Genomic DNA, 115,343 nt, shown 5'->3' on the forward strand with positions numbered 1-115,343 from the left:
CACCCGCGCCGATCGCGCTGACGAGACGGTCGAACAGATCGAGAATCAAGCCCGCCGAATCGCCGAGGAAGGACCGACCCAGCAGGAACTCGACGATGCAAAGTCTTACCTGAGAGGCTCACAGATGCTGGCCCTCAACACTTCCTCGAAGTTTGCGCGAACGCTGCTGCAGCATCAGCTTGATAAGCTGCCGATCGACTATGTCAAACAGCATAACGTCGTCGTCGATGCAGTGACGTTGGAGGACGCCAAGAGGGCCGCACAGCGGCTGTGGGGCCAGGGTCTGCTCACCATTATCGTCGGCCGCTCCCCAATGGGCGCAGCCCGGTCGACCACCGTGCCATCGGCAGCGACCTCCTCACCAGGCGCCGAGCAGCTAGGCGCCACGGCATCGCCCAAAATACCGGCCAAAGCCAATTAACTTTAGGCGACGCCCCTCGTAGCTTCGAGCCTCGCTCTCCGCTCCGCCCTGGGGTGAGAACCGGAGAGCGGTTGCCGTGGGCATAGAATCGACGAATGACCTTGTAGCCTTTCGAGAGCGACGGACCGCCCTTAAAGACGACATGCTCGCCGAGCGGTGATGCAAACAGACCATCCAGCGCCTACACAACCCAGATGTCCTTCTCAAGCAGATGAACAGGCCGTCCCGAGGCGGTCGCGGCAACGCCCAAGGCTTCAGGCCGACCTCGCGCGACAGGGTGAGATTACGTTTAGCCATGAGGCACGAGGGTTTGACTTTGTGGACTTCGACAACCATCCGGGCAGCGCAGGGCGAAGCGCAATTAGCTCGTCGACGGTGGTCTTGGACATGCGCATCGCCCTGGTTTTGCTCGGCGATGGCGAGCGCCGACAATCGGCTTGGTTCCGGCTCCCCAGCTCGCAAGGGGCAATTGTGCGGTGAGGCCGATCATTGACGCGCTCGACGGACCTTGCCCGCCAGTGATCGCGAGATCGAGGCCGGCAGGCAGGCTTTCTCTTTGGAACGCGGTATCGAGATTCTCGAGCGCAGTCTGTGCTTCGGTGGTCAGTTCGTTCTTGACGTCGTTTTTCGCCAGCTCGCTCGCCATGCGGGGCGTAGGCCTTTGTCGGAGAGTAGGCGATCGAGCGCAGAACCCTGAACTAACCTGAGATCGCGATCATTGCGATCATCGCCGCTCAATCGGACGAGGCCGATAGCGCGTCGCAGCGCGACCGGAAGGCTATCCGCAGAGCCGTCAAGCTGGCCGGTCTCATAGGCGAGTTCGGAGGTCTTCGGTGCCACGAACACAAACACGCTAGACCGGTTCGCCAGCGACCTTGCCGTCGTGTTCGAGGGCAGGAACGGCTGCATCTTCGCCGGTCCATTCCCATCGTGAGAGGTGATGCCGCGAAAGCGCTCCATGGTGAGAGCGTAGATCGCAGCCGCCGGCGGTTTGGCTGACGGTGCGGCATCGGTCATCTGGCCTCTCAGACTTGTCGCCAGGCTGGAATTCCGAGGACGGATTCGATAGCGAGCGAAATTGCCTTCATGCGGGACTATCAGTTCGGCTGCGGCGATTTCGGCGAAATGCTCGCGGCCGTCTGGGACGATCTCTTTCTCCGACCAAGCTGCTATTCGTGCTGCGACGTCCCTCCGAGCGATTGCGACTACGGCCAAGACGGCCCAGCGCTTGCGCCGATAACCCGTCGTTTGAACGCAACACCTGCTGAAGCTAGCCCCCTAACTTCGGCGGAGGAAAATTTCGTGCTCCAGACTTGGCGGCCCAATGCTGGCCGTGTAGTTTACGCCCCGAAGGGTTAGACTTGTCTCTGGCTCAGACACTTGGCAACCCGTTGTGCAAGCGCATTCCCTCCTTGAGCTCTTCCGGTGCCCACTGTTTCACAGTGCTGCCAGTCCGGAGGAACATACAGAGACAAAACTTCCAAAAGCTCGAAATCCCCGCTCCGCCATACTTGGCATCTCGTCGTGCGCCTCACAAGAAGCGTCTCCCTCCGAGGTGCCCCCGCAGTTGTCCTCATTCATGCGAGGTACCCAATGGCGCGGCACGTCGGTCGAAATAGCCTCCAGGGAACGCAGTCATCGGAGGGATTGGCGTATAGGGATGCCAGAGCGCGAGCCCAACCAGCCGCGCATCCAGCCGCACAATCAATTTGCGAGCGATCATGTCAGCTATCGCAGCCTCAATCTCGGCCTGCATTACATTCGTCCCGCTCAGCTGTTCGCGCAGGCGGGTTTCAGGCGAGCCTTCGTCCGCAGCCAGAAGAATTTCCCGCGCGAGGCCCCTGACCCGGTGTTCGCGCTCGACTGCAATGGCTCGCGTGTCCTCGACTATGATCTCGTCGCCGCTGTCCCGCATCGACAGCATAGACAACTTCTTCGGCTCGTACCAGGCCTTCAGCCAGGCATCGATACCCTTGGCGACAGCGCTTAGCCCCGGGCGGCGGTTAGCGCTGCGCGCCGCGAAATGACCGCCGACATCGTTGTCTTCACTGTTTTCGAAGTAGTAAACCTGATTCGCCAGATCGCGCTCCGACAACGGATAGACGTAGCGATAGGAGACGGCCGGGCGCAGCTTCAATCCATGTTTCTCGGCTGCGTAGTGATAGGGGCTGTAGCGCTGGTACCGCAAACGCACCGCAGGTCCCGGCTGTAGATGATGCAGCAGCGGTAGCAAAGGAGCCATTTCCGCATACCATGCGTCGCTCTCGCCGGGGAAGCCCCACAGCAAACTCCAACTGACCCGCACACCGTGCTGACGGCACCACTTCAAGAGTTGGACATTATGCGCTGAGCTCGTTCCTTTGCGCATCAGCTTCAAAACACGGGTATCCAGGCTCTCAATACCCGGTTGGATCCAGCGGACGCCGGCGGCAGCCAGCTTCTCCACTTCGTGGCGTTTCAGGTTGGCTTTGACCTCAAAGAAGATCGCGAGCTTCTCGGGTAGCGCGGTGAGGCGAGGCAGCGCCATTTTAAGGTAGTCAGTGGCCAGAATATTGTCCACCGCTTCGATGCGCGACGAACCGTAGCGCGCCGACATCTCAATCATCTCCTCTGCGGCCTGCCTCGCGGGTTTCTGGCGATAGGTCATCGATCCACCGTTCAGCCCACAAAAGGTGCAGTGGCTCCGCTCGCCCCACCAGCAGCCTCGAGAGAACTCCATCGGCAGCCCGGCATGGATGCGGTCGGCGTAGAGCGACGCGTTGAGCTCGGCAAAATAGTCCGAGAAATCGGGCAGCGGCAGGTCACCCATGTTCTCGATCACTGCGCGGGGCACTAAGTCGCGCGTCGACGCAGCGGGATAACCGGCCTCGCGATGCGCCGGACCGAAAACGCCAAATGGCAGGTCAGCAGGCGGAATGTCTCTGCCGCGATTGAGGATGTCCCAACACAGCGGGCCGATCAGTAAGTCGGCCTCGCCCGACACGACATAGTCGACCCATGGGAAACGCATGTGAGTGCTCCGCCCCATTACCGACTCGCAGTTTGCGCCCCCCATGAGAGTGACAAGATCCGGTGAGCGCTCGCTTAGACGGCGCAGCAACGCGAGCGAGGGAACATGCTGGGTGAAGGTCGAGCTGCACCCAACCATGGCCGGCCGCTGCTCCAATATCTTGTCAGCCGTCCAATCAATAAACCCGCCGATGAGCGAGCGCAGCCTGAGGAAATTCGCGCGACGCTCGGCCAACGATTTGCCTGCGTGTATCGGGTTGCGTTCGAAATAAAGGTCCAGGAAGGCGCTTTCTTCAGGCTCGAAGTCGGGAAAAGCAACGCCCGCGAACAGCCAATCAACCAGCGCCTCCTCTGGCGGGCAACTCTCAAGAGGCCCATAGTCGGCAATGCCTATGTATTCCAAAAACCAGATGTTGGGATATGCTATCGTGGCTTGCAGGCCAGCCTGGGTCAGCGCTGACTTCAGCAGACCAAGCGCCAACGACGGTCTTTCGACTGCCGACATAGGCATGTTGACTAAGACGATTGGCACATCGATACTCATGTGATGCCACATTATTTGTGGTAGGCTAAGCGCGTTCGCCCGGGCACAGTCTCATGCGCTGGACGGCAATGTGAACTTCTGCGCGACTCCGTGATTGGAGCCGTGAACATGAAGTCAACTAATTCAGCGAATGCGCTAGGCGGCGCGCTTCGAGCCATGTTTCCGTGTCACGTTCGTTGCCTGGAGACTGGAAAGCATGAACGCGCTAGTCCAGCGGAGGGTGCTAGAGCCGAGCGGTGAATGAGCCGACACACCGCTTCGCTCCCGACATTAAGCGGCGCCACGCCAAGGATCAGTTCGGGTCGAGCCGTTCTTGACGAAGAGCGTGCAGCGTTCCAGTCGTACTCGCCGATGTGCAAAAAACGAGGACTTGGCTCGAAGCCGCGAGCGCGGAAGTCCTTCGGTCGCGTCCAGCGCGGAGCTACCAAAGCCCATCCGGCGGAGCTCAGGCAGGTGGTAGACCCAATGAGTTCGAGCTGCCTAGGAGAGCCCGGCACGCCAAGAACAGGTTCTGCGGTCACGTCGGTTCTGCGCGCCATGAAGCCGCGGACGGTGGATGCGAAACGGCTTGCCACCCCAGTCCACACTGCGAGATGGTAAGATGCCGCAGCTCCTCGATACTGACGTAGTACCTCAGTGCGAATCGGCATGATCTACGTCCGTGCGAGAGCCTGCGTTTTTGGCAGCTTCGATGCGGCTCGTCGTCCAATTGCTGGTCTGCCAGGCGAAGCGGTCGTCGAGGTCGTCTTCGATTACCCCGGCCGCGTACAGCCGATCGAGCAAGTCAGCGACTGCAAGTATGCTCGTTCCGTCAGTCGTGACCCGCATAACCAGCTCCGACGCTGTGCAGTTGCCGAACGCGATGAGATCGCCAACGGAAATCGGAGCGACGTCGTCGGGCACCCGGTGTTCCATATTGCGGGCGCGGAGCTGAAAGTACCGGTTCCCTGCTTTGTATTGCAGGTCTCTGCGGAAGCGGATCGGCAGGTCGGGGGCTGGGCTCTCGAGCATATACTGGTTGATCATGCTCTGCAGCCCCTCCCGGAACTCGTCAGGCGTCCTGAAGAAACGTTCACCCAAGATGCGGTAACCGAGAGGCCAGCGTTCGCTCCCCGGTACCGGCGTCACCAGTTGCAAACGTCCCTGCTGCATATTTACGAGGAAGCCGGAAACACACGCGATCGTGGTATGATCGCGTTCCAGCAACGCGATTGCATCATCTTTGATGGCGGACCTGAGCTTCCCCTTCCGCTCGCGCGCGCGTCCGGCGAAAGCCTTTGCGGTCGGCGCCTCCTTGCCCTGCAGGATGAGTTCGACCCCTAGCAGCTCCTCTGGCGAAAACGTCATATGAATCTGGTTGAGATGTGCTTTGCTCAGCACGGAGAAACGATTCGGCGTGGTGCCATACAGGTTGAACAGTCTGAGCACGCGTCTGGTGAGTGCCTGATCCTTAAGCGGCGCAGCGGTCGTTGTCTGCGGCAATGCGCCCGTGATCCGATAGTAGTCGAACAGAAAGCGATCGTAGTGTGGGTTGTCCATAGGATCTGTAGCCCAGTAGCAGAAGCCAGTACGGGCTGCCGAATCAAACACCTCGCTCGCGACGCCAACTACGCCACGCCAACGCTCTGCCTGCTCTTTGCTGTAGTCGTAATAGCCTTTGAACCGGTCGGCAGAGAGGCCACAGAACCAGCAACCAACGGTGCAGCCTTCGCTCAACTCGAAGGCGATGATCGGGTACGTGACCGATAGCGACGATGCGCCCAATTCGTCGTTGCAGCGCCGGATTTGGCGCTCGCGCCAGGCATGGAAACGAGGGTTAATCGTCGACATTTCGCCTTCGTCGCGCAGGAGGTCGCGATGGCGCAACATCTCGCGCAGATGCTCGTCCCACATCGTAGCCAGCGGCCACTGGGCAGACTCCGGCTTGAAGCGGTATTTTTGGTAGTCTGCGTGCCAGAGCGGCAACATTTCCATTGGGTCAACTTCGATGCCGTAGCGCTCTGTTACCGTACGAGGGGCATCGACGTTCTCCGAAAGTGCCTTGCGGAACTCCACGTCACCAGCTAACCGCTCCGTGAAGCGCTTGACGTGCGACAGGGTGCGCAGTTGCTCGGGGGTGCGACGGTCAACACTCCGTCGGTAGTGTTCGGTGGCAGCGCGCGTCATCACGTCGGATAAACCTTGAAGCAGCATCTCATAAGCCTAATGGCAATGATCTCCCCCCGGACGAGGCTGCTTTCATGTTCTCGTCGCACTTCTCGTCTCCTTGAGCACGAGCCAATGCGGTCAGAGCGAAAGGCATGTCAGGCCGCGACCGCAACAACAACAACCAGAACAACAGCGACGGGCTCGACTGCCGAGGCGAAGTTAAAGTGCGCTTCCGCGACCTGTACGCCGCTCGTGGGCACCTCCGCAGCGGACCTGGCCAACCCGGTGGCCTGCACAACGCCGCTCGAGATCGCAACACTCGAATCAGGATTGACGCCTGCAGTCGCATCGAGCTGCTTACTAATCAACTCCTGTCGGCTTCGACACCGGATGTAACTCTTAGCTTCATCAAGAGTAAAATCGTAGCCGTGACTTTTTCCGACCGCTACAATTGATGCAAGACCTGTAGCACTCGGTTTTGCGTTTTCGAGCAGATTGCCCTTTTTCCCTAGATCGTTGACAAACCGCTCTACCTCAGTTCGCGACACAGCCAGTCTCCACGTCTTCGCTCAATGTTGCCAAACTATGCACGATGCCTTCGCAGGCGATCGACGCCGACAGCGCGAACAAAGCAAGCAACGCGCCAGACTGAAAATTGCTGATTTTTCGCTTTGTCTCGCGTCGTCAACACGACAACATTGGTATGGAACCGACAACCGGCCCACGATTCGGGACAAGATTTCGTTGTCGGTATCTAAAGTCGTCCGGTCTTTAATCGCGGGCGACAGCAAACCGAGCGGCCCAGTGCAGGGCGACGGCGTCGGGCACGCATGCAGGACGCGGCATCAACCCGGGCTATGGCTTTACGCGCCAGCGCAGAGGACATTCGGGTGGCACCTCCCGTTACTGATCGCTTGACCAAAGCGACTCAAAACAGAATCCAGCAATCTCTTGAGATTGCTGGGCTCTTTCGATCGATTTGGTGGCGGGTCCGAAACGAACGCCAGATCGAAGACCCTCGTTTGTGGTTTCCGCGCTTCCGGGAGCCAAGTGATAATCGGCTCCGATGGGGCGGACGAGGGTTCTCACCACCGTTTGTTCACGATCATTCACTTGAAGCCGAACCAATTCAGCGCAACGGCCTTGGTCTGAGCCAGGCGTGGATGGACTGATCATTGGCGCGCTCTGACCGCGGGACTTGTCGATGCTAATGGTGGCTAGCACCCTGCCCAACAGGTGGCGCGTTACCGCGTCGGCCGCCGCCGGCTTGGCATGATAGAACCCTACGGTCGGGCTGCGCGCCACCTGCCCTCTTAAACAACCTCAGACGGCGAGCTGATCGTCTCCGAGCTCTCGTCGCGGTTCAGGCGTTCGTGCACTGCCCTGCTGGCCTTGAAGACCGGAAAGCGCTTTTGCTCGATTTGCACGTACTGCAGGTCTTCCATCTTTTGCGGATTGCAGTTGCGGTCAAGCGCCGGAATTCGCTTATTATTGATGGGATTCCATATCGAGAGGTTCATGTTCTTGATTTCCTCGGTAGAAATATCCGAATCAAGCAATTGTTCGGATCGCTGAATAACCCGCCCGAGCGTAGTGTCATGCATCATCCAGGCATAGCCGCTCCTATCTGCGCGAAGATCGAGTTCGACACCGTGGAAACCGTGCTTAAGCGCGTTGTCGGCGGCTGAATGGTGTTTTCGAGAATGCCCTTGGAATTATCGAACAGACCGCGGTGCGGCAGTATTTGCTTCCGATGCGGATCGATGCCGCGGGTCTTGGCTTCGGGGCCGGTCAGGAAGAGATCCTTCCCGTAACCGGAGGTGTCGATTTCAGACTTTGCGTCGCCAAGAGCGGGCCTATCCAGACCAAGGCTGGACTTCCAAGCGGCCTTGCCGCTAGCCAGTCGGTGATCGTCTTGTTGACGGTGCCATCGACGGGATCGTTCGGATCATTGGAGCCAACTTTTGGGTTGTCTCGCCACATGTGGGAAACGGTAGAGAGATGGCTTTAGCCCCGCTGCACCCGGCCGATTTGGGTTTGCAAGCCAGCCTTCCCCTCGCCTCCCGCGATCGCATCGGTAACACTGCCAGCCACAGTTGAAGCGACAACCATGGTCCCAATCAGCCTTAGCCGGGTCAGTTGCTTGCGCCAGCGGCGCGTACTGAAAGCGAACACGTTGCGAACTGCGCCGCCAGGCAGATCTGTCACATTGGCGGCGGTGCCCGAAGAGTCGAGCAGAACCGTCCGCTGCCTTAACATGAGCGCTCTCCGTCGGTCTCAAAATGTCGCTTGTGGTTGCTGTTGCGGTGTGGAGTCTACCAGCTTTCTTGAAGAGGACGACGGATCACCGTCCGCGTTGGCCCTCTTCAAGAGAGAAATGAGCCCCGTAGATCTGCAGCATGTTCGGATCAGCCGCGCAAAAGCTGTCTATGGCGCATCCAATTTTGGGAGGGAACGCCTGTGCTTCGCTGAACAATGCGGTGGAGCGTAACAGTAAGGCGGCCGATTGAATGCCGGTGGTCCTTCGAGAACGAGTTTGTTGCGTGTAAATGGGAGATCATTGCCCTCAGTCAAGAGGGTGAAGATAGCGCGCGTCCGCGCGGGCAAGTTCGTCATACCTCAAAAGCTCGAAGACCTCGTCGAGCGTCGCAATATTGGGCTCGATACCGGCAACGCCTTCTTCGGCAATGATACGACGGCAGATCTGCTGCATTGCCGCTAGTGCAGCTCGCACTGAGTGGTTGGCCCAGATCACTGTTGAGATGCGGGCATTACGATACGCAGAGACTGGTGTTCGATAGTATGTCGTTGGCACGATCACGACGGGCAATCGGCTTTGCCAGGTGCGCGTGAAGGAAAGAACCTCGTCCGCGGTGCTCTTTCGCGAGTGAATGAGGATCGCATCCGCACCAGCGTCCGCGTAAGCGTGAGCGCGTAAAATTGCTTCGTCCATTCCATGCCCCGCGATTAACGCCTCGATCCGGGCCACGAGGACCAAGTCTTCCGCGACTGTATCCTTAACTGCCCGCAGGCGGCCGGAGAATTCGTGGATATCGGCGAGGGGATGACGATCCCCAATGAGCGAGTTCATCTTCGGAAAGCAGCTGTCCTCCAGCGCAACGCCCGCAGCGCCTCGTTGACGGAGCTTGCGGGCAAGGAGGCGTGCATTGTTGAAATTCCCGAAGCCGCCATCGCCGTCAACGAGAACAGGCAGTTTGCTCGAGTCCACGATCCGCTCGACTGCATCGACAAGTTGGCACCATGACGCTTCGTTGACATCACGGTACCCAAGAGAGGAGGCAATTGAAAGACCCGACGCCCAGAGACCTTTGAACCCTGCGCGCTCGGCGATCGCAGCGGAGAGGCCGTCATGCGCTTCCATGAGGAAGGAAAGTTCAAGATTGGAGCACACCTGTGCACGCAGCATTTCTGCGAGCGAGGATGCGGTGCATCGATCAGGACCGTTGGCGAGTACAGATTGTGGTTGACGTTTCATGCCGAACACCCCAAGAGCGACGGTTGAGCAACCCGACTGAGCAGCCCAACCTTCATTCGGCAATCACTCGGCTTTTCTGACATCTAGATCAATTAGTCGGCTTGATAGTTGACGGAGCGTTCTTGCCCGTCCGGCCGAGGGCGATGGCTCTCTCTGTGGATCGACGCCACCTACGTGAAGGTGCGCCAGCAGGGGCGCATTGTCTCGGTCGCGGGCATCGTCGCGATCGGCGTACAGTGATGGCCGGCGCGAAGTCCTGGGCGTGGATGTCGGCCCATGCCCGGATGGCGTCCTGCGCAGGCTCGCGAGGCGGGGTCTGCGCGGCCCTCAGCTAGTGAATCTCGGACGCCCACGAGGGCATCAAGGCCGCCGCCAAGGTGCTGAACGCCACGTGACAGCGCTGCCGAGTGGAGGTTGTTGAAAAGAGTTCGGGCGGACTGATTCCGTTTTCCTTGTGAGTCGCGGTCGGAGGGGCGCCACATGCTGGGAAGGAACAGAATCAGCTAGAGCTGTTCGTCACCTCCTCGCTTCGCCAGCAAATCCCCGACGACCAGTGGCGGTTCGGGTCGATCGCGTACGCTATTCTTCTCGGCTACACCACGAAGTCTCACTGTTATTTCTTCGGCGATGGCCGGGCGATTATCCGGAAGTCGCTGTAGGGTTGATGCTCGCTGCGCTGTCACTGGGCATCGTCGACGATCGGAGGCTCAAGTCAATGTCGCCATCCGATGGTTCGTCGGCTAAGGACCGCATGACGCTCTTCCCGACCACTCCGGCTTGATACGCATCCGCGAGCGGTGGGGCGCCCACCGCATGATCTTCAAGCGGCGCGGGCGGGGCCCGTCTCAAGGCGAAGATCGCGACCGCCGATGTCGTTCACATCGATGCATCGCTTATCCGCACCACTCTGAGCTAAATAAGCATCGTCGGTAGAGCGGGCGGCACTCTCACGATCGGACTGCGGCATGTTTCAAGCGCCTCGTGCATCGACATGCTTGCAAATGATAGAAGCCATCGCCAAGGGCAAGTCTAGACCTGCTCGACTCCGAGCACCGTAGAGCCGCAACTCTCGTCTCAATTCTAACGACTTACGTTTGCGCTCGGGTCAACTACCAACGTTAGTATCTGATCTACTGATGGGAGCAAACTATTTGTCGGATGAGCATCGGGCTGCGCAAACATCAGCTGCAAGGAGTTCAGCATGCAGACTCACTCACAATCTGTTCTGGCCGACGGCCGCCATCGATGCGTTGGCTCCTCGGTTCCAAAATACTGTGTGCTCAGGTCTGCTCCAACCGCGCCCCTCATTGTAAGTGCATGAAGGGCATCTTGGCGCGATGAAGAGGTCGCCGGTCTCAATGAACTCTAAAGCCCCATTTGGCTACGACGCGGTTGTCGATCGGAAGAGTGATATCGGCCGAGGCAGATCGCGTACCGGCGGCGAAGCGGTTGCGATCACCGTAACAAATTCGACCATCGATGCAGGAGGAGCGCACATGTTGGCGCAACGGATGTCTTTGCTGTCAGGTTCGGGCACTGCCGCCGCCCGTGAGGCGGCTAAGATAGCTGCCGCGACCGGCCGTCAGATCATCGATCTCGCCGACGGCGAAGTCATCATCGAGCCACCATCATCCGTGCGCGAAGGAGCGATTGCCGCCATCAATGCCGGCGCGAACCGGTATACCGATTCCATCGGCCTGACGCCGCTTCGCGGCGCCGTTGCCGCAAAGCTGTCTGCGGAAACAGGCATCGACTGGAATACGGATAACATCGCTATCACTGCGGGTGCAAAGCAGGGCCTGCTCGACGCTGCCTTGGCGGTGTTCAATCCTGGAGATGAGGTCATCATCATTCGCCCCTGCTGGCCGACATTCCCGTCCCAGGTTCTTCTCGCTGGCGCAAAGCCCGTGTTCGTCGACGTTCGCCCCCCGACATATACTCCTGATATTGTCGCAATTCGCGCCGCTGTCAGCCCGCGCACGAAAGCCGTTATCATTAACTCGCCGAACAATCCGACCGGCGCAATCTATGATCGAATGACTCTACAAGCTATCGGCGATCTCGCGATCAACTATCAGCTCTGGATCGTTTCCGACGAAAGCTACTCCAGCTTCGTATTCACCGGTTCGCGCCATGAGTCGATCGTCATGGCGCATCCCGGCGTCCGTTCAAGGACAATCCTGGTCAACGCCTTCTCAAAAGAGCTGGCGATCACCGGTTGGCGCCTGGGTTACTTCGCAGCTCCGCCGGAGATCGTTTCCGCGGCCAAGAAGCTGCAGAGCCATACGACCTCGAATGCCAACGTAATCGCACAGCACGCCGTCCTGCATCACCTTCAAGTCGGCGACGGCAGTTTTGAACGAAAGATGCATGAGCGTCTGTCCGACGCTCGCAACAATGGTCTTCGCATCCTCTCTGGTCTGCAGGACGTAAGCTTGCCGGGCGCCGACGGCTCGTTCTTCTTCTATCTCGATCTCAGTAGGCTTGTCTCAGCTTTGCCGGCCAGCGGCCACCTTCGATCCACCGACGACATTGCGCGATTGCTCCTGGAGGAAGCCGATGTGGGATCCGTTGCCGGCGGTACCTTTGGCGACGTGAATGGCCTGCGTCTCTGTTTCGGTGCTCCACCAGACCTGCTGGAGACGGGACTGAAACGCGTCGTCGAGACCCTGAACAGCCTCAAGACCAGGCAACCAGCCTGAAGCTTGCCAGAAGGACGTTTGAAAATGCTCAATGGTACGCGGGCGGTGATCCTTGCCGCAGGAATGGGCTCCAGGCTGCGCCCCTACACGGAATTTGTTCCGAAACCTTTGGTGAAGGTGAACGGAACTTCGATGCTGCACAACGCGCTGCATCAGTTGTCTGAGCTCGGGGCTCGCGAAGTAACCATCGTCGTGGGTTATCGCGAGGAAGCCATCGAACAGTCCTGTGGCCATCGATTCGAGGATGTCGACATCGAATATATCCACAATCCCATCTTCGATCGGACCGGCAGCGCCTATTCCCTATGGCTAGCGCGAAACACAATGCTTGCCAGCGACACCGTCTTTCTCGAAGGCGATGTGTTCTTTGAGCGCGAAGTCCTCGAAAGAACACTTCGAACGGTCTCATCTACCAAGCAGAGCGTGGCGGCTGTGGCGGCGTTCAACGCAGCAATGAGTGGCTCCGCCGTCGAGCTGGCTGACGATGGTTCTGTCGTCACGTTCGTCATGAACCAGACGCCCGTCGAGGCCCGGGCCAGGGGTCTCTTCAAGACCATCAACCTGACGCGCTTTTCCGCAGAAGCCTCGCGCGAACAGCTGGTGCCAGCATTGCACCAGGCTGTGGAAAGCGGGCATCGTACGGTCTATGTTGAGCAGGTCCTCGCACGGCTTGTCGAGCAGCGAGAGCTGCAGCTTTCAGCGGCGGATTGCAGCGATACCCGCTGGTTCGAAATCGATAGCAAAGATGATCTGCGCCTAGCGGAGACGATTTTCGCGCCGTCGACGGGAGCAAGGCGATGATCGGGTATCTCCGTGACTACGCAAATGCCATCACCGCCCTCGCCTATCTGTTTGCCGTTATTGGGCTGTTCCTGGCCTTAAACGGCAAGATAGAGCTCGGCGTTGCGGCAATGCTCTGGACCTGGTTTTTGGATCATTGGGACGGGCATGTTGCCCGCAAGACGAGCCATCTTCGCCGTCGAGGTGTGCCGGAGTTCGGAAAGAGCTTTGATGGATTTGCCGACTTCTTTCATGGAGTCGTGTTCCCGGCTGCAGTGATCATCCTTATCAGTCAAGGAACTGCCCTGTCGCTCGTCGCGAGCGTGCTTCTCGTTTTAGCGGGTGCCATCAGGCTCAGCTATTTCGAGAACGTGGGTCTTACTGCCGACGCTCGGTTCACGGGCATCCCCGTTTCGTACGATACGCCACTTCTTGCGATGCTCTTCCTTTCACGGTCGCACTTTCCTGGCGACCTCTTTCCGACCGCCGTGGCGATCGCTTTCATCATTCTTGCAGTGCTTCATGTCACAACTGAGATTCGGGTTCCGGCTATTCGGGGGATCGCAGTCCCAATCGCCACCGCCTTCGCGATCGCGGGCTCTATCAGTTTGGTGATGATCTCCCGATCTGGCCTTCAGCACTAGGATCAGCGGCCAATTCATAAGGTTATGACTAGCGAGAGCGAAATGAACGATCTGACTAAGCTTGGACAAGCGCAGCCCTTATCACCCAAAGTGATACCGATCGATTTTGGTCGGAATTTTCCACCTCCCAGCTCCGTGGTTCAACGCGCTTTGACGGACACGTTTGCCGCCCTTGGACGTGCAAATATCGCGGATGCCATTCGCTTTCCGCGCTTCATAGGAACTGTGGGCGACCGAGACGCGGGAGCAACGTGGCTTAGTCGGCGGCTTGGTCAGAAGCCGAGCGTAGAGCGTGTCGTACTCGCAAACGGCTCGCAGAGCATACTGGCGATGTTAATGGCCCGGTTCGTCAAAGCCGGCGGTGTCCTTCTAACGGAAGAGCTGACCTATCCAGCAATCAAGCCACTTACGGCGATATTCGGTATCGAGCTTCACGCTGTGTCAATGGATGTTGAAGGGATCGATCCGGAGAGTCTTGAGAAGGCCTGCGTTGAGCTGGGCGAGAATGCTCGGGCCCTCTATTGCATGCCCACACTGCATAACCCAACATCTGCAACAATGTCTGAGGCAAGACGCTCAGACATTGCGACGGTGGCTCGTCGACACGATGTTTGGCTCTTTGAAGATGATATATATGGCGTGCTGCCGGAAGAGGCGCCTCCTCCACTTTCTCTCTATGCGCCCGAGCGCAGCTGGTACATTTTGGGACTAAGCAAATCCCTCGCCGCGCAGCTTCGGGTGGCGTATGTCGTAGGTCCCAACTCGGACATCTCGCAAAATGTCTTTTGGCCTGGAGTGCGGACCACGAACTGGATGGTCGCACCGCTGGTGGCAGAGGTCGCATCGTATTGGCTCGCAAATGGGATCGGCTCAGAAATACTGCGATCGGTGCGAACGGAGACCCTGAGGCGCCGGGCCTTGGCTGCGTCGATCCTTCCGCGGATGCAGCTATCTCCAAGCGCATTCAACTATCATCTTTGGATCAACTTGCCTGAGGCATGGCAGCTTGACGCTTTTGTTAAGGCGGCCCTCGATGCTGGAGTGGTTGTTGGACCGGGCGATTCCTTCGCCGTTAACAATCAACAGGGCGACCGCAAATTTCGGCTCGGTCTAGGCGCGCCGTCGGATCAGGATGAACTTGTTCGAGGGTTGAAGGCAATTGCATCTCTCATGGATGCGCCTGCGGATCGGGAGTTGAACCAATGAAGGGCCAGGTAACGCAAGCTCACGTAACAAGTCAGTTCCCCACCAGCGATACTGATCTGCACGTTTGTCTCATTTCCGAAGAAGGAGGCTTTGACCTCCGGACTTCGGAATTGGCACCTGCACCTCCGAAACCAGTGCCGGCCTATCCTGACGCCAAGGCCCTATTTCACGTCGGCGCCTACTGTGGATCGGTCCTGGCGTCCGTCGGTACGTTTACTCTCGAAGACATGGATTCGGATCAAGGAAGTCAGTCATCCGGGCGCAGTTGGAGAATTCGTGGAATGGCAACGGCAAGAGATTTTCGTCGCCTTGGGTTTGCCAGTGCCGTACTCGACCATGGTCTACGTGAAATCCGTAAGCGTGGTGGGCTCCTGGTATGGTGCAACGGGCGAACAACGGCCCGCTGGTTTTACCGACATCATGGGTTCGAACAGATTGGTGGCGAGAGGCAGGTGCCGGGCCTTCAACCCCATTACCGCTTCAAAAGAGCTATAGGACAGCCGCATCATTCTTAAGCGATGAAGCTAACGACGGGCGCGCCGGGCTGCCTTGGACTCGACCCAGCCGCCCGTCCAACACCCTCATTGGCTCGGTGTGGAACCGAACGAAAACGTCTTTGGAGAACTCTCATGCCGGCACAGATTTCAGCGAACTCCGTTGGATGGGAACATTATCAGACACTTGGTGAGCACTACGACAAGGAGCGACCGGGATATCCTATTTGCGCAGTTCGTGAGATTGCGTCCGGGGCTTCGTCTTTGCGTCCCTCTTCCAGCCGAATAGTCGACGTGGGCTGCGGGACGGGTATCTTCACCCGAATGTTAGCCGATGCTCTCGACGGATCCTTTGAAGTGCTTGGTCTGGAGCCCAGTTCGATAATGATTGAGCGCGCTATTAAAGCAAGAAAGACCGGTCAGCCAGTTCGGTTCGTCCAATCTCTGGCCGAGCAACTTCCGTTCGGCGATCGAACCGTTGGCGTTATAACGGCTGCTGGTGCCGCACAACTTTTCGACCGGATGCTCTTCTACGCAGAAGCGCACCGCGTCCTGGTAGATAATGGTCTCCTCGCGATATTGCAGAACAAGCGCTGCCACGAGACCGGCTTCTTCCAGTCCTTCGAGTTATTCCTCGAGAAGTTTGTTCCCGGCTATCGAACAGGCACATACGCGGATGCTGGGGGCGGACATTCGGTCTCCGACTTCGAGGCTGAACTTGCCTCAGATGATCGATTTTCAAACGTCATGGTCCAGAGATGGGATTGGCCAAGAACGTTTACTACCGAGAGCTTTGAGGCATTCGCTTTGTCAACAATCCAACTCAAAATGGCGCGGACGACGCACGGTAACGACATCATCAAGGAGCTACGGTCAATCTTGTCGGACCATTGTGACGCAGTTGGCACCATTGATGTGACCTACAGTACCGAACTCACAACTGCAGTACGGACCGTGCAGTAATTATATTCCGTATGCGGAGACACCATGCAGCCGTCAAGAATCTGGTCCGAAATCGACTTTCAGAAAGAAGGCAAGGCTACCGGCTATCTTCGCGTACCGATCTCGACCAATGCCTCAGCATACGGATGGATCCCAGTTCCGGTTGCGAGCATCAAGAATCGCTCTGGCCCTCGGGTCTTATTGATTGCAGGTAGCCACGGCGATGAGTGGGAAGGCCAGATCATGCTCATAAAGCTGATCCAGTCGCTGCAGGCACAGGATATTCAGGGGCATTTGATAATCCTCCCCGGTGCGAATGCGCCCGCGGTTGCGGTAGGCCAAAGAGTCTCTCCCTTGGATGATGGAAACCTAAATCGTAGCTTTCCGGGGGATCCAAATGGGACCCCGACGATGATGATCGCCCATTTCATCGAAACGGTCCTATTGCCAGGCTGCGATTTGGTTTGTGACTTTCATTCGGGAGGAAGCTCGCTGGAATACCTGCCTTCTACAGTGATTGTTGCTCCGAAGTCCGCTTCTCAACTCTTGGATCTCCTCCGTGTATTCGGCTTACCTGTTGGGTTCGCAACCGAGGCATCGACAGGCGGAGACCGCAGCTTGACCGGCGCTTGCGATCGCGTGGGGAGCGTCGCTTGTCTTTCGACCGAATTGGGTGGTGGGGGAACCGTTTCACGTAATTTGCTACGCGCTACAGAGGATGGTCTTGCGCGCGTTTTGCATCATATCGGTGTCCTGACCGCTGCCCCGAAGGCGCCCCGTCTTGGTTCCACCCAACTTCTCTATCGCGTTCGACCGAACGACTTTGTCTACTCTCCTGCAAACGGTCTATTCGAGCCGCTTGCAAGTCTTGGAGATACGGTCAGCGATGGTCAGCAGGCGGGGCGCATTCACTTTACTGAAGAACCTTGGCGGAAGTCAGTCACAGTTAACTTCGGGAAGGGTGGCGTCGTTTTGTGCCGGCGTTTTCTGGCGCGGGCAACCCTTGGTGATTGTCTGTTTAATGTCGGGATGACATGGACGCCCGAATAGCGTGATTGAGCTGCGAGATAGGAATTGTCATGACGTTAAGCCCTCAAACTCGGTCCTTAAGCGATCAGCTTCGGTCTAACGAGAAGCAACGCCGTGGTTGGATCTACGACGCGTTGGGCGTCCAGCCGATCGTCAATTGCGCTGGGACGAGGTCGAGTTTTGGTGGCAGCAATCCGATTCCGATAGTTGAGCGGGCTATGAAAGCTGCGGGCGAAGCATTCGTCGACATGGATGAACTCGCCGAAGGCGTCGGCAGATACATCGCCCAGCTCACTGGAGCAGAATGGGGCGTGGTGACGGCCGGAAGTGTGGCGGCACTTGCACTGGCGACCGCCGCATGCATCGCTGGCAACGAACCGGTTGCAATGACCCGGTTACCCAAGTCGGGCGGTTTGAAAAAGCGGGTCCTGATTCCGCGTGCGCACCGTTTTCCCTATGAGTCTGCCATAAGCATTGTCGGAGCCGAACTTGTTCCATTCGATAGCCTCGAAGATCTCGCCACGTTAGCCGAATCAGCTTGCATGATCTGCTTGCTCGGGAGGGTGGAGGCGGCTGATGGCAACATGTTCTTGGAAGCGATGCGTGAACGCGTTGGGCATATGCCGATTGTGGTCGATGCAGCTGGACTGTCTCCTGGCAAGCCTGACCCGTGGCTATCCCGAGGCGCAACATTGGCTATCTACTCAGGCGGTAAATATCTGCGCGGCCCACAGTCAACCGGCCTGTTGATCGGATCAGAACAACTGGCACGGGCCGCGTGGGCGAATGGGCCACCGCACCTTTCGTTTGGCCGCGCGATGAAGGTCGGCAAAGAGGAGATCGTTGGCGCCGTCGTTGCCCTCGAGGCCTGGCTTACTCCGTCTTTACGTGCGAACGATGAGCAAAAGTGGCTTCGGCTATTGGGGACGATCGCGTCAAACCTCTCGCCCGATCTATTCCATGTTTCAATACAGCCGCCAAATTGGTCGGCGCTCACGCCTCGCCTGAAGGTGTTTTGGGTCGACGAACGGATAGCCGCGGTCGAAATCGTTGCTCGGATGCTTCATGATTTTCGTATTCAACTTCCGGACTTTTGCTCGAGCGAGAATGTCGTTCTGATCGACCCCTTTAACATCGTCGATGATGAGCAGGCTCACCTGGTTGCTAAATCCCTCGATACCGTACTCCGAAATCTGCAATCCGAGGTCGAGAACGACGCTGTGTCGGCTGGTCCGAAAGCACACGAATCTTTCGCTGGACTCTGGAGTAGTACTTTGACTTTCGCCGGTCGGGTGGAAGAGCATGCCATGGAGCTAACGCAAGAGGGAGCTGCCATTTCTGGTGTCTACCGAGGCGACGTCTTTGACGGTTCGATTACTGGCCGCGCCAATGGCAATGAGCTTAACCTCGTTGCAAAGCACGATACCGACCTAATGGAAATATACTATTGCTTTGAAGGCCACCTCCGGGTGGGCCGCATTGAAGGGATTGCTCAGTTAGGAGCCGCGACGCCGGAGCTAAGAAGTCCGTCGCTTTGCAAGCAGTTCGGCAATGCCCGATGGACTGCAAGACCGTCGAGCGCGGCAAGAGGGTGGCGGCCGCCGCCCATACAACGCGACATCCATCAGGAAATCAAGTGTGGAGGTCCAGATGCGAACGTTCCCGGGGACTGCAAGTGAATACATCCAGCTTGCCGAGCGAGCTGTGGACCGATTTTCATTGAGCCAAAATATCGACGATCTCTTCACTGCGATTCTGGTCACGGCGCATTCGTTTGATTTCTTTCATCGCGAAAACAAGGGGAGGCCTGCGGAAGAGGCCGACAAGCAAGCTTTCGGCATTGAAAATCCGGATTGGAAGATCATCAGGCAGCTTTGCAATGGGGGCACAAGAGCAAGACTAACCGCTGTCGGAGACCCTAATCTCTGTCCTTCCGCCGAGCGCGCCATTCCAGACCGAACGGTCTGAGTTATTGCTTTTGAAGAGCGCGAACGGGCCCTTGATTTCCTGTGCTCTCGCTTTCTAGAGCGACTTAAGGGACGGCTCTCCACTCGCGTCTCACCGACGACGAAGCGTCTGCTTCACATCTTGATATGATCAGTCACTGACATGAAGGAACCGTACTATGTGGTGGGGTGGCACCTTTCGGTTCTGATGGAGCGGTAATGCGTCGAGTGCACTCGTAGCGCATCAAACGAAACAAAGGAGCCATCGATGCTTTCTGATTTTTATGATGATCTCGCCTTAGTGTACCACTTGCTCTTCGAGGATTGGGACCAAACGATAAAGGAACAGGCCGAATGCCTTAGCCGGCTACTGCCTTCGCCGAAACAGGCGGGCCCGATACTTGACTGCGCTTGTGGTATCGGAACGCAAGCGTTGGGTTTGGCTGCACTCAATTATGACATCTCGGGAAGCGATCTTTCAGCGCTCGCAATCCGCCGCGCTCGCTCCGAAGCGCTGGCGCGCGGATACGACATTGAATTTCGCATTGATGACATGCGGCAGCTGTCCGCGGCGCCGTGCAAGCACTACGGCGCAGTTCTTTGCATGGGAAATTCCATTCCCCATCTGGAGAGTGAGGTCGAGGTCCGCCAAGCGATTGAGAACATGAACAAGAGGCTGACCGACGGCGGTTTGGTCATGCTCAGCATCCGTGACTATGACATAGCTCTTCACGAGAGACAGACATCTACTAAGCCGTCGTTCTTTTCCGACGGCGTAAACCGACGGATACTTCACCATGTCTGGGACTGGGTCGATGATCGATCCTACAAGTTTCACGTCTATCTGACTTTGCAAGACGACGATCAGTGGCGAATTCATCATTTCGTCGGCCACTACCGAGCTCTCCGAACCCATGAACTCGTCCGCCTACTCGATCAATCGGGTTTCAAAAAGATCGATGTTCTTCCGCCGAACCAGACAGGCTACTACCAAACTATTGTGAAGGGAGTTAAGGCAGAAGCAGTTTAATAGCCGATTGAACTTCACCGGTGGATCACTTCGGCCTTGTAGAGACCGTTCACGGTTTCGGCGACGGCGTTGTCATAGGAATCTCCGACGCTGCCGACAAAACGCTCGACGCCAGCTTCAGTCAGGCGTTCGGTGTATTTGATAGAGACGTATTGGGCGGCCCCGGTCGCTTTGATGCACGAGCCTGCCGCGGTGGACCGGTCGCCGATCGTGCACGGCCTGCTCCAGAGCATCGAGCACGAAGCCTGCATGCGCCGAGCGCGAGGCCTCGCCAGCCCACAATCCTGCGGGCATAGGCGACGATCACAAAGGCGGCGTAGACGAAGCCGGTCCAGGTCGCGACATAGGTGAAGTCGGAGAGCCAGAGGACGTTCGGGCTTGGCGCCTTGAACTGGCGGTTGAGGTGATCCAGCGGGCATGGCGAGGCCTTATCGTGGTCTTGACCGGCTTGCCGCGGATAACCCCTTGCAAACCCATGTCCCGCATCAGTCGCGACACCGTGCAACGGGCAACATCGAAGCCTTCGCGCTTGAGCTGCCGCCAGACCTTGCGCACGCCGTAGACGGAGAAGTTCTCATCGAACACGCGCCGAACCTCGATCTTCAGCCTGACATCTTGCCTGGCGCGCGCCGACTGCGTGCCGGATCGCGCCGCTTGGCCATATGGGCGTGGTAGGTCAAGGGGGCGATCGGCAAGACCTTGCAGATCGGCTCGACCCATGCGCCTCACGATGATCGTCAATGAAGGCGATTGTGTTTCGGCATGGAACAAGGGCTCTGACTCATATGTGGAAAGGCCCGGGCTGCAAGATATTTCTCCGATTCAACCAGGGATGACGGTGCCGTCATATGTTCGGCCTGTAAACGCGGCGCCAGGCCTACCGGGAATGTCATCATTCGGAGTTCATCCAGATTTGCACCTTGCCTCCTCGGCAGCTTTCTTCTTCAGCCGAAGAGCTCTTAAGATCAGTCTCGTGCATGCCGACGTCCAAACCACGGAAGAAGTCTATCGCGCGCCTCCCGCGTTGCTGAGACGGCGCAGTGTGCGGGATATTCACCGCGCAAACCACCTACTCTGCTGCCGCAGGCTCTGCAGCAGTCCGATTACAGGCGGCCTCAAAAAGGCGCGCCTCAATGTAGGAAAGTCTTTGCCAAAGGCTATATGGCTCATCACGCAGTCAGCACTGAGATCCACGAGCGCGTCCTGACCTTGGAGCAGCCCCCGATTTGGAATTGACTCTGTGAGCGATCGGCCCTCACCAAATGCCCAAGTTGGATCCTTGCGTTCTGCCGCGCCCTTGGCTTACTTGCCCGTCGTTGCCCTTGTCCTGTGGGCGCCAGATCGGTCCGAGCGGGCGCGCAGCGCCAGTTCGAGCCTCCACATCCGTCCTGACCGGCTATGGCGCTGCATGACGACGCGGGCATGACAATAATCGAATAATGCGATTTGATCGCCGCTGTGATGCGATGTGGGGACGTCGCCGCTTGTGAATACAAGTAAGGCGAGTCAACCTGCCGTTTGACCCGTACGCTCCCGCAAGGAAGCCGTCCTGTGTGAGCTTGCTTCTGGTGCCGATATGACAGACCTCGGAATAGGGATCAGCTTCAAGTTGGGACGGTGGGCGCTGAGTTTCGATCTTGAGAAGATCGACGAGTTCAAGGCGCAGCACGGCTCCGACCTGTTCGTTGAAGAAGGGTGCCGTTACGTCACCCGCCGATGCTATGCGCTCGGCATCACTGACGATCTCCGGCTATGGCTTGAGGCAGTGCGGGCAAACAGATGACTTGATCGCGCCAGCCACGGAATACGTGAACACGAACTCACCTGGGAGCGTGTGGGTTTGAAGTCACCCAATCGGCCTCATAATAAAGCTCCTGCGTCCTGGGAGGCTGCCAATGCTGCCACCGAGCCGGCGTGAGCCGGCCCGGCGGGCTTCCGGAGCGCTTTAGAAGAATATCGATGTCGACGCTGAGAAGTTCAGGGCGTGGCCGATTTGGGGGGTGTACGTAATGGTCGTGGGATTGTTGATATAGGTGAGACCAAGGTTGAGATAGACGCCCGGCGCAAGATGCGCCGTGTATGTGCCAGAAATTGCCTTACTGTCGTTGTGAACGAGGTTCTTGGCCGCCAGTGCGTTCTGCACGGCACTGTTGCTCCAGACGGTGTCTGTCGCAACAACTGAGATCTGATCGCTGGGACGGCTGTCAAAGAGGCCCTTTGCGTAGAGACGCGCTTCGTAATACTGGGCGACCTTGTTTTGGTCGGGCGGTGCTCCCATGACGGAGAAGCCGCCGTAAATGCCGCGCGAGGCCGCGCCCTGCGGTGCGACCTGCCAAAGCTGGCGATCGGCCGCGACATAATAGAAGTTATTCTCGTCCCCTCTCGGTTGTTTGGGGAAAGCGAGATTGGTGTAGTGAGCGGTGTTGTAGCCGATACCGGCGCGTAGCCAAGTATCGAGCACACCGGGAGCCGCCTTGGTCTGGTACCCCGTTTCATCAAGCGTTAGGATGCCGGTATTGGGCGTGGTCCAATTCAGGCCCGCCGGGTTCTGATTGACCTCTGTCGCTACGCCGTCCGGGCTGATCGACCGCTGCACCGAAAGTTTGGTGTAGAGTTGACTATCGAAATTGTATCGAAGATTGATGGCCGGTGTGGGTGTCGCGTTGCTGCTCATCCCGCCTTGGTACAAGACGTTCGACGAGGGTCCGAAAACGCTCGCGCCAGCGTTTCCGCCGACCAATGTGCCCGCGAACTCATGCGAGTTTCTGAGGTAACCGACCTTGAGTTCGAGCGCCCTGTCGAAGAAGGTCTGATAATAGGCAAGCGTGTTGATGCCGAGCCTGTCTGGGCCGCCCGGCTGCCAGGTCCACGATTGCTGCTCCATGCCGGCGATGATCTGGCCGTCGGGGATCCCATATCGAGTGAGGTCATAGGTGACCATCACGTAGTTTACGCTGTTGAACGTCGGATTCTGACCATTGTAGAGCTGATTGGCGATAGTGCTTCTGGCCGCATTTGGGAGCACGTTTTGCACGTAGCTGTTCTGTGTCCAGGCAACATAACCGATGCCGAGATCAGCCAGGGCTGATCTGAAGCCGCCTTTATCCTGGTCAACCGTATCGGCAGGACCAGGGATGTTGATTTCCAGGCCCCGCTCACGAAGCTTGTTGAATCTTGCGAACTTGCTGGCTTCGTCCTGCGGTTTCCCTGCCGCGATGTCAGCACGGCTGGCGTGGGGCAAAGCGGGAGCTTGCGCCAAAGCAGACCTTCCGGGAACGCTGCCCGAGCCGATTTCTGCAGCTTTCCCCGAATTGGGGGGCCGGCCCTTCTTCTTCGGGAGCTTTGGTTTAACGGTCGCATCGGGAGTATCGCTCTTGATGCTTGAGCTGCGGGCACTCTGTGCCAGCGCCATACTGCTGATCAGACTAACTGCCAATGAAAGCGCGACCACGCGCCTTCCCTGCTTTGGAAAAAGCTCAGGCGCATCGCCAAATGCCTTGACCTGCCCGCAGCGCGTAACCTGCGCGCCCACCCGTCCAATACGATTTCGCTTTACTCGCATAACGCCCCCGAGGAGATTGTGAATCTTGTGACGGGGCTCCAATCGCATTGAGACCGCAACAGCGGGATGACGTTCATCGAATAATTCGATGGGAAGCCGTGCGATACGCGATCCCGCACGCTCATGGGCTTCCCAGGCCAGCACCAGCTGGACGGACCGGCGCTCGGTGCAACTGCCCCATCCGCGCGTGATAATTCGACAAAGCCGAGCGAAGCCGCAGAGCACTTCGAACGGGACATCTTGTCAAATACGCTGTTGCTGCGAGCGTAAGTGGTGTTCTCGAGAGAGTGTTTCGCGATGGCGATCTTGGTCAAATGCGGATCACGCTGGGCTAGCGTGAGCTTTGAAAGGGCGAGGCCGCTGAATTGCGCCTCGGCCACGACCGCTACCGTATTGGGGGCGCCGCCGAACATTCACGCGTCGTGCATCTGCCGCGAGCGCCTCCCAGATTGGATCGCATATTGGAGTAATGGCATCGAATAATTCGCTGTATGTCATTTGATCGTAGCAAATACCGCCTCTAAGTGCCCCCTGACAGATGTGCAGGCAGACAGCGAGAGGACGAAACGCGATTTCCGCGGTTGCGGCCGATCGGTTCACTGTCCGGAATGGCTTTACGAAGCCGCGGTACACCGAATGGGCTCCGCCACCACGAGCCTTTGGAGTGGACCGAGGCCAGCGCGAGGCTACGTGAGCAGCAGACTTAAGCTGGCAAGGAGACTAGCGGTACGGTCCTAAGTACAAAGCGGTTTTCGACATTCAGCGATCCGGGCATCAAATGGCGAGCCCGCTGCTCCTGGCTGAACGAGAGATGGACCGCCACACCACTCGGGCTTGAAATTGGCGCGCCAGACGAGATCAGGCGAAACCTCTGGGGATGACGCGATGCGGACCACACGTCGAAAAGTGCTGCTAGCTACTGCTAGCGCTATCGGCTCACTCGCCGTTCCAGCGATCGTCCGTGCCGCGACCACCAAGCTGACGATCAGCCACGGCGCACCGGCCTATCTCAAGATGCTCGCCGAGCTTGGGCAGCAATTTTCCGCCAAGTATTCTGGCGTACGGATCGACTTCATCGCCGGCGGCGAAAACTGGGATCCGCTTTTGCAAAGCACGCTCCGCTCGGCTTTGGTCGGTGATTTACCGGATGCGACGTGGCAGTCCCTTACCTATGCAGGGATTCTTGCAAAGCGCGGCATATCGCAACCGATGGACGCATTCACGGGAGACGTCAAAGCCCTGTCCGCCATGGGACTTTCGCAGCCCTTGATCGATGCAACTCAGGTCGGAGGAAAGACCTATTCTCTGCCCTTCGGGACGACCATTCCCGTCATTTATTACAATATGACGCTGTTGAGGCGGGCCGGCTACTCGAAAAACGAGCTGCCATCGTCTTGGGACGAAATCGCCGCGATCGGAAAGCAGGTTGCCTCGTTCGGCGAAGGCGTCAATGGCGGATATATCGAGTATATGTCCACCAACGCGTGGATGTTCCAGAACATTCTCGGCACGCTCGGCAGCCGCATGATGAATCCCGAGCAGACGCAAATCACGTTTGCCGGGCCTGAGGGCCTGCAGGCACTAGAGATACTTGCAAAATTCGGCCGGACCAACAATGTCGACATGACGCAGGACCAGGCGCGCCAGGCGTTCAATTCCGGAATTAGCGGGATCCATATCCGAACTGCAAGCGGCATCAACTCGGTAGCCAAGGCAGCTTCGGGAAAGTTCGAGTTGCAGGTCGGCCAACTGCCTGTCCCCAGTCCGCAGGGAAGGCTTATTGGAGCCGGGCACGGCTTCTTCATGTTCACCAAGGATCCAGAGCGCCAGCGGCGGGTCTGGGACTTCATCCGCTTTGCGGCGGATCGCGATGGCCAGGCCATCCTTGCGAAACACACCGGCTACCTGCCGATCAACATGATCGCTCTGAACGATTCAAAGTTTCTCGAATCCTATTTTGGCGATCATCCATATCACCGCTCTGTCGTCGAGCGGATGTCGATAACGGGCGATCAGTTTTCATTTCCGAGCGACAACACCGTCAAGATCGTCGACATGATGGCCGAGGAAATGCGCAAGGTTGTCACGCAACGTTCAGAGCCGAAGCAAGCCTTGGCTGATATGACCAAGCAAACCAGGAAGCTGCTCTAGTGCGCCGCCTCGTATGCACCTGCGGCACCTGAGGTGAAGCCCGCAATGGCTGATCAACAGCAATTAAGGCACTCCCAGGCAGCGCTATTCAAAGGCGAGCATCAGTCGGCCATTGGCCTTGTGCCGGTGCTTGCCTACTGCAGGCCAGGAAATGTGGGCAAACCGCTCGTGCTGTTTCTCACTGGCGGGGGTGTTATGGCGCGCATTGCCTACGGCCACCCAGGCGCAAACGCGAGCGATTTCCTCGATCATTGGCTCGAGAGGGGAGGATGGGGTCTGTTGACTGCCACCTATCCCGGCGATCATCCGGCGCTCACGACATCCAATCCAGATCTGACGTTGGACGACTGGGCGGCGGCGCTCGCAGCACTCGTCGCGGAGACATTGGGCAGCGGTCCAAAACGGCCGATCATTGCCTGTGGCTGGAGCATGGGTGGCAAGCTCGTTTTTGCGCTGACCCGTGCGCTGCGGCTGAAGGGGCTTGCCCTCGCGTGCTTCGTCTCCTTCTGCGCAACGCCCCCCTTCCCTCGCCTAGACGGCGGACCGATCCCACCGGAGCGAATGTTGCCCAACGGACTCTGGGACCTTTCGGCCGGAACGAGGGATGGCCTGACCAGGGACGAACGCTGGCAGCAAGAGCTACTCGCAATCGCGAATCTGGAAGGGCACAGTGTCGTCGATCCGGACTTGTTCAGGTCTCTCTACCGGACCAATGTCCCTACCGCGTTGTGGGGACCAGAGCTGGACCGGCTTTTTGAAGGACAGACATATCAAGAGTTGTCTTGCGCGCTTCGTAAGGCCCGCTCGTTCTCGGGCGACGATTATCCTATATGCGCTGCGGTTGTTCCCATGGACTCACGGGACTACCGGCACGCTCTTGCCGATGAAGCGGTCTGGGGATCCATCACCGTCCAGGGCCTTCTGCACAATGTCGTGGCGAAGGTAGCCCCCGGGCAGCTCTCCACGCATGATTGGCTTCGTCTCCGTGAGCGTATCATCGACCTGCCGCGGCGCCTGGTCAGGCACCTGCCGGGTGGACATTTTTTCTTCGTCGGAGCACGTGGCGCAAGCGCCACCATGTCTCATCTCGTAGACCTTCACGAGGAAGTACAGCGCGCTTGCGAGTTATTTGGTGGTTTCAAAGGTTTGCGGACAAGCACATGAAGGCGAATGTCGACTTCGATCCAATCGAGCTTGAGATCTTCTGGAATCGGTTGCTGTCAGTGGTGGATGAGGCTGCGGTTGCGTTGCTTCGGACTGCATTCTCCACCGTCGTTCGCGAATCCAACGATTTCACAGTGGTCCTGATGGATGCAGAAGGGGCCAGTATCGCCGATACAAATGTCGGGACTCCGTCGTTTGTCGGAATTCTTCCCAGAACCCTGCGCCAATGCTTGGCTCGCATACCAATCGAGGACTGGCAGGACGGGGATTGCATCGTCACCAACGATCCCTGGATGACCGCGGGTCACCTACTCGATCTGGCAATGCTCGCGCCCATCTTCCATCACGGCCGGCTGGTCGGATTTTCTGGATCCATCGCTCATCTGCCCGATATCGGCGGCGCGCTGTTTTCAGCAGATTGCCGGGAAGTGTTCGAGGAAGGAATACGCATTCCGCCAACCAAATTCCTGCGGCAAGGACAGGAAAATCGGGACCTCGCCTACCTCATTCGCGCCAACGTCAGAGTACCGGAGCAGGTTCTGGGTGATGTCTACGCGCAGGTTGCTGCGCACGCAGTCTGCGCACGCAAGCTTGGCGAATTTCTCGAGGCCTCGGGCCTTCGAGATCTGACCGCGATCTCGGCTGCGTTGCAGGATCGCGCCGACAGGGCGATGCGATCCGCGATAGAGGCGGTACCCGATGGAACTTATCGCGCTGTCCTCACAGCCGACGGTTATGACAATGAGGAGACGCGGATCGCATGCGCAGTGACCGTTGCGGGCTCGCAGCTTCACGTCGACTATGCAGGTAGCTCGAAGCAGATCGGCCGTGGTCTGAACTCCGTCATGAACTTCACCTATGCGCTTTCAGTGTATCCATTGAAATGCGCGCTCGATCCTACGACTCCTCGTAACGAGGGATCCTACCGCTCGATTAGGGTTACAGCCCCGGAAGGGAGCATTCTCAACCCGGTTTACCCTGCAGCGTGTAATGCGCGGCAGCTCACAGCCCATCTGCTTGCGGGCGCGATCTATAAATGCCTCGCTCAGGTCATCCCCGACAAGGTCGTCGCCGAGTCAGGGACTGCACCAACCCTGCGTTCGGTCTACAGCGGCATCGATCGCTTTGGAAACCGCTTCTCCCAAGTCTTATTTGGCAGCGGCGGAATGGGAGCAAGCGCTCACTCCGATGGGCATTCCTGTACGCCATTTCCGACCAACACGGGCTCTGGAAGCATCGAGGCATTCGAAGCGGCGGCGCCATTGATCGTTTGGCGCAAGGAGCTCATCGCGGACTCCGGTGGAGCTGGCCAGTACCGCGGGGGACTGGGCCAGGAAATTGAGGTCGAGGTGGTTTCCGCTGGAGATATCCAGCTCTCCCTCATGGCTGACCGACAGAAACACGCACCCGAGGGTCTGATGGGTGGACGGAACGGCGCACCAGTTGCCATTCGGCTGAGGGATGGATCGCAGCCGCATCCGAAATCTCGCAGTCTGCTCGCGCCAGGGCAGCGCTTGATCTTGCGTTACGCCGGTGCCGGCGGCTTCGGAGATCCCAAGAAGCGCACGCGCGCCGACATGCTTTTGGATCTGGAAGAGGGGTATGTGACGGTGGAGGGTTTGCAGCATCACTACGGCGTACGGCTCGAGGAGATCGCAGGTGAATAACGTCGGGAGTGAAACTTGCAAGGTTCGGACGGGCGTCGACGTCGGTGGCACGTTCACTGACCTCGTTCTCGTCGACCAGAATACGGGGAAGATCTTTCTAGGCAAGCGTCTGACCACACATGCCGACCCAAGCCGCGCGATCTTGGGGGGGCTCGAGCGAATTGCGAAGGAATCTGGCCGCTCGATAGAGAGCGTCGACGATCTCGTGCACGGTACGACGCTGGTCACCAACACCATCATCGAGAGACGGGGCGCCAAGGTCGGCCTTCTGACCACACGAGGTTTCCGCGACAGTCTTGAACTCGGCAAGGAAATCCGCCACGACCGGCACGATTTGTTTTTGCGCCGGCCGGAGCCACTGGTCTGTCGACGCCTGCGCCAGGAAGCCGGCGAACGGATCAATGCGGCGGGCGAGATTCTCCTGGAACTCGAGGAAGCCAGCGTCCGGGCTGCCGCCCAGGAGTTCAAGGCGAGTGATGTCGAAGCCATCGCTGTCTGTTTCCTGCACAGCTATGCCAATGCAGTTCATGAGCAGCGTGCAAAGCAGATTCTGCAATCCGAACTGCCAGGAGTGCCGATCACCCTCTCTCACGAGATTTCACCAGAGATTCGCGAATACGAGCGAGCCAACACGGCATGCGCCAACGCATATGTTCAGCCCATGATGAACCGCTATCTGACGCGGCTCGATAGCAGACTACGCGAGGCCGGCTTTGCTGGCTCGCTGTCTCTGATGTTGTCGGGTGGGGGTCTCACACGTATCGAGGCTGCCGAGGCACAACCCATTCATCTCATCGAGTCGGGCCCCGCCGCCGGAGCGACCGCTGCCGCCTTCTACAGCCGGATCACTCAGATCCCTGATCTGATCTCCTTCGACATGGGAGGCACGACTGCAAAAATGTGCCTCATTGAGGCTGGTCAGCCCGAACGATCGAACCAGTTCGAGGCGGCCAGGGTCAGCCGGTTCCAGAAGGGATCGGGGCTTCCTCTCAAAATCCCTGTCATCGACCTGATCGAAATCGGTGCCGGAGGCGGGTCGATCGCTCGCATCGACCAGATGGGCCTGCTCAAGGTCGGGCCTCAGAGCGCGGGATCCGAGCCGGGGCCGGTGTGCTACGGACGCGGAGGCAGGCGTCCAACGGTCACGGATGCCGACCTTGTCCTTGGGTACCTCTCGCCGACCTACTTCCTTGGCGGGGAGATGGAGCTCGATATGGATGCCGTGCAGCGTGCGCTGCACGAGCATGTCGCCGAACCCCTAAATATTGACGTCCTGCAGGCCGCGATTGGCATCCGCAGGATTGTCGATGAAAACATGGCGGCCGCAACGCGGATGTACATCGCAGAGAAGGGCCGCGATCCGCGTCAATATGCGCTTCTCGCCTTTGGTGGCGCAGGTCCCGTCCACGCGCATTCGCTCGCCAAGCTGCTCGGGGTGAAGCGAGTAGTCGTTCCGCTTGGCGCAGGAGTGATGTCCGCGCTTGGCTTTCTGGTGGCCGCGCCGGCGATCAACTTGGCGCGGAGTTATGCCGGCCGTGTTGCAGAGCTGGATTGGCAGCGCGTCAACGCCTTGCTCGAAGCCATGGAGCAGGAGGCAAGTCGTTTTCTGACCCGGAGCGGCATTGCATCTGAAGCCATCGGCTTTCGACGCTGCGTCGACATGCGCCATCTGGGACAGGGTTTCGAGATCCCAGTCGACGTTCCGGATGGTATCCTGGACGCACGGACCGCAGATACGCTCGCCGGCAGTTTCCGGAACGCCTATGAGATGCGGTTTGGGCGAAGCATCGCCGGGATTGCGATTGAAGCGCTGACGTGGCGGCTTGCCGCCGTCGGTCCAGCGCCCGAGGTGTCATTGCAGTTCTCGGTTTCCGACCGCGCCGAGGCCGGACCCCACAAAGGCTCAAGGATGGTCTATTTCCCAGAGACCGGATTTGTAACGGCCGATGTCCTCGATCGCTATCGGCTCGGTCCAGGAATGCGGTTCGAGGGGCCTGCGGTCGTCGAAGAACGCGAGTCGACAACCATCATTGGACCTCACTGCAAGGCCGAAGTTGACGCCTCGCTCAATCTCATTATCGAGCTTGCGGAAGTGCCGCGGCAGCGCAGCGACGCACCCGGAGAACCCGCGCCATTAACTGTCAAAATAAAGGAGGTGTCCCGTGTCTGAGCGTGCCCATGTCATCGATCGGCTGCGCGGCAAAGCTATCGGCCGAAACGCCGGAACTGCCTATCGTGAGTTGGTCTGGGTCGCCACGATCCCTGACCGAAAGACTGCAAGCATTTCGGAGCAATCTACCGACATTTTCATGAAGCTCGATCGCCTTTTGGCGGAGCTCGGCACCGACAAGCAGCGGATTCTTTCCGCCACGGTCTACCTGTCGGATTTGAGCCACAAGGCCTCGTTCGACGAGGCGTGGTGCAGGTGGATAGGTGATGATCCCTGCCATTGGCCGCAGCGGACCTGCGTCGGCGCTCAGCTGGTCGGTGCCACCCTTGTGGAGATCATGCTGCTGGCTGCGAGGGCAGATGGCGGTGCGATTGATGCACCAATCTGAGCGACATGTCGTGGTGATTGGCGCCGGCATTGTCGGCGCTGCGACCGCAATCGAGTTGCTGCGCGAAGGCCATCAGGTCACGATTCTTGAGCCCGGGGAGATCGGCGGTGATCATGCGGCGAGCTATGGCAATGGAGGCTGGATCAGCCGCAGTCTCGTCGTTCCAACGTCTGTCCCCGGCCTTTGGCGACATGTTCCTGGCTACCTCATGGATCCGCTCGGGCCGCTGACGATCCACTGGCGCTATCTTCCGGGCCTGCTTCCATGGTTGTGGCGCTTCCTTCATTCTGGCTCGACCATCGAGCGGGTCGGAAGAACAGCGGCAGCCATTTCTGGTCTGATATCTGATTGTGCCGAACGGCACCGCAAATTGGCGCAAGAGGCTGACGTGCCAGATTTGCTGCAGGACACAAGCCTTCTTCATGTGTTCCGGAAAAGAAGCGATTTTGACGCCAATGCGCTTGCGTGGCGCCTCAGACAGCAAAACGGCACGACATGGCGCGAGTTGGATCAGGGACAGCTATCCTCGCTAGAGCCTGACCTCGACCCCCGCTACACCTTTGCCATAGCCGTGGACGGAAGCGTATGTGTTGATCCCGGACGATACGTCGCGGCCCTTGTTGACCACGCGTGCCGACGAGGTGCAACGATCCGCAAAGGACGAGCAAGGGGTTTTCGGATCAAGAGCGGTCGGCTCCAGGCGGTTCAGACAGCCGACGGTGAGCTCGCATGCGATCGAGGTGTTATCGCGACCGGGGCCTGGTCGAAGGAGCTCGTTCGGGGGCTGGGCGACCGCGTCTTTCTGGAGAGCGAGCGCGGCTATCACGCCGTCATTCAAGACCCGGAAATCAAGCTTAAGAGCCGGATCTTGTTCACCGACGGAAAGCTCGCCATCACCACCACACCTTCCGGCTTGCGCGTGACCGGACAGGTCGAATTGGCGAGTCTACGGGCTAAGCCGAATTGGACGCGAGCGCACGTCCTTCGCGATTTCGCGCTCAACGCATTTCCGGGCATGCCGAAGACTTTGCCTCACACTCGGCAAACGTTTTGGATGGGGCACCGCCCCTCTACGCCCGACGGCATCCCGGTCATAGGCTCAGCAAGCAAATGCGCGGATGTGATTTATGCCTTCGGACACGGCCATATCGGCATGACTGCCGCCCCCGTGACGGGCCGCATCGTCGCGGAGATCATCAGTGAGAAAACGCCTTGCATCGATCCTGGGCCGTTCTCGGCGCGTCGGTTTGGAGGCGGTGCACACCCGCAGTGAGTGGACGTGGATTCGACCGGCCTGCGAGCTACGCCGCCGTCTTCCTCTCCTGGAATTCTGACGATCCCAGCCTCCTTGTTTGTGAGACGGAAGCGAACGGCCCTCCACTGCTCGTCAGCGGCTGTCCAGGTTCCCTTATCAAGCAGAGGGTCATCCTCACGACAGAAGCCAGAGAAATCCGCTGGATTGCGGCGCTTCGCGTCTCAGCGCCTCAACATTCGATCCAGCCGCCGGCGATATAGCTCGCACCGCCAACATGCTCGCGCCGGAGAATCTGGCGATAGTCCCCAAGCCGGGCCTCAAAGACTTCCTCGCGCGGGTAGATGAGATTTGGCGCCAATGCGAGCGCCTCGTGGAGCACCCGCCCGCTCATCGTCGGCGTGGCCGAAACTCCAAGCAGATGGAGAATGGTGGGCGCGATGTCACAGATTCCGGACGGCAAAGAAGACGTGGCCCCGCTGCACGGAACCGCGGTCCCTGCGAGGATCCCGACCGCTGCAAGCTCTTTCGGATGAAGACCACCATGCAGGCCGAGGCCAGCGCGGCGATCATTGTCGTAGAATGTGCCTCCCTCAAGGCCGAAGGCATCATCGCTGTCGTCCGTGCGGAAGGAAAACGCAACGTCCGGCGCTCGAATATGGTCGGCAAAGACGAGCCGCTTCGAGAAGCTGCCCGGCGCAATCCCATTGACCTCGTCCCTGGCCCGCGTGAAGATCGGGCCGCACCACGGCTCGGCCGTAAGGCTTGCGACCAGCCGCGCGAGTGTCGCCTCATCCATCTCATCAAGATAGAGTGCGCCAACTTGCCCGGGAACGACCACGACGTCGACTCCGGGACCAGGCGCCGTACCTGGAGAAAAGCCCGCCGCCCGCAGGCTACACACAACGGAGATCCGCGTATGGCCCGTGATATGGCCATGATCGGACAGGGCGAATAGCTGGACGCCGGCGGCCCTCCCCTCCGCGTCCCACCAGTCGAGCACGCGGCCGAACTGGCGGTCGCAATATGCGATGATGGACCTGGTCTGATCCGCTCCCGTGCCGTGGAAATGCGAGGTGACGTCGGGCTCGCCGAATGAGAGGATCGTGACATCCGGACGGCATCTGGGCCAGACATAGTCCAGGAAGGCCGATGTTATCCAATCCTGGCCGGCGCGGTCGGGCTCGATCTTGGGAGGCGCGGGAGGTAATGGCCCAAGCTGGGCCTCGATGTCAGCGAGGACTTCGGAGGGCGTGCATGCCTCGCGGAAGTGACCGGAGAGACGGACGTGACCAAGGTCCTCGGCTTTGTGGTGAAACAGCCGCGTCGTGCCGGGCGTATTCGTCGACAAGACGCCAAGGCTCCGGCCACTCTTCGCCAGGAGCTCGCCAAGCGAAGGGGCCGAAAACAAAAGCCCGCCGCTCGCGACATCGAGTTCACGCAAGAGAACCGCATCGGACGTGTCGATATAGCGAAGCGGCAGGGTGGTGCGATCGACATATTTGTTGCCGACCATCCCGTGGCGGTCTGGCGTTGCGCCTGTTACGAAGCTTGGGAAGGCAGAACGGGTTTCACTCGGATACACCGTGCGGTGATTGGCAAGCGTCAGGCCAGCCGCTTTCAGTCGCCACAAATTGGGGGTGAGTTCCCGGCTGATCAGATCGGGACGCAGGCCGTCAAAGCTGACCACGAGAATCCGAGGTGATTCAAGCATCTTTCAAATCCGTTCTTTCTCGCACGCGATACCAAGGTTAGGATCCCGATCCGGCAGCCGGCTCGAACATGCTGGCGCTGTTCGCCTCAAGCCTTCTCACGCCGCCTGATGCACCCGCTCGCATCAAGGCTAATCCAATCTCCGGGGGCCAAGACCACCGATTCAGGGACGCTCTCACCCGCAGCTTTCGCATCAGCCAGGCAGCGCTGGAATTGATGGACCAGCGGATCGTCGGGATCGGTGTAGTGACATGGCAGAACCGTCTTCAGGCCAAGCCACTGCGCTGCCAGGACGCCTTCTCGCGGCGAAAGATCCGTGGTGAGTTTGCGGCCCGGCCTTGTATCTGCAATGCCGCTCGGATTGGCAATACCGAGCGATCCGATGGTCGGCTGGTAGAGCTCGCCCTGCAGGTGCATGTCCGAGAACAAGGAGGTGTCACCGGGATGATACCAGCGCACGCCCGCTCCGAGCTCAATGATGAAGGCCAGGGGAATGCCGGAAACGAAAGATCCGTCCGGCATTGTCGCGCCCGAGCAGTGCCGGCATTCCAGCGTCTGGATCTCAAATCCTGCAATCTCGAGGCGCATGCCCCAGGCTGTCGGCCTAATCTGGGATGCCGGAACGTCCATTGCCCGGAGATAGGCCTGGACCTCATTGCCGCACAGGACCGTTGCGCCCGTAAGTTTCGCAATCGCCGGCGTGTCCCCGAGGTGATCGCGGGCCGCATGCGTGACAAGGATGAGGTCGACACGCTGAAAATCTTCGGCCTTGACCAGAGAGGCTGGATTGCCGGCAAAGAACGGGTCAAGCAGAATCCGCCTGCCGTCGGCTGCTACGATTTCATAGGCGGCAACACCATGATATCGAACATTGCAAACTGAATCACGCATGGCAATTGCCTCCGGGAACGAGAGCGAAGTCTTGTCGCTGCAGCTTCTGGGATCAGCAAGATCCGCACCTGGGACAGCTTGTATCTGATGCAGGATTGGAGGCTGGCGATGATTGCATGCGAGATGACCCGGGTCGGCGCGCTTGCTTGCACCCTCGCCTCGGCTGATGTGAGCGGTAAGATTGGGCAAAGGCCCCGCTTTCAGCGTCGAATTCATTTTGGAAGCAGCTGCTCGACCGCCTCGGTCATCGCCTTCATGGCGTCCTCGGGTGAGCGGCGCAGCGTCACCACATCCTGCAGCAGCAGGCGAATCCGGTCCGTTATTCGAAGCGAGTTGTCGCCGGGGAAGGAATACCATCCGCCCGCTTTGCCGGCCGCCCGGATCGCGGCCATCCGCGGGTCGGTGGGCGGCGTCGAAGCCTCGAGCGCTGCGATGGCTATTTGGTTGCCGGGCAAATAGCTCGTTACGTCCGAGACGATGTTTTGTGCCGGCGGGCTCGCCACGAACTTCATGAACGTCCAGGCCGCTTTCTGGTGCTCGGGCTTGCGGGTGACCATCATCACGCAGTTGCCGCCGACCGGGAGCCTACCCTTGTCCACGATCGGAATAGGCGTTGTCCGCAAATCAAACTTCACCTGTTTAAGCTGAGTCTTGAGGAATCCACTCGAGGTCACGATCATTCCGATCGTTCCGGCCGAGAACGCCTGGTAGGCCTGTTCGCGAGGCATATCCACCTGGCCAGCCTTGCCGAAATCGCGGACGATTTCGAGGGCGCGCAGTCCGTCCGGTCCGTTGAACGTGATCGAGCGGTCGTCGGCAGACATCATCCGCCCCCCTTGCGATTCTATCAGCGCCATGAAGGTCCAGTTGCCGGCCGCGGCGTAGTCGAAAAAGCCGCCGATCTCGTTGGCGCCAAGCGCGGTGATCTTAGCCGCGAGAGCTGTTATCTCAGGCCAGGTCTGGGGAAGGTGGTCAGGATCGCCTCCCGCCTGCCGCACGAGTTCGGCGTTGTAATAAATGATTGGCACGGAGATGATAAACGGCAGCCCATAAAGCTTCCCGTCAGTCCGGCACAGATCATCCGAGATCGCGTGGTAACTGCTCTCAGCCCAGGGTTTATCCTCGGTCAGGAACGGCGACAGTGGGAGGACCAGGCCCCGGCGTATGGTCAGTTCAGCGCGGTTGTAGCCCTGAAAAATGACGTCAGGAGCTGTCCCGGTAACGTTGTCGCGGAGCAAGCGCTGGGTAAGGTCGTCATAGTCAGTCGCTGGCGGCCGCACCGTTACCTTGATCTCCGGGTGCTCGGACTTGAACGTCTCGATTAGCTGAGGCGGCACCAGCGAACCGAGTGAGATGACGTCGATACCGGCTGCTTCAGCCTGCTGGATACACGCACTCATCAGGAAGAGCAGCAAAAGAAGCGGTAGCTTGAACATGTTTTGATGCATCCTGATCAAGGCTGAAGTTAGCAGAAGGCGAGAGCGAGCTTGAATTTTGGAGCGGCCAGCTGCTGCTCGCCGCTCAGATGTCTCTTGTCTTCAGGTTTGCCAAAAATCGTGCGGCCGTTCTGATGGCATCGTCAGCGCGGGGGACAAGACGAACGCGATTGGCAAAGCCGTGGATCAGCCCCTCATATCGCTGAACATCGACCAAAACGCCTGCCGCCTCGAGCCGGTGCGCCATCTCGAGCTGGTCATCGCGGAGCACGTCGAGCTCGGCGATCCCCATCCAGATCGGCGGCAAGCTCTTCAGATCCGCGTGAAGCGGTGCGAGATAGGGATCAGATGGCGATGTTCCCTCAGGCATGAGGGCATGGATATAGTGCTCGACGCGAGCCTTCGACATTCCGAACTGTCCGTTCCCGAAGAGACGATAGCTCTCGCGCCTGGTATTCGTGATGTCATAGCCGCCGTAGAATAGCGCCATGCCGACGGGCAACTTCTTGCCTGCGTCCCGCCGCCAGAGCGTTGACGTCAAAGCAAGAGTTGCACCTGCCGACCCGCCTGTCACGGAAACCCGGCTGGCGTCCAGATCATGGTCGCCGGCTGAGGCAAACAGCCAGTCCAGCACCTTGACGATGTCCTCAAGCGCTGCGGGATAGGGATGTTCGGGCGCCAGGCTGTACTCGGTCGCGATCACCGCGAGCTTTCCCTCTGCGGCCATTCTCCGGCAGATGCAATCGCAATGATCGAGGGAACCCCGAACGAAGCCGCCGCCATGCATGAACAGCGTCACGGGCAGGTGTCTCGCAGCGTTCTTGTAGAGGCGGGCTTTGAGCGGGCCATGCGCCCCTTCGATCGAAAGAGGTATGACCTTTTCGATCTCTGGTGAGCCTTCATTCCAGAAGGGCGCAAACCTTGTTTGCTGGTCTCGGTCCCCCTCGAACGTGGAGGGCGGACCGCCATCAGCTTTTACCATTTCTGACAACTTCGCCATCGCGATCGCCATGGCGGGATCGATCAAGTCGGTGGAGCCTGCCTGCCCGCTTCGGGTGCTCTGCGTAGACATAGAATGTCCAGAACTCGGTCGCGAGGAAGGTGACGTTATGAACCCCGATGCTTGCCCGCCTGCGGGCCGCACCGCTTGGGCCTGCTCAAGATGCTTCAGTTTGTGCCGGCGGGTGACCAGTCACGGCCAAGAGCAAAGACGCAATCGCCTCGCCCGGTTCGCGCCGGGATTCGCCTTGTGAGCACGAGTCCATCAGTCCTGGTGATTACGGGCTCGGGGTCTCGCCAGGGCGTCGTCGTGAAGTGGATTCTACCGACCACTTGGCCGGCCTCGACCGTGTCATTGAGGCCTACCAGAGGTTCGAACAGTCCTCGTTCGCTGCTGCCGGCATAGACATAGTCGCGGCTGGGAACGCGTGCGACGAACCGACAATCAGGCGCACGCCGATCGGTCAGAGCGCGGCTGGTTGCTCCGATGTGATGGAGGAGCCGCGCCAATCCATATTCTGCCATCTCCACGGCAGCACGGTTGACGTCGCCGCCGCCGCCAAGCTCAGTCGACAGATGTTTGACGCCCTGGCGGCGGCAGGCGCCGATCAACGCGCCATCGCCGCCGGTTGAATGTTCGATGATCATGCCGACTGGCATGCCGAACACGCGCAGACGTGTCAGCGCCTCCTCCAGGTGATCCGGGTTTGGAGGACGGGCGACGACGGCACAAGGCAGATACTCGGCGGTGAGACTGCCCGAATGCAGGTCGATGACATACTCGACGCGCGGCAGGATGACGCTCTCGATGAAATGGGCGATCATCGCGGTCGGGCCCCCAGAGGGGTCACCGGGAAACTGACGGTTCAAGTTTCCGTCATCGAGCGGGGAATTGCGCCGATCTCCCCGCACGGCTGGCGCGTTCGCAGCCGGTAGAATAATCAGCCGGCCGCGCACGTCTTCCACTTTCAGCGTGCGGATCAGCTTCATCAGGATGATCTGTCCTTCGTATTCGTTGCCGTGATTGCCGGCCATCAGCAGCACGCTCGGACCTTCTCCGTTACGGATCGTCACAATCGGAATCGGCTCGCAATTGTAGCCGGCGTCGTCGCCGGAGCGATCGTGCACAGCCAGTGGCAACCAGAGAAAGCCGGTCTGCTTGCCTGGCGCGTCGATATCGAGATCGGTCCAGATCTTGGACGCTTGCTTTGCTTTATCGTTCATGACGTGTCCCTTATCCACGATAGACTTTTGTGATTGCGAAGAGCCCGCGTTCGAAGGCAACTCGATCGCGCGGCGTGCCCGTGCCAAAGCGAATTGCATTTGGTGCAGGGCTATCGTCCATGGCGTATGTGCCGGCGGGGCTGACGTCGACGCCAAGCGCCCTCACTTTGGCGACGAACTCCTGCGCCGGGCGATCTGTGGGTAGCGGGAGATAGACGTGGAGGCAATCAGGCCGGCTGCGAAGGTCGGAGCTGGAAATGCTGTCGATTACCATGGATTGGCGAATACGCGTCTCGGCTCGCACCGCCTCGATGATGTCGTCGACAGACCCGGTTTCGATGAGAGACGATACGATCGCGCCGTTCATGGGGGCGCACATCCAGTAGGTGGCGCGCACGCCCGGCCAGAACCGCTCCGCCGCGGCCTCGGCACTTGGTGCAACGAGGTAGGCGATCTTCAGCGCAGCGGCCAGCGACTTGGCGGTGCCGAGCACGTACCAGGAGATCTCCGGCGCAAAACTCGATAATGGCGGGGGGATATCCTTGGGAAGCAGGCTGTAAATGTCGTCCTCGATGATCGCGACCTCGTAGCGCCGGCAGATCTCAGCGATAGCCTTGCGCCGCTCGAGGCTCATCATTCCCGTCGTCGGATTCTGGAGCGTCGGCATCGCATAATAGGCGGCTGGGCGATCGGCACGGCAGATCGCCTCGAAGGCATCCGGCCGGGCGCCCTCGCCGTCCATCGGGATCGGTGAGAGCTGGAAACCGAGATGCTGGGCGAAGGTGCGCATCGTCGGATAGCTCAGGGTCTCGATAGCGAGGCGTCGATTGGGGCCGACGAGGCTGGCGAGCAGCATCATCAGGATGCTTTGCGTGCCATTGGCAACGACCACTCTGTCCACCGCTGGAACGTCCTGCATTCGGCGGCCAATAAAGCGGGCGCCAAGCGCGCGATCGCGATCGCTGCCGCGAAATTGATGTGCACCGATCAGATCATTCGGCTCGCACTCGCCAAGAACCCGTTGAACGGCGCCACGATAGGCTTCATCGAAGACATGCGGCACCTTGGGCGGCAGATTGCCGCTCATGTTCAGAATGTCGCTTGGGCGGAACGATAGTGTCATGGGGATTTCCGGTTGGATGAAGAGCGTCTCAGGAGCTCAGGAGCTTGCGGGTCTGATCGGCCATCGCCTTCAGCGCGACATCAGGCCTCGTCCGATGCGCCACGACGTCCCGCATGACATCGGCCATCATGTCGGTGATCTTGACCGTGTTGTCTTTGGGGAACGAGAACTGATCCGTGGTGATCGCGAGGGCTTCAACGGCGGCACGGTGATAGGGATTGATCTGAAGATACTCCTTGAGGAAATCGGCTTGCCCGAGCGCCGACATGTTGACCGGCATGTAGCCGCTCTGCCGTGCAAGGATCATCTGGCCCTCGGCACTTGCGGCGAAGCGGAAGAAGGTCCACAGCGCCTTCTGTCGTTCCGTATCCTTGGTGAAGACCATGAATCCATGGCCAGCTCCCACCAAGCGACCCTTTGGGCTCGGGATGGGCAACCGGCCGACCATCAACTCGAAGCGCCTCTGGGTGGCCTCGGAGACGGACGTAGTTCCGCTGGCGGATCTGATCAGAATGCCACAAGCACCGGCATTGAACGCCTGCCGCGCCTGCTCGCGGCTCATGTTCGTCCCGCTCACATCGCCAAACCGCCAGAGAAGCTCCAGGGAGCTGCGGCCTTCGGGGGCATTGAACGCGACGTCGGATAGATCGGGCGTCATCATCCGCCCACCGGAACTTGCAACCAGGTTCTGGAAGATCCAAGCGTTGCTCGCGTCGTTTTCAATGAAGCCGCCGGTGATCGTACGGTCGAGTGCAGAGATCTTTCCGGCAACCTCGATAATCTCGTCCCAGGTTGAGGGCGGCTGCGCGGCGGCGTGCCCGGCCCGCTTCAGGAGATCCATGTTGTAGTAAACGACAGGGATCGTGGTTCCGAACGGCATCGCGTGGACGCCGCTATCGCCAGAGATTGATTCCAGCAGAGGCTCCGGGAGGCCGAGTGCGGTGAAGGCAGCCCGGCCACCGGCCAAAGGATCGAGTGGTTGTATGTAGCCGCGACGGGCAAGGAGGCGCGCATAGGCAAGCGACTGCCAAGTCGCATCGGGCAGACCGTTGACGAGGCCCTCGCGAAGCGTGACCTGCAGCAGGGGATCCCAATTATCGCCCTTGCCCAAGAACTCGACGGCAATGGCCGGATTGGCCTTGGTAAATCGTGCCCCGAGCTCCTCAATCATTTTCTGATGGAGGCCCATCGGCACACTAATCCTCAGGGGTCTCTGAGCGGCGGACGCCGCCCGCGGCGCGGGGACAGCCGCCACACAAAGCCCGATCAGGGCCTTCCTGCGGGTGAGATCCATTTGGCGCTCCACGATCCTACTTGACGGCTCCGCCAGTCATACCTTCGACGAACCACTTCTGAGCGGCAAGGAAAGCGACGACCAGGGGGAGAACGATAAGGGTCGATGCGGCCATCAGCGGGCCGTAGTCATTGCCGGACTCTTCGCTCTTGAAAGCCATGATTCCGAGGGGCGGAGGCATCAGGGATTCGTCCCGTACCGCAATCAATGGCCAGAACAGATCATTCCAATGGCCAACAACTGAGAAGATCGAGAATGCGGCAAGTGCCGGCAGTGCCATTGGCACCATGATCTTCCACACGATCGCGATTTCTGAGAGACCGTCGAGCCGCGCGGCATGGACCACGTCATCGGGAATGGTCTTGAAGAACTGGCGGAACAGGAAGATGCCGAAGGGCGAGACCACATAAGGGAAGATAAGCGCAGCATACGTGTTGAGAATGCCAAGCTGGTAACCGAGGACGAAGAGCGGCAGCGAGAGCACCTGGTGCGGCAGCAGCAGGCCGATCAACACCATGGCGAAGAGCAGGTCTCGGCCGGGAAAGCGAAGCTTGGCGAGCGCATAGGCGCAAGGGGCGCATACGAGGATCTGAAGGGCGAGGATCAGAGCACAAACGATCAGGCCATTGCCCATATAGCGCGGCAGCGGCGCTTCGGTAAGCGCCTTGGTGTAGTTCTCGACGCCATAGAATTGCGTCGGCCAAAAGGAGAATGACGCGCGGAAGATCTCCCCCGGCGGCTTGAGCGATAGCGACACCATCCAGACGAAAGGTACAAGAATGAGCGCGCCGGTGGTGAGTAGAACCGCATGGCGAACGATGGCGGACGGCTGCAACAAGCGGTTCGGGTGCATGTTGATGCTCATTGGTAATGCACCTTCCTATCCATGAGCCGGGCTTGAGCGAGGGTGAGGGTCACGACGATGGCGAGAAAGACGACCGCAACGGCGGCGCCATGTCCGGTGCGCAGATACTCAAAGCTCTCCCGATATAGCGTGTAGAGCAGCATTTCGGAGGCGTGGCCGGGCCCGCCTTGGGTAAGCACTTTCACGGTGTCGAAAGACTCGAATGCCCTCAGCGCCACGACGATGACGACGAACATCGAGACCGGCCCGAGCAGCGGCAAGGTGACGGTGCGAAATCGGTCGAGCCAAAGGTCAGCACCGTCGATATCGGCAGCATCGTAGAGATCCTGCGGGATGCTCTTCAGGCCCGCCAGAAACAGCACCATGGCGTAGCCCAGGTTCTGCCAGATACCGATGACGGCCAGCACCGGGAGGGCCGTATTCTCGTCGCGCAGCCAGTTGGCGGTCGGCAGGCCGATGGCGGCGAGCGTCTGGTTGACGAGGCCGATCGTGGGATGCAGCAATGCCTCCCAAGCGACCGCCATGGCCGTGAGCGTCGCCATGAAGGGCAGGAAGTGGATGGCGCGGTAAAAGGAGCGGCAGGACTTTCCGCTTTCGATCAGAAGCGCAATCAGAAGGCCAAAGACGAGGGTGCCCGGCACGACGATCAGAACGTAGACGATTGTGTTGACGAGCGAGGCCCTAAAACCATCGTCAGCGAAGACCTCGCGGAAGTTGGCGAGGCCGACAAAGGCGAGCGTCAGCGCGCCGAATTGCCAGTCGGTGAGCGCGATGACAAGGACGCCGATCACCGGCAGGAAGAACAGGGCGAGCAGAAAGAAGACCGCCGGCCCGGCCAGCGCCCAGGCCGCCAGCGCTTCTGTCAAGGCCCGCCTGCGGGCCGGTGCGACGGCGGGGGATGGGAGCGCTCGAACGCTACCCGTCGCAGATGGCTCGTCGGGAGCGCCGGTAAGAGCAAGAGGCTCGCTCATCGGGCGACCTCCCGGATCGGCGTGACCGACGCCCGGCCGGATTCGACTTCTTGGCGCAAACGACGCCCATCATGATCAAACAGAAGCACGCGATCTGGCCCGACGCCGACGTGTAGGGTCTGGCCGGGGACGACATGAGGCGCCCGTTCGGCCAGCAGCCTTGCGATCAACGGATGATCGCCGCCCGCCAGATCGAGATGGACGAAGAGATCGGAGCCCATATGCTCGATCATGCGCACGGAACCGGTCAGTGCGCCCTGCCCGCCGCGTTCGGCGAGATGAAAAGCCTCGGGGCGAATGCCGAGGGTGAGATGCGCTCCGGCAAGCGCATCGGCCCCGATCGCAAGCGTCGATCCGGCCACATCGATCAGGCCACGTTCGCGCACCACACCGTCGAGCATGTTGATCTTGGGCGAACCGATGAATTCGGCGACGCGCCGGTCGTCCGGATCGGCATAGATCTCCTGCGGCGGAGCGACCTGCAACAACTCGCCGTCGAGCATCACAGCCACGCGGTCCGACAGCGTCATGGCCTCGGCTTGGTCATGAGTGACATAGACGAAGGTGACCCCGAGCCGCTGGTGCAGTTCCTTGATTTCGGCGCGCATCTGCACACGGAGCTTGGCGTCGAGATTTGACAGCGGCTCATCCATCAGGAAAACAGCCGGATGACGCACCATCGCCCGGCCGACCGCCACGCGCTGGCGCTGGCCGCCGGAGAGCTGCCCCGGTTTGCGGGCCAGCAGGTGGCCAATGCCGAGGGACTTGGCCGTACGGGTGACTTCCGCGTCGATCTCGGCAGCGATCCGCGCCGTTCCCGGCAGCAGGCGGCCCAGAAGAGGAAGCCTCTCGAAGGTCGAGAGCCGGCGCATTCGAAGCGGCAGGCCCATGTTGGAGGCAACCGTCATATGGGGATAGAGCGCATAAGACTGGAACACCATCGCTACGTCCCGGCACTTCGGCCTGAGGTTGTCGACAGCCCGCTCGCCAATCGAGAGCGAACCTGCATCCTGCACCTCGAGTCCCGCCAGGATACGCAGCAGCGTCGACTTCCCACACCCCGATGGTCCCAACAGCGTCAGGAACTCGCCATCCGCTATCGACAGCGAAACACCACGCAAGACGGATGTTGCGCCGTAATTCTTATGGATGCTGTCAATCGATACGGATGCCATCGCCGTTACCTCCACATCGTCATGAAAACCCCCTGCGGAGCACGGCACCGAGATCATCCCGTTTGGACGTGTACGCTGGCGTGCCAGACCTTAGAAACTCGTACTGCTACAGTCGGATGACGACCATCGAATAATTCGATATGTACATCCGCAGATGCGATGACGTGTTCCGCTCTTGGGAGAGCGACGGAAAGTAAGCGCAATCGGTGAGTGCGGTGCGCAACTTTGGTGGAAAGGTCTCGTGGGCGACGCGGGTGGCAAAGGCCTCGGTATCAGCCGGAGGTTCGGCTAGCATCCTCGCTGTCGGGAAAACTGTCTCGAGTCAAAGGTCGCCGAGTTGGGCAGCCGAACAGCGAATTGTCGGCCTCCGCCGACGCCCTCGCTAAGCAAGCGATCCTGTTAACTGCGGAGCGCATGCATCGGCGCGACAAAACGGAAGCGAACCGCACCGGCGTGCGCACCTATCTCACAATGTTTTTCTAGGCGCGCTCGTTCAAATCTTCAGTCTCGCTTGTCCGAGGTGCGAGCCGTGACCAACGTCATCAGTGTTCTGATCTTGCTCGCGGCTTTGACCGCTGGACGGCGCGCCTGCGAGAAAGGCATGTCGACGCGACGGGCGTAAAGCATCGTAGTTCTCGATGCCTTCATTTGAAAACGCGATGGTCTGATTGGTTAAGCCATCAAGGAACGAGTAGAAGTCGTCGGGAGTTTTTGCTTTCAAATTCGCAGGTATTCGATCTTGTCTCTCGTTGCAGAACGGCTCAATGCCGTTCGTCCCTCCGAAACCAAGGCCATGACGGCCCGCGCTGCCGAACTGAAAGATCGGGGCGCCGATGTGATCACGCTCAGCCAGGGCGAACCGGATTTCGACACGCCGTCTGCTGTCTGCGAAGCCGGTATCCGGGCGATCCGGGATGGGCGGACGAAATACACCGCGGTCGCCGGTATCAAGCCGCTGCGCAACGTGATCCGCGAGAGCTTCCGCCGCGATCACGGGCTCGACTACGACATCGACCAAATTACGGTCGGCTGTGGGGCCAAGCAGGTCGTATTCAACGCACTGTTCGCCACCCTCGACCCGGACGAGGAGGTGGTGATCCCGACACCCTGTTGGGTCTCCTATCCCGATATGGTGGCGCTGGCTGGCGGCAAGCCGGTTCTCGTCGCCTGCGATGAATTCCATGGCTTCAAGCTACGCCCCGAGGCGCTCGAAGCTGCCATCACGCCGCGCACCAAGTGGCTCATGCTGAATTCGCCGTCCAACCCGACCGGTGCGGTGTACAGCCGAGGCGAATTGCTCGCGCTCGCTGCGGTGTTGCGGCGCCATGGCCATGTCCATGTGCTCTCCGACGATATTTATGAAAAGCTCACCTACAACGCCGACTTTGCTAGCATGGCGGCGGTCGCGCCGGACCTCTACGAGCGCACGCTGACGGTCAACGGCGTGTCCAAGGCCGACGCGATGACTGGCTGGCGCGTCGGTTATGGCGCGGGGCCTCTGGCGCTGATCAAGGCCATGAACCTCATCCAGGGCCAGACCTCCTCGCACACCAGTTCGATTTCCCAATATGCCGCCATCGAGGCGCTGTCCGGCGGGCGGAAGCATATCCAGGAATTCGCGAGCGCCTTTCTGCAGCGCCGCGACCTCGTCGTTGCCAAGCTGAACCAGGCCGCGGGGCTTTCATGTCGCGTGCCGGACGGCGCCTTCTACGTTTTTCCCTCTTGCGCGGGTGTTATCGGCAAGCGCACACCGGGCGGCAAGGTGATCGAAACCGACACCGATTTTGCCATGTACCTGCTCGACGCATTCGCCATAGCCGTCGTGCCCGGAAGCGGATTTATGGCCTCGCCCTATATCCGCATTTCCTACGCCTCCTCGCTCGAGGACCTCACCCGCGCCTGCGACCGCATCATCGCCGCCTGCGCAGCCCTGTCCTGAAAGATCTCCGGATGTCCCCTGCCAAACGCCTTCGCGCTCGCATGGCCGAGACCAGTCTTGTCCACATCATGGCCGCCCACAGCCCGCTTTCGGCGATCCTCGCCGAAGAAGCCGGATTCGATGGCCTGTGGGCCTCCGGCTTCGAGTTGTCGGCGCTTTACGGCCTGCCGGACATGAGCCTGATCTCGATGACCCAGCATCTCGACATGCTGCGGGCGATCGCCGGACGCACGACGCTGCCGATCGTCGCCGATATCGATACGGGCTACGGCAACGCAATCAATGTCATCCATGCAATCGGCGAATACGAGCGGGCCGGTGCGAGCGCCGTCGTCATTGAAGACAAGACCTTTCCGAAAGTGACGAGCCTCGTTGCCGGTGGGCGCCAGGAACTGCTGCGCATTGAGGAGTTCAAGGGCAAAATCGCGGCCGCCGTCACGACAAGACAGGATCCGGATTTTCTCGTGATCGCCCGCACCGAAGCGCTGATCGCAGGCCTCGGCGAAACCGAAGCCCTGCAGCGTGCTCAAGCCTATGTGGACGCTGGCGCCGACATGATCTTGATCCATTCGAAAAAGAGGGATCCTTCCGAGATCGAAAGCTTTTCACGCGCCTGGACCGGATCGGTGCCGCTGGCGATCGTGCCGAACGCGTACCCGGAACTTAATGCCGACCGCGTCAAGGCACTCGGCAATATTCGCATGACGATCTACGGCAACTACGGGATCCGCGCTGCTGCAACTGGCATGCAGGAGACCTTCCGCCGGATCATCGCCGATGACGGCGTCCAGAACGTTCACAAGGACATTCTGCCGGTGGAGGAGATTTTTAGACTTCAGAGGATGGACGAGATTAAATCAGCCGAATCTCGCTTCCTTTGCTGATCCGTTCCAGCCGCGCCGCGAATGGCGAGGTTTTCAGCGCGATAGGCCATTACGCCGTTCGTTTTTGGCTTAGGCCGTTTTTGCGCGCGATATATCGTTTATAAGCAGTAATCCGGCGACAGACATCGAATAATCTGCTGGGAACTTTCATTTTTTCGTGGCCTGCTGCCAGTAAGAAGTAGCGACAATTTTTCCGGCATAGAAGATGGCCACCGAAGAGAATGACGTGCCCCTCAACGCGATCCGCGTGTTCGTGATGATCGCGCGAGAAGGAAGCGTCACGCGCGCGGCTCACGCACTGGGAATGACCCAGAGCTCCGTCAGCCGCTACCTGGCCGTGCTGCAGGACCATCTGGGCACAGACCTCATGCAACGACGCGGCAAGCGGAGCGAATTGACGGAATTCGGACGGCTCTTTGCGAACACAGTCGCCGAGCCGCTAGACACCGTGTGCTTCACCGCTAAGAGAATGCGCCGGCGGGATCGTCCAGACGTCAATCGGCTTGTGGTCCGCACGTCGCTTTCGACCTTCGCGTACTCTCTTCTGATTCCGAATCTCCAGGCATTTTCCGCTGAAATGGGCGGCGTCATCGTGGATGTGATCAGCTCACTGTCACTGCCCATATCCTCCGACGATTTCGACATCCTGATTACACGCGATCTTTCCATCGTCGAACCGGCCGACGATTGGGAAATCTACAACGAGCAACTGGTCTGTGTGGGCTCTCCAAATCACGTCGATGGTAAAGGCCTCTCGATTGTTCGCGCAATGCCGATTCTGAATATCACATCTCGGCCCGACATCCTGCCCACATGGCTGCGGGCGATGAACCTGACCACTAAAGATATAAGCTCGGGGGCGCGTTATGATCACAATTACCTTGCTCTACCGGCGGTCATGACGGGAAAATGCCTTCTGGTAGCGCCCGAAATCATTGTCAGCGATCTGGTGCGCGGGGGCGCTCTACATGTGATACCAGGATCACGTGCGCCCAGCGGCATGCACTATCGGGCCTATGCGGTCGACCGCAGTGACAATCCCGAACTTTCTCGTGCTTTTTGCCGTTGGCTAGTCCGCCTTTGTAAAAAGGCCACCCTTCCGGAAGCCGCTTGATATCGCATGAGGTCTCCAGATGGTCATCTCCAATCCGACTTATTGGATGGCTGAAGAGCTGATTGCGCCACCAATCACGAGCTCGCCGCGCCAAGGCCCATCGACCGCTGGACTCTGATCTAGCTAGTCTAATCAGGTTTCGCAAAAGCGTGACGGAGCGCGCCGCTCCGACACGCGAATGGGACGAAGCCGGATCGCCGCGCAACGCGCAGGAAACGCTTCGGAGCTTGTATAGCCCGCGAGCGCGCGAGCGCTTCAGTCACGATGACGCAACATCGCCGGACTGGCGCAACGCGCAACGCCTCGTGTAATCGCGAAGGCCAAAACGCAGGAAGCGCGCATGCTCTCATCCTTGTCGGACTGATCTCCGGCGCTCAGATGCGGATTTTCGAGCACGGTGGAAACTCCCTTGTTGGCGCAAGCCACACCAAATAGGTGCGTCGGTTGTTGGCGCCTAGCTCGACGTGAGCGCGACAGCTCCGGCTATACCCGGATCAGCGCGTAACGTCGGACGGCGTGTCTCAAAGCATCCGCCCTGATCGATAGTCAGAGTCACGATCTTCCGTCGCGCAACAGACATCGAATCGTTTGATGAAACGCTCTGGTTTTGCGATGGATGACACCCGCCCTCATTGGGCTCGGGCTACAATCTGAGCGCGTCTTGCAGCATGGCAGCGGCCGATGACGTAAGCCCGATGCAGGTCCGCAAGACGCCTTGAGCGGCGACGGTCTCACAGTAACAGGGGAGCGCTTAGAGCTTGGCAAATGCATCAAATCTCTCAAGCATTTGTGCGTAGTCGGTCGATCATGAGCAGCGCATTGATCTCGACTGGACCCATCTTTCGCAATCCCGAATGTGAGCCTGTGCTGAGCATGCAAAGCCGGGGACCCGCGGTGGGTCATCTGGCTGAGCTCGGCCGCTGGCGGACCGTCCCACACAACTAAAAATCGTCACAATCCATGCGCACAGCTTTGTTACCTTTTAATTTGGTAAGTGCGATGGATGATCTAGGCTCGCGACTGTCTATCGAAGCACCTCGAATTCCGAACCTTGATCCTCGGCAACTTCGCTATGCTGTTATAGCCGCGGACTTCGGAAGTCTCCGACGGGCGGCTGACGTACCTCTTATCAAACAAACGACCCTTAGCCGCTCAATACGGCAGCTTGAGCATCTCGTGGGTATTGCGATTTTTGAGCGGTCGAATGCTGGCATTCGTCGACAGCCGCAAGTCGTCGTCTTTTTTGTATCGCGCGGTTCATACTCGAAAACATGGAAGTCACTCAGCGGGAGAAATCTGATCTGCATTCGCCATGCTTGAATTCAGGCAACGAATCCCAAATCGACCTGACTACGGCTGAGCGATCAGGAACACTTCCGCGGGCCGAGCCGCTCGAAATCCGCGCAATGGAGGCCAGATAACGAGATCCCTGCTCTGGAGAGGCACATCGATTGCGCCTGACGGCCAAGAGAGGCAAGCCACCGTGGAAGTCCACTCAACTCGCGATAGGAGGCAATAGGTGGGCTGCGGCTTCAATCGACACATATGAGGAAAATGAAGGAGAGCAGCATGTCCAGTTTGAGACTATCGGTTCGCAACCCACCTTTGAACACATCGAAAGAGAGGACTGAGAAAGCTCGATTGACGGCCACCATGAAAAGGCGGGCGCTCAAGCGCAAGATCAAAGCTTCCAAAATTACGGTGGTGTCCTCGTCTGGGACGCCGCCGGAACCGGAATCCTAGCTATTCCGAATTGACCGCACCTCACAGTAGTCAACGAATTCGCTGGCAGGGGTGCTGAAGAAGCGCATGCAAATGGAGTGACCCATTCAAGAAGCAGTTTTGTCACCGGCAACTCGCCATAGGGCTTCGACCGCGCCTGTGGAGTTCCGAGATCTACGCTGGGCGATCGCTGCGTCCCAGCACCGAAGCCTGCGGCAAGCGGCGGAGACGCTCAACATCAAGCAGTCGACTCTTAGTCGCCGCTTGCGCAATCTCGAATGCAAGTTGGGCAGCACTCTGTTCGAGCGCACAAGTGGCGGTACGCGACCGACCATTGAAGGTCAGGAATTCCTCGATGCCGCCCGGCGCGTCGTGGGCGAAGCTGATGCAATGACCGCTCGTCTCAAGACCCGCTCGCGTGGCGAGAGCGGTCGGTTGACCATCGGCATCCACACCTCCCTCTCAGCCGGCAATCTCCGGGCCACTCTCCTCGAGCACCGGCACCGCTTCCCCGATGTCGATAGGCAACTGGTCGACGGCTCGAGAGACCATTTGATCGCGGATCTCGCCAGCTCCGCCGTTGACGTCGCCTTCGTGGTCGAGCCCAATCCGAAATGGAGTGACAGGTCATTGTTGCTCTGGAGCGAGCGTGTCGTTGCCGCCCTCCCCGCGAACCATCCGTTGGCGGGCCGTGACGTAGTTCACTGGGGCGAACTGAGGCGCGAATCGCTTTTAATGTCACAGCGAGGCCCGGGACCGGAATTCCTGAAGCTCCTCATCAGCAAATTGGGATCCTCCGACCCTTGCCTGCTGCTTCGCCATGATGTCGTGCTCGACCGCCTCCTCTCCTTGGTCGGCGTGGGCTGGGGCATTCTACTGATATTGGAAAGTGCGACTGGCGCAGTCTATCCGGGTGTCACCTTCCGCGAGGTGCATGATGCCGAGGGTCCGACGCGGCTGAGCTTCCGCGCCTATTGGCGGCAGGCCAACTGCAATCCATCGCTGAGTCCGTTCCTCGACCTACTTCGCGAGCGCTATCCGGATCTTTCCGGTGACGCAGGTGCGGGCTGAGCAGCATTTCGCCGCGCGTTCGCAAAGGCGCGGTCGGTTGCCATGAAACGCTCGATCATCGGCGCGATCAAATTGACCAGCTCGATCGGCTTCGTCGCGTCTCCGTTACGCATTAGAATTTCGACAAAGCTTTGGAGATCCCTGAAGACCGCCGCCGGCAGCTCGATGGTGAGCTTGACCGGCTTGTCGTCGGCGAGCGGCCCAAGCTTGAGTTTCGTCACGGTGTTCCTCCTTTCCCGTAGGGCGCCAGCACCAGGTCGCGCGTGACGATGACCTGCATCGGGAAACCCGGCCGGATAGTCAGCGTCGGCTGGATGTTGAGCTGGCGCTGCACGATCTGCTGGCCGGTTTGGCTGATGCTGTTAGACGCCCCGCTTCGGATTGGTTCAACAAGGTTGTTCTCGTTCTGGCTCGTGCCGGCCTCGACTCCGACGCTGAGCAGGGTCGAGAGAACGGCGGCCTTGAACAGCATGCCCCAATGGTTGTCGACCGCGTCCTCGAGTCCGGCATAACCACCCACTACCTCCGTTTCGATCACGCTGGGTCATGCCTGATCCCATTGAAACACAAATAGAACCTCCATTTTTGCGGATTGCGTACAGGGGGCGGAGTTGAAGGGATAGAAAACTGCTTTCCGCTCCCAGAAAACGATCTCCGTTTCTCCTCGACCGATCCAAGTCGCGGAAAAGGTAGAAACGTCATGCCAAGCCTGACCGACACCGCGATCCGCCCCCGCATTGATCAGCTTGATCACTGCAATCGCTCCCGACGCGCAGTTGAAGTAGATGTCGACCAGTGCATCGAACTGGTGCGCGCGACCTCGGGCCTTCAGCAGGCGATTCACCGCGCGTTCGCACGGCGCGAGATCCTCTGAGAGCAGCTCGTCGGCCTGCGCACGCGTGAGGCACAGGCCCTGCGAGATCTGCAGACCGCCGGCGGCGTGATATGGCCGAAGCCGATTGTCAGCGTGCCACTGACGGGGCCACTCCGCGAGCGAAAGTATGATCAAAGTCTCACGGTAATCCGAACCCGCCAGAAGCTACGAGGACCTACGCGGAGACATAGCAAGCGTCATACCAATCATGTCACTCGCGAAGATTCCACGTCGAACCTGAGCTTGAGAGGACTGGATCGATTGCGACGTGTTAATTGCATCGAGGCAATCGCGACATGCGTCAGAGAACAGCCGAAGGTCCGGGCCTGGTTGGTGCGGCACCCACGCTGGACATTCCACTTCGTTCCGACATCGTGTTCCTGGTTGAACGCCGTCGAGCGCTTCTTCGCAAAGCTCACACGGCGACGACTGAAAAATGGTGTCTTTCATTCCGTCGTTGATCTCCAGGCGGCCATCAACCGCTTTATCAAAGAGCACAACGAACAACCAAAGCCGTTCATTTGGAAAGCAGCCCCTGACAACATCATCGCAGCCGTCAGACGTGGGCACCAAGTGTTGGAATCAACGCACTAGGCTGACCCAGCGCCCCGAACCGCATGACCTTCTTGACCGGCTGGCAATCGGGAATTCTCCGCGATTCCGAAAAAGTTGGTCAGCGCAGTGGAGCCCGCCTTCGCCAGCCAATGGTAGCGAGTAAAGCTTCGGCATTATCGGCTTTGATTGCCGCCCAAATCTGGTGGAAATTACGATAGGCTATTATGCCTCCTCATTGAGAACAGGAATGTCTGCTTTGGCATAGAACGCCAGCAAGGGCCCGAGATCAAAGGTCGTTGCGGGCGCAAGCCTCTGGACCGACCGCGGCCATGTTTCTGTTGACACGCCGCCGACGCCTCGCGCGAGAGTGCTGGCAAATCGGGGCATGAGCGGCGCGAGTGTCTGTGCCAGGATCGCAGCGGCCGTCGTCTGAAGGGCGAGCGAAGTGCGGGTGCGGGCGGGATAGAGACGTCGCGGCGCTTCATAGTCTTGCGCCTGTCGGTAGACTACACAATCGCTCACGAAATCGCAGGCCTGCGCGGCCGCGCGCCGGACCGAGAAGCCATCGTCCGAATAGGCGCGTTCCATCGCCGCGCGATGGATCTCTATCCGAGCAAAGAAATCGCGATCGGCGGGAGCCCAGTCGCCTGCGTCGGGCACACAGCCGCCAAAGTCCCGCTTGATTTCCCGGTGCAACGCATCAAGCCAATTCAGCCAGATCCCTTGGAACACCTCGTTTTCGGTGCGGCGTAGCGCGTCCAGCGTGAAGTTCGTCCGCTCACCTTCCGGGCGTGTCAGGCCCAAATGAAGACGCACGACATCGACTGTCTTTGGGCCAAGAACCTCTTTGCCCCAGACCGCATGGCCACGGCTGGTCGAGAACTTCTGGCCGTCGAGCAAGTAGAACTCGTTCACATGATACCGGATGCGCGGCGTCCAGTGAGAGAATACCTCAGCATAAAGCGCCGGATAAAGTAGCGTGTGGTAGAAGGAATTATCGAAGCCGAAGAAATGGACAAGCTGCCAATCATCGCCGGGCAAGGAAGCATCCCAGTCACGACCAACCGAGCGAGCCAGCGCCTGGATGTTGTAAAGAAAACCAAACGCCATCTCTGGCCAGACCCAGGTCACCTGCCCCGGGAACCCCTCGGCCGGTAACCCCCAGTCCGATGGGTGGGTGATGGGCACGGAAAAGTCGCCACGTTGGCGTAGACGCGCGAAGAGGTCCATGATCCGTAAGGGGGCGCCCGACGCCCTTAAATGCCGGTCGATATTGACGTAGCACCGTTCCAGCGCAAGTTCGGGACGGCGCACGGAGCCGACCACCGGCGCCTCGGCCGAGTGCCGCGACCGGACTGCACCTAGGTCGTGGCATAAGTTCGGCGCGCCGCATTCCTCGCAGATGTTGCCGGCAGCGGAGCCGCCGCAATCGGGGCAGAGGCCGCTTACATCCGGTTCGTAAAGGTAGTCGCCCGTCACAGCGTCGAAGAGCGCAGGGCTCTGGCGCAGATCTACCGCCGTGCTGCTCAGAAGACTACGGAAACACGCGGCTTGAAACTCTGCATAAGCGCTATCGCCCAAAGTGAGGAGGAAGTTGTGGACCTCACAGTCGAGAAGCGCAAGCGTGGCTCTAATCTCGTCGGCGTAATGGCGCGCCACCTTGGCGGGCGTCGATTGATCGGCATCGGCATGCGTGGCGACGTAGCTCTGGTAATCGTCGCTTCCAGTCAGGTGATAGGCTTCGACCCCTTTCATGCGCAGGAAACGCGTGTAGACATCGGCGCCAAAATAAGGGCCAGAAAGATGCCCCAGATGCAGATCGCCATTAGGCGTCGGCGGCGCGGAGAAGACGAAGATCGGCCCGCGGGGAGTGGCTACCTGTCCAGAAGCTTCGAGGGCGACCTTGCCGTCGCGCCAGTAGACATCGACGAAATTTAGGTCTTCGTCCCTATCGTTGTGCAGCACATGGGCTTCAAAAGGGTGGAACAGAACGACATCGCCGGCCGCGACTGAGATTTCCCCACGGTCGGTCCTGACCTTGCCCGCTCCGGACAGGACTACGAAAGCCTCGATTTCGTCGTGCCGATGGGGCTCGGATGTGGCGCCCGGTGCCACCTTGCCGAATGAAAACCCGGTGCCAGCGCTTCCCGTTCCAAGGGTGGCCACGTCGATACCGAACGCCCGCGACAGCTCCGTTCGAGAAAACGTAAATTTCCGCATGACGAACCTCAGCTGTTGAAGCAGTGGTATCTCCGGCTGCCAACGAAACAGCCTCTGCTGCAAGTTGCGAAGAGAGACGGCAGCCCGACAGGTTGGCCGCCCCCGTTAGAATAATCCGGCGCTGAGGCCTCAGGCGAGCGACGACGGGGGCCAGTAGGGCTTTAGCGTCGACCCGGCGACACCTCCACAACCGACATACCGGACTGCGCGCGGTGCTCCAGTAGCCGGCAATCAGAACGCCACGCTCTCCGCCCGCATCTTTATGGTCGATCAGTTTCGTGTGCATGCCGAGCCTGGTCCGTGAGCTCAATCCCGATAGAAAATGCCGTTGGGGGGCTTGAGGTTGTCGAGATCGGCCACTTTGCCCTCTGGCGGATTAACGGCGCGCTTAAGCACGTTATATTCGGCGCGGGTCGGTCCACCGGTTGAAGCACGCTGGAACACCAAGTAGAGTGTCCGCCGAGAACGATTGCTTTTGTTCGGTTGTGAGTAATGCGGCGCGTAATCGTCGAAGATGAAGATGTCGCCAGCCTTCCATACTATGGGCTCCCAGGAAAACGTTTCGGTGACTTCAGGATCGATCACCCCGCCGGCGTCCATGGGAAATACCCCCTTCTTGTGGTTGCCGGGGCTGAAGAAAAGGCCGCCGTTGTCCGGGTCGGAGTCGTCAATGCCTATGGCAACGACCGCATGGACCATCCGGTCGGGCAGCCTGTGTGGAATGTGATAAATGTCTTGATGCGGGCGATAGCCGCCGCTATCGGGATAGTGGAAAATAAGCAACTCCTTGAGCCTGCGCGAATCTTCGCCAAGCAGCTCCTCGACAACAGACTTTATGCGCTGATCTTCTAGGAGAAGAGAACGCAATGGATCGTGAAAATCGAGAAAATTCTCGACCTTAGAGATGATCTTTCGATTGTCCGTTGTCTTCTCGAACCACATGAGCCATTTATCGTCGCTGACATCCCAGCGTGAGATATCTTCGACAAAGCTGGAAATACCCTCCCGAGCCGCGGGATCGAAGAACGTTTCGAGCTTAAGGTATCCAACTTTCTGCCACTTTTCTCTTTGTGCATCAGTCAACATGCGAAAGCCTCCTGTTGGTAAGACTGGTTGGTCGAACATTCCGGGCAGGGGAGTCGGGCGCTGGTCAGATTGTGGGTCGACGCTGACGGTACTCCACGGTATGTGGACGGTGGTGCTAAGTGCGTTCCGCCCCGGGTGTATTGCAGGACTTTGTTGTCTCTCCTCACTGGAGAGATCGTCCGGGCCCGTAAAGATCTGTGGGGCCGGTACGTCTGCACGGTGATCACGGCCAAGCATGCTATTGATGATGCGGCTACTTGGTAGGCATTAAACTGGTCCCGATCATTGCTTATCTCACCCGGGCCAGCCTCGACACGCACCGCTACGGGCCGGAACACGCCGCTGACCGCCGACCCAGCCATGACCACCAAGGTCACTGCGCAACTGCGAGTGAGCGAACTGCTGGGATCCTTACGCAAATGCAGCCCCGCAGAACAACGCGGTGCGCCGACAGGTCCAATGGCTTGTTCAGTCACGATGAGCTCGGAGAGGGCTCCGGCCTTCGCCGCAGCCGAGGCGGACATCATTCCTTGGAGGCCCCCGCCGATGATCAGTCGTCGGCGAGTCATATCCCGCTGCCCATTTCTTCGGCTACTGGGTCGGGCCAGCCCTCGACGGAGGTACGGCTGATGAAGCCAGGATGCTCGGGATTCGCGCGCGGTGGGCGCTGTAGAAGGCTGTCAAGAATGCGGCGAGCTCGCCAGGCCAGCAGGCTTAGGTTCGGATCGGCCAGCCCGCGCTGCCCGAGGCTCGCGTTCTGTACGTAGATGCGTCTGTCACGTGGTCCGTCCCAGCACACCGAAAAATCCTCGCGAACGGCCAACTCATTGTCGATATGTTCCAGCCGGTCCGCCATCGGTTCAAAGAAGTCTGGCACCGCGTTCACGTAACCGGTGGCCAGGATGACGATGTCGGCCGTGAGTTCTTCGACCTCCTCCATGCCGTGCTGGAGGGTCAGCCTGTGACCCGCGCCGGCGTTGATGCAGTGTGAGACGGTGCAGCCCGGCCGCAGTGTGATGTCGCACGGGTTTGGCTCGAGAAATGCGTGGCGGTACAGCGTCTGATACACAGCGCGCAGCGTGCTTTCCGAAATCCCGTCCGAGGCAAGCACGAAACGCCGGAGAAACAACTTGCGCTGCGGCTCGCTCATGGCCGCGAAACGATCCGAAAAACAGGGCATGAACAACTCGTTTGTGAACGGGCTGTTGTCGAGGGGCAGGTAGTTTTCGCGCTGCGAGATCCAGGTGATCGAGGCAGGCCGCCTTTCTTCCGGCCGGCCGACAAGATGCAACAGCACCTCGGCTCCCGACTGTCCTCCGCCGACAACATAAACATGCTTTTTGTGCACCTCAGGATGGATGTGCAGTAATTCAGATGAGTGGAACAGGTTGCGTCCAATCCAGCCCCGAAACTGAGGCGGAATTTGCGCCTGCTTGCCAATGCCGACCACTAGGTCTCTTGCACTGAGAACTGCATCGTCGGTTCGCACCCGAAACTCGCCATCATAGCGTATTTCGCGCACCGTCTCGCCGCCGCGGACAAGCGGGTTCCTGCGGAACGCCCAGTTCAGGTATTGCTCGAACTCAGCCCTGAGAACAGCAGCGAACTGTGCATTCAGGAAGTGGTAGAGACGCCCGTTCTCGTGCAGGTAGTTTATGAAAGTGTAGGCTGATCGCGGATTAACCAGCGTGACCAGATCCTTGACGTGGCTGACCTGGAGTTCTGAGGAATCGAATGCGCTTCCTGGATGCCAGCGGAAGTCAACTTGCCGATCCAAGAACAGTGCCCCGTGCCCGATTTGCTCGTGTATCTGACACGCAAGGCTCAAATTGGACGGGCCAGCACCGATCCCAATGCAAGAGAGCTCCAGTTGCCTTGCTACTACTGACGTTTCCAAAACATGCGCTGTGCGCGGCGAATGTCGGCCATGGCCGTTGGGCTTACCCTCCCCGCAGGCATCGTCGACGCCGCCCGACTTGCGACAGTTTGTCCGCGCGTTCGTATTATCGCGTGTCCCGCCTGCGGATCCGGGCTCCGTGATGAGATCGGCACTCATGCCGGCGACATGTGCCGCGTGGCTGGTATCGAGAATCCCGCCTCGATGATCTCGGCGTGATCAGTGACATGCTTTCCCAGCCTATCCCTCATTGCAATTGGGCTCAGTTGCCCGCCTCGACCGTGATGGGCCGACCTTCGGCCTGCTTGGCGACCAGCGGGGACACGGTCATGAGTGCGGCGACAGCATTTTCCCGTCGGTTTGATCATAGAAGACATCCGCTGCTGCGTTCGGGAGGTCCTCTGCATCGAACGTGCCAGAGCAACACAGCAGCAAAGCAACGGAAAGCAGGTATGCGAACCTGTCGAGTATCCGACATTGAGGCCGAAACCCTGCACCGGCGCCGATTTTGCTCGTAGTCGTACTTTTCGGCTTCATGGCGTTGCAGGCGCCCTTGGCACTTTCCACGATCGTCATCGAGGAATGGCCTCGGCGACGAGTATCGATCCCTTGAAAAGGAATTTCCGTTGCGCAGCTGACTATCGGGCGTCGCGCACGATCGGGCTAGCTGCGTGAACGTCTTGAGCTGGGCTCGGCCTCGCGACGAAGGCCAATGAGAACGCAAGGTGGGACGACATCCGTTCCACGCTAGCAACCCTGGTTTACGTAGTCCGCCTTGAACAATGGCTAAGCCATTGACGCGGCAGTGCCGCGGCGACGGGAGGAAGTATCCGGTTTGGCGGCGCAAGCAGCGATAGCGAACAGGATGAGCGCACGCCAAAGCCCAAGTGTGGCGAGGATGAGGAGCAGATTGTGGCCGGCAGCCACGAGCAGAGCATTGATCGCGTCGCCACCATGACCGAGAAGGAAGTTTCGGTCCAGCCGCCCATCGGTTTTCATGTGACCGATGGTGGCCTCGATGGCCGATCGTCGCTTCATCTCCCGCTTCATGGTGGCGGTCAGGCCGCGCTTGCTGCCGGCGATCATCACCGAACCCGAGCCGGCGTAATCATGGCCGCGATAGTCCTTGTCGACGTAGATGCGGTCCGGATCGATACCCCAATCTCCACCGCCTGATCGACCGTCGCTGCGAGCGTGTGGCCGTCATACGGATTGCCCTCGAAGGATTTGGCCGGTGCGGACCGGCTGCACCCGTGCTGCGGCGTTGGCCTGTTTGACGAGAACCTTCGATTCAGCAGCTTTCGGGATTCGTTTGCCGGCGGCGAGCGGTTTCAACTGCCCTGATAGCGGCAGGGGTTTGGCAATTCCACGATCTTGACGGGCGACGGCGGATCGGCGGTGAGCGTCGCCGGCGCCGCGGTATCGTAGTTGATGTCGGGGGATGAGATTGTGCGCGCGCAGCCGCCGTGCGTCGCGACGGGCAGCAGCAAAGCCGTAAGTGCGGATTTACGGAAGCACGTATCCCTGTCTTTCCGGCTTTGCTGAACGATTGAGAGAGGCGAAGCCGGACCGCCGGCGCTTACGGAAATCGGCGGGGGTCATGTCCCAGCTCCTTCGACCAGTTGATGGCGTTGACGTAGATGCCGAGCGGATTCTTGCGCAGCCGATCGGCGTCGGTTGGAGGCTGAATCGCGATGGCAAGGATCGCAGCCCAAAGTGTGGTGCCGGCGAGCGCCAAGTCCTGTTAGCCCTGCTCGACCCAGGCGACGCGGAAGCTGTCGGGCGAAGCGCGAATGACGCTGGAGACGTCGATCGCGACCTGCTCCTTGCCGAGACTGGCGAGGGGTCATTGGCGCGGGCGTAGTCGTTCAGCGCCAATGCGCGCGCCCTGGTCGTGAAATCGTAGGCCTGCGGCCACTTCTGCTGCACGATGATCGGATCGGCTGGAAGCGAGCGCACCATCGTGGTGAAGTGGGCGAGGTACCAGGCAATCTGCGGGCCGCTCGGCCTGTAGTCGGCCGCAGCCGGCGCCATAGCTTGCGCCTCGCCGAGCTCGTCGACCTGTACACCTAGGGAACGACGGTGCCGTGCGCGGACTGCCAGACGAGCCCGCCGACGAGGCCGCAAGCCACGATCAGCGAACCGAATGCCATCGGCTGCCAGTTCTTGGCTTGCACGCGGGCCGAGCCGATGCGCTCATTCCAAACCTGCGCCGCGCGCTGGTATGGAGTTGCGGGTTCGGGTGTTCGGCCGTAGCGGCCGACGATCGCCGAAAGACTGACATTCGTTATTCTCCTCCCGAGAGGTCGACGGAGTGGCCGCCGCCATGGCTATCGCCGGATTTGAGGGCTTGCGCGGCGGACTGCGCGCCGTGAACAACCGCCTCATTGCGTTTCATGCGCTGGACCCAGGCGGGCAAACCTCGCTCGCTCCTTGGAAAGCGGCTCCTTCTTGCGGCCTCGCCACCCTCAACGACTCCCATAGTCGAGGAGCCACCCGTGTTGGCGAAACTGGCGCGGGCGCCTGAGGCGAAGCTCTCCTGCATTGCCCGGTTGCTTGCTCGGCGGCGCGCCTGATGGGTGCGGCGACAACGCTGGCCGCCGCACGGCCCGCGCCGCTAAAGCCGGACGAAACGCGGCCTGCGCTGGACCGACCGGCCGAGGCGAGGCTGTAGGGGGAGGACACGCCTCCCGCCATCGCCGTACCACCAACGCGGCGGCCGCCAACGCTCCCCTTCCGGCGAGAGCGAGCGAAGCGCCGCCCGCCATCGCCGCGCCGGCGACGGCGAGGCTAGTTCCGACAGCAGCGCCCGCGCCAAGCTGCGGCGCGCCAGAGAACAGACCGTTAGCGATGCCCGGCGCCGGGGGCCGAGCATGGCGAGTGCGGCGAGCACGACAGAACGTCTGCTCGATCGTCGGCTGGCAGCCGCCATAGGTGGTGGTGAACTGCGAGACAGTCCGGCGCCGATGCCGACGATGACAGCGAGCACCATCACCTTCACGGAGGCGACGACATTGCCCAGCACCTTCTCGGCGAGAACGGCAGTCTTGTTGAAGAGGGCGAAGGGAAAGAGGATGAAGCCCGCGAGCGTTGTCAGTGAACTCGATCAACGTGACGAATAGCTTCACCGCCAGAATGAATAAGCGATCAGGACCAGGAGCCAGGACACCATCAGCACCGCAACCTGGACGAAGTTCGCAAAGAAGCTGGTGAAGCCCATCATCTGGCTTGCGGCGTCCAGCAATGGGTGGCCCGCGGTCGAGACCGACCTACGCGAGCCGGCCGGGCCGCAGGAAATCGGCTATCGAGATGGAGGAGCCGCCGGCCTTCAGGCCAAGCCCGGCGAAGCTATTGAAGATGAAGCCCGAGAGAGTGTTGAAGGTGAATAATCCGATGTAGAGCGCCTTCTTCACCAGCCGCTGGAGGATGCCTGCGCCGGCGCACACGCCCAGAACAGGCAGGCCAAGGTGATGTCGATGACGATCAGCGTCGAGGCGAAAGAAGTGATCTCGCCTTGGATCAGGCCGAAGCCTGAATCGATATAGGTGGTGAAGGTGTTGAAAGGTGTCGATGACGCCGACGTTGTTCATCGTTATCTCCCCTCCGCAGCGTTCGTCGTCGACGGTGTGGCCGGCGCGGCCCGTTGCGGCACGCGGCACCGGCCTGCCGAAGAAGCGCGCGCGGTTCTCCTCCCAGACCGCCTGGCAATGCGGATCTTCGGCATCCTGGGGCCAAGCGCGCGGCAGCGGTGCAGCTAATAGGCCGAGAGATCGTCGGGCGTGGAGACAGCAGGAGCGTCGGAGCCGGGTTGTGGCGCGGAACGGCGATGGATGGCGGACACCCACCTCCGCTTGCCGCTGGCACACCGCAAGCACATGAAGTCGACCAACATGCTGGAGCGGCTCAACGAGGGATCAGGCGACGCACCTATGTGGTGCGTATCTTCCCCAATGGCGAGAGCTGTCTACGGCTCGTCCGTGCGTTGACCGTCGAACGCCATGAGCCTTGGCTCGAGGACCGTCGCTAGCTGAACATGGATCTGTTGAAGGACCACAAGAAGGAGGAGTTACGCCAGGCGGCCTGACGATGCTCGGACCCCAAAGGGACGGACGCCACCCCTCTCCGCCGCCGTCGCTCGCCTGCTGCGCTTCTGGGTGAGGCGAGCGACGGCGGTTCCGAGGGGATGGCTCGGCCGGATCCCATGATCGATTTTACTGAACTTGACGCACAGAACTCTCTTCAGTCGCGGGGTTCGGCTGGATATGTCTGCTGCGAATTTGGGTTCGCCTGACCTCCTTCCTTAGGGCCTTGGCTTACTGAAGGGCCTTAGTGGCAAACCCAGGCCCGCAGCTTGCAGTCCTCGTTGCCGGTCTCATTACATCCGGCCAGCGCGCCTTGTTGCGATAGCTCCTCTTCAAATTCACCAAGTGGGTGGGACCACCACCCACGTCCCAGCCGGCGTCCATTGCCTATGGCAACGGCGGCGCAAGCGTTGCTTTCGTAGCTTCGATTTGGCAATCCGAGCCGCCCTTGCGGCGACAGTCGAGCAGGGCCCACCGTTTAGCGTGCTTTTGTGATCTACACCCGTGCGAGACACCGACCACGTCATCTGGTTTGGAGTATGCGATGGCCCCGGAGCCGGCGAACGCGGTATTGTTTGAAATAAACAGCGCGAGGACGCTGATTATTAGTTTACGCATTCACTTTTCTCCATTCGGATTTGAGCATCGCACCGATTGGCGCCTATTGCCCTACGGCGAGATACAGCAAGGGCCGTGCCAGCGCTCCTCGCGCGCACTAAGCGCCTGATTGTGTTTTGAAACAGTTCGCGATGCGCAAACCGCGCACGGTGTTTTGAATCTCACAGCTTTGTGCACCGCTGTCAGAAAGCGGACAAGGATCGAGGAGCTGACGCATCCGGACCTTGCCCCACGGACTTGATCCGGATTGAAGGCAATTCCTTTTTGGCAATGCGCGCGGCGCCCTGGGAGACTTGCGGTGGACTACCGCCAACTGCTGCAAGAGGATTTCACGGTCCACTGCCGCGCTTACAGCAAACTAGGGTACAGACTCAATTGAGCCAATATGCGACGAGAGCGGCGAGCTGAACAGCGGCCAAGAAATTCCGGACGAGCTTGTCGTATCATGTGGCGATGCGGCGGAAGTCCTTGAGCCGACAAAAATCAGCGTTCGATGATATTTCGGCCTCCGTAGGCGCGTTTGTTGAAACGATGAATGACGACACGGTTGGATTTATTGGGAATGACGGGCTTGGCGCCGGGACCAGCGATTTCGGCGCGAAGGTTGTCCCCGTCGTACCCTTTGTCTGCGAGAAGCGCGCTCATGGGCGGTGCGAGCGCCAGAACATCGGGCGCGGCAGCGATGTCGGCATCCTGACTTGGGGTCAGATGCAGGACGACCGGTCGGCAGAGCGGATCGCTCAGCGCATGGACTTTTGTCGTACGGCCTCCCCGCGAGCGGCCGATTGCCTGATTGTGCTCCCCCTTTTCCGCCGGAGGCACACCGATGAGCTTTAATCGAAGTCGAGTCGAGCGACAGCACGACGGCATCTTCGCCAGGTTTGGCCAGTGCTTGAAAGATTGCGCACCATCGTTCGCGCTTGGCCCAGCGATTGAAGCGATTGTAGATCATCGTGTAAGGACCGTATTAGCCCGGACAATCACGTCATCGCGCACCCGATTGCAGCTTGTGAACAATACCGCTGATGATGCGCCGATCGTCGTCCCGATCCGGCCCCGTCAGTCCCGTCGGCAGATGAGGCGATGAGGTTCGATACGAGCCCATTGCCTGTCATTCAACCAAAACAAGCCCGCGCGCTTTTCTCTCGCCCCCGGATCAAGAACACGGAGGCAAGAGACTCACGTGGCGCTATTTAGGTACAGACCCTAGCTAGCAGCGAGAGACAGCTCAGCGCCGAATGACGTCTGCCGGCCGAGCTGATGATCCGCCGGCACGCTCGCGGACCGCATTTCCGGTGATGGATCTATATTCACGGATGCGCCTATATCCGTCGCTGATCGAAACCATGACAACCGATGAGGTCTAGGCCAAGTGGGCGGTCTATCGGCAGACCGGTCAGCTCGTTCACCGCGCGAGCTGACCCTCGGGGACGCAGAGACCTGGAACGATCAGCCGGCCCGGCGGTCGTAAGCCGCCTGGCCGGAACGATCACGCCGATCAATTTCCGAAAATTGAATCATATCTCAGCGCTGGTGACCCAAGCCAATCCCCAAGGTACGTGCTTTCTGTCGTAGGGACCCCTCGGATCGCTTCATCTGCTTTGAAACCCTCGCTACAGGAGTACGGGCCTTTGAGTGCGCTTTGAGCAGCTTGACGTCATCCTTACTATACTCTTTGCGCTTGACGGCTTTTGCCACGTGATATTCTCCGATTTCGCTTTACAAATTTGTCTGTAGCGCCTCGTTTTGTTTGGCGAAAGACGCAACTGCCTCCCATTACCATATCAATGGTCATCGGCAACTATTCAGGCGGATTATTCTCTTCGCGATAAGAACTGGAACTACACGCGAATGTGTCCTCCCTCCATTTTTATCCGCGTGACAAACCCGATTCTCGACATGCACGTCACCCGGCTTCAACATGGGAGCAAGCCACAGAGAAGGGACGCTCGATCCGTCTTCGAAAGCGACTCGACAATCGCTGCTTGCTTGAATGCTCCGACTTCAAGTCACCAAGACATTTCGTAGAATGATACTGGGCGCCAGCATTAAGTAGCGCTGGATCGGCCGGGACACTCGCACTGCCTCACTTGCGCGCGCATCATCAACCGGCCTCCACGGCAAGTGCACGGCGTTGCCGCGCGAAGAACAAACGTCTTGTCCAATTTACCAAAGGAAGGCGGCTTTAAGTGAAAGTTCTCGCAAAGGCAAATCTTGCGATACCATATCCTCGTCGGTGGATCGAGCACAGCTCGCCCGTCCTAATTGATCTGCCGCAGTATTCTTGACCTAATTAGCAACGTTGAGATACCCAGGCAATTCCGCCAGAGGAACGATCGCCTGCCCCGTCTCATGGACCCGACGAACGAGCGTCGTGATCTCCCTGGGCTGGTCCCTACCGCGTGGTAAACAAGCCGCGGGCCTAGCCGTCCGGGGTGAGCTTGGCACCGGCAGGCGATTACTTGATCATGAGTTGCCAGAGCGCTTGGCCAGCACAATGCCGTTGGCACGCTGCGGATCATCCGTAATCTGTGCACACTGACCGCCACTGTCGAGCAGATGCAAGTCGAACTGTCCAACGCGGCGGAACGGACTCTGCGTCATGTCAGAGGCCTCGCAACAAATCCAGGCTAGATGTGGAAATGTCTGCCGGAGCGTGAGGCAGGGCTCAGACGCTGTATCAATAGTGGCTAGCGTCTGCTCGATGTTCGTCAATTCGCCTGCGGCGAGCACCATCTCCATAATCCTTATTGCCAGAACAAACGTTCAGGGTCGGCGTTCAGAACCGCTGTCGCCAAGCCAAGCCGTTGATGGGTCGAATGCCACTCCCAGACGCCCTTACCGTGATCTTTGCGGAACAGCTGCCATGCCGCCCCAGTCCTATCGTGGTGCAATAGCGCGACGTCGACGAGGCCTCCCTCCGCATCGATATTGCCTGAGCAGCACCGGCTCTCGACAAGATAGCCGCCAGCAACCGCTGTCACCTCTGGCGAGACAAATCGGTAGCGCTCGCGCCCCGTCAGCGCGCGCACGATCCGCCATCGGTCGAGCTCGTTGGGGTGCGCAGGCAATCCGCAATGATGTCGCCTGATGATGGCGGCGTTCATTGCGCGATATCCTGGACTGCGGCGATCTCTGCCTCAAGGCAGCCAACCACCAACTGCTTGCCGAAGTCGACCATATAGATGGGTAGGTTCGCTTCCGTATGGAGACCGACCTGGACGATCTCACCAATCTGTCCGACGCTGACCAGACACTCTTCCGCCGAGGCGGCGGGAAAGGAACCGTCGTTGAGCAGATCGATTGCCGCCTCGACACGTTGGCCTGAGCTGTATTTTGGCACCCTCGGTTCGATCATCAGGGTGCCCCTCCTGACAAGCAAGGCTCCTCGCCTCTGTTGCCTCGCGTGACTAGATCAAGCTCTTTGCGTTTCATGCCGACGCGATAGCCTGAAGCGAGGAACTCGACCCCATAAATATAAAATTGTTGCAGGAACGTACCGATCGAAACGACATAGCCAAGCTCGCCTTTCTTGACGAGAACCTCACCGATCTCCTTGCCCACATAGGTGCCGTCGTTTCGGATGGTGCGGTTGGCCCGCACCTTATCGCCGTAATCAAAGAAGGGCACGTCCGTCAACTCGACGATGTCACTATCACGGGCGATGTTGCTCATGCTGCCGTCTCTTTCCATGCTTCAACTGTGCGGCGCTTCGCGAGCGCCCGGCGTTACGGACCGCCCTATCATGATCCTCGATCAACTCCGTCGATTCCCGCACCGCCGCGCGGCTTGCGACCACGTATTGGATGAGCCGACGGGGATGACGATGCGTCCACATCAACGCCCGGCACCCCAAAACGGATGCTTGAGATGGCGATCCGCGAGCCGATGATTGATGTTGAGGAAGCCGCCGATGCTGCACGCGAGTCCGTCGTTGACGCAACGAACCTGAGCCGGCAGCAAGAAGTGCGGTTCAGCGCGACACGCGCAGCTGGCAGAATCGACCTGATTGCCCGGCAACTGAGGGCATCGTGGATGACATCACTCATGGTCCCGCCCATCCGCTCGAGCGTGCCTCGCAAACCTTGGCGCCAATCTTGTGCGCGGGACTGCGGCCCAGCAGTCTCTCGGCAAACCGCCGTCCTTCCCTCGAGTTGCCCGAGACGCGTCTCCAAGTGGGCAACAAGCCTTGAGCGAGAATAGCAAGACCCACGCGAGGTACTCTCATAGCAGCCGAATTCGGGCTGGTGGCACCACCGCGCCGGTCGGCAGCAAAATCATATCCGCATCACGAACGCCTTGGCTTGACACAGGTTGATTTTCTGCATCTTCAGAACCCTGCCGCCCTGCAATGATGCTCGGCCGGCTCGACACCGTGCGACCAACACAGAGCTCGGTGAGGACGCCCTCGTTTCGCTCGGATGACCGACTGAAGAAGACCTCCAGCATGAATGTCGCCTGTTCAATGATGGCTGAGGTCACTGGATTGATATCGCGCAAGACGGGTCCGCTCTTGGTGGACCCATCGGCGAAATCGATCCTCGACGCTCAAGACCGCAGCCTTCGGGCCGGCAGGAATAGCTTAACGCGTTGCCTTCGACGTTCGCGTCGCCAGAATATGGCTCGCCAACTGCGAAAAAGCCGGCGACCAGGGCGAGCCGTCCACCCGATTTGGGAGGGCGACAGCCGCGGTCGGCGCCTCGTCAAGGCGACGCATCATCCGCCCGAGTTTCTGAACCGTTCGTGTCGTGGTGACATCCATGTTGTGGTCCTCAAGGGGGCGCCCGATGGCGTGCCAGTGCTGTGTCGAGCACGCATGTGTTGTCAACCGGACAAACCGCCACGCATTGCGGTTCGTCAAAGTAGCCGTCGCACTCGGTGCATTGCTCCGAATCGATCAGGAAAGCGCCGGCTACCTCGGAAATAGCAAGATTTGGGCATTGCGTTTCGCACGCTGAACAGCCCGTGCATTGCGAGGCGATGATCTTGTACGGCATTGTCTGAACCCATCCTTCAGGCGGCGGAAATCAGCGCATTGTGGCGGGCCGGATCGACCCGCTCAAGGTGCTTGATCTTCCGCTCATTGACTTTATCGAGATAGAGTTTGAACCAGGCGATCGTCGAGGCATCGATGAACTCGCAGGCGTACTGATCGACCGGCTCGATGCCGGCCTTGATCAATTCGGCCTTCGGGCAGCCGCCGATCTTTGACACGAATACGGCGTGGCAATCCTTGATAGCGCCGATGGCGATTTCGAGCTTGCTGTCCTCGCCATGGCCGCCCTGGCAATAGGGATGAATAGGACGATGACCAACGAATTTCGCGCCTGAAGTCGAGAGCTCGTAGATCTGGAACTCCTTGGCGTGACCGAAGTGCTGGTTGATCAATCCCGAGCCCTTGGTTGCAACCGCCACCAGCACTTTGATTTCGCTGGACGCGCCGGCGAGCCCCGCGAGCTCCTCCTGCTGGGCCGCAAGCTTTGTGATGCGCGCTTTCTCGACTTTGGCCTGATACGCCTTTCGGGGCTGCTCGTCGTATTTGATGTCCATCGCCATGATCTTTTCCATGGTGAACTCCGAGCCGCGGTCCTCTCCGAGCAGTCCGACGGCGTCGGCCCGGCACTGACGACAATGACGCATCATGTTCATCTTGCTTTCGCAGCTATCCTGCAACGCTGTCACTTCCTGTGCGGTCGGGCCGCGTTGCCCCCTGAGACCGAACACGGTGCCGTGCTCTGGCGACGATATCAGGGGCATCACGTTATGCAGGAAGGCACCGCGCGACTTCACAGCCATGTTCACCGCAACCAGATGCTGATCGTTTATCCCGGGAATCATCACCGAGTTGACTTTGCACAGGATGCCGCGCGCGGTGAGCATCTCCACGCCCTGGAGCTGCCGATTGCTAAGGATGCTTGCAGCTTCAACGCCGGTGTAGCGCTTGTGGCGGTAAAAGATCCAGGGATAGATCTTTGCACCAATTTCGGGATCGATCATGTTGATCGTGATCGTCACGTGATCGATCTTGAGTCTTGCGATCGTGTCGACATGATCGGCTAGCGCAAGACCGTTCGTCGAGAGGCACAGCTTGATACCTGGCGCGAGCTTGTTCACAAGCTCGAACGTCTTGAATGTCTTGTCCGGATTCGCTAGCGGATCGCCAGGGCCGGCAACGCCGACCACGCTCATCTGAGGGATCGCGGAAGCGACCGCCAGCACCTTTTTGGCGGCCTGCTCCGGCGTCAACTTCTCGCTGACAATGCCGGGGCGCGATTCGTTGGCGCAATCGTATTTACGATTGCAGTAATTGCACTGGATATTGCAGGCGGGTGCGACCGCGACATGCATGCGGGCATAATGGTGGTGCGCCTCCTCGCTGTAGCAGGGATGGTTCTTCACCTTTTCCACGATCTCATTTGGCAGATTGCTGATGCCGGTCTGAGATCCGCAGCTCGCCTTCCCGCTGCCGCCGATGGTAGCGCAGCCCTTGTGCTTAGTGACCGCTTGCGTGGTCTCCCTGATCTCGCCGCCGCCGCAGGATACTTGGTGTTGCGCTGAAGTACTCATTTTTCCAATTCTATTCGCAAGCCGAACCCTACCGGCAAGCATCCACAGAGACGTTTCTGAACAGCTAAGAGCAACTGGCGTGCCATGCCTGCCACAAATGACTTTTGCGATTTGCGTCAAGTAGTTATGTAACACTCGCACGAATGTCAGTTTATCATCATGTTGGAAAGCTGACAGAGATTGCGATCACAAGAGCGCTGGCAGCGTTGTTTTGACGACGGGTAGGCTGCTTCACCGATGCCCTTGGCAAAACGCAGGGCGGGTGGCCGGTCACGCCAGGCCCAAGCCAGGGGAATGGTGTCGCGTTCCTCGCAGGTGCCGGACCGCCCCGCCAAGAACAGCTTCCGCCTCCGCCGGTTGGCGAGGTTTTGTGGAACCAGAGCATTCATCATTCGGTTGCTTCGCCGCCGCGCTTCTTGGCGTTGATAGTGATTGGTAGGGTGGTGTCACTCGCCATCGCCGGTAGGTCGAGCACCCAGCCGTTCGCGATTCTGATCCAACCGCCCCACAGCGTCTCGTGCTCCCATTCGACGATCGGCTCCTCAAGATCCTTCTTGGGCACATAAATCGAAAGGCCCGTCTCGGGCGAACGGCGAATCATAACCTTCATGGGAGCTCCGCACGTTGTGAGCTCTCGCCCGCGCGCTCCTGACACGCACGCCACAAGGCTCTCTGTTTGGCAACGATGTCCGGCATGACTTGCAGGACACGGTCGATCTCATCGGGCGCCGTCTCGCGCGACAGCGAGAAGCGAACCGCACCGCGCAAAAAGGGCGGTGGTACTCTCATCGCGCGCAGGACATGGGATGGCTCCATCGAGCCGGACGCGCAGGCTGAACCGAGTGAGACGGCAATTCCGTTGCGGTTCAGGTGGTGGACGATGGCCTCCGCTTCGATATGCTCGAAGGCAATGTTAGACGTATTTGGCAAGCGGTTCTTGACATGGCCAAGCACGATGCAACAGCCGTGAGCGAGAATGCCCTGCTCCAGCCGGTCGCGAAGGGCGCCAATCTGCGTCTGGTCTTGTGCGAGGTTTGCCGCAGCGAGTCCCGCCGCTTTGCCGAGCCCAACAATACCCGTAACGTTTTGGGTACCAGCGCGGCGACGCCGCTCTTGTACGCCGCCGAAAAGCAGCGGCCGGAACTTGACGTCCTTGCGCACATACAGCGCGCCGATCCCCTTCGGACCATGGAGCTTGTGCCCGGAGAGCGACAGCATGTCGATGTCCGTAGCCTTCAGGTCAATCGGAATTCGCCCGACCGCCTGGACTGCGTCGGTGTGAAAGAGCGCGCCGACTGAGCGCGCCATCTTGGCGAGGGACTTCACCGGAAAGATCGTACCGGTCTCATTATTGGCCCACATGACCGAGGCGACTGACGTGCGCCTCGACAATGCCTTGCGATAAGTCTCGATGTCCAGTCGGCCGCTGGCATCTACCGGAATGACATGGGTCTTGATTCCTCGTCGGCCCAACTCCTCGGCAAGGGACAGCACGGCCGGATGCTCAACGGCCGTTGTGACGATCTCGTCGCGCCCCTCCTGCACGGCGAGCGCAGACAGGATCGCTGTGTTGTCGGCTTCAGTCCCGCCGGAGGTGAAGACGATCTCATGATCGAATGCCGCGCCAATGAGGGACTGCAGGTTCCGGCGCGCCAGTTTCAATGCGGACGCAACCTCGCTGCCGAATGCATGCGCGGAGGACGCATTGCCGAATTGTGTAGAGAAGAACGGCAGCATCGCCGCAACGACCAACGGATGTGCGCGGGTCGTCGCGTTGTTATCCAGGTAGATCGGCCGCACGGACTGTCCGCTCTGCACTTAATGTCGCCCTTTGGCAGCTCCGCGGAGCGGGATCAGGCGGACGAACTCGCCGAGCCGCTCGATCAGACGCGCCTGAATGGCCGCGAGCGTCGTGCCCGCAAGCTTGCATGACATGCAGGCGCCGGTCAGCCTGACGATGAGCTCACGATCTCCACGATCACGCCTGAGGCTCGCCCGATTCTCATCGAGCACGGCTCCGACAATTTGCTCGCAATCGGAAGGCTCAGAAATCGGAGGCTGCTTCGTTGGTACAGTCTTGATGCCCATGTTTCGAAGCCCTTCTATTGCGGATGGTCGAGGACAGGCTCACCTGCACGGTTTGTCGCAGGAGCAGCTCGACTTGGCATTTGGATTGTCGAATCGGAACCCCGATCCTTCGGGCGACAGCACGAAATCGATCGTGGTACCGTTGAGATGCTCTTGGGTCGCGCTGTCGACGAAGAGTTTGATGCCGTCTAGCTCGACCACGGCATCATCGGAGCTCGGCCCATGCGCGAGATCCATCTTGTATGTGAACCCTTCGCAGCCGCCGCCATCGACCATGATCCGCAGGCCGCTCGCCGGCTGCCCTGTCGTGGAGATTGCGGCCCTCAATGCGTTGATGGCGTTATCCGTTAGGTTGATCATTTTTGGCTCGCTTTCAGGTCTTCTCGCAAGGCACGTTTCGCAAATCCCATGCCAGTCGAGATGCAGCTGAAATGAAGGATTTGCGGGTGGCCACTGTTCGATTCACGACCTGTGTGTCGGGATTTCGACACGAGGCTTCCCGGCCGCCGCGTCATCCGGCCAAGTCCTCGCGACGGTGCCAGCACGTATCCATGCACATAGCGCCAAGCTGCCGCTTACGCCGCGGAGATAGCGTGACGGCAAACAACTTGCATAAGCGTAGCGGACACGTCGCTTTGCGCGACGCGTGCACACCACGCATTGATGAGGAGCCTTTCCATGACGTCGATTGACAACACTGCTCTTGGCCCGTTGGACAAGGAGGGGCGGCTATTGAATGCGGTACTTAAGAGTGAAACAACGAAGTCGGGGCGATTTGGATTCCGGGGCGACATCGCGCTGAAATTCCAAGCCCAGTTCGCCGACGAAAAACGACCACCGGACTATTCCATCGAACAAGTTCTTGCGATCGCGCAGGAAGGCGAGCCGACCATCCCAGTCCTTGCCGGATATCTGCATTCCTTCGCGTATCTACCCGAGGCCGCAAAGGTGCTGGATGGCAGGCTGAGCCCCAAAGGCAGCTATTTCATGTTCTGCAACAACATTGATCTGCTCGCGAAGTACCGTACCAAGGTAGGCGACATCACCTTCCGCATTCTGCCTTGCGACGAATCAACTGTGTGGAAGGAGATGATGGACCTCGCCGGCGTCGACAAGAATGACATCAAGAAGCTCGGTCCGGCCGGTAGGCTCGACTACTTGCTCGACGCGGCCAAGGACATCGGTGGATCATACAGCGAGATCTCATACGAGGACGGCTTGGCCAAAATGGAGCCGGTGAAGAACAGAGGCGAAAACCGCCCAGTCTGAGGCAGCGCCTCAGGCCCCCTCGCCAACTCGACGAGTCTGCCGCAGAGAGAGTCACTGCACCCAGAGCGAGTCACTGTACCGCATCGCCTGGGACTGGCTCTGAAACCCTCGTGATGGACTTCTCGGCCTACGTTTTGGAGATCACACGACCGCTCTGCTAGGCGTGTATTGGCCATGAGTACTGTCGTCAATTACACCGAGGGGCGGCTGGCCGCGAGGGTCCGGCTGGCTGCGTCCATTGGGATCCGAACATTCCAATGATGATCGGCTCCTATTCGTGGTCATATTTCAGAGGGCTGATCGACGGTGTCTTTGGCGTTGTGCTCCAGGCCATTGCCGGCCTGAGCGGCGCTGAGATGTCGCGCGAGGAGCGATCACTGTGCTGATGTTCGAGGAAAGATTGTCGGCGACCGGCACGCCTCCGCGGCTGGGTGATCTCCGTGCTGCGGAAAGCCGGCGCGGGACGCAGGACCGCGCCGCCCCGCATGCGCGCCAGCGGGATCGCCCGGCAAGATCCGCCCAGGTAGTGTCTGAGGACGAAGCTGTCGCTGAACTGGTGGAGGTGCTGGACTCGATCGGAGATACCTGCCCGAGTGCCCGCCGCTGTAATCAACAGCACGCGCGTGAGGTCGAGCAGGCGGGTGGATTCTCCTTCAGCCTCGTGTTTGGCCATCTGCGGCGTCCTTAAGGATTGCTCACGGAGGTTGCTGTCTCGATGCGTAGCAGATCGAGCGAGGTAACCGGGGATCAAGGCTAGCAGACACCACAAGAAATAGAAGGATGCACCGCTTCATAGGGCGCTATCGAGCCGACCGTGTCTGATGACAGCTTGGCCGCAGCGCGCTTCATCCTGTAAGCAGTGAAGTCGATGATTGTTGCCGAGGTCTCTGTCATCTGATTCGTCCACCTACTCTTGAAAGCGTCGCGCCTGAGTCCATGATTGCAGCAGAACTATTCTGCCGGCGTCCGTCTTGCGAGAGCACGGCCGCGGCTGCAGCGAGTCGGATGCCACCTATCCGGCTGTCCGCAAAAAGCGAAGCTATTTGTTGCCTGCCTCCCGCCGCGCGTGGAAGCGGTTGACGCATTTCCTAGAACAAAGCCCCGTTTGTCAGCAGTAATAGCGGATAAGCCCGAATCGTCCCACCGCACACCGCGCAGAATCTCGATGACCCGTGGTTGGAAGCATAATAGTCACTGCGCATTCTCGCCTTCCTGTCGGCGCGACCTGAATCTCCCCCATGCATCTCCCATTTCCGCGACACGGCGCTCGCACTTTAACTGCGGGTCGCCAATTGCGATGCTTGTGGCATGTACGGACCACCGGCGCAGAGTGTGACTCTGGTGTGCGCCTACCTGGCAAAGTGGCACGCGCTACTCCAAGCGCCTTCGTCGGGATTGCCTACTTTAAGCGACTGTTGATCTTGATTGATGCAATCCGCAGGGCAGTCACGATCATATCATTATCCTTTTTGGCCTATCTTCGATGGAATTCAACTGACCAGGCGACGGCGAGCGTATAGCAGCCCTCACCTGTTGTGGTGCAGCCCTCACTGTCATTGCGCTCCAGGGACACGGCGGCCCCGATCCCGTACCTTCCTCAGAACGACGCGCGGGGGCGTCAAAAGCGATCTCGCGCAATGACCAGGCAGGAACGCCTCAGCCGGCCCTACCTGGTGAGGATCTGCTTCGGGTTGCGCTCGCCGACGGGTGTGGGAGCGCTATTAGCGCTATAAGCGCACCTTGGGCGCGTGCGGTGTTCGGTATGTCAGTGGTTCTCAGGCTCCCGGGGCTCGATCGCGATTTTCGGCTCGGCGTCCGCGTTGGCGGCCATTTCGCGCAGCGCGCGCCGGTACTCGACCGGCATCACCTTGCGGAATTTGGGCAGCCAGTCCTTCCAGTTGGCAAGGATGTCGGCGGCGCGCTTGGAGCCGGTCGCTTTCGCATGGCGCGAGATCAGGACGTGCAGGCGCTCGACATCGGAGTCGAGCAGGTTCTTGAACACGTCGACCCGGCCGTGCGCCTCGAGGTCACCCGAGTGGTTATAGGTGCCGGCGTTGATCAGCTCTTCGGACAGCACCGGCTCGAGTTCGACCATCGCCATGTTGCAGAGCTTGTCGAAGTCGCCGCTCTCGTCGAGCACATAGGCGATGCCGCCGGACATGCCGGCCGCGAAGTTGCGCCCGGTCTTGCCGAGCACGACCACGATGCCGCCGGTCATGTATTCGCAGCAATGGTCGCCGGCGCCCTCGACCACGGCGACCGCGCCCGAGTTGCGCACGGCAAAGCGTTCGCCGGCGACGCCGCGGAAATAGCACTCGCCATCGGTCGCGCCGTACATCACGGTATTGCCGACGATGATGCTCTCTTCAGGCACGATGGCGCTGTTCCGCGGCGGCTTGACGATGATCTTGCCGCCCGAAAGGCCCTTGCCGACATAGTCGTTGGCTTCCCCCTCGAGCTCGAAGGTGACGCCATGCGCGAGCCAGGCGCCGAAGGCCTGGCCGGCGGTGCCCTTGAGGCTGACATGGATGGTGTCATGCGGCAGGCCGGCATGGCCGTAGATCTTGGCGACCGCGCCCGACAGCATTGCGCCGGCGGAACGGTTGGTGCTGTTGATGGCGGCCTCGATCTTGACCGGCGCGCCGCGGTCGAGCGCGGGCGTCGCCTTCTCGATCAGCGTACGATCGAGCACGGCCTCCAGATGATGGTTCTGGCGCTCCGAATGATAGATCTTCTGGCCATTCTCCTCCTTCTGCCGCACGAACAGCTTGGAGAAATCGAGGCCCTTGGCCTTCCAGTGCGCGACCAGCTTGGTCTGGTCGAGCAGCTGAACCTGGCCGATCATCTCGTTGAAGGTGCGGAAGCCGAGCGAGGCCATGATCTCGCGGACTTCCTCGGCGACGAAGAAGAAGTAGTTGATCACGTGCTCGGGCTGGCCGGTGAAGCGCTTGCGCAGGACGGGGTCCTGGGTGGCGACGCCGACCGGGCAGGTGTTGAGATGGCACTTGCGCATCATGATGCAGCCGGCCGCAATCAGCGGCGCGGTGGCGAAGCCGAACTCGTCGGCACCGAGAAGCGCGCCGATCACGACGTCACGGCCGGTGCGGAAACCGCCATCGACCTGGACCACGATGCGGCTGCGGAGCCGCTCGCGCACCAGCGTCTGGTGGGTTTCAGCGAGGCCGATTTCCCAGGGGCTGCCGGCGTGCTTGATCGAGGTCAGCGGCGAAGCGCCGGTGCCGCCCTCGAAGCCCGCGATGGTGACATGGTCGGCGCGCGCCTTGGCGACGCCCGCGGCGACCGTGCCGACGCCGATCTCCGAGACGAGCTTGACCGAGACGTCGCCCGTCGGGTTGACGTTCTTGAGGTCGTAGATGAGCTGCGCCAGATCCTCGATCGAGTAGATGTCGTGGTGCGGCGGCGGCGAGATCAGGTCGACGCCCGGCGTCGAATGCCGGACCTTGGCGATGGTCGCATCGACCTTGTGGCCGGGCAGCTGGCCGCCTTCGCCGGGCTTGGCACCCTGCGCCATCTTGATCTGCATCATGTCGGAGTTGACGAGATACTCCGTGGTGACGCCGAAGCGGCCCGAGGCGACCTGCTTGATCGCGGAGCGCATGGAATCGCCGTTCGGCAGCGGCTTGAAGCGGTCGGCTTCCTCGCCGCCTTCGCCGGTGTTCGACTTGCCGCCGATCCGGTTCATGGCGATCGCAAGCGTGGTGTGTGCCTCGCGCGAGATCGAGCCGAAGCTCATCGCACCGGTGGCAAAACGCCTGACGATATCCTTGGCCGGCTCGACCTGGTCGAGGGCGACAGGCTTGCGCTTGTCCTCCTCGGCGCTCTTGACCCGGAACAGGCCGCGCAGCGTCAGCAGCCGCTCCGACTGCTCGTTGAGGATCTTGGCGAAGGCGCGGTAATCTTTCAGCGAATTGCCTCGCACGGCGTTCCGAAGCAGCCTCGCCGACTTGGTGGTCCAGGCATGGTTCTCGCCGCCGCTGCGAGAGGCATATTCGCCGCCGACGTCGAGCGCGGTCCTGTGGACCCGCGCCTCGCCGAACGCGTCGGCATGGCGGCGCAGGGCCTCTTCCGCGATTTCGGCCAGGCCCACGCCCTCGATGCGGGTATGCGTGCCGGCGAAGAACTTCCCGACGAAGTCCGCCTTGAGGCCGACCGCGTCGAAGATCTGCGCGCCGCAATAGGACTGGTAGGTCGAGATGCCCATTTTTGACATCACCTTGAGCAGGCCCTTGCCGATCGATTTGATGTAGCGTTTGACGATCTCGTAGTCGTCGAGCGAGCCGGGCAGGCGGTCCTTCATCGCGACGATGGTTTCGAACGCCAGATAGGGATTGATCGCTTCCGCGCCGTAACCCGCGAGGCAGGCGAAGTGATGCACTTCGCGCGGCTCGCCGGATTCGACGACGAGACCGACCGAGGTGCGCAGGCCGGTGCGGATCAGATGATGATGCACGGCGGCGCAGGCCAGCAGCGACGGGATCGGCACGCGGTCAGTGCCGACCATGCAGTCGGACAGGATGATGATGTTGACGCCTTCGCGCACCGCAGCTTCGGCGCGCGCACAGAGCTCGTCGAGCACCTGGTCCATGCCTGCCGCACCAAGACCGGCGTGGAAGGTGGTGTCGAGCGCGCGCGACTTGAAGTGGGTTTTGGTCAGGTTCGAGATCGAGCGGATCTTTTCGAGATCCGCATCGGTCAGGATCGGCTGCCGCGCTTCGAGACGCTTGGTGGTGGCGAGGCCTTGCAGGTCGAACAGGTTCGGCCGCGGTCCGATGATGGAGAGGAGGCTCATCACCAGCTCTTCGCGGATCGGGTCGATCGGCGGGTTGGTGACCTGCGCGAAGTTCTGCTTGAAGTAGGTGAACAGCGGCTTGGCCTTGTCCGACAGCGCCGAGATCGGCGTGTCGTTGCCCATCGAGCCGACCGCTTCCTTGCCAATGGACGCCATCGGCGTCATCAGGATGGCGATGTCTTCCTGACTGTAGCCGAACGCCTGCTGGCGATCGAGCAGCGACAGGTTTGAGCGCACGCCGGTGGTCGGCACCTTCGGCAGCTCTTCGAGCACGATCTGGGTCCGCTCCAGCCACTCCGTGTAGGGATGGCTCCTGGCGAGCTCGGCCTTGATCTCGTCGTCGGGGATGAGGCGGCCCTGCTCGAGGTCGACCAGCAGCATCTTGCCGGGTTGCAAGCGCCACTTGGTGATGATCTGGTCCTCAGGGATCGCCAGCACGCCCATTTCGGACGCCATGACGATGCGGTCGTCCTTGGTCACGAGATAGCGCGCCGGCCGCAAACCGTTGCGGTCGAGCGTGGCGCCGATCTTGCGGCCGTCGGTGAACGCGATCGCGGCCGGGCCGTCCCACGGCTCCATCAGCGCGGCATGATATTCGTAGAAGGCGCGGCGCGTCTCATCCATCAGGGGATTGCCGGCCCACGCCTCCGGAATCATCATCATGACGGCGTGCGGCAGCGAGTGGCCGCCCTGCACCAGGAATTCGAGCACGTTGTCGAAGCAGGCGGTGTCCGACTGGTCTTCATAATAGATGGGCCAGAGCCGGTTGATGTCCTTGCCGTAGAGCTCGGAGCTCGCCGAGGCCTGGCGCGCCGCCATCCAGTTGGTGTTGCCGCGCAGCGTGTTGATCTCGCCGTTATGCGCGATCATGCGGTAGGGATGCGCCCGCGACCAGGTCGGCAAGGTGTTGGTCGAGAAGCGCTGATGCACCAGCGCCAGCGCGCTCTCGAAATCCTTCTCGTGCAGATCGGGATAGTACTTGCCGAGCTGGTCGGCCAGGAACATGCCTTTGTAGATCACAGTGCGGCAGGACATCGAGCAGGGGTAATAGGCCGCAAGGCCGCGGTCGCGGCGCTGATAGATCGCTTGCGAGATCGACTCGCGCAGGATGTAGAGCCGGCCCTCGAAATCGTCCTCGGTCTTGGCGGTGCCGTTGCGGCCGATGAACACCTGCACGCAGGCGGGCTCGGTCGGCTTCACGGTGACGCCGAGCGAGGAATTGTCGGTCGGCACGTCGCGCCAGCCGAGCAGGGTCAGGCCCTCTTCCTTGATCTGGTCGGCGATGATGCTCTTGATGACGTTGCGCCAGGCGGTGTCGCGCGGCATGAACAGCGCGCCGATGGCGTATTCGCCCGGAGCCGGCAGCGCGAAGCCGAGCTCCTTGGCCTTGCGGGCGAAGAAGGCGTGCGGGATCTGCACCAGGATGCCGGCGCCGTCACCGGCGCGCGGGTCGGCGCCGACAGCGCCGCGATGCTCGAGATTGCAGAGGATGCTGAGCGCGTCCGAGACGATCTCGTGGGACTTGTTGCCCTTGATGTTGGCGATGAAGCCGACGCCGCAGGAATCCTTCTCCAGGCTCGGATCGTAGAGGCCTTCGGCGGGCGGGCGCGAATTGTGTTCCTGAATCGGATCGGTCGTTTTCGAAGCGACCGTCGCCGACAGCTCTTCTGCCACGATGTTTGCGCGCTCGAATTGCGACCCGTTCATGGTTCCTATCCTCTCCATGCGGCAAGCTGCCTCACCGCCATCTTCGGCGCACCTTGGGCGTTCCGCGGCACCCGCTTCTGGGCCACCGCTCGTCCGCTGCGAGCCGCATTTTCTTAAATTCAGGCCAAGAATTCAGACCAAGGCGTTCTTCGTCCCCGAAAACGGCTTTGCCTCCTCATCCTCGTACTTGGCCAAGGCCGCAAGCAACAGCCGCAGGTAGTGCGCCTTCTCTTCAGCCGCCATTGGCTTCGGGCCGTCCAGCGACTTCACCGCCGACTCAGCTAACTCGACCGCACGATCGTTGTCGCCAGTTTCGAAACAATACTGGGCGACCGCCACATAGGACATGAACTTGCGGCCGGTGCCGTCTTCTGGAGAGTCCAGCGCGAGGATGTGTTCGGCCAAGTCCTTGCCAATCGCAAAGCGATCAGAATGCGGGACATCAGAGTTCTTCTCCGCTGGATTAGAGAGTTGGCGGATCGCTTGCACCCTCCACAACTCAGATTGTTTTTCGACCGCATCGCGAGCCAATTGACGCATAACGGGTAATTCCGTCTGCATGTCATGGATTTTGTGCAGGGCTAGATCCTCATGAACTAGCTGAACGTTGATGTCGTCCGGCATGATTGCGACGCCCTCTTTAGCGGCCGAAAGCGCCGTCGACGAATCCCGGGCCTTCAGCGCCAGTCCAATTTTGCCCCAGAATGCTTGCGTCCGGGCTTTCTCGCGCATTTCAGATTCTGCTTCAGCGATTCGTTCAGCATCCGCTGCTTTGGCTTCATCGCTGGTGCGCCAGGTGCCATTTACGAGTTTTGGCAACACGTCATACAGTTGCATCGGGTGACCGATAAAGGCGACGCGACCGTCACGGTCGATGACGAATGAGGTGGGGATAGTGCTGGAAAGGCTGGGCGCCATCCAAGACTTCTTCATGTTTCCGGAGTAATCGAACGCGATCCGAAAGTTCAGCTCCGAGCCGTTCTTGGTCAACCACGCGTCCAAGTGTGTTCGCGCCTCCTCGGCCGTTGAGCCTCGCTCGGAAGCTGCAACTGCAACGACCTCAACTGCGCTATCGTCGTATTTCTCTTGCAGCTGCGCGAGGTGGGAAATCTCCGCCACACATCCGCCGCACCAAGTCGCCCAAAACGCGACAATATACAGCGTACCCAGCTTAAAGTTGGTGAAGGGCTCGCCACGTACCCAGCTCTCCACTCTGATCGGAGGAGCTGGCGACTCCATACGAAGATTCATGTTGTTCTCCAAAGATATTGCCAAACCTTCACGCGAATGTTTGCGCAAGCTCGTCTGTCTCTAAGAAACGCGGCCCGAGTACGAGAGAGCGCGTCTGCATGCACTCCGCCTGACACCGTGCTCGATCTCAGCAGCAATGGCCGTGCCAACGCCAGCAACGAACATCACGCGCCTGATCCGGTCTGAGATTGCCTCGGCAGCTCAACATGACGGTACGTTTGTAGCTAACGGTCTCGTTCGATGTCAGACATCGGACGCGGGTCGAGCGCTTCGGGCCGCGGGGTTTGTGCCCCGCCCATCATGACGATCGCTGCTGGCGTTTTGAGGATCGCTGCCGTAACCGCCGGCGCGCGGCGCCGGCAAATAACAGTTAATATGAGCCTCGCTCGCTCTGTCTGTCTGACCTGCTTCTTAAAGAAAGCGCGGCCACGGCTGCTTGAAGATAATCCTGTCGCCGAATTGAGCGCCTGCGGAACGTACAAAAGGCAATTCGAACTTTTAATCGCGAACTTTTGTGCGGATACATTCTGAAGGGCAAGACAAGACGCAGTGACGCAGTCCAGTCACGGTCCTGGAAGATCACGCGCAGCACCGGGCTGAGATACAGCACGTAAGTGAGGTCATAGAGTTGTGAAGAGAAACGGTGTTATCAAAGTCCCGGCGAGACAGTAACTCCACCATGCGTTGGTTCAAGCACGCAGGATCTCGAATCGGCCGTAGCGGGAGTTCTGACGCCGGTCAGATCGCCCGCGCTCTGGTCGATATCGTACGAATGTCATTTGGCAATTGCGCCAGCTGGCTGACGCCTCCTCCTCCTCCTGCCAGCCAATCTTGCTCTTCAGAAATTCAATGCCCAGCGCTTCGAGGCCTGCGCGCTCCTTGTTGTCCTTGCCGCGGCCGTGCCCGCCCGCCGCCTCGTAGAAATAAGCCTCATAGCCCATCGCCTGGAGCTTTGCGGCCATTTTGCGCGCATGTCCGGGATGGACGCGGTCGTCCCGCCGCCTCGTGGCGATCAGGATTGGCGGATAGGGCTGGCCGGGTTTTGCGTTGTGATAGGCGGAATAGGTCTTCAGCCATTCCCAGTCCTCGGTCTTGTCCGGGTCGCCGTACTCCGCGATCCAGCTCGCGCCGGCAAGCAGCTTGGTGTAGCGGCGCATGTCGGTCAGCGGGACGGTGCAGAACAGCGCGCCGAAACGCTCCGGGTAACGCGTCAGCATGTTGGTAATGAGGATGCCGCCGTTCGATCCGCCCCTGGCCGCGATCCGTTTCGCTTTCGTGACACCGCGGCGGACGAGATCGGCGGCAACGGCCGCGAAGTCGTCATGCGACAGCTTCTTGCCGGCGAGCCGGCCAGCCTCGTGCCATCGCGTGCCGAACTCGCCGCCGCCGCGCAAATTCGCCTGCACAACGGTGCCGCCGCGCTCCAGCCACAGCTTGCCGAGCGACGAATTGTAATATGGTTTCACCGAGCGACCGAGGCCGCCATAGGCGGTCATATAGACCGGCGCATCGCCGGTTTCGCCTGCGGGGCCGGTCTGCACATAGGGGATATGCTCGCCGTCGATCGAGATCGCTTCATGCTGCGTCACCACCAGGCCATCGGCGGTGAAGGCCTTCGATGCCTGCTTCAACACGACAGGACTTTCGACACCGCGCTCGATCAACAGCAGCGAGGGCGGCGTGAGCGGGTCCTGCACTTCGGCGAGCAGGTCGCCGTTGCTCTCCGACGGATGACAATCGAGCGGCCGGACGTCGACCACGCCGATTTCAGGAAGCCCGCCGAGTATCGCGCGGCTCCAGCCCGTGGCGAATGGCGTGAAGATCTGGAATTGCGGCTTAAGTTCGTCGAGGATCGAGAGCACCAGTCTGCCGGCCGTCCAGAACAAGTCCTGCAATGCGCGCCGCGGTCCGGGCTCGAACAGGAGCGAAAAATCGCGGCTGCCTGCAAGGAAAGCCGAAAGCGAGATGCCGAGGACGGCATCGGTGGCATAGGTTCGACCTCCGGTCGACCAGGGCTGGCGCAGCTTCATCGCAAACCAGTCGCCATGGGCCTGCATCCAGATGCCGGACGGGAGCTCGAGCTTCGTGGTGGTGCCGGCGTGATCGCGCAGCCAGATGCGCTGGTTGAAGAAGTCGATCCGATCGATGATCCAGGTACGCGGGACCGCGCCGGTATGGTCCGCGAGGCCATGGACACGCATGTGATCAGCCGCGGTCTCGAAGATCACTTCTGCCCGATCCACAGGTTCGCCACGACACCACAGGCGAACGGTCCTCGAATATCCGGAGCTCGTGACCATGCCCTCGCCATGGGCGCTGGACAGCAGCAGCGTGTCCGTGTCGAGCCAGTCGACGCTGCCCTTGGCTTCCGGCATCGCAAAGCCGTTCGCGACGAAGCTCCTCGTGTCGGCGTCGAATTCCCGCAAGGTGACGGCATCGCTGCCGCCGCGCGACAGGCTTAAGATACTTCGCGGGCTTCCCGGCAGTGAGCTTGTCGAGTTCAGTAGCCAGTCTTCGCGCTCGCTTGCCGCAAGCTGGTCGATATCCAGCATGATCTCCCACGCCGGATTGGGTCTTCGAAACTCCGGCATTGTTGTCCGCCGCCACAGCCCGCGCGGGTTGGTGGCGTCCTGCCAGAAATTGTAAAGATAGCTGCCGCGGCGCCAGCCGTAGGGGATCCTGTCAGGCCGATCGTAAATCGCGGTCAGCGCATCGCGATCTCGTCCCGCGGCCGGTCCGCCGAACACGCGCAGCGTCCTGCTATTCTGCCGCTCGACGAAGTTCAACGCCCGTCCGCTTTCGATCTTTTCCAACCATAGATAGGGATCATCATCTGGAGTCGAGGCCGTTGGCCTTTCAATCCGCGACTGCAACGGCACACCTTTTTTGACCAAGATTCACTCCATGCTTAGCATTGACGCGCACTTTCGACAGGATTCAAGGCTTCGCCGTACATGTCGTCGGCTCGATGCCGGATCTTCCGAGCTACCTTTGTCTCTGACAAACCACCCCTGTTCATAGCGAGAGAAATCAAGCAGCTGGCGCGTGGGTCTGACAGTTTGTCGGACAGACCCGGGCGCAGGCGCTGCAGCCGATGCAGGCCCCCTCGTCCTTCATCACCATGACCTTCTTTTCGACCTCATCGTCGTCCTCATCGAGATCGATCAACTCGCCGCCCTCGCTCAGGCCCTTCAGCGTCATGACCTCGCGGCCGCAGACCTTGTAGCAGCGGCCGCAGCCGATGCACTTGTTCGGATCGATCCAAACCAGGTAGTCCGGCCTCCAATCGCGGCCGTCGCGGGTTCTGAATGACATGGCTTGAGGTCCGTTATGCTTTGTGTAGCGCCTGGAGAACTTGGCGCTTGCTTTCGAGCTCGCTGAAGGCGTCGTGGGCCTTCTGCGCCACGCTCAGGATCGCGGTCCAGTTGACGGGCAGTTCCTCGGAGAGGTCGTGGAGGTCCATCTTGGCCTGGGTCGCTTTGGCCGACAGCTTCTTTATTTCCGCTTTCAGGCTTTCAACATCGCTCATACTTGCCTCAATAGTTCGCGACGTCCGGGAACTCGCGGATCATCTCAACACCACTGTTGACGATTTCGTCGCCTTGGTCGGCAAGATGACACAGATTGTTGAAACCAAAGCGATGCACGTCCCGTAGCTGCTTGCTCACGACAACGAGCCGGCCCCCGATCAGTACGATCCGACCGAACCCTTCCTGATGCATCTTCAGCATTGGCGAGATCATCACGCCCGTCGCCTTCTCGATCGAGAGCGCAATGGCGTCAAAGAACAACTGCAGTCGCCATATCGTGTCGGGCTCGGGATTGCCAACGATCGGCAGCGCACGGCGCTTGCGTTTGTCCAGAATGTAGGGGTCGAGCAGGTCGAGGTCCTTCTTGCCCTCCCAGGCGCCGTGGGTGTCCTGGGCGCGCAAGATCTTGATGAGCTCTTTGAGAAATGGCCGCTCTGCCGCGGGGGCGGCTGGAGTGATTTCAGACTGATCGGGCATCCTCTTTCCTTCAGGCTTCGAAATCCACCGTACGTTCCGAGCTTTTGGTGAGCAGCTTCCGCAGCCAGGGCGGCGGCGACCCCTTCAGCACGGTCTCGAGTTTGACGCAAAGGTCGTCGATGGGCTCTGGTTGCAGCACCTTCATCGGATGGATGTTGCTCGCGACGACGCGCGCAGCACCCGAGCCGCCGATCGCCGCTACATAGAGGATTGCGCAGTCCCTGATCGCCTGGATCTTCGGCGCCAGCTTATCCTCATTGCCGTCTTCCGTGAGGTCACCGCCGAACTGAACCGCCTCAATAAACCGATGCCCGTCCGGGCCGACCTCGTAGATCACGATGTTCTTGGCCCAGCCGAAGTGCGCATCGACGTGCTTCAAGTCCTGAGTGGCGAATGCAACTTTCATCCGAGTGGTTTCTCTTCCTGCTCAATGCAACTGGGGCGGATGGACCTGCAGGTCACCGCAGGTGATGGCCAGGAGTCGGGCGTCGGCCCATGGTTGGTTTCGCGGTCGGTGATGATCAGATTGGCGATGTCAAAGATCAGATCACGCGTGCCGCGATAGCCCACGGTCGTGAGGTGCGCAGCGCCAAGGCGATCGAACATCGGAAAGCCCACCCGGAGGAACGGAACATTGAGTCGCGAAGCGGCCTGGCGACCGTGTGAATGCGACATCAAGAGGTCGCAGTCACGTGACCTGGCAAGCTCTTCAAGATCCTCCAGATCGCCGATCAGGACGTCCTCGGTCCTGACCCGCTGGAGCACAGGTGAGTTCGTCGTCGTCACCGCGGCCGTTACCTGCGCCCCCATGTCGTGAAGGAAGCTGGAGAGATCGAATAACAAGTCCGGCTCGGCGCCGATTGCGAGCTTGCGGCCGCCGATATGGAAATGGGCATCCAGCATGGCGTCTGCCAGCTGTCCACGCTGCCGGCGATATTTCGAGGGCACCGACCGGCCGCTGATCTCGCTCAGAAACGCGATGAATTCGTCACTTGGCATAAGGCCGCAGAGCCGCTCGAACAGACGGAACGGCGTGCCTGTCCGCGCCTGCATGATCTCGGCCGCACGGCGCATTTGCGCGCCGATCGCGATCGTCCAGGCCGCCTGCCCCATCGTCGCGATCTCGTCAACTCCAATGCCGCCGATCGTGGTTGGCGTGAATTCGTCGGGGATGTGGCCATCCAGCGAACCGGCAACGTCCGGCAGGAAGGAGGGCTTGAGCCTAAAATCCTCAAAGATCGTGCGAAGCTCGTCGAGATCGCCGGGCGTGAGATGGCAGCCAGGTAGCACGTTGACGCGGGAGCCATCGCGCGGTCTCGCTGCGTCGACGGGAGCCACGAGCACCTCGATCATCCGCGCCACTGTTTTGCCCCAGCCATCCTGAAAGGCATCCTTGAAATCGGGCGTCGAGACGTAGACAAGGGGAAGCTTTTCGAGCTGCGGATGCTTCTGCCGGATCAACCGGATGAAGGCCTCGACGTCATCGCCGTTGGTCTCGGTGACGCCAGTCGAATTGATACCAATGATCTCCGGCTCGACGCGATTGTAGATGTTGAGGATCGCCTGTTCGAGATTCTCGAGACCGCCGAGCACGGTGGCAACCTCGTTCATGGCGGTCGTCTGCATCGGCACGGCTTCGTTGAAATGGCGCACGAACAGCGTCAGCCCGAAGGAGGCGCAACCTTGCGGGCCGTGCAAAAGCGGCATCGCGCCGCGCAGTCCCATGAAGGCAAATGAGCCGCCGATCGGCTGGCTCATCTTGAGCGGATTGACCGAACAGGCTTTCTTCGAGGCAGTGACGATCGCCATGTCGTTCTCCTACTCCGCCGCCTGCAGCGCCGAGGGCTGGAGATCGGAAAACGTGTCCTTACAAGCAGGGCCTCTTGCGGTGGAATTGGTGCACGGCTTGGCGGGCTCGACGAGGTTCCGGCCATGCGCCGCAATCGCGCTCTCACCATCGCCGATCTCACTTCTGTTGGAGAAACTTATCGTCTTGACGCCGTTCGCGGTCGCGCCGCGAACTGGATCAACGACTTGCACATCCATCTGCGCAACCGTCTTTGCCTGACGCTTCCAATCGAACTCATCCCAGGGCGCGCCTTGGCGGAGCTGATCCCATATCGGATTGTAGAGCGCTTTCTCGATCTCCTCCATGAGCTTGACAATCCCGACATAGCCCATATAGGCGTGGCAGCGCTCCTGGTTGATATCGAGCCATGGCGTCGCCGCCTTGAGTGCGACGAATTGCGACTTGCCGCCCGAAAGCATGATGTCGGCTTTTGCGTCCTTGAGCATCTTGTAGATCTCGCGAGATGACATGTCCTCGATCATGTGGGCGTGCTGGCCCATTAATTCCTTGATACGTTCCTTGTCCTTCTCGGTCGATTTCTTCACAGACGCGCCGACGATTTCGAGCCCGGCCTCCTGCAAAGCGGCCACCATCGACCAGGATTTCACGCCACCGGTGATGAGAACGACCCTCTTGCCGGCAAAGCGCGGCTTGAAACGTTCGATCGCAGTCCAGGCTTTGGTCTCTTCGCGTGCGATCAGGGCTTGCGTTCGTTCCATCAGCTCAGCCGGCGCGCCACGTTCGATCAGCAGCCGCGCGATCTGGCGCAGTGAATCGCTGGAATCCTCAATACCGTAGAACGAGCCTTCAAAAAACGGGATGCCGTAGCGCTGTCTCATCTTGCGTGCGAGGTTGATCATTGCCTTTGAGCAGACCATCATCGCGGCTTTGGCTCGGTGCGAATAAGCGACCTCGCGGTACTTGCCATCCCCCGAGATGCAGGACAGGATCCGAATTCCGAGCTCATCGAGCAGCGGCTTGACCTGCCAGAGCTCGCCGGACAGGTTGTATTCGCCAATGATGTTGATGTCATACGGAGTGGTGTAATCGGGCTCTCCGGTCCCGATGACGTGCTCCAGCAGTGCTTCGCCTGCGAGCTTGTTACCAAGGTTCTTCGACCCCACAAATCCCGGTGCATTGATGGGAATGACCGGTTTGCCGAATTTGGCGGAGGCCGCCTTGCAGACCATATCGATGTCGTCACCGATCATCGCGGGCACGCACGTCTGGTAGACGAAGATGGCCTGTGGGTCGTATTTCTCTGTGATCTCCTTGACTGCCCTGTACAGCCGCTTCTCGCCGCCGAACACGACGTCGGTCTCGGTCATGTCAGTGGTGAAGCTTCTGCGCCACAGATCGGAGCCGGAGGAGGCGGAACCGCGATTGTCCCAGGAATTGCCCTCACAGGCGATTGGACCATGCACAAGATGGGCGACATCGGTAAAGGGCTGCAGTGCGATTTTGGCGCCATCGAAGGCACACCCGCCGGCGGCGCCGCCCGGCTTCAGCTGCTTGGTGCATCCATTCTTGCGCTCGACGTTCGACTTGCTCGCGTTCCTGGCGCAGCCCGGTTCGTTAAAGACGTCCAGTATGGTCGTGGGAAGCAAAGTCATGGTGTCTCTTTCGGGGATGTCAAGACGCCGCACAGACCAAGAGCATGGCCGGCGGATAACCTGTGATCCCCGCCACACCGCCGCTGTTCCTGCGGACGAATGAGGCGGGGCGCTCGCCTTAGCGTATGATGTCGAAGCTGTAGTCTGTCTTGCCAACCGAGCTGGTTTTCCTGTCGATCTCATCAAAGATCTTGTCGAGAATCTTGACCAGCACATTCATGCTACCCTGATAGCCCCACACTGGATAACGATGGTGATGATGGCGATCGAAGATGGGAAATCCGATGCGGATTAGCGGTGTTCCAGTGTCACGCTCGAGATATTTGCCGTAGGTGTTACCGATCAGGAAATCGACCGGTTCTGTGAACAGGAGCGAACGCATGTGCCAGAGATCCTTGCCCGGGAAGGCGCGGCAGTTTTTACCGAACGGCGAGCTCGCGAACAGCGCCTGCATTTTCTGCTGCCAGGCCTTACCCCCGTTCGTCGAGAGCACGTGGGTGGGCTCAGCGCCGAGCTCCAACAAGAATGCGGCCAGGCCATAGCAGAGGTCGGGATCGCCGTAGACCGCGAACTTCTTGCCGTGAACATGCGCGCTAGAGTCAGCCATTGCGTCTACCAGACGCCCGCGCTCCCGCTCCAGCGCATTTGGAATTGCCTTGTTGGTGATACGCGACAGCGTCATCAGGAAATCGTCCGTGGCGCCGACGCCCAGGGGGTGATTGAAGGCGACGACCTCTTGGTCGTGCCCCTTGACGAAGGCCAACGTCTTCTCCGTACAATATTGCTGCATGGAGATGGTTGCCTTCGCGTGGACTGCGTTCGCGGCATCCTTCAGCGTGGTGCCGCCATCATACATGCGGAACTCGCCGTCGGTGGGGGTATCGAACACGTCGCTGTTATCCGCGAGGATGGTGTAGCCGATCCCCATCAGCTCGAATATGCGCTTTATCTCACGCATGTTGCCGACAGTGTAGCCGTCGAAGCCGCCGATGAAGTTGATCGTGTTGTTCGCCTTGCGCTGGAGTTTTGGCGCCGTGCCGGCTTTGCCGTCCCAGAAATGCTCGAGGATGCCCTTGAGCGTGTTGTCGTAGCCGGTAACGTGGCTGCCGACGAATGCGGGAGTGTGAGCGAATGGTACATCGTAGTCCGCGGGGACTGAACCTTTTTCCTTGGATGTTTTGATGAAGGCGTTGAGGTCGTCGCCGATGACTTCCGCCATGCAGGTCGTCGCGACCGCGATCATCTTCGGCTTGTACATGTTGTAGCTGTTGGCAAGCCCGTCGGTAAGATTGTTGAGCCCCCCGAACACGGCCGCGTCTTCCGTCATGGACGAGGAGACGCACGAGGTCGGCTCCTTGAAGTGGCGTGACAGATGGCTGCGATAATATGCAACGCAGCCCTGTGAGCCGTGGACGAACGGCAGTGTGCGCTCGAACCCGAGCGCGGCGAACACCGCACCTAGCGGCTGGCAAGCCTTCGCCGGATTAACCGTTAGCGCCTCGCGGGCAAAGTTCTTCTCGCGGTATTCGGGCGTCTTGGACCATTCTCTGATACGGTCGACTTCGGCGGGATCATGCGGATTCTCAAATAGCGCCTTCTTATTGGCCAGCATCTGCTGGTATTCGTCTCCCCGGAAAAGCTCAGAGTGGTCGAGTATGTGTTCGGCGTTCTGTGTCATCATGGCACTCTTTAGGTTCTTGTGTTCGTTCTCCTGCCCTTCCCCTCCTCTGCGGAAGAAAGGGGCCGGGCGTCGGCGTTCCTATTCCGCCGCCATGAGGCTCGGCCGCGGAGCGTCCTTCCAAGGTGCCGTGGTCTTCCCCCAGATCGGGGAGTTGATCGCCATATCCATGTCGCGGGCGAAGATCGCGAAGCCGTCGTAGCCATGGTAAGGACCCGAGTAGTCCCAGGAATGCATTTGACGGAACGGCACGCCCATTTTCTGGAAGACGTATTTTTCCTTGATACCGGAACCTACGAGGTCTGGCCGGATCTTTTCGACGAAGCGCTCGAATTCGTAGCCGGTGACATCGTCGTAGATCAGTGTGCCATCTTTGACGTAGTGCTGAGCGGTGCGCTGGTAGTCATCGTTATGCCCGAACTCATAGCCTGTGCCGACAACGTCCATGCCGAGGTCCTCGTAGGCGCCAATGACATGGCGAGGACGTAAGCCGCCGACGAACAGCATTACGGTCTTGCCTTCGAGCCGCGGCAGGTATTTCGCGGTCACCGCGTCGACAAGCGGCTGATATTTCGCGATGACGCGCTCGGCGCCTTCTTTGATCTTATCATCGAAGAAGCTTGCAATTTTGCGCAGCGACTCCGCGATTTTGGAAGGCCCGAAGAAGTTGTACTCGCACCAGGGAATCCCGAATTTTTCCTCCATGTGCCGTGAGATGTAGTTCATCGAGCGATAGCAATGCAATATGTTGAGCTTCGCCTTCGGCGTCGCCTCCAATTCAGCGAGAGATCCATCCCCGGACCACTGGGCGATGACGCGCAGGCCCATTTCTTCGAGCAGGATCCGTGACGACCAGGCATCGCCGCCGATGTTGTAGTCGCCGATAATCGCAACATCATATGGCGTCGGCTCAAATTTTGAACTGGCCTCTGGGGCGCTCTTGTCGAAGATCCAATCTCGAACTGCGTCGTTCGCGATGTGATGTCCGAGCGATTGTGACACGCCACGAAAGCCCTCGCACCGCACAGGCACGATGGTTTTGCCGCCATATTCCTTTGACTTTTCTCTGGAAACCGCCTCGATATCGTCGCCGATCAAGCCGATCGGACATTCGGACTGAATGGTAATGCCCCTGTTGAGAGGAAATAGCTCCTGGAGCTCATCGATGAGTTTCGTGACCTTTTTATCGCCACCGAACACGATATCCTTTTCCTGGAAATCGGAGGTGAACTGCAGTGTCACGAAGGTGTCGATGCCGGTCGTGCCGACGTAGTAGTTGCGCCGCGAGCCCCAAGAGTACTGACCACAGCCGACCGGACCGTGGCTAATGTGGATCATGTCCTTGATCGGCCCCCAGACCACGCCCTTGGAGCCTGCGTAGGCGCAGCCACGGATGGTCATCACGCCCGGAATGGACTTGATATTCGACTTGACGCCACAATCCGACCTCCCCGCCTCGTGAACACTGAGATGCTTGGCGCGTCTTTTGGCGGTCTTCTCTGGGTAAACCTTCAACGCCTCATCGATTAGCTGCTTGTTGCGCGCCTTGATCTCAGCGACACTCTGGGTAGTTGCTCGGCTCATACAAATTTCCTTTGATTGTCGCCTCAGATCATGAAGCGACGCGCTTCTGGTAGACGGACGGATTCCCGATCCGGCATTCAGGTGTAAGGCGTGCAATCTCCGTGACCGGTCCTACTGATCGCAACTTCGCGGCCTTCTGGATCATGCGGCAGCGGTCGAGCGCTTGCGAACGCGGTGTGTGTGACGCTGTTGACTTGTCGACGGGATCGCTGACCAAGACGCGTCTCGGTGAAGTCATGCCTACTCTCCAGCGGGTGGTCATATCGGCTTCTTTACTCACTGCCTGCCATCAGGGGCGTGTCCCTCTGCATGTTGTTGCAGAGGGCTAACAGCCGCCTCTTGCGCAGGGGTTTGCAATGAGTGTGCCAGCGCTGGTCGAAGACAAAAACCCACGTCTGTAGAACTAGATAGTTGGCAGGATGCGGATTGTTAGAAACCTGACCTGTTGGCCACCGACAGGCGTACCGGCTAACGGCCTGTCTGAAACAAGACAATCAGTTGCGCTCTCCGGGAAATCTACGCCGCCAAAGATCGGTTATTCGCCGCATTGAAGGTCGAGTTAGGGACGCAGAAAGATATGGCCAAGGAGACATCGCTCAACTTGAACATCACCGAGCACCGGCATTTCGGGATCCGACTCATCGCTGCCATCGTCGCGCTTTCCGCTGTGATGAGCATGTCCGTCGGTGACTGGTTGGAATGATCCTGCTGGCCGCGGCTTGCACGATGGCCCTGAGCTTTGAGCTCGGCATGAACGCGAGGTTCTTCGATCAACTCGATATCATTCTGGAGGAAAAGAAATTTCCAAAGCCGATCGTAGTGGTGCCCGTGAAAAGTGGGTTGAGCGTGATAGATGGCAACAATCGAATAGCCGCCCACGCGTACGCATTGTCTCCATTGCTTCCAGCAGACCATCTTGAGAAAGCTCTGAAAACGCACTACTGACGTTGGCGACACCGGACACTGGCGTCAGTCTCACAAAGCCAAATCCCTTGTGAGCCGCTGTGTCCCGGTTCATGGCATGGCTTAGGATCAGGCCGTCGATTGTGTCATGCTGAAGCGCTCGCTTGTAGGCCGGGCGATAAGGCCTGTACGCCACGTGAACCCATACCTGCTGGCGGGCATGGAAAATGCCCGCGTTGGGATGATCGCTGATGGGAAGAAGCGGGTCGATCGCCGGAGACGCGGGCACAGTAACCAGGAAGGCCTTTCGGTGGCCCCGGCCTGATACGACCCTCTCGATGTCGCCCACGTAGTTGCGGATGGCGTCCTCATCGACGCGGCGTCCGAGACGCCCATGCTGCGTCGCAACGCGCCGCGAAGCTCTCTTAGCGCCGCGCATCAATTCCATCCCGTACAAACCACCTATCTCCACCTTTCGCGGTGCGTTGCGTCCTTCGTCGACCAAGCAAGCGCCGGTCTCGGCTGGTCAACGTCAAGCGCGCGTTGCGCGCTCCTACTCTTCGTTGCGGTCACAAGCGATGTCGCCGCCTCCACCGTCGCTGACGGGCCTTTCCACGAAGGCCGTAATCACGCGATTGGAAACGATGGAGAGTAAAATGGTGGTTTCGACGATAATGGAATTGATGCGCCTGACGCGGATCGAGCTTTGTGACCTTGCCGTGAAGATCACGAACCGGCTTCCGGACTATCCGGAAACCTCGCAGGCCTACGTGACCGCCCGCGAAACGCTTTCCAATATCCGGCGCATCCGGGCGAGACGTGACCCCAACTGGTAGGCGCTTCCGCACGTCAAGCCTAGATGGCCTTGGCCGTGCCGGGCCATGAACCCGTGAGAAGTCCGAAAACTGTGGTGAAATATACGAGGAATGGGCTTCTCCCTTGCAAACGTGCTGGCAACTCCTGACGCTAATGATTCGCCCTAAGTGATTCGCTGTTTCTTGCGGATGTTTTGCGAGACCGAGGTCGGGCGCCGACTTGGCAACGGACAGACCGGTCACCATTTAAGGGCGTGAGGCCGGGTCGTGAAAACCCGGGGATGCCGCGGCCAATTGCCCCGACAGCAGAGTTCACTTTTGGCGCAGTTAGCGCGATCATGATTCAGAAAGGCGTCGCTATGGGTACCCGTACTTGGAACAAGGACCGCGCAACGAAACGCGTCGACGCCAAGATCGACGCGCTGCCGCTCAAGGATATCGAAATCAAGGAATATGTCCGCGACACGAAGCTGGCGGGGATAGCCAACACAATGGCGTACCGCGTCGATGGTGTGCACATCTACGCTGACATCCTCAATCTTAGGGACATGCTGAATGTTACAGATGTGGAAGGAGAAACCTGCCACAAGCAAACACTTCGGTTCCTGAATATGCACTATCGCGCCGTGCACCGGATTATCGGGCGCGTGGATTCCATCCTCGTTGATTTCCACAACCAGCGCCTGCACTCCGTCTTTGCAAAGCCCTACGATGACGAAGCTAAGCGCGTTCATCGCGCAGTTGCGACCGGGCAGCTCATTACCGACGTGCTGGCGCGGACAGGTGAAGATGCTAATCATCCGGCGGCCAAGGTCCGCATCGGTATAGATAGCGGAAAGGCCCTGGCCGTAAACAATGGGCGGCGGGGTCATCGTGAGCCGCTTTTTCTGGGCGAGCCTGCAAACTATGCGGCCAAGCGCGCGGGCGGCGGGTCCGCGACCGGCATCTATCTGACCAACAAAGCGCGGAAGGTGATTGGGCTCGCGGAAGTTACAAACGTTGATGCTACACCGCTTACAGCTACTGAGATCGAAACGAGCCAGAACGCGGCTAACCTTGGCGTGACGGTCGATCAGATCGTCAACGAGTGGGCCGACGATTTGAAGAACAATCCAATTGGCAATTTCGAGTTTACCGGTCACACGCCTCCATTCGCGACGCTCGATGTCGAAGGGCTTTCGGTCAAGAACTCGCGCCGACAGGATGCCGCGACCGTTTACGGCGATCTGGACGGATTCACGGCCTACGTTGGCAACAACATCGGGACGAACGATGGAGCGAAGCACGTTGTTCGTACCCTCCATGTTCTGCGCGCTGAGCTGGACGCCGTTCTTCATGAGGACTTTCAAGGTCGGAAGGTCCGCTTCATCGGCGACTGCATTCACGGGCTCCTGGTTGAAGGAACCGCCCAGTCGACAGACGTTCATGAGACGATCAGCAATATGGCGCTGTGCGCCGGGGCGATGCGCAGCAGTTTTGACCTCGCGCTCAAGCGGCTCAAGGACAAGGGAACGGATGCATCAAGCCTCGGGCTCGCAATCGGGTTTGAGTATGGCCCGATGACCGTGACACGGCTGGGTATGAAGGGCGAGCTTATCCGCTGTTCCGTCAGCCGGGGCGTTCTGGCCGCCGAGCACGAACAGCACCGTTGCACGGGCAAGCAAACGGCAATCGGCAAGGTCGCCTATAACAAGTGCACCCACGGTGTTCATGCGATCTTCGGCGATTCGCGTATCCGGTCGAATCTCGATTACGATACCGCTGTCAGTGAAATGGCTGCCAAGGACGACAAGACCGCGCGTGCCGCAAAGGCAATGGCAGTGTCAACACTGTTGAAACCCGCGAGCGCCGCCGCCGCGCCGCTGACGTTTCCTGATCGTGCCACCGGCCCAGCCAAGCCGGGTGGGTTTGCGTGACGTGGTATTTCTCGAACCTCGCCCGGTTTCGGGCAGAGCGTGAAGGGCTCGACGTTTTTTCCCAAAACGTCGATTGGTTTGTGCCTTCCGGCTGGCGCATCGGTGAGGGCGCGCACCTGGTGCTGGACGCTGAAATTGTTGCTGGTGGCCGGGTTTATCCGGTCTACCTACAGTACCCGGAAATGTTTCCGCATAGCCCGCCTTCCGTATTCCCTCGCGGCGAAACTGGACGCTGGTCTCGGCATCAATTTGGACCGGGGGGTGAGCTGTGCCTTGAATTTGGCCCCGATAACTGGATACCGGAATTAACCGGCATCCAGTTGATCGAGAGCGCGCATAGGCTGCTTCAAGGTGAAAACCCAGGCGTCGGCGAAAAAGGTGTCGTGCAATCCCGCCACACTGACACATTGGGCCAAAAACTGCGCTCGGAATATAGCCGTCTCTTGATGACGCGAAGCCTTGAGGCGTTTCTTCCAGCGCTTCCTGTCCGAGCTCCGGCAACGTGCAATTTCGTTTCGGCACATCATCAGGATTCGGTGATCCATGTAATCGACAAGATCACCTTGGGGGACGGAATCAACTGGGTAGACCCGAGCGTACCGTCCCAATTTGCGTCGGAGTACTTGGACCGGCCCGCGCCAATTTGCCGATTGGCGATGGGTGAAGTGCTTCCCCCAATCAGCACCTATCAGGATTTCCGTGCAGCCTGCGCAGCGTTCGGGGTCACGATCGATAATCGGTATGCCGTGATCGTGCAGGGCGCAGATGTCCACGTGTATTTCCTTTGGGAGCCTGACAACACGGCCGTAGAAGTTGCGGTCATACCGGCCTCGCCGGATGTTCCGAGGCTCGACCCAGCGCATGAACTCTTGAAATCCAAGAGCGTGGCGTTGATCGGTTGCGGATCGCTCGGGAGCAAGGTCGGCACAATGCTCGCACGATCGGGTACGGGCCGATTTGTGCTGGTCGATGACGACATTCTGCTGCCGGATAACCTAGTCCGTCATGACCTCGACTGGCGCGACATTGGTACGCACAAGGCGGCGGCCCTTGAGAGGCGATTGCAACTCGTGAATCCCTTGGTCGAAACGACCCGTTGGCGATCGCGCCTAGCCGGACAAGAGTCAAACGAGTCTGCGGAAGGGGTTTTGAAGACTATCGGAGAATGCGATCTGATATTTGATGCGACCGCCAATCCCGACATTTTGAATCTCGTATCGGCGGTCTGCTCAGTCACGGCCAAACCCGTTTTGTGGGCCGAGGTTTTCGGCGGGGGCATCGGTGGATTGATTGCGCGTTGCCGACCCAACCTTGAGCCTCCGCCGCAGTACATGCGCCGCGCGATTGAGAATTGGTTTGCGGAGCGTGGGCCGCCTCCTGTGAAGGCGACCCGATCTTATGAGACGGGACGGGACGGCGTGCCCCTTATCGCAGACGATGCAGATGTTTCGGCCATTGCGGCGCACGCCGCTCGATTTGCGATTGATACATTGATCGGTCGTATTCCTTCACTCTTTCCGAATTCGGTCTACGCTATCGGGCTGGGTGCTGGGTCGGTCTTTACCCAACCCTTCGAGACGTATCCAATCGAAGTTGGACCACCTCTCGTGATAGCACCCAAGCAAGAGTTGTCGTCGGAAGAAATGGCAGCGGAAATAGCGAACGTACTGAGACTTTTCAAAGCAAAATCAGATGAAACTGCTGCTGCCAAACAAGATAGTCAAACGCCTGAGACATGAGCTGCGAGGGCGGCGTCATGAAATTGGCGGTGTTCTGGTCGGCGAGAATGTCGGCCCGGATACGTTTCGGCTCATCGACATTTCGGTTCAGCTCAGCGGGGGGACGATCGCACATTTTGTGCGCGACCCGGAGCATCATCGCGAGTTCTTAGCGGATTTTTTCGCGCACACAGGCCGTGACTTCAAGAGGTTCAACTACATTGGCGAATGGCATTCGCATCCTGCATTTGAGGCGGTGCCTAGCGGCGAAGATATCGCAAGCATGTTCGAGATAATCGAAGATCCCGCTGTCGGCGTGAATTTCGCCATTCTCATCATAGCGCGACTGGAACGTCGCAGCGTTTTGCAGCTGTCGGCCACGCTTTTTCGGGCAGGCATTATTCCAGAGCCCATCGAAGTCATTATTGATGCCAAGACTGTAGATAGCGACAAGGCATCCTTGTTGTCACGACTTCTCGATTTTTTTCGATGGTAACGTAAGGGCCAGCTTAGCCAACCTGTGTGCGCAAGCCGATCGCGCGAATGACCCTTCTAATCTCGGTGCAGACTGGACCAATGCGTGAAGGCAAATCTTCCGGTTTTCCAGGCAAGTAAGATGCTGGCGTGATTCCGTGCAGGTCCGACGGCAGCGTTAAATCCTTCAGCTTGGGATGCACGAGAAACGTTCGGTGCCTGCCGAGCTGCCCCATGAACATTCCAAGCTCAAAGAGAACGTTGTCACGGATTGCGGGATGGGAGCTGCCTCGCGACTGTACGACGTCCTCAAATTGAGCTACCGCAACCGCGAAATCGGATTGCGCCACAGCCTTCTCTAGCGCTTCGAGGGCGTAGCCGCTGACCCAGAAGACGCCTTGCGTCCACACAGTCGGCAACGCGTCGTGTTGCAATCCCACCGCGATTTCATTCGCAACGTCGAGGGCCTCAACCGACGAAATAAGGAACAGCTTTGGTCGTTCATTGGGCTGCTTAATCAGCCTGTTGCGATCAAACAGCCTGTTCGACAGTTCACGCGCGATCAGCCTCCATGTCTGGGGGTATTTGTCGAGTATATCAACGAATTTTGCGCCAGGGACCTTCAGGGCTACGACAACGCCCGTTGGATGGACGGTTGCGGATCGGGGATTGGCGCTGTCAATCGCTGACATCTCGCCACAATGGCCGCCGGTGCTAAGCGTCCGCACCTCGACGCCGTTCGCGATAATGGAGACTGTACCGGCGACGATAAGGTACACGTCATTCTTCGCTTCATTTTGGATGATAAGCGGGGTCGAGCTGTATTCGATTAATTCGCCAGCGGCGATCAAATCCTCAACGATCGCGGCATTCCCGCGCACGAAGTCCTGGCGCATCAATGCGTCTACAAGTGCTTGGCGGTTGTCGCCTTGAAATCTCTCGATCATTGCGTGATGCTTTTTCTGCTCAATCAATAGGGCTGAAATTAATGGTGCGGGCAGCCGGAATCGAACCTGCACAGCTCTTGCGAGCCGAGGGATTTTCTTACCAGCTACGGCTTTCGCCGCCAAAGCCGTCGCGCGTTCGCGCTGGGCTCGTTTGTGGTCTGGACTATACCTTCACCATGGGCGCGTTCGCGCCTTTAGATGCTGCCCGTCTAGTCTCTACACCTTCGCTCCCAGCCGTTCGGCTGGGGACGCTTGGCTCGGGATTGCCATGTGACAGGTTTCCCCGAATTTGAGCAGTTCTGCACCTTGGGTTTCCTCACTCAATTTGGCTTAAGTCCCTTGCGTCTACCAATTTCGCCATGCCCGCATAAGAGGCAACTTACCTGTGGCTGGCTGCTTCGCCAACCTAAAAACTCAGGTTTGTGAACCCACCCCTCGGAAGCGGGTTTTCTTGCTGCGGTTGAAGCGCTTTGCGGGCGTTTCCGAGGGGGCTTTTGAGCCCTTACGCCGGACGTTAATGATCGAGGCGTCGACCATATTCTTTATGTGCGATGCGTAGAATCCCTCGATCATCTTGACGCTGGTGCGGCAGTTCTTGGCGATCTGGTATACGTCCGCGCCTTCCATGAGGCGAAGGCAGATGTAGGTGTGCCGCAGGCTATAGGACGTCCGGCGCTGTCTCTCTCGATCGAACTTGAGGCCTTCTTCGGCAAGGATCGCATTGAATAGCTGGCGATGATCCTTCGGAAAACCCTCTCACTGCCAAGTGTTGGCTTGCGCCGATTCGTAACGCGCTGGAATGGATGCACCGCACCTGGCATGCTCTTGCAAAAGCCGACGCCGCGCTTCCCGCGCACATCGATTTCCAAGATGGTCTCACGGCTTCCCTGATCGTAGACGATCTTCACATCCCGAAACTCCAGCCGCTTTGCCTCGTCGGGCCGCAGGCCAGTGTTCGCCATGAACAGAATGTAGTCGTGCAGGTCTTCGTACTCTTCGAGCCGCGACCTGCGCTTGGGATTTTCGATCCGCGTCGCGGAAGGTTTTTCGTGCTTGAGCAGTCCTGCTTTGAGCTTGCCGCGCAAGCCAAGGTACCAGTCCTCGGCAAACGTTTTCGCCTCGGAGAATGAGTCTGTCTTCGTCGAGACGCGCCAATTGCGGTTGCCGAGAAACGTTGCGCATTGCCAAAGGCGGGAGCCTTCGCGCTTGTAGACGCGACCGTCAAGAAACCTGTGCTGTTCGGGAATTTCGGATTTTCCCGCGAAACGCTTTCGCGGGTGGCGCTAGTTCGCCCGGAAAAGAAACTATCCGAGGACGACTGTGTAAGTCTTATGTAACAGCTTTCGAGGAGCCGAAATCCTCGTAAGTCGTTGAATTTTAAGATTGTTGTCTTGCGTTGTTGGCTTAGTAGAGGATTTTAAGTCGGCCGAATGTAATCATTGCAGTTCGGGCACGACAGGCGGGGTCATGAGCGGTTTTGGGCGCCGTCGCGTTGGATGTCATGAACTCTCCCCTTTTCGGCAGCTCTCAGGCCGGAATAACGTGATCCGGCCCGCTCTGCCACGCTTCCGATGCGGCTTTACCGTTATCTCGACGTCCTGGCGGAACGCCGTCAGCATACGCAGCAGCTTTACCACAGAAACCAGCCTGAACTGGCCCCGAAGCATCCTGGACAGGTTGGGCTGCTTCACGCCCACCAGCCTCGCGGCTTCGGTCTGAGTGATCTCCCGCTCCGCCATCAAGCGCTTCAGTTGTACGACGAGTGCTGCCTTGAGTTGGTGCTCCTGGGCGTTCGCCAGGCCGAGATCAGCAAAAATGTTGCCGGAGCCTCGGCTGTGGGCCGGCAGCTTCTTCTTCTTCGTGCTCATCATCGGGCTGCGTCTGTTCCTTGTCGATAGCTTCGGTGTCGCGCAGGCGCTGCCGAAGAGATGCCCCTTCTGCGGGACCAGTTCGTCCCTGATGCTGATCAGCACCTTAGAGAGCTGCTGATCGGCTCGGGTGAAGGTTAATTTGAAAGCTCTACAGCGCTCGAGTGCCTTCGGAGTTTTAGCTTAACGTGTTGCGCGTGTGCTCGCCTTGGAGGACAGCACACAGGCCGGGGAGCACGTATTGTGTGCGGCTAAGAGTATGGACGGTAATTCGTGCGTCCGAGCGCCTGCGGAAATCAGCGTAAGACACGAGTTCACTTCCATAGAAGAGATTCTGGCCAATCTGTGAACTCCAATTCGAAGCTACGTAGGCCAGTGGGTTTGGTCGTGAATTTAAGGGTCTTCCCTGAAAGGGCTGCCAATGAGCCAGATGCGAACTTGAATACTGTCGTGCCGGAAGTTGCGACCGCAATGCCTTGCTCGCCTTCCATGATAGAGAAGCCGGTCGCCTCGGAGAGTTGTCCAATTGCAACTCCCTCCAGCGCGCGGTGAAATTCCAGGGAAGCCAAGTATGACCCTTCGTCAGCAGCCCACTCGCTGACCGACACTGCTGTGATCCCCGCGTCGCTCAAGAGACCACCCGCGATCCGGCAGCCATATTGAACGCTGAGCATGACCCGCTCATTCCGAACTCCGACCGGTTCTCGATCGGCGGCAGTGATCGTGCACGCGTACCGCCTTGTGTCCGCAACCGCGCCCGTGCTTGGCCCGAACAACTCGAGAGCGGAACATAATACAAAAGCGAGAACGGGTCTTATCATTCGGCTGCACCTGGTCTGGAATATCGTTCGCCTACTCTGTACAATCTGACGCTACGGCCGATTCAAGCTTCTTCGATCGCTCTGTCGGATGAAAGCTAGTCACGGTGACCGCGGTGTCGCAGAAACGTGGCGATCGGTGTCCCCCGGCGACACCCCTGGATGGGTGCCCGAACGATTCCGTTATCCGCGTTCACGCCGCGCAGCGGGCCAGCACGTCGGTGAACCAAGGCTATGGACCGACGCCATTCAGCTCGGCGGCGGCTATGAGGGGCCCGACGGCCCGCGGCGCCGGAGCGCTACGTTCCTGACGCGGGCGCAGGCGTTCTGCGGGCGGAAGCCATTTCCGCGCCAATGCCCCGCGGCCAGGTCCCGAAATTTTCTTCACAGTTTCAATGTAAAAGGAAACGTGGTCGCCAGGAGCCGGTCAAAGGCAGTCTGCCGCTCAAGCAGACGCTCTTCGAGGAACTTACGCTCGACACCACTCAGCTCACATTGAAGCCTTCTGCGACAGCGCCAAATGTCATTCCGCACGTATCTGATCTCATTCAAGCGATCGTCAATCGAAGCCATCACGCATACCATATTCAACCTGAACCAGCCATGGACAACTGGTCGATCACGTCTTTCCGGGGAAGACGCCGATGACATGTCACGACCTGGCCATCTGCGGACATGATGTCACGATCTCCTCCCAGCATGTCCTCTTGTATCGCAGTCTTTCAACGCAAGGGCACGAAGTGACGGTTGCTTCTGCAGAAGTTCAGCGGCTTTTGCCATCAGCGCGCAGGACTTCAAAAGCTGCCACTCGCCGTCAGTAAGACGAAGTGGTTTGTTATTCCAACCAACACCCGGCCTGATCCGGTGTCAGGCCGGCGACTTGAGCTGGTTCGAATGGGAGTATCCGACTAATCGGACCGTCGCACCGTCAAGCTCTGGGTAGCCGCGCCTTTCAGATTTGAGAACGGCAATTGTCATGCCAGCGAACTTCAGGTGGAAGGCAGGCCATGTTCAAGCTTGGGGCTGGTCCGTTACAAAGGAGCGGGATTTCGCGGCGGCGTCCCCGGAGCGGCCCGGATATGAGTCGGAGAGGCTCCAGTAGGGCAGGGCTCGGCAAAATCGTGGGCGATGCGCACCGCCTTGGCGCCTCGGCCCCGTGTCTCGCCAAACCTGCGTAGACCTTATTACCGCCGGGCTCGCGTTCGGCCCGCAAGCTGGCAATTCGATCTCATCACAAAACTCTTTGTGCGATGATGTCGACCAGCGCTTGTCGCATCTGTAACACTGCATGTATTCATCAAGCCAAGACATCCGACGTTGTTTGTTCGCCCGGGCTCGTTCTGCAACTAACTCAGCAGCTTGCACGTCAGATACAACTGGCAGCGGCTGCTATTGTCCAGCCACACCGTGAGCGCTGAGCGCGACCAGCAGTGTAAGACGCATACGATCAACTTCGCGGGAGCGTATTGGCCACCCAATCGCTTGATGGAGCACCGATGCGGCCACCGGACAGCTTACCCTTTTGCGGCACACCCGTTGTTGTCAGATCGACCACCACGCCGAAGGTTGAGGCGCTCGTCTGATCTACCAACCAAATGTCGTTATCTGGCTCAAAGCGAACTCGCGAATCAAATAAGGCCCAAACGCTCGTGGGCGCACGCCGGCAGCGAGCATCTTGAAATCGTACGTTTGATGCAGCCTCGCTTTCAGAGGATCTGGTGCATACTGCGCCAACCCGTTGAACGAACGGAGGATGGCCTCGTTCTCGACTGTTTCCTTGATTAACAATCAGAGCTGATGAGGTGGGTGTATGAACAAATCGATCCGGAAGCTTCGGCTTGTGGCCGAAGCATCTGTTTTGGCGACTGGGCTGCTGATGTCCGGACGATGAGCTGATGAGAACCGCCAAGCAGATCTTCCATCCGATCCCCTGAGTCATTCCTGCGGTAAAGGACAATTCAGTCACACATGAAAAAGATCGAGCTTGGCAAGATGCTGTCCTTCGATCCGCGGCTATCGGCAAGCGAGATCATTAGCTGCGATACATGCCACAATCTCGGTACCGGCGGAGTCGATGCCGTTCCGACCTCAGTCGGTCACGGCTGGAAGGTCGGCCTACGTCGGGCCCCCACTGTCTACAACGCGGTGTTCAATGTGGCGCAATTCTGGGACGGAGGCGCCGCGGACCGAAGGCGCAAGCCACCGGCCCTGTGCAGGCAAGTGCCGAAATGAATGCGACTCCGGATCGTGTGCTCGACACCTTGAACTCAATGGCCAGCTATGTCGCCTTGTTCAATAACGCCTTCCCGAACCGATACCAGTCCCCTTCGAAAACTATGCGAAGGCAATCGAGGCTAATGAAGCGACTCTCATTTCACCTGCGGCTCCATTCGATCAGTATCTGGAGGGCAAAATACATGCTCTGGATGATCAGCAGAAGTCAGGGTTGGCGCTGTTTATAGAGAACGGATGCTCCGCTTGCCACAAGGGAATCAACGTCGGTGGACAGGCATACTTCCCATTCGGCGTGATGAAAACGCCTGACGCAAGCCTGCTCCCGGGCCGCCGATAAGGGTTGGTTCGCGGTCACCAAGGCAGTCGGTGACGAATATGTCTTCCGCGCGGCGCCCTTGCGGAACGTCGCGTTGCGAGCGTCTTATTTCCATTCGGGCCAAGTTTGGAGCGTGAAGCAAGCTGTTGCCCTGATGAGTGAAATCCAGCTCGGCGCCAAGCTTAGGGATGAGGAAGAGAACGATATCGTAGTGTTTCTGTATTCGCTGACCGGGCGGGTACCTAAGATCGAGTATCCGCCACTACCCACGTGTACAAACACGAGGCCAAAGCCTTCCATAGATAGATAGGACTTAGCAGCACCGGCCTCATGCTTGGTGTAGCAGATGCCATGCACGTACCCGGGGTCACGCAATGACGTCAAAATGAATGATCCCGTGCCGTCACTCATAGCCAGGCATATAAAAAAGCGCCCGGCCTACTCTGGAGGCCGGGCGAAAGTCACGCAGGAGCGACGCTGCTTTACGCATCGCACCAGCTTTCGTCGGTAGGGAGGACTACCGGCGATCGATTTACGGCGAGGGCATTCGCCGTCAAACAACGAGAAGCGGATATCGCCTCCGCGCACAATCTGGAGCCGCTTGCCTTCCGCTCCTGTGGGACACTTCAGGACTGCCCACCACTCGCACCCGAGTCCAGTTGGCAAGGCAGTGCCTTTGATGGAGCTGGATCCTTCGCGCAATGCGCCGCGCCCTGAAACTCAAGCGGCCGCTTTACCGTCGCACAGCAGCATTTGGCATCCCCAAAACACCAGCAACGCTCGATTATCTTCCCGAAGATCGTGCCAAGGCGCCAATCTCCTATGACATTCCGTAAGGTAGGTAAAATAGATTGTTGTGATGGGACGCATCCACGCGATGGATAAATGAAAAGTAGAGCTGGATTAGCATCGACCGTTAATGACTTCGATCGGCATCGCCGGCAGGCTATCGGCCGTCGGATCGAGAATCGAGCTTGTCGCCGGCTGTTATGCGACTGCCTTGGCCAACGCCGGAGGGCATTCCCGTCTCTGGAACTTTGGGAAGCTCGCAAGGACATCGCAAGCCCCCAAAGGGTGTGCATCTCATTCGCAAAAGCGTGGCAAAACGGTCGGCACGTGGCGCAGCTCGCAACGCGCAGCCACCATATTGACGAGCGCGGGACGCACCTCCTCCCACTTTCGAGTTTTCAGCCCGCAGTCGGGATTGATCCAGAGCTGCCGATCAGACACTCGCTGCGGCGCCAACACGATAAGCTGCTTGGAGGCTCCGCCTGTGAATGCGTTCGCGTTCGATACCCTGTTCGGGTAACCGGATGAGCTCCGCGGCCGGAACGAGCCCGGGCCGCTTTCGATATCTGTGTGATTGCGACGGGCCTGGTTTTTCCGTCGGCAGCTTCTCCAACCCGCCCGTCAGGAAGTTGCGATCATCCTCGGCCGGCGTCCGTTTGATCACACCGCCATGAGGCTCCTTAGGAATTGCCATTGCGCGCGCCTTCGATGCGTCCGGCGCGGCTTGGCGAGCGGAGCCTGGCGGGCGATATGACGGAACAGCTCCTGACCTCAGGATGCATTCTGAGTTGCGAACTGAAGTAGGCAACCAGAGCGCGGGCGGCCGGATCGGGCTATGACCCTACACTACATGCACTCGTGCACGGTGACCACGGGCAAGCGGAGGTCGAGCTTCTCGGACCTCTTCAGGATCTCCGGAACGATCTCGTCGCGCGAGGAGACCGGCTCTTCGGCTCCGAAGTGACGCAGTTCTAGATATTCTGCAAGCGATCTTGAGACATTCGACGCCCGTCCACCTCGCCTCGGCTCGTCAGCCAGCGACGACAAGCCTCAACGCGGCCACTGGAGCATCGAAGCGGCCTTATTCGAGATAAATTTGAGGTGTCCTCCGACAGCCCCCTTTCGAGCGCGAATTCTACTACTTCGTTCACGACATCGATGAAGCCTTACGCGGGCTGCTTATGCTGTCTTAGACGGGACACAGGTGTCAGGCATCGGACAGACGGCCGCGCATTGCGGCGTGTCGGAATGGCCCTCGCACTCCGTACACTTTTTGGCATCGATAACGTAAATGTCGCGCTTGAGGCTGATTGCCGCGTTGGGACACTCGAACTCACATGCACCACAAACGGTGCATTGCGAAGCGACGATCTTGTAAGCCATGTCTTCCGACTCCTTAGGCGAGCGATGCCATTGGCGATCCCTTCAAATGCCGTGCCAAACACAGATAGGCTCAATGGCGGGCAATTTGCGCAATTGTGCTGTCCCGGGGCTGAGACCATGTTGCATCTGCTACAGCAACAGGCCGCTTCAATTCAAGCTATGAGAGCCCTCGGCAGTACTCCGAGAGCATGTCGCGACTCGACCGCCGCGCGCTTCCGTCGGTTTGTCCGGCACGGCAGTACGGGCCACGCGACGCTCGATGATCCGAAACCGGCGGCGCGACTAAAAGCCGCGAGCCGACGCACGTCTAGGCCGGATTTCGGCAAACCTCCGGTCACACGCCCTGACTGGAGGTTTTGTCCAAGTCTCGCTCGGAGGGAAATGAAGTCGCGCCGGGAGGAGCGACACTGGCACCTTGCAGACTGACCGATAATTGCAGTCAGCCTCACGCCTGGCGCCGAGTAAGCATGGCGGTGTGGGCGAGCGCTGCTGCGCTTTGCTTGACTGTGCTCAGCCACTCTCACGCACCTAGTTTGGAAGAAGTGGAGCAGTGCGGAAAGATGACTGCGCAAATTGCTTCAGCGGCATGGCCTTTCCGAACAGATGGCCCTGCGCAAGGTCGAAGCCGAGTTCGGTCACAGCGATCAGGTCGGCATGGCTCTCCGCACCTTCGGCGACGGTGCGCGCACTGTATTCTTTGGCTAGATCGACGATCTGGCGGCACACCGTTCGCTTCAGGGGCCCATTTCCGCAACCCGAGACGTATTGCCGGTCCACTTTCAATTTCATGAACGGGAATCTCTCCACCCCCATCAGCTGCGGCCAATTGGCGCCGACATTGTCGATTGCAAGGCCAATGTTGTAAAAGCGAACCTCGCGCGCGACCTCGATCAGGAGATCTAGATTGCGGATGGCTTCCTCGCTCTCGATTTCAATAGTCAAGCCGCCGAAAGCGGGGTGCGACGGCATGCGCTGACACAGATCGTGTACCGCCTGCGGGTCCATCAGGAATGCTGCCGGGACATTGATGGAAAGATCGATTGAAGTTTTCTGCTCCAGAAGATACCGCCAATCCTTGATTGCGCGGTCGATCACGAACTCCGACAACTCCCTAAAATGCGGATCGTGAGGCTCTGGGATGAAAATAGGCCTGTGGAACAACGCCCCAGGTCGGGTGCCGCATTCGCACAAGCGCCTCGGCGCCGCGGCGGCTGAGGGTACACGCGTCAAACTTCGGCTCATACCAGAGCTCAAGCCATCCAGCGTGTAAGGCTTCTCCGACATGGACCGCGGGACGGGGCGCCGGCTCTCTGGGCAAGAGCATAGCGACCCGATCGCGCAGCGTCTCGGCTGCAAACGGCGTCCTCAGCGGCGGCAGCATAACAAGTCCATATTCGCCCCCGACCTGCTGCACTGCCGTCATGATGATCGATTCGCGGGCGCCGAATGCCAGCACTCTGCCTGCAAATTTTTCGCGCACGAGTATCTCGAGCAATCGTCCAGGCTCGATGCGATCCGAGCCAATGCCGAGCAGGATCAGATCAGGGAGCTCCGTGCAGAGTACGTGCGGCAGCTCTTCAGCAGTCCCGCATTCGCTGATAATAAACCCCATATCCTCCAGCACATCCTGTAGAAACGCGCGCAGATGCCGCTTGCCGACGGCCACGCACGTTCGCGGCCGCACCTTACGCCGCCCGAAGATCGCAGGTTTCCCTCCGATCAATTCGGCCTGCCCATGCTCCATCGCAACCACTCCCGTTCCGTGACCACCGTTTAAACGAGGAGCGAAGGTCCAAACAAGCTGCGCTTGTCGCTATCTTTCGATTCTTCGAGGTAAGCTTAAAATAGTGCATGAGCAGGCAATTCGCGATGTTGTTCGGACGATTTTGTCGGGCGCGCGCATGACACCTCTTCGCGTAATTTTGTTGAGTGACGCACGCGACTGTGGAGAATCTCACCGTCGGACTGATGCGCCCTATGGGCGGCGATCATCATGGTGCAAGATCTACTTCATGGACTCGCTCGTGAGTGACGATCGGCAACCACTCTTACGAATGGTTCGACGGCATGGCCGGCTTGCACACGCGCGAATGTGGCGTCTGGTTCATTTATTTTCCAATCGAAGGAAAGTCCATCCTGAGTTCGCAGGCGATCAACGCGGTCGATTCTGAAAACGGAAGCAGCTTGCACTTACTCACCTCTGTTGCTTATAGCAGTGCGGAGGTCCCATTCCCTACCGAGCTTGATAGTTGCTCTCGGTTGAGCTTTCTGTATCCTTTTGACTATGGATTTCTTCAAGAGGGATTAACGTCACGGTGTTCGTGCTGGCGCTGAAGCGCAAGGCCCGCCACGGGGGCACGGCTTCGCGCAGAGGCGTGCCAGGAGATGAGGGCGCGATCGCAGAAGCGGTCGAAAAGCTAATATCTGAATTACGTGGCCCCGGAGCAGAGTTCAGCCTTTGAAGGCGCGAAGCAGGCGGCTCTGCGCCTGATTCAGCATCCCGAAGGGGCCTTCATTTTTGTTATCGAGCAACAAGCCACGGGGCAGGTTGTACGGCTCGCTACCATCTCATCCGTACAGGCATGTGAGCAGCCGGAGCGTACGGCGTGCTTCAGGAGCTATGGATTTCCCGCGACTTCCGAAGCTCTGACAACGTCGGCATCTGCTCGAGGCGGTACATTCGGAGGCGACGCGCCGAGGCTGGCAGATGATTGAGGTTGCGTCGCCTCCGGATGGCTATCCGGCCTTAGCACGGGTACGCCGTTTCTACGAGGCGAGCACATATCGGATTGCAGGATTGCGCGCGCAAGAGGCCGTGACGGCACTATGAACTCTGCTTCACACGGTTAAATCGCTCCTGAGCTAGCGTGCTACCAGTAAAGTCTTTCAGCAGCAAGTCCTGCGGCTTATTGGTTCTCGCAACGAACGCTTCAACGCGTGCGTCGCGGCCAAGCATGGTCGAGAACCTGGACTGATGCGGTGCTTACTCCCACTGCGAGCGGTTACCTCTTCGACCTTCTTGGCGGGAAGGTTCGACATGTCAGTGATCAAATCGTTCTTCATTGTGCGAAGCGATAAGATCGTCTTCTCAACGCTCCTGGACGGCAAGCCGAGACTTGCCCGGCTAAAAGCGCGCAGGCAAGTCGGCGGGGCGCGGGCGGCCGAAGCCCCGGCCGGTCTTTCCCCGCACAAGCCACCATAATGGTGAGTGCACAAGACGTGAACGTCCTGGACAAGGTCCCACTCTCGGTGCAGGCCACCATGAAGAAGGATTTGCGCGAGGTCTATTGGGCGCGAGCCCAGCATCCGCCGAAGCGGCGACCGACGTCTTCGCCAAGAAGTTTTGCGCGAAGTACGGCTGGGCGGTGGAATGCCTGGTCAGGGATCGCGACGCACTGCTGCCCTTCTAGGATTTTCTTGCCGAACATTGGGCTGACTTGAGCACTACCAATCCCATCGAGCGCGTGTCCGCAACCGGGCGATACAGGACCGTGCGGACGAAGGGCTCCTTGTCGCCAACCACCGCCAGGCCGATGGTGTTCGTGATCGCCGCATCAAGGACCTGGCGGCGGCTCAAAAGCACAAATCCGTTGCCGAGGGTCGTCGCAATCGTCGGATTCAACGACGGCATTAAGATTGAGCCATTTTTTCTCAATGCGCGATGAATGCGCGACGGTATCCCCGATCGTGCACGCGTTTCGCTAAACGCCCCCTGACATTCGATCCAGTTCGTCCGCAACCAGCTTTTCGGCATTAAAGTTCTCGTTGGACTGACAAAATACTTCCTCGGCGGTGTAAGCCATGGCCTCTAGCGGACTTTGCCGATACCCATGTTTCTCCAATCCATCGGCGTACGTCGCGAGAAACCTTTCAGGACCAAGCAATCGCCACTGTACAACATGAACTAATTCATGAAAGTGGAGCCGCTCACTCGACGCAGAGCGACGCTTTACGAAGAATGTGTCCAGGTACGTGATACCGTCGTAATCGCCGTTTTCGAATTCGGCGAACTGGCTGAGTCCTAAAGATGATAGTGGCGGCATCGGAACCCGTTCGACGACGGCAACCTTGGTCGACGATAAGAGATTTCCGCTGAAGTATTGCGACAGTCTCGGGAATCCGAGCGAACTTACGATCCTTACTTCGTTCGAATGTGCTTGTAGTGTTTGATGAATCCAACCGATTAAGTGAGGGTATAGTGTTTGGAACTGTTCCGGCGTCATGCGCGCTTTCCCCGAATTTGGAGTTTGGGAGACTCGATCAAACCTAGCATAGAGCTATACGCGCCGCCTTTGGAGCTTCCCCTTTATTGCGAAAGTTCATTCCCCTACTGCTTATTCTCAATATGGGTCTCATTCATCAGGTCTCATTAATAGAGGAGCGGACATTTTTGTCTGCGCCATATTGGACCTAACGTACCTTTCTGGACCGGGCATTTTTGTCCGGTCTGAACCGGACATCGGAAGTCACCGTGAGATACAGTTCATAGATGTTCGTCTTGCCGAGGCCTCGTCTCTGGATCGTGAGCAGCCCATTTGCTTCGTGTGTGATGCCCGCTCCACACCTTCTGCGGAACCGCTCGACCCATTTGGCGATGGTCTTCCGTGTCGTGTTGAACTGATAGGCCGCGTCGGCCTTGCTCAGCCCGCCCTGGACGACACTCCGCACCATCGCCTGTCGGTGGGCGTCAGGCGCCTTCTGGACTTTCATCTGGTCTCTCTTGGAACACTGAAGCTTCGCAACCTCAGCTTGCTCGGTTCAGATCAGATGGACAACCTCTGGAAAGACCACACCTAGCCCTAACCCTGCGCCTCTTCCGGCGGCCGGTCCTCGCCGACGGCCCGCCACGCTGCGCCCTCGAGATCGTCATACTGGCCACTCCGGAGCGACCAGAGGAAGGCGATGAGACCGGCAAGACCGAGCATCAGCGCCAGTGGCACCAGGAAGACCAGGATCTCCATTACACGATCTCCCGCGCGCGGCTACGGGCGCGCAACGAATTCAGCATCACCAGGATCGAGGATCCGCTCATGGCGGCCGCCGCAATCAGGGGCGTGACTACGCCGCTGATCGCGACCGGTACGGCCAGCACATTATAGCCGATCGCAAGCCAGAGGTTTTGCCGCATCAGGCGCAGCGCCTGGCACGAAGAGTCGATCGCCGCGACGACCGGAGCCAACGGCCGGCCGAGGAAGACGAGATCGGCGGTCGCCTGGCTGAGATGCGCGCCCGAGATCGGCGACATCGAGACGTGAGCTGCCGCAAGCGAGGGCGCATCGTTCATGCCGTCGCCAACCATCAGCACTTTTGCGCCCCGCTGCTTCAATTCCTCGATCCGCGCGATCTTGTCGGCCGGCGTGACGCCGGCGCGCCATTCGGCGATGCCGAGGGCGTCGGCCGCCGCCCTCACCGCCGGTTCGCGATCGCCGGACAGGATCTCGATGCCGATGTTGCGCGCCTTCAGCGCCGCGATCACCGCTTGCGCATCCGGACGCAGGCCCTGGCGCACCGAGAGGATGAACTTTTCGTTTCCCTTGCTGAAGCCCACGATGGAGGCTTCTGAATCGAGATCGGCCCCGGCGCCGATCAACGCCTCGGCGCCGCAGAAGGACGGACGGCCAAGGCGAATATCGATGCCGTCGATGGTTGCCCGCACGCCCTGCCCGGTCTCCTCGACAGCACCGACGATCGGCGATCTGGCACCTGCGGCCTGCGCGACCGCGGCTGCCACCGGATGATGGCTCGACAGCGCGAGCCGGCCGGCGAGATCGAAGAGGTCGGCAGGGATATCGGCGGCATTCGTCACTTCGAGATCCGGCAGCGTCAGCGTGCCGGTCTTGTCTAAGATGACATGGTTGGCGTCGGCCAGCCGCTCGATGGCATCGCCCGAATTGAGCAGCATACCGGACTTGAACATCGCGCCGGAGGCAATCGTCTGCACCGTCGGGATCGCAAGTCCAAGTGCGCAGGGGCAGGTGATGATCAGCACGGCAACGCCGGTCACGATCGCATCATGCCAGGTCGCGCCGGCGATGACCCAGCCGAGGATGGTGAGGACCGCGGTCGCATGCACCACCGGCGCGTAGAGTCGCGAGGCGCGGTCGGCGAGCCGCATGTAGCGCGAGCGCGCCTGGAGCGCGTTATCGAGCAGCCGCGTGATCTCGGCGAGCAGCGTCGCTTCTGAGGCCGCCGAGACCCGCACCCGCAGCGTGCCGGAGATGTTCATCGATCCGGCATAGACCGGCGTACCCTGCCCGGCCGTGACATAGAGCGTCTCGCCGGTGATCAGGCTCTGGTCGATCTCGGAACGCCCCTCGATCACGGTACCGTCGACGGCGCAGCGCTCGCCGGGCCGCAAGAGCACGATGTCGCCGGGATGAATCGCGGCGACCGGCACCTGCGAGATTTCATCGGGCCCGACGAATTTTGCTGCGGTCTCGGCCTTCAACGCGGCGAGATTGCCGGCGACCGCCCGGGTCCGCCGCCGCATGTTCTGGTCGAGGAAGCGGCCGACCAGCAGGAAGGTCAGCAGCATGATCGCCGCATCGAAATAGGCGTGCTCGGCGTGGTGTATGGTCTCGACCACCGACATGCCGAGCGCCAGGGTCACGCCGATTGAGATCGGGACGTCCATGTTGGTGGTCTTGTTCGACAGCGCGCGCCAGGCTGAACGGAAGAACGGCTGGCCGGCATAGGCCGCCGCCGGCAGCGCGATCAGCGCCGACAGCCAATGGAAGAAGTCGCGCTGCTCCGGCAGCATGTCCGAGACATTGCCGGACCAGACCGGGATCGACAGCATCATCACGTTCATGGTGGCGAACGCGGCGACGCCGAGGCAGCGCAGCAGGAAGCGCGATTCGGCCACTTCGGTCGCCTCCGCGCTTTCGGTCTCGTAAGGATGGGCCTTGTAGCCGAGCTCTTCGAGCCGATCGATGAAGCTGACAGGGTCGAGCGTGCCCGCTTTCCATTCCAGCGCGACACGGCGGTCGGTGAGGTTCACCCGCGCCAGCGTGACATCGGGGATGGCCGACAATCCGCGCTCGATCTTGGCCATGCAGCCGGCGCAGTGAACGCCCTCGACGGCAAGATCGATATGCTTGATACCCTCGCCCGCGGCCCGGACGTAATGCGAAAAATCCCGCGTGACCTGCATGACGAATTCCCTCAGTTCAGGATCACGCGGTTGCGCGACATGAACACGCGTGTCCCGCGCGCCTCGCCCTCGATCACGAGATCCCACTGCCCCGGCGCGACGGCAGTGGCATTGCCGCGATAGATGCCGATGCCGGCTTCCGACAGCTCGACTGCGAGATCGGCGCGCTTGTCGGTCGGCCGCTCCAGGCGTCCGCCGAACTTCAACCCGCTCACCGGCTGGCCGCTCGCATCGCGCGCTTCGACCTGAAGCGTGGCAGCACCATCAGCGCGGCGCTCGATATGGGCGTTGACCTTCCAGTTGCGCGCGGCCTGGTCCTGCGCCGCCGAGATTTCGCGATCATAGGTGAGGCCCGCGGCATAGGGGCTGTCGACGTCGGTGCCGGGCAGCGTCGCGATCGCGAGCTTCATCATGGTCACGTTGACGCCGATCACGAGCCCGAAGAAGGCGACCAGCATCAGGAACACTTTTGTTCCGGTCAGCGGCTTGGTGGCCATGGCAGTCTCCTGATCCTAGGGCGAGACGAAATTGTCGGTGGCGGTGGCGACCTCGCCGAGCCCGATGTCGGTGACGTGGAAGCGAACAGGAACCGACTTTTCCGGATTGCTCTCCGCCGGCGCGGTGACCAGCAGGCGCAGCTCGCTGGTGGAGTCGCGCGGGATCACGATCATCGGCCTATCCGGCGTCACGGAATCGATGCCGACGACATGCGTGGTCAGGTTGGCCGGACCGTTCGCGTCGATCGCGATGACGCGGTCATAGCCGCTCTTGTTCAAGAGCCGCACCGTATAGGCATTGCGGACCGAGCCATCGCTGAGCCTGACCGCGACCGGGTTGCGGTCGTGCAGCACGTTGACGTCGAGCAGGCTGCGGGTCGCGAGCGTGTAGATCATGATGCCGCCAACCGCCGCGATGATCGCGCTGTAGGCGACGGTGCGGGCCCGGACGATGCGGTAGACCGGCGCCTTGCCTTCCTGGCGGCGCTGGATGTTGATGTCGTTGTCGTAGCCGATCAGCCGCTTCGGCCGGCCGATCTTGGTCATCACGTTGTCGCAGGCGTCGATGCAGAGGCCGCACTGGATGCATTCGAGCTGCGGCCCGTTGCGGATGTCAATGCCGGTCGGGCAGACCGCGACACATTGATAGCAGTCGACGCAGTCGCCGGCGTGCTCGCCATACGCGCGCAGCTCGATTGCCTTCTTCACCGAGGTGCGCTTCTCGCCGCGGTCGTAACGGTAGGTGACGTTGAGCGCCCATTCGTCGGTGAGCGCGGCCTGGATGCGCGGCCACGGACACATATAGGTGCAGACCTGCTCGCGCATGAAGCCGGCGAGCACATAGGTCGTCGCAGTGAGAATGCCGATCCAGACGTAGGCGATCATCGGCCCCTGGAAGGTGACGAGCTCCTTCACTAGGGTCGGCGCATCGTTGAAATACAGCACCCAGGCGCCGCCCGTCCACCAGGCGATCAGCAGCCAGATCGAATGCTTGAGCACGATTTCCGAGATGCGCTCGAGCCTCATCGGGCCAGATGACTTGTCCTTCTTCATCCGCTCGCGGCGATCGCCTTCGACCAGTCGTTCGACGGCGTAGAACAAATCGGTCCACACCGTCTGCGGACAGAGATAGCCGCACCAGATGCGGCCGCCGACGGAATTCATCAGGAACAGCGCCACCGCGGCGACGATCAACAGACCGGTGAAGTAGTAGACCTCCTGCGGCCACAGCTCGATGAAGAAGAAATAGAACCGGCTGTTGGGAAGATCGATCAGCACCGCCTGGCTGGGGGCGCCAAGGCCGCGGTTCCAGCGCACGAAGGGCAGGAAATAGTAGACGCCGAGGCAGAACGCCATCAGGCCCCATTTGATCCGGCGGAAGGTGCCGGAGACGCTCTGGGGATACACCTTCTTCTGGGCCACATAGAGCGGCCCGTTATCGTCGTCCGATGTGAGCTCGTTCGGGTTCACGGTCTTGTTCATCGCGCTGGAACTTCTCGAAAGGTGCGATTAAACCTAGACCCGGCGCCGGGAGGTCATTTGATCCAGCGCAAGACGGGGGCGTTTTTCTCCGCCCCCGTTTCGCAGATCCGCTATTTTCCGCCGCCCAGCGAGTGGACGTAGACCGCCATCGCCTTGATGGTGGAAGGATCAAGCCGCCCTTCCCAGGCCGGCATGACGCCGGCGCGGCCCTGGCTGATGGTCTCGATCAGGGTCGCCTCATCCGAGCCATAGAGCCAGATCTTGTCGGTCAGGTTCGGTGCGCCGAGCTCCTGATTGCCCTTGCCGCCATCGCCATGGCAGGCGACGCAATTGTCCGCAAAGATCTTCTCGCCCTTGGCGGAGTCATAGCCCTTTCGGGTCGAGAGGCCCGACAGCGAGCGCACGAAATTGGCGACCGTGACGATTTCATCGCCCTTCAGCACGCCGTCCTTGCCGAAGGCGAGCATCTGGCCTTCATGGGTCTTGGCGTGGCCGGAGCGGGCGCCGAACTGGATGGTCTGCACGATCTGGTCGAGCGTGCCGCCCCACAGCCAGTCGTCGTCGTTCAGGTTCGGGAAGCCCTTGGCGCCGGCACCGCCAGAGCCGTGGCACGGCGCGCAGTTGTCGCCGAACACGGTCTTGCCCTTGGCGCGGGCGAGCGCCAGCAGGGCCGGGTCCTTCTCGATATCGGCGAGCGAGGCCGCGCCGAGTGCGACCATCTTGGCTCCGCGGGTCTTGTCGAGGTTGGCAAGCTCGACCGCGACGTCGGCGCGCGTCGAGTAGCCGAACAGTCCTGTCGTGTTGCTGGAGATCAGCGGCCAGGCCGGATAGACGATCCAGTAGCCGATCGCCCAGACGATGGTGAGATAGAAGGTGATCACCCACCAGCGCGGCAGCGGCGTGTTGAGCTCCTTGATGCCGTCCCATTCATGCCCTGTCGTGGATCTGCCGGAAACGGAATCGAATTCGCCATGATGTTCGGTCATGATGTCTTACTCCTCCCGCAGCGGCAGCTGTGCCGCTTTGTCGAACTCAGCCTTGTTGCGGGGCCAAAATGCGTAGGCGATGATCGCGAGAAAGATCGCGACGAACACCGGCGTCCAGATCG

94 protein-coding genes and 14 pseudogenes (2 of these 108 only partly in view) are annotated in these 115,343 nt (G+C 59.6%); 38 read left to right on the plus strand and 70 right to left on the minus strand.

All coding sequences use genetic code 11. From position 1 onward, the window contains the following. Positions 1-421: the 3' end of a M16 family metallopeptidase gene (locus tag ABID59_RS21715; RefSeq protein ID WP_502916820.1), read on the plus strand. The gene continues 965 nt to the left of window position 1, outside the view; the window shows 421 of its 1,386 coding nt (coding positions 966-1,386); its start codon lies off the left edge, out of view; it ends in the stop codon at positions 419-421. Positions 422-782: 361 nt separating this feature from the next. Here ABID59_RS21715 and ABID59_RS21725 read toward each other — a convergent pair whose 3' ends face one another. The 6 genes and pseudogenes from ABID59_RS21725 to aepX form a co-directional block, all read right to left on the minus strand. Then, positions 783-1,067: a hypothetical protein gene (locus ABID59_RS21725; protein ID WP_354084821.1), complete on the minus strand. Its 285-nt coding sequence runs from the start codon at positions 1,065-1,067 to the stop codon at positions 783-785. Between the two features lie 927 nt (positions 1,068-1,994). Next, positions 1,995-3,974 carry a RiPP maturation radical SAM C-methyltransferase gene (locus ABID59_RS21735; RefSeq protein ID WP_354084722.1) on the minus strand — a complete coding sequence of 660 codons (1,980 nt, stop codon included), beginning with the start codon at positions 3,972-3,974 and terminating at the stop codon, positions 1,995-1,997. 633 nt (positions 3,975-4,607) lie between these two features. After that, a complete protein-coding gene (locus tag ABID59_RS21740) occupies positions 4,608-6,140 on the minus strand; it encodes a radical SAM family RiPP maturation amino acid epimerase (RefSeq protein ID WP_354084813.1) in 1,533 nt (510 codons plus the stop codon). Positions 6,141-6,277: 137 nt separating this feature from the next. Next, positions 6,278-6,670, minus strand: a complete 393-nt coding sequence (locus ABID59_RS21745) for a Nif11-like leader peptide family natural product precursor (protein ID WP_354084723.1) — start codon at positions 6,668-6,670, stop codon at positions 6,278-6,280. Between the two features lie 765 nt (positions 6,671-7,435). Next, positions 7,436-7,795, minus strand: a pseudogene (locus tag ABID59_RS21755) (glycerophosphodiester phosphodiesterase family protein); the annotation flags it as partial. Between the two features lie 893 nt (positions 7,796-8,688). After that, on the minus strand, positions 8,689-9,549 hold the full coding sequence (aepX, locus tag ABID59_RS21760) for a phosphoenolpyruvate mutase (protein ID WP_354084814.1): 861 nt from the start codon (positions 9,547-9,549) through the stop codon (positions 8,689-8,691). Between the two features lie 207 nt (positions 9,550-9,756). Here aepX and ABID59_RS21765 point away from each other — a divergent pair. The 11 genes and pseudogenes from ABID59_RS21765 to ABID59_RS21815 form a co-directional block, all read left to right on the plus strand. Further along, positions 9,757-10,010 (plus strand): annotated as a pseudogene (locus ABID59_RS21765) (transposase); the annotation flags it as partial. Positions 10,011-11,114: 1,104 nt separating this feature from the next. Beyond that, on the plus strand, positions 11,115-12,320 hold the full coding sequence (locus tag ABID59_RS21770; RefSeq protein ID WP_354084815.1) for a pyridoxal phosphate-dependent aminotransferase: 1,206 nt from the start codon (positions 11,115-11,117) through the stop codon (positions 12,318-12,320). 24 nt (positions 12,321-12,344) lie between these two features. Further along, on the plus strand, positions 12,345-13,121 hold the full coding sequence (locus ABID59_RS21775; protein WP_354084724.1) for a phosphocholine cytidylyltransferase family protein: 777 nt from the start codon (positions 12,345-12,347) through the stop codon (positions 13,119-13,121). Next, entirely contained in the window at positions 13,118-13,744 is a 627-nt protein-coding gene (locus tag ABID59_RS21780) for a CDP-alcohol phosphatidyltransferase family protein (RefSeq protein WP_354084725.1), read from the plus strand. The genes ABID59_RS21775 and ABID59_RS21780 overlap by 4 nt, the downstream gene beginning before the upstream one ends. 42 nt (positions 13,745-13,786) lie before the next feature. Then, positions 13,787-14,950, plus strand: a complete 1,164-nt coding sequence (locus tag ABID59_RS21785; protein ID WP_354084726.1) for an aminotransferase-like domain-containing protein — start codon at positions 13,787-13,789, stop codon at positions 14,948-14,950. Continuing rightward, a complete protein-coding gene (locus tag ABID59_RS21790; RefSeq protein ID WP_354084727.1) occupies positions 14,947-15,465 on the plus strand; it encodes a GNAT family N-acetyltransferase in 519 nt (172 codons plus the stop codon). Before ABID59_RS21785 ends, ABID59_RS21790 begins: the two co-directional genes overlap by 4 nt. A gap of 114 nt (positions 15,466-15,579) precedes the next feature. Next, on the plus strand, positions 15,580-16,407 hold the full coding sequence (locus ABID59_RS21795; protein WP_354084728.1) for a class I SAM-dependent methyltransferase: 828 nt from the start codon (positions 15,580-15,582) through the stop codon (positions 16,405-16,407). A 24-nt stretch (positions 16,408-16,431) separates the two neighbouring features. Further along, entirely contained in the window at positions 16,432-17,436 is a 1,005-nt protein-coding gene (locus ABID59_RS21800; RefSeq protein WP_148774703.1) for a succinylglutamate desuccinylase/aspartoacylase family protein, read from the plus strand. 197 nt (positions 17,437-17,633) lie between these two features. Then, positions 17,634-19,094: a hypothetical protein gene (locus ABID59_RS21805; protein ID WP_148774702.1), complete on the plus strand. Its 1,461-nt coding sequence runs from the start codon at positions 17,634-17,636 to the stop codon at positions 19,092-19,094. After that, positions 19,066-19,383: a hypothetical protein gene (locus ABID59_RS21810; RefSeq protein ID WP_354084729.1), complete on the plus strand. Its 318-nt coding sequence runs from the start codon at positions 19,066-19,068 to the stop codon at positions 19,381-19,383. The genes ABID59_RS21805 and ABID59_RS21810 overlap by 29 nt, the downstream gene beginning before the upstream one ends. A 246-nt stretch (positions 19,384-19,629) precedes the next feature. Continuing rightward, positions 19,630-20,391: a class I SAM-dependent methyltransferase gene (locus tag ABID59_RS21815; RefSeq protein WP_148774700.1), complete on the plus strand. Its 762-nt coding sequence runs from the start codon at positions 19,630-19,632 to the stop codon at positions 20,389-20,391. Between the two features lie 17 nt (positions 20,392-20,408). On the opposite strand, the pseudogene ABID59_RS21820 reads toward ABID59_RS21815, so the two are convergent. Next, positions 20,409-21,142 (minus strand): annotated as a pseudogene (locus tag ABID59_RS21820) (IS3 family transposase); the annotation flags it as partial. A gap of 825 nt (positions 21,143-21,967) precedes the next feature. On the opposite strand from ABID59_RS21820, the gene ABID59_RS21825 reads away from it, so the two are divergent. Beyond that, entirely contained in the window at positions 21,968-22,174 is a 207-nt protein-coding gene (locus tag ABID59_RS21825; protein ID WP_354084730.1) for a hypothetical protein, read from the plus strand. 162 nt (positions 22,175-22,336) lie between these two features. Here ABID59_RS21825 and ABID59_RS21830 read toward each other — a convergent pair whose 3' ends face one another. Beyond that, positions 22,337-23,923, minus strand: a complete 1,587-nt coding sequence (locus tag ABID59_RS21830) for a carbohydrate porin (protein WP_354084731.1) — start codon at positions 23,921-23,923, stop codon at positions 22,337-22,339. A gap of 915 nt (positions 23,924-24,838) precedes the next feature. On the opposite strand from ABID59_RS21830, the gene ABID59_RS21835 reads away from it, so the two are divergent. From ABID59_RS21835 to ABID59_RS21860, 6 genes are read left to right on the plus strand one after another with little or no spacing between them, the layout of a single operon-like run. After that, positions 24,839-26,104 carry an extracellular solute-binding protein gene (locus tag ABID59_RS21835; protein WP_148774699.1) on the plus strand — a complete coding sequence of 422 codons (1,266 nt, stop codon included), beginning with the start codon at positions 24,839-24,841 and terminating at the stop codon, positions 26,102-26,104. Between the two features lie 45 nt (positions 26,105-26,149). Further along, the gene (locus ABID59_RS21840; RefSeq protein WP_148774698.1) at positions 26,150-27,268 is read left to right on the plus strand and encodes an alpha/beta fold hydrolase; all 1,119 of its coding nucleotides are present in this window, start codon (positions 26,150-26,152) and stop codon (positions 27,266-27,268) included. Further along, on the plus strand, positions 27,265-28,935 hold the full coding sequence (locus ABID59_RS21845; RefSeq protein ID WP_354084732.1) for a hydantoinase B/oxoprolinase family protein: 1,671 nt from the start codon (positions 27,265-27,267) through the stop codon (positions 28,933-28,935). Before ABID59_RS21840 ends, ABID59_RS21845 begins: the two co-directional genes overlap by 4 nt. Further along, entirely contained in the window at positions 28,928-31,105 is a 2,178-nt protein-coding gene (locus tag ABID59_RS21850; RefSeq protein ID WP_354084733.1) for a hydantoinase/oxoprolinase family protein, read from the plus strand. The genes ABID59_RS21845 and ABID59_RS21850 overlap by 8 nt, the downstream gene beginning before the upstream one ends. Beyond that, entirely contained in the window at positions 31,098-31,493 is a 396-nt protein-coding gene (locus ABID59_RS21855) for a RidA family protein (RefSeq protein ID WP_246207884.1), read from the plus strand. Before ABID59_RS21850 ends, ABID59_RS21855 begins: the two co-directional genes overlap by 8 nt. Beyond that, positions 31,465-32,766 (plus strand): NAD(P)/FAD-dependent oxidoreductase, encoded by a 1,302-nt coding sequence (locus ABID59_RS21860; protein ID WP_246207882.1) that lies wholly within the window; start codon positions 31,465-31,467, stop codon positions 32,764-32,766. Before ABID59_RS21855 ends, ABID59_RS21860 begins: the two co-directional genes overlap by 29 nt. 211 nt (positions 32,767-32,977) lie before the next feature. On the opposite strand, the gene ABID59_RS21865 is transcribed toward ABID59_RS21860, so the two are convergent. From ABID59_RS21865 to ABID59_RS21915, 11 genes are all read right to left on the minus strand, one after another. After that, complete coding sequence (locus ABID59_RS21865; protein ID WP_354084734.1) at positions 32,978-34,459, minus strand: alkaline phosphatase family protein; 1,482 nt, start codon at positions 34,457-34,459, stop codon at positions 32,978-32,980. An 86-nt stretch (positions 34,460-34,545) separates the two neighbouring features. After that, positions 34,546-35,349 carry an MBL fold metallo-hydrolase gene (locus ABID59_RS21870; protein WP_354084735.1) on the minus strand — a complete coding sequence of 268 codons (804 nt, stop codon included), beginning with the start codon at positions 35,347-35,349 and terminating at the stop codon, positions 34,546-34,548. Positions 35,350-35,561: 212 nt separating this feature from the next. After that, on the minus strand, positions 35,562-36,785 hold the full coding sequence (locus tag ABID59_RS21875) for an ABC transporter substrate-binding protein (RefSeq protein WP_354084736.1): 1,224 nt from the start codon (positions 36,783-36,785) through the stop codon (positions 35,562-35,564). A gap of 85 nt (positions 36,786-36,870) precedes the next feature. Further along, on the minus strand, positions 36,871-37,812 hold the full coding sequence (locus tag ABID59_RS21880) for an alpha/beta hydrolase (protein WP_187437102.1): 942 nt from the start codon (positions 37,810-37,812) through the stop codon (positions 36,871-36,873). Between the two features lie 140 nt (positions 37,813-37,952). Beyond that, positions 37,953-39,107 carry a succinylglutamate desuccinylase/aspartoacylase family protein gene (locus tag ABID59_RS21885; RefSeq protein WP_354084737.1) on the minus strand — a complete coding sequence of 385 codons (1,155 nt, stop codon included), beginning with the start codon at positions 39,105-39,107 and terminating at the stop codon, positions 37,953-37,955. Then, positions 39,019-40,131 carry an aminotransferase-like domain-containing protein gene (locus ABID59_RS21890; RefSeq protein WP_148774692.1) on the minus strand — a complete coding sequence of 371 codons (1,113 nt, stop codon included), beginning with the start codon at positions 40,129-40,131 and terminating at the stop codon, positions 39,019-39,021. Before ABID59_RS21890 ends, ABID59_RS21885 begins: the two co-directional genes overlap by 89 nt. A 28-nt stretch (positions 40,132-40,159) precedes the next feature. Beyond that, complete coding sequence (locus tag ABID59_RS21895) at positions 40,160-41,425, minus strand: extracellular solute-binding protein (RefSeq protein ID WP_354084738.1); 1,266 nt, start codon at positions 41,423-41,425, stop codon at positions 40,160-40,162. Positions 41,426-41,441: 16 nt separating this feature from the next. Then, positions 41,442-42,290 carry a carbohydrate ABC transporter permease gene (locus tag ABID59_RS21900; RefSeq protein WP_354084739.1) on the minus strand — a complete coding sequence of 283 codons (849 nt, stop codon included), beginning with the start codon at positions 42,288-42,290 and terminating at the stop codon, positions 41,442-41,444. Then, on the minus strand, positions 42,287-43,261 hold the full coding sequence (locus tag ABID59_RS21905) for a carbohydrate ABC transporter permease (RefSeq protein ID WP_502916817.1): 975 nt from the start codon (positions 43,259-43,261) through the stop codon (positions 42,287-42,289). Before ABID59_RS21905 ends, ABID59_RS21900 begins: the two co-directional genes overlap by 4 nt. Next, positions 43,258-44,436, minus strand: a complete 1,179-nt coding sequence (locus ABID59_RS21910) for an ABC transporter ATP-binding protein (protein ID WP_148774689.1) — start codon at positions 44,434-44,436, stop codon at positions 43,258-43,260. The genes ABID59_RS21905 and ABID59_RS21910 overlap by 4 nt, the downstream gene beginning before the upstream one ends. A 493-nt stretch (positions 44,437-44,929) precedes the next feature. Further along, positions 44,930-45,157 carry a hypothetical protein gene (locus ABID59_RS21915; protein ID WP_148774688.1) on the minus strand — a complete coding sequence of 76 codons (228 nt, stop codon included), beginning with the start codon at positions 45,155-45,157 and terminating at the stop codon, positions 44,930-44,932. Positions 45,158-45,175: 18 nt separating this feature from the next. On the opposite strand from ABID59_RS21915, the gene ABID59_RS21920 reads away from it, so the two are divergent. The 5 genes from ABID59_RS21920 to ABID59_RS21940 all read left to right on the plus strand — a co-directional run bounded on the left by ABID59_RS21920 (position 45,176) and on the right by ABID59_RS21940 (position 51,166). Continuing rightward, complete coding sequence (locus tag ABID59_RS21920) at positions 45,176-46,375, plus strand: pyridoxal phosphate-dependent aminotransferase (protein ID WP_354084741.1); 1,200 nt, start codon at positions 45,176-45,178, stop codon at positions 46,373-46,375. A 41-nt stretch (positions 46,376-46,416) separates the two neighbouring features. Continuing rightward, positions 46,417-47,259, plus strand: a complete 843-nt coding sequence (locus ABID59_RS21925; RefSeq protein ID WP_354084742.1) for an isocitrate lyase/phosphoenolpyruvate mutase family protein — start codon at positions 46,417-46,419, stop codon at positions 47,257-47,259. Positions 47,260-47,464: 205 nt separating this feature from the next. Further along, positions 47,465-48,373, plus strand: a complete 909-nt coding sequence (locus ABID59_RS21930) for a LysR family transcriptional regulator (RefSeq protein WP_354084743.1) — start codon at positions 47,465-47,467, stop codon at positions 48,371-48,373. A 999-nt stretch (positions 48,374-49,372) separates the two neighbouring features. After that, positions 49,373-49,693, plus strand: a complete 321-nt coding sequence (locus ABID59_RS21935; RefSeq protein WP_354084744.1) for a helix-turn-helix domain-containing protein — start codon at positions 49,373-49,375, stop codon at positions 49,691-49,693. 561 nt (positions 49,694-50,254) lie between these two features. After that, on the plus strand, positions 50,255-51,166 hold the full coding sequence (locus ABID59_RS21940) for a LysR family transcriptional regulator (protein ID WP_354084745.1): 912 nt from the start codon (positions 50,255-50,257) through the stop codon (positions 51,164-51,166). Here ABID59_RS21940 and ABID59_RS21945 read toward each other — a convergent pair. From ABID59_RS21945 to ABID59_RS21955, 3 genes and pseudogenes are all read right to left on the minus strand, one after another. After that, a complete protein-coding gene (locus ABID59_RS21945) occupies positions 51,130-51,387 on the minus strand; it encodes a DUF2274 domain-containing protein (protein WP_148774683.1) in 258 nt (85 codons plus the stop codon). The genes ABID59_RS21940 and ABID59_RS21945 overlap by 37 nt on opposite strands. After that, positions 51,384-51,680, minus strand: a pseudogene (locus ABID59_RS21950) (TraB/TrbI/VirB10 family type IV secretion system protein); the annotation flags it as partial. The pseudogene ABID59_RS21950 and the gene ABID59_RS21945, both read right to left, overlap by 4 nt. 30 nt (positions 51,681-51,710) lie before the next feature. Further along, positions 51,711-52,175 carry a glycoside hydrolase family protein gene (locus tag ABID59_RS21955; RefSeq protein WP_148774682.1) on the minus strand — a complete coding sequence of 155 codons (465 nt, stop codon included), beginning with the start codon at positions 52,173-52,175 and terminating at the stop codon, positions 51,711-51,713. Positions 52,176-52,346: 171 nt separating this feature from the next. On the opposite strand from ABID59_RS21955, the pseudogene ABID59_RS21960 reads away from it, so the two are divergent. Beyond that, positions 52,347-52,634, plus strand: a pseudogene (locus tag ABID59_RS21960) (IS630 family transposase); the annotation flags it as partial. Between the two features lie 183 nt (positions 52,635-52,817). On the opposite strand, the gene ABID59_RS21965 reads toward ABID59_RS21960, so the two are convergent. The 7 genes and pseudogenes from ABID59_RS21965 to trbL form a co-directional block, all read right to left on the minus strand. Next, on the minus strand, positions 52,818-54,815 hold the full coding sequence (locus ABID59_RS21965) for a class I tRNA ligase family protein (protein WP_354084746.1): 1,998 nt from the start codon (positions 54,813-54,815) through the stop codon (positions 52,818-52,820). Positions 54,816-55,121: 306 nt separating this feature from the next. Then, positions 55,122-55,901: a phytanoyl-CoA dioxygenase family protein gene (locus ABID59_RS21970; RefSeq protein ID WP_148774680.1), complete on the minus strand. Its 780-nt coding sequence runs from the start codon at positions 55,899-55,901 to the stop codon at positions 55,122-55,124. A 565-nt stretch (positions 55,902-56,466) separates the two neighbouring features. Next, positions 56,467-57,771: a lysine N(6)-hydroxylase/L-ornithine N(5)-oxygenase family protein gene (locus tag ABID59_RS21975; RefSeq protein WP_354084816.1), complete on the minus strand. Its 1,305-nt coding sequence runs from the start codon at positions 57,769-57,771 to the stop codon at positions 56,467-56,469. Positions 57,772-58,584: 813 nt separating this feature from the next. Continuing rightward, positions 58,585-59,030: pseudogene (locus ABID59_RS21980) on the minus strand (transposase); the annotation flags it as partial. Positions 59,031-59,129: 99 nt separating this feature from the next. Continuing rightward, positions 59,130-59,288, minus strand: coding sequence for a hypothetical protein (locus ABID59_RS37455; protein ID WP_502916818.1), 159 nt, complete (start codon positions 59,286-59,288; stop codon positions 59,130-59,132). A gap of 89 nt (positions 59,289-59,377) precedes the next feature. Beyond that, positions 59,378-60,082, minus strand: a pseudogene (trbF, locus tag ABID59_RS21990) (conjugal transfer protein TrbF). A 3-nt stretch (positions 60,083-60,085) separates the two neighbouring features. Beyond that, positions 60,086-61,544, minus strand: a pseudogene (gene trbL / locus ABID59_RS21995) (P-type conjugative transfer protein TrbL). 93 nt (positions 61,545-61,637) lie between these two features. Here trbL and ABID59_RS22005 point away from each other — a divergent pair. Then, positions 61,638-61,825 (plus strand): annotated as a pseudogene (locus ABID59_RS22005) (transposase); the annotation flags it as partial. 442 nt (positions 61,826-62,267) lie between these two features. Here the strand turns inward: ABID59_RS22005 and ABID59_RS22010 are convergent. From ABID59_RS22010 to ABID59_RS22075, 14 genes and pseudogenes are all read right to left on the minus strand, one after another. Continuing rightward, positions 62,268-62,498: a DUF4189 domain-containing protein gene (locus tag ABID59_RS22010; RefSeq protein ID WP_354084747.1), complete on the minus strand. Its 231-nt coding sequence runs from the start codon at positions 62,496-62,498 to the stop codon at positions 62,268-62,270. Positions 62,499-62,869: 371 nt separating this feature from the next. Continuing rightward, positions 62,870-63,664 (minus strand): annotated as a pseudogene (locus tag ABID59_RS22015) (IS5 family transposase). 1,300 nt (positions 63,665-64,964) lie between these two features. Further along, complete coding sequence (locus ABID59_RS22020) at positions 64,965-65,234, minus strand: DUF6129 family protein (RefSeq protein ID WP_187437101.1); 270 nt, start codon at positions 65,232-65,234, stop codon at positions 64,965-64,967. 11 nt (positions 65,235-65,245) lie between these two features. Further along, complete coding sequence (locus tag ABID59_RS22025) at positions 65,246-65,605, minus strand: DUF3024 domain-containing protein (protein WP_354080978.1); 360 nt, start codon at positions 65,603-65,605, stop codon at positions 65,246-65,248. Next, entirely contained in the window at positions 65,602-65,856 is a 255-nt protein-coding gene (locus ABID59_RS22030; RefSeq protein ID WP_148774677.1) for a nitrogen fixation protein NifZ, read from the minus strand. The genes ABID59_RS22025 and ABID59_RS22030 overlap by 4 nt, the downstream gene beginning before the upstream one ends. Beyond that, complete coding sequence (locus ABID59_RS22035; protein ID WP_354080976.1) at positions 65,856-66,173, minus strand: nitrogen fixation protein NifZ; 318 nt, start codon at positions 66,171-66,173, stop codon at positions 65,856-65,858. The genes ABID59_RS22030 and ABID59_RS22035 overlap by 1 nt, the downstream gene beginning before the upstream one ends. Before the next feature lie 549 nt (positions 66,174-66,722). Next, positions 66,723-66,998 carry a hypothetical protein gene (locus ABID59_RS22040; RefSeq protein WP_148774675.1) on the minus strand — a complete coding sequence of 92 codons (276 nt, stop codon included), beginning with the start codon at positions 66,996-66,998 and terminating at the stop codon, positions 66,723-66,725. Between the two features lie 272 nt (positions 66,999-67,270). Beyond that, on the minus strand, positions 67,271-67,495 hold the full coding sequence (locus tag ABID59_RS22045; protein WP_148774674.1) for a 4Fe-4S binding protein: 225 nt from the start codon (positions 67,493-67,495) through the stop codon (positions 67,271-67,273). A gap of 16 nt (positions 67,496-67,511) precedes the next feature. Beyond that, positions 67,512-69,065, minus strand: a complete 1,554-nt coding sequence (gene nifB, locus ABID59_RS22050) for a nitrogenase cofactor biosynthesis protein NifB (RefSeq protein ID WP_354084817.1) — start codon at positions 69,063-69,065, stop codon at positions 67,512-67,514. A 146-nt stretch (positions 69,066-69,211) separates the two neighbouring features. Further along, entirely contained in the window at positions 69,212-69,457 is a 246-nt protein-coding gene (locus tag ABID59_RS22055) for a hypothetical protein (protein WP_148774672.1), read from the minus strand. Next, positions 69,454-69,675 carry a putative nitrogen fixation protein NifT gene (nifT, locus tag ABID59_RS22060; RefSeq protein ID WP_148742989.1) on the minus strand — a complete coding sequence of 74 codons (222 nt, stop codon included), beginning with the start codon at positions 69,673-69,675 and terminating at the stop codon, positions 69,454-69,456. Before nifT ends, ABID59_RS22055 begins: the two co-directional genes overlap by 4 nt. Next, positions 69,672-70,865 (minus strand): cysteine desulfurase NifS, encoded by a 1,194-nt coding sequence (gene nifS, locus ABID59_RS22065; protein WP_354084748.1) that lies wholly within the window; start codon positions 70,863-70,865, stop codon positions 69,672-69,674. The genes nifT and nifS overlap by 4 nt, the downstream gene beginning before the upstream one ends. 18 nt (positions 70,866-70,883) lie before the next feature. After that, a complete protein-coding gene (locus ABID59_RS22070; protein WP_148774670.1) occupies positions 70,884-71,153 on the minus strand; it encodes a NifU family protein in 270 nt (89 codons plus the stop codon). Positions 71,154-71,192: 39 nt separating this feature from the next. Continuing rightward, positions 71,193-71,513, minus strand: coding sequence for an iron-sulfur cluster assembly accessory protein (locus ABID59_RS22075; protein WP_275173680.1), 321 nt, complete (start codon positions 71,511-71,513; stop codon positions 71,193-71,195). A 318-nt stretch (positions 71,514-71,831) separates the two neighbouring features. Here ABID59_RS22075 and ABID59_RS22080 point away from each other — a divergent pair, with 318 nt between their 5' ends. Then, positions 71,832-72,422, plus strand: a complete 591-nt coding sequence (locus tag ABID59_RS22080; RefSeq protein WP_354080962.1) for a hypothetical protein — start codon at positions 71,832-71,834, stop codon at positions 72,420-72,422. A 271-nt stretch (positions 72,423-72,693) separates the two neighbouring features. Here the strand turns inward: ABID59_RS22080 and ABID59_RS22085 are convergent, their stop codons facing one another. The 12 genes from ABID59_RS22085 to nifD form a co-directional block, all read right to left on the minus strand. Beyond that, entirely contained in the window at positions 72,694-73,095 is a 402-nt protein-coding gene (locus tag ABID59_RS22085) for a hypothetical protein (protein ID WP_354084749.1), read from the minus strand. A 1,092-nt stretch (positions 73,096-74,187) separates the two neighbouring features. Beyond that, positions 74,188-78,939 carry a glutamate synthase large subunit gene (gltB, locus tag ABID59_RS22090; RefSeq protein ID WP_354084750.1) on the minus strand — a complete coding sequence of 1,584 codons (4,752 nt, stop codon included), beginning with the start codon at positions 78,937-78,939 and terminating at the stop codon, positions 74,188-74,190. A gap of 132 nt (positions 78,940-79,071) precedes the next feature. Then, on the minus strand, positions 79,072-80,190 hold the full coding sequence (locus tag ABID59_RS22095; protein WP_354084751.1) for a TlpA disulfide reductase family protein: 1,119 nt from the start codon (positions 80,188-80,190) through the stop codon (positions 79,072-79,074). A 689-nt stretch (positions 80,191-80,879) separates the two neighbouring features. Then, positions 80,880-83,051: a prolyl oligopeptidase family serine peptidase gene (locus ABID59_RS22100; protein ID WP_354084818.1), complete on the minus strand. Its 2,172-nt coding sequence runs from the start codon at positions 83,049-83,051 to the stop codon at positions 80,880-80,882. Positions 83,052-83,220: 169 nt separating this feature from the next. After that, positions 83,221-83,505, minus strand: a complete 285-nt coding sequence (fdxB, locus tag ABID59_RS22105; protein ID WP_148775419.1) for a ferredoxin III, nif-specific — start codon at positions 83,503-83,505, stop codon at positions 83,221-83,223. A 13-nt stretch (positions 83,506-83,518) separates the two neighbouring features. After that, positions 83,519-83,719, minus strand: coding sequence for a CCE_0567 family metalloprotein (locus ABID59_RS22110; RefSeq protein WP_085399641.1), 201 nt, complete (start codon positions 83,717-83,719; stop codon positions 83,519-83,521). A gap of 7 nt (positions 83,720-83,726) precedes the next feature. After that, positions 83,727-84,197, minus strand: a complete 471-nt coding sequence (locus tag ABID59_RS22115; protein ID WP_085399642.1) for a NifX-associated nitrogen fixation protein — start codon at positions 84,195-84,197, stop codon at positions 83,727-83,729. Between the two features lie 10 nt (positions 84,198-84,207). Then, positions 84,208-84,603, minus strand: a complete 396-nt coding sequence (gene nifX, locus ABID59_RS22120; RefSeq protein ID WP_085399643.1) for a nitrogen fixation protein NifX — start codon at positions 84,601-84,603, stop codon at positions 84,208-84,210. Further along, complete coding sequence (gene nifN / locus ABID59_RS22125; protein ID WP_148775420.1) at positions 84,600-86,006, minus strand: nitrogenase iron-molybdenum cofactor biosynthesis protein NifN; 1,407 nt, start codon at positions 86,004-86,006, stop codon at positions 84,600-84,602. Before nifN ends, nifX begins: the two co-directional genes overlap by 4 nt. Before the next feature lie 9 nt (positions 86,007-86,015). Beyond that, positions 86,016-87,659, minus strand: coding sequence for a nitrogenase iron-molybdenum cofactor biosynthesis protein NifE (nifE, locus tag ABID59_RS22130; protein WP_148775421.1), 1,644 nt, complete (start codon positions 87,657-87,659; stop codon positions 86,016-86,018). A 118-nt stretch (positions 87,660-87,777) separates the two neighbouring features. Then, entirely contained in the window at positions 87,778-89,337 is a 1,560-nt protein-coding gene (gene nifK, locus ABID59_RS22135) for a nitrogenase molybdenum-iron protein subunit beta (RefSeq protein WP_148775422.1), read from the minus strand. Between the two features lie 81 nt (positions 89,338-89,418). Next, positions 89,419-90,921: a nitrogenase molybdenum-iron protein alpha chain gene (gene nifD / locus ABID59_RS22140; RefSeq protein ID WP_354084752.1), complete on the minus strand. Its 1,503-nt coding sequence runs from the start codon at positions 90,919-90,921 to the stop codon at positions 89,419-89,421. 577 nt (positions 90,922-91,498) lie between these two features. On the opposite strand from nifD, the gene ABID59_RS22145 reads away from it, so the two are divergent. From ABID59_RS22145 to ABID59_RS22170, 6 genes are all read left to right on the plus strand, one after another. Further along, complete coding sequence (locus ABID59_RS22145) at positions 91,499-91,624, plus strand: hypothetical protein (RefSeq protein ID WP_283812955.1); 126 nt, start codon at positions 91,499-91,501, stop codon at positions 91,622-91,624. Beyond that, positions 91,621-91,866 carry a hypothetical protein gene (locus tag ABID59_RS22150; RefSeq protein WP_148775424.1) on the plus strand — a complete coding sequence of 82 codons (246 nt, stop codon included), beginning with the start codon at positions 91,621-91,623 and terminating at the stop codon, positions 91,864-91,866. Before ABID59_RS22145 ends, ABID59_RS22150 begins: the two co-directional genes overlap by 4 nt. Before the next feature lie 614 nt (positions 91,867-92,480). Next, positions 92,481-92,660 carry a hypothetical protein gene (locus tag ABID59_RS22155; RefSeq protein ID WP_148775425.1) on the plus strand — a complete coding sequence of 60 codons (180 nt, stop codon included), beginning with the start codon at positions 92,481-92,483 and terminating at the stop codon, positions 92,658-92,660. 338 nt (positions 92,661-92,998) lie between these two features. Then, the gene (locus ABID59_RS22160; RefSeq protein WP_148775426.1) at positions 92,999-94,555 is read left to right on the plus strand and encodes a nucleotidyl cyclase domain-containing protein; all 1,557 of its coding nucleotides are present in this window, start codon (positions 92,999-93,001) and stop codon (positions 94,553-94,555) included. Beyond that, entirely contained in the window at positions 94,552-96,294 is a 1,743-nt protein-coding gene (locus ABID59_RS22165; RefSeq protein WP_148775427.1) for a ThiF family adenylyltransferase, read from the plus strand. The genes ABID59_RS22160 and ABID59_RS22165 overlap by 4 nt, the downstream gene beginning before the upstream one ends. After that, positions 96,248-96,769, plus strand: a complete 522-nt coding sequence (locus ABID59_RS22170) for a M67 family metallopeptidase (RefSeq protein ID WP_148775428.1) — start codon at positions 96,248-96,250, stop codon at positions 96,767-96,769. The genes ABID59_RS22165 and ABID59_RS22170 overlap by 47 nt, the downstream gene beginning before the upstream one ends. A gap of 13 nt (positions 96,770-96,782) precedes the next feature. Here ABID59_RS22170 and ABID59_RS22175 read toward each other — a convergent pair whose 3' ends face one another. Beyond that, complete coding sequence (locus ABID59_RS22175) at positions 96,783-97,817, minus strand: TIR domain-containing protein (protein ID WP_148775429.1); 1,035 nt, start codon at positions 97,815-97,817, stop codon at positions 96,783-96,785. A 291-nt stretch (positions 97,818-98,108) separates the two neighbouring features. After that, the gene (locus ABID59_RS22180) at positions 98,109-98,321 is read right to left on the minus strand and encodes a hypothetical protein (protein WP_246208011.1); all 213 of its coding nucleotides are present in this window, start codon (positions 98,319-98,321) and stop codon (positions 98,109-98,111) included. 176 nt (positions 98,322-98,497) lie between these two features. On the opposite strand from ABID59_RS22180, the gene ABID59_RS22185 reads away from it, so the two are divergent. After that, complete coding sequence (locus tag ABID59_RS22185; RefSeq protein ID WP_354084753.1) at positions 98,498-98,824, plus strand: hypothetical protein; 327 nt, start codon at positions 98,498-98,500, stop codon at positions 98,822-98,824. Between the two features lie 369 nt (positions 98,825-99,193). Here ABID59_RS22185 and ABID59_RS22190 read toward each other — a convergent pair whose 3' ends face one another. Beyond that, positions 99,194-99,667: a helix-turn-helix domain-containing protein gene (locus tag ABID59_RS22190; RefSeq protein ID WP_347339784.1), complete on the minus strand. Its 474-nt coding sequence runs from the start codon at positions 99,665-99,667 to the stop codon at positions 99,194-99,196. Positions 99,668-99,876: 209 nt separating this feature from the next. Continuing rightward, the gene (locus tag ABID59_RS22195) at positions 99,877-100,236 is read right to left on the minus strand and encodes a hypothetical protein (protein ID WP_246208014.1); all 360 of its coding nucleotides are present in this window, start codon (positions 100,234-100,236) and stop codon (positions 99,877-99,879) included. Between the two features lie 2,136 nt (positions 100,237-102,372). On the opposite strand from ABID59_RS22195, the pseudogene ABID59_RS22200 reads away from it, so the two are divergent. Together ABID59_RS22200 and ABID59_RS22205 are read left to right on the plus strand one after the other, a co-directional pair. Continuing rightward, a pseudogene (locus ABID59_RS22200) lies at positions 102,373-102,842 on the plus strand (cytochrome-c peroxidase). Between the two features lie 790 nt (positions 102,843-103,632). Then, on the plus strand, positions 103,633-103,767 hold the full coding sequence (locus tag ABID59_RS22205) for a hypothetical protein (RefSeq protein WP_283812956.1): 135 nt from the start codon (positions 103,633-103,635) through the stop codon (positions 103,765-103,767). Positions 103,768-104,014: 247 nt separating this feature from the next. On the opposite strand, the pseudogene ABID59_RS22210 reads toward ABID59_RS22205, so the two are convergent. The 3 genes and pseudogenes from ABID59_RS22210 to ABID59_RS22220 form a co-directional block, all read right to left on the minus strand. Further along, positions 104,015-104,191: pseudogene (locus tag ABID59_RS22210) on the minus strand (hypothetical protein); the annotation flags it as partial. Between the two features lie 708 nt (positions 104,192-104,899). After that, complete coding sequence (locus ABID59_RS22215) at positions 104,900-105,103, minus strand: 4Fe-4S dicluster domain-containing protein (protein ID WP_085399650.1); 204 nt, start codon at positions 105,101-105,103, stop codon at positions 104,900-104,902. A 528-nt stretch (positions 105,104-105,631) separates the two neighbouring features. Further along, positions 105,632-106,847 (minus strand): annotated as a pseudogene (locus ABID59_RS22220) (EAL domain-containing response regulator). A gap of 1,293 nt (positions 106,848-108,140) precedes the next feature. Between ABID59_RS22220 and ABID59_RS22225 the strand changes: the two are divergent. Together ABID59_RS22225 and ABID59_RS22230 are read left to right on the plus strand one after the other, a co-directional pair. After that, entirely contained in the window at positions 108,141-108,305 is a 165-nt protein-coding gene (locus ABID59_RS22225; RefSeq protein ID WP_187437200.1) for a hypothetical protein, read from the plus strand. Further along, positions 108,280-108,768 (plus strand): annotated as a pseudogene (locus tag ABID59_RS22230) (transposase); the annotation flags it as partial. The gene ABID59_RS22225 and the pseudogene ABID59_RS22230, both read left to right, overlap by 26 nt. 36 nt (positions 108,769-108,804) lie before the next feature. On the opposite strand, the gene ABID59_RS22235 reads toward ABID59_RS22230, so the two are convergent. The 8 genes from ABID59_RS22235 to ABID59_RS22270 all read right to left on the minus strand — a co-directional run. Then, positions 108,805-109,326: a hypothetical protein gene (locus ABID59_RS22235; RefSeq protein WP_148775431.1), complete on the minus strand. Its 522-nt coding sequence runs from the start codon at positions 109,324-109,326 to the stop codon at positions 108,805-108,807. A 187-nt stretch (positions 109,327-109,513) separates the two neighbouring features. Then, the gene (locus ABID59_RS22240) at positions 109,514-109,813 is read right to left on the minus strand and encodes a helix-turn-helix domain-containing protein (RefSeq protein ID WP_187437201.1); all 300 of its coding nucleotides are present in this window, start codon (positions 109,811-109,813) and stop codon (positions 109,514-109,516) included. Positions 109,814-109,902: 89 nt separating this feature from the next. Next, a complete protein-coding gene (gene ccoS / locus ABID59_RS22245) occupies positions 109,903-110,064 on the minus strand; it encodes a cbb3-type cytochrome oxidase assembly protein CcoS (RefSeq protein ID WP_148775433.1) in 162 nt (53 codons plus the stop codon). Continuing rightward, positions 110,064-112,256, minus strand: a complete 2,193-nt coding sequence (locus tag ABID59_RS22250; protein ID WP_354084754.1) for a cation-translocating P-type ATPase — start codon at positions 112,254-112,256, stop codon at positions 110,064-110,066. Before ABID59_RS22250 ends, ccoS begins: the two co-directional genes overlap by 1 nt. A gap of 11 nt (positions 112,257-112,267) precedes the next feature. After that, positions 112,268-112,753: a FixH family protein gene (locus ABID59_RS22255; RefSeq protein ID WP_148775435.1), complete on the minus strand. Its 486-nt coding sequence runs from the start codon at positions 112,751-112,753 to the stop codon at positions 112,268-112,270. 15 nt (positions 112,754-112,768) lie between these two features. Further along, the gene (ccoG, locus tag ABID59_RS22260) at positions 112,769-114,235 is read right to left on the minus strand and encodes a cytochrome c oxidase accessory protein CcoG (RefSeq protein WP_354084755.1); all 1,467 of its coding nucleotides are present in this window, start codon (positions 114,233-114,235) and stop codon (positions 112,769-112,771) included. Positions 114,236-114,345: 110 nt separating this feature from the next. Then, positions 114,346-115,221, minus strand: coding sequence for a cytochrome-c oxidase, cbb3-type subunit III (ccoP, locus tag ABID59_RS22265; RefSeq protein ID WP_354084756.1), 876 nt, complete (start codon positions 115,219-115,221; stop codon positions 114,346-114,348). 6 nt (positions 115,222-115,227) lie between these two features. Further along, on the minus strand, positions 115,228-115,343 hold the 3' portion of the coding sequence (locus ABID59_RS22270) for a cbb3-type cytochrome oxidase subunit 3 (RefSeq protein ID WP_148752192.1). It continues 49 nt past the right edge of the window; 116 of the gene's 165 nt are visible here — the last part of the coding sequence; its start codon lies off the right edge, out of view; the stop codon is at positions 115,228-115,230.

It is taken from the genome of Bradyrhizobium sp. S3.3.6 (assembly GCF_040546905.1).
GTDB lineage: Bacteria > Pseudomonadota > Alphaproteobacteria > Rhizobiales > Xanthobacteraceae > Bradyrhizobium > Bradyrhizobium cytisi.

What these genes read in the sequence shown, in the direction of transcription:
- ABID59_RS21725 (WP_354084821.1), bottom strand. Translation starts at nt 1,067, where the DNA reads ATGGCGAGCGAGCTGGCGAAAAACGACGTCAAGAACGAACTGACCACC.
- ABID59_RS21735 (WP_354084722.1), bottom strand. Translation starts at nt 3,974, where the DNA reads ATGAGTATCGATGTGCCAATCGTCTTAGTCAACATGCCTATGTCGGCA.
- ABID59_RS21740 (WP_354084813.1), bottom strand. Translation starts at nt 6,140, where the DNA reads ATGACGCGCGCTGCCACCGAACACTACCGACGGAGTGTTGACCGTCGC.
- aepX (WP_354084814.1), bottom strand. Translation starts at nt 9,549, where the DNA reads ATGCTGCGTGCACAGGTGTGCTCCAATCTTGAACTTTCCTTCCTCATG.
- ABID59_RS21770 (WP_354084815.1), top strand. Translation starts at nt 11,115, where the DNA reads ATGTTGGCGCAACGGATGTCTTTGCTGTCAGGTTCGGGCACTGCCGCC.
- ABID59_RS21775 (WP_354084724.1), top strand. Translation starts at nt 12,345, where the DNA reads ATGCTCAATGGTACGCGGGCGGTGATCCTTGCCGCAGGAATGGGCTCC.
- ABID59_RS21780 (WP_354084725.1), top strand. Translation starts at nt 13,118, where the DNA reads ATGATCGGGTATCTCCGTGACTACGCAAATGCCATCACCGCCCTCGCC.
- ABID59_RS21785 (WP_354084726.1), top strand. Translation starts at nt 13,787, where the DNA reads ATGAACGATCTGACTAAGCTTGGACAAGCGCAGCCCTTATCACCCAAA.
- ABID59_RS21790 (WP_354084727.1), top strand. Translation starts at nt 14,947, where the DNA reads ATGAAGGGCCAGGTAACGCAAGCTCACGTAACAAGTCAGTTCCCCACC.
- ABID59_RS21795 (WP_354084728.1), top strand. Translation starts at nt 15,580, where the DNA reads ATGCCGGCACAGATTTCAGCGAACTCCGTTGGATGGGAACATTATCAG.
- ABID59_RS21800 (WP_148774703.1), top strand. Translation starts at nt 16,432, where the DNA reads ATGCAGCCGTCAAGAATCTGGTCCGAAATCGACTTTCAGAAAGAAGGC.
- ABID59_RS21805 (WP_148774702.1), top strand. Translation starts at nt 17,634, where the DNA reads ATGAAAGCTGCGGGCGAAGCATTCGTCGACATGGATGAACTCGCCGAA.
- ABID59_RS21810 (WP_354084729.1), top strand. Translation starts at nt 19,066, where the DNA reads ATGCGAACGTTCCCGGGGACTGCAAGTGAATACATCCAGCTTGCCGAG.
- ABID59_RS21815 (WP_148774700.1), top strand. Translation starts at nt 19,630, where the DNA reads ATGCTTTCTGATTTTTATGATGATCTCGCCTTAGTGTACCACTTGCTC.
- ABID59_RS21825 (WP_354084730.1), top strand. Translation starts at nt 21,968, where the DNA reads ATGACAGACCTCGGAATAGGGATCAGCTTCAAGTTGGGACGGTGGGCG.
- ABID59_RS21835 (WP_148774699.1), top strand. Translation starts at nt 24,839, where the DNA reads ATGCGGACCACACGTCGAAAAGTGCTGCTAGCTACTGCTAGCGCTATC.
- ABID59_RS21840 (WP_148774698.1), top strand. Translation starts at nt 26,150, where the DNA reads ATGGCTGATCAACAGCAATTAAGGCACTCCCAGGCAGCGCTATTCAAA.
- ABID59_RS21845 (WP_354084732.1), top strand. Translation starts at nt 27,265, where the DNA reads ATGAAGGCGAATGTCGACTTCGATCCAATCGAGCTTGAGATCTTCTGG.
- ABID59_RS21860 (WP_246207882.1), top strand. Translation starts at nt 31,465, where the DNA reads ATGGCGGTGCGATTGATGCACCAATCTGAGCGACATGTCGTGGTGATT.
- ABID59_RS21865 (WP_354084734.1), bottom strand. Translation starts at nt 34,459, where the DNA reads ATGCTTGAATCACCTCGGATTCTCGTGGTCAGCTTTGACGGCCTGCGT.
- ABID59_RS21870 (WP_354084735.1), bottom strand. Translation starts at nt 35,349, where the DNA reads ATGCGTGATTCAGTTTGCAATGTTCGATATCATGGTGTTGCCGCCTAT.
- ABID59_RS21875 (WP_354084736.1), bottom strand. Translation starts at nt 36,785, where the DNA reads ATGTTCAAGCTACCGCTTCTTTTGCTGCTCTTCCTGATGAGTGCGTGT.
- ABID59_RS21885 (WP_354084737.1), bottom strand. Translation starts at nt 39,107, where the DNA reads ATGCAATTCGCTTTGGCACGGGCACGCCGCGCGATCGAGTTGCCTTCG.
- ABID59_RS21890 (WP_148774692.1), bottom strand. Translation starts at nt 40,131, where the DNA reads ATGACACTATCGTTCCGCCCAAGCGACATTCTGAACATGAGCGGCAAT.
- ABID59_RS21895 (WP_354084738.1), bottom strand. Translation starts at nt 41,425, where the DNA reads ATGGATCTCACCCGCAGGAAGGCCCTGATCGGGCTTTGTGTGGCGGCT.
- ABID59_RS21900 (WP_354084739.1), bottom strand. Translation starts at nt 42,290, where the DNA reads ATGAGCATCAACATGCACCCGAACCGCTTGTTGCAGCCGTCCGCCATC.
- ABID59_RS21905 (WP_502916817.1), bottom strand. Translation starts at nt 43,261, where the DNA reads ATGAGCGAGCCTCTTGCTCTTACCGGCGCTCCCGACGAGCCATCTGCG.
- ABID59_RS21910 (WP_148774689.1), bottom strand. Translation starts at nt 44,436, where the DNA reads ATGGCATCCGTATCGATTGACAGCATCCATAAGAATTACGGCGCAACA.
- ABID59_RS21925 (WP_354084742.1), top strand. Translation starts at nt 46,417, where the DNA reads ATGGCCGAGACCAGTCTTGTCCACATCATGGCCGCCCACAGCCCGCTT.
- ABID59_RS21930 (WP_354084743.1), top strand. Translation starts at nt 47,465, where the DNA reads ATGGCCACCGAAGAGAATGACGTGCCCCTCAACGCGATCCGCGTGTTC.
- ABID59_RS21935 (WP_354084744.1), top strand. Translation starts at nt 49,373, where the DNA reads ATGGATGATCTAGGCTCGCGACTGTCTATCGAAGCACCTCGAATTCCG.
- ABID59_RS21965 (WP_354084746.1), bottom strand. Translation starts at nt 54,815, where the DNA reads ATGCGGAAATTTACGTTTTCTCGAACGGAGCTGTCGCGGGCGTTCGGT.
- ABID59_RS21970 (WP_148774680.1), bottom strand. Translation starts at nt 55,901, where the DNA reads ATGTTGACTGATGCACAAAGAGAAAAGTGGCAGAAAGTTGGATACCTT.
- ABID59_RS22010 (WP_354084747.1), bottom strand. Translation starts at nt 62,498, where the DNA reads ATGCGTAAACTAATAATCAGCGTCCTCGCGCTGTTTATTTCAAACAAT.
- ABID59_RS22020 (WP_187437101.1), bottom strand. Translation starts at nt 65,234, where the DNA reads ATGGTGCTCGCCGCAGGCGAATTGACGAACATCGAGCAGACGCTAGCC.
- ABID59_RS22025 (WP_354080978.1), bottom strand. Translation starts at nt 65,605, where the DNA reads ATGAACGCCGCCATCATCAGGCGACATCATTGCGGATTGCCTGCGCAC.
- ABID59_RS22030 (WP_148774677.1), bottom strand. Translation starts at nt 65,856, where the DNA reads ATGATCGAACCGAGGGTGCCAAAATACAGCTCAGGCCAACGTGTCGAG.
- ABID59_RS22035 (WP_354080976.1), bottom strand. Translation starts at nt 66,173, where the DNA reads ATGAGCAACATCGCCCGTGATAGTGACATCGTCGAGTTGACGGACGTG.
- ABID59_RS22045 (WP_148774674.1), bottom strand. Translation starts at nt 67,495, where the DNA reads ATGCCGTACAAGATCATCGCCTCGCAATGCACGGGCTGTTCAGCGTGC.
- nifB (WP_354084817.1), bottom strand. Translation starts at nt 69,065, where the DNA reads ATGAGTACTTCAGCGCAACACCAAGTATCCTGCGGCGGCGGCGAGATC.
- ABID59_RS22055 (WP_148774672.1), bottom strand. Translation starts at nt 69,457, where the DNA reads ATGATGAATGCTCTGGTTCCACAAAACCTCGCCAACCGGCGGAGGCGG.
- nifT (WP_148742989.1), bottom strand. Translation starts at nt 69,675, where the DNA reads ATGAAGGTTATGATTCGCCGTTCGCCCGAGACGGGCCTTTCGATTTAT.
- ABID59_RS22070 (WP_148774670.1), bottom strand. Translation starts at nt 71,153, where the DNA reads ATGGGCATCAAGACTGTACCAACGAAGCAGCCTCCGATTTCTGAGCCT.
- ABID59_RS22075 (WP_275173680.1), bottom strand. Translation starts at nt 71,513, where the DNA reads ATGATCAACCTAACGGATAACGCCATCAACGCATTGAGGGCCGCAATC.
- ABID59_RS22080 (WP_354080962.1), top strand. Translation starts at nt 71,832, where the DNA reads ATGACGTCGATTGACAACACTGCTCTTGGCCCGTTGGACAAGGAGGGG.
- ABID59_RS22085 (WP_354084749.1), bottom strand. Translation starts at nt 73,095, where the DNA reads ATGGCCAAACACGAGGCTGAAGGAGAATCCACCCGCCTGCTCGACCTC.
- gltB (WP_354084750.1), bottom strand. Translation starts at nt 78,939, where the DNA reads ATGAACGGGTCGCAATTCGAGCGCGCAAACATCGTGGCAGAAGAGCTG.
- ABID59_RS22095 (WP_354084751.1), bottom strand. Translation starts at nt 80,190, where the DNA reads ATGAATCTTCGTATGGAGTCGCCAGCTCCTCCGATCAGAGTGGAGAGC.
- fdxB (WP_148775419.1), bottom strand. Translation starts at nt 83,505, where the DNA reads ATGTCATTCAGAACCCGCGACGGCCGCGATTGGAGGCCGGACTACCTG.
- ABID59_RS22110 (WP_085399641.1), bottom strand. Translation starts at nt 83,719, where the DNA reads ATGAGCGATGTTGAAAGCCTGAAAGCGGAAATAAAGAAGCTGTCGGCC.
- ABID59_RS22115 (WP_085399642.1), bottom strand. Translation starts at nt 84,197, where the DNA reads ATGCCCGATCAGTCTGAAATCACTCCAGCCGCCCCCGCGGCAGAGCGG.
- nifX (WP_085399643.1), bottom strand. Translation starts at nt 84,603, where the DNA reads ATGAAAGTTGCATTCGCCACTCAGGACTTGAAGCACGTCGATGCGCAC.
- nifN (WP_148775420.1), bottom strand. Translation starts at nt 86,006, where the DNA reads ATGGCGATCGTCACTGCCTCGAAGAAAGCCTGTTCGGTCAATCCGCTC.
- nifE (WP_148775421.1), bottom strand. Translation starts at nt 87,659, where the DNA reads ATGACTTTGCTTCCCACGACCATACTGGACGTCTTTAACGAACCGGGC.
- nifK (WP_148775422.1), bottom strand. Translation starts at nt 89,337, where the DNA reads ATGACACAGAACGCCGAACACATACTCGACCACTCTGAGCTTTTCCGG.
- nifD (WP_354084752.1), bottom strand. Translation starts at nt 90,921, where the DNA reads ATGAGCCGAGCAACTACCCAGAGTGTCGCTGAGATCAAGGCGCGCAAC.
- ABID59_RS22145 (WP_283812955.1), top strand. Translation starts at nt 91,499, where the DNA reads ATGGCCAAGGAGACATCGCTCAACTTGAACATCACCGAGCACCGGCAT.
- ABID59_RS22150 (WP_148775424.1), top strand. Translation starts at nt 91,621, where the DNA reads ATGATCCTGCTGGCCGCGGCTTGCACGATGGCCCTGAGCTTTGAGCTC.
- ABID59_RS22155 (WP_148775425.1), top strand. Translation starts at nt 92,481, where the DNA reads ATGGTGGTTTCGACGATAATGGAATTGATGCGCCTGACGCGGATCGAG.
- ABID59_RS22160 (WP_148775426.1), top strand. Translation starts at nt 92,999, where the DNA reads ATGGGTACCCGTACTTGGAACAAGGACCGCGCAACGAAACGCGTCGAC.
- ABID59_RS22170 (WP_148775428.1), top strand. Translation starts at nt 96,248, where the DNA reads ATGAAACTGCTGCTGCCAAACAAGATAGTCAAACGCCTGAGACATGAG.
- ABID59_RS22180 (WP_246208011.1), bottom strand. Translation starts at nt 98,321, where the DNA reads ATGGAAGGCGCGGACGTATACCAGATCGCCAAGAACTGCCGCACCAGC.
- ABID59_RS22185 (WP_354084753.1), top strand. Translation starts at nt 98,498, where the DNA reads ATGCACCGCACCTGGCATGCTCTTGCAAAAGCCGACGCCGCGCTTCCC.
- ABID59_RS22195 (WP_246208014.1), bottom strand. Translation starts at nt 100,236, where the DNA reads ATGCTCAGCGTTCAATATGGCTGCCGGATCGCGGGTGGTCTCTTGAGC.
- ABID59_RS22205 (WP_283812956.1), top strand. Translation starts at nt 103,633, where the DNA reads ATGCGCCGCGCCCTGAAACTCAAGCGGCCGCTTTACCGTCGCACAGCA.
- ABID59_RS22215 (WP_085399650.1), bottom strand. Translation starts at nt 105,103, where the DNA reads ATGGCTTACAAGATCGTCGCTTCGCAATGCACCGTTTGTGGTGCATGT.
- ABID59_RS22225 (WP_187437200.1), top strand. Translation starts at nt 108,141, where the DNA reads ATGTCAGTGATCAAATCGTTCTTCATTGTGCGAAGCGATAAGATCGTC.
- ABID59_RS22235 (WP_148775431.1), bottom strand. Translation starts at nt 109,326, where the DNA reads ATGACGCCGGAACAGTTCCAAACACTATACCCTCACTTAATCGGTTGG.
- ABID59_RS22240 (WP_187437201.1), bottom strand. Translation starts at nt 109,813, where the DNA reads ATGAAAGTCCAGAAGGCGCCTGACGCCCACCGACAGGCGATGGTGCGG.
- ccoS (WP_148775433.1), bottom strand. Translation starts at nt 110,064, where the DNA reads ATGGAGATCCTGGTCTTCCTGGTGCCACTGGCGCTGATGCTCGGTCTT.
- ABID59_RS22250 (WP_354084754.1), bottom strand. Translation starts at nt 112,256, where the DNA reads ATGCAGGTCACGCGGGATTTTTCGCATTACGTCCGGGCCGCGGGCGAG.
- ABID59_RS22255 (WP_148775435.1), bottom strand. Translation starts at nt 112,753, where the DNA reads ATGGCCACCAAGCCGCTGACCGGAACAAAAGTGTTCCTGATGCTGGTC.
- ccoG (WP_354084755.1), bottom strand. Translation starts at nt 114,235, where the DNA reads ATGAACAAGACCGTGAACCCGAACGAGCTCACATCGGACGACGATAAC.
- ccoP (WP_354084756.1), bottom strand. Translation starts at nt 115,221, where the DNA reads ATGACCGAACATCATGGCGAATTCGATTCCGTTTCCGGCAGATCCACG.